Genomic DNA, 115,343 nt, shown 5'->3' on the forward strand with positions numbered 1-115,343 from the left:
TTGCCATGCACTTTGTCCCGCAACTGCCGCATCGATGGCTCGACGTGCCAATTCAGCATTGGCATATTTTACGTCACCCGCGATGACTTCATGATTCCAAGGTGCACGTACCGTCTGCGACTCAAGTTGTTGAGAAGCGCCATTGGCTTCATAGTCGTTAACCGCTTTACCATTGATAATAGAAGTCGCTGACCACGTCTTATGTAGATGGCTATCGATAGCATCCTTAAACGGTAGCCATTGTGACTCCACAAAGATATTGGGACCGAAACTGGCACGGCGCTTACCGTAGATATCTAACGGCAATGGAATATCAGGATTGTGTAAGGTATCGTTGGTCAATAACTTATCGTATGGATGCACGGTCAGTTTATCAATTGGATAAGACTTGTCTAATAGCTGATGAACAAACGAGCTATTGGCACCGTTCTCAAGTAAACGACGGACCAAATACGGCAACAAGTCTTTGTGCGCGCCAACCGGTGCATAGATACGTACCGGAATCTGATAGGCTTGCAGAATATGGTCATAAAGAGCATCGCCCATGCCGTGTAGACGCTGAAACTCAAAATCTCGATGCGCACTCATGGTCATAATCGACGCTAACGTGTGCGCATTATGGGTAGCAAACTGCGGCCAGATGAGTCCGCGTAAATGATCTGATAATAAGAAGCGCGCGCAAGCAAGATAGGCAGTATCTGTACCTTCTTTACGTGTCCAAACAGGATAGCCTGACAGACCTTTTTGCTGAGCCAATTTAATCTCAGTATCCCAATACGCCCCTTTGACCAAACGTACTGGAATACGATCGCCAACCTCAGTTGCCAAGCGTGCTAACCACGCTAAAATAGCAATCGCGCGTTTAGAGTAACCTTGCACCACAATACCTAAGCCGTCCCAACCGGCTGTTAAATTATCACGGTATAAAGCCTCAAACAGTTTTAAAGAAATCTCAAGACGGTCGGCTTCTTCCGCATCAATACTGATATCAACATTGACTTCACGTGCCGCTTCAATCAATAGTAGGCAACGCTGGCGCAACAGACCCATGACTTGCGCTTCTTGAGTCGCTTCATAACGCGGATGCAATGCCGAAAGCTTGATAGATACCGACGGCTTTGGCATGCCTTCTTTCACTTTAATACTGGCAGTGGCTTTAATCGCATGCAAATAATCGTTAAAGTATTTTTCCGCATCTCTATGAGTAATTGCCGCCTCACCTAGCATATCGAATGAATAGGTATAGCCTTTATTACGATAAGGTTGGCTGTTTTTATTAGCGCCTTCTATGGTTTCGCCCAATACAAACTGATGACCCATGATACGCATGGCTTTTTGCATGGCACTGCGAATGACCGGCTCACCCATCTTTTTGGTCATACGATCCAAAAACCCTGAGGCCGTAGTATTGCTATCAATACTGACCACACGGCCGGTCATCATCATGCCCCATGTCGAGGCATTGACGATAAAACCGTTGTCATTTTTGAGGTGTTTTTTCCAATCTGCCACACTCATTTTGTCATGAATCAGCGCGTCAGCCGTATAATTGTCTGGTACCCGAATTAATGCTTCGGCCAAACTCATCAGCAAGATACCTTCTTGGGTATCAAGGCTATATTCGAGTAATAACGAATCAACCATTTTGACTGCTTTGCCATCATTACGTACGTGCTCGACCAGTTGGCGTGTCTGCGTGGCAGCCGCTTCACGTTCGCTATCAGTCGGCTTGGCAAGTGGCAATAACTCGGATAACCAACGCTCTTCATCAACGCTATATAAAGGTGAGATACGAGCGTGCAGCGTTTCTGACGACTGGGTAATATAGTCTGGGGATAGCAAATCTGCTGGCTTAAATAAAATCGGCTCTTGCGGGGTAAACTGGTCTACTGGGTTCATAAAAACTCCATAACTATCGTTTAAAAACCATAATAAATAGCGCAGTAAGAACTCTAGTGATGTTGTAAGACATTCATAATCAATATTGAATTAAACAATTAAATTAAACAGTTAAATTGAATAATAGTCATCAATGGATGTTTACAACAATCAGAGTTCCAACAGCGCCATCACAAAACGAGGAAATCCAGCATAGGCTGGAAGCGGTCAAGTAGGTCGTTTTAGTGTTAAACGGGCTACATTAACAATATAAAGGCAACAACGAACAGCTAAGCGGCATTAGTGCCTTCTTCTTGTTAGTAGTGAATGGAGAGTAATGCTCAGATGCAGTATCTTTTCAATAAAAACGGATCTGTCATCTTATATGACGCAAATTCACTGTAAGAAAAACCTCTACGGCGTTGATTGAGGTGATGCGCTTAGCTTAGCTTGGTCATGGTAGCATGAAAAAAAGCCTCAAAGCCCCGCTGTTACTTATCTTAACCAAGAAAGATATTCTTTAAAAACAATTGGTTATTAACGCTATCGCAAATGTGACGCTTTGGTTATAAATATGGGTTTACTATTAGCCATTAATTATTTTTCCAATCAACAGCTTGGATTTATTTACCATTACCGTTTACCTTTAAACATAAAAAACCCTCCTTATCAATTGATGAATAAGAAGGGTTTTTAGAAACGGTTAAGTCCATTATAAATTTAGCTATTTATAATGGACTTAACCGTATAAATAATAGCTAGACCGATTATAAGAATACCAATTTAGCCAATAAAATAGCCGTCAATACCCAAACAGCCATGGTAATCTCAGAGAACTTACCTGTCATCAGCTTGACGGCGGTAAAGGTAATAAAACCAAGCGCAATACCATCAGCGATAGAGTACGTAAGCGGTGTCAATAACAGCACGACAGCGACTGGAGCGGCTTCGGTTAAATCTTCCCAGTTAATATCCTTTAGAGTAAATAACATCAATACCGACACATAAAATATCGCGCCAGCGGTTGCATAAGCAGGAATCATACCGGCGAGTGGCGCAAAGAAAATACTTAGTAGAAACATCACGCCAACGGTCACGGCCATCAGACCCGTACGACCGCCTGAAGCAACGCCTGAGGCACTTTCGATATAACTGGTCGTCGATGACGTACCTAACATAGCACCAGCAACCGTTGCCGTTGAATCAGCAAGCAGCGCTTTGTCCATATTGGGGATATTACCGTCTTTATCGATTAAGCCCGCTTTATTGGCGATACCTACCAAACTGCCTGCGGTATCAAACAAATCAACAAACAAGAAAGCAAAAATCACACTAATCATGCCGATATCAAACGCACCTGCAATATCAAGCTGCATAAGTGTTGGGGCAATCGATGGCGGCGTCGACATGATGCCAGTGAACTGTGTATGACCAGTGATTAAACTAATAATGGTCACGAGCAAGATACCAATGGTAACCGCGCCAGGAACTTTTTTATAGACCAAACCAATGATAATAAAGAAGCCAAACGCTGCCATCATTGGTGAAAATGACGTCATATCACCGAGCATGACCAAGGTGGCATCACGACCCACGATAATGCCAGAGCTTTGCAAGGCAATAAACGCCAAAAATGCACCGATACCAGCAACGATACCTTGTTTAAGGCTGTTCGGAATGGCATTGATAATCCACTCACGAATCTTAAATAGGCTCAACAGGATAAATAAACACCCTGATAAGAATACCGCACCTAATGCTGTCTGCCACGCATAGCCCATACCAAGCACGACACCATAGGTGAAAAAGGCGTTTAGCCCCATACCCGGAGCCAATGCAACCGGCAATCTTGCGTAGATGCCCATAATAAAGCAACCTACTGCCGCTGCTAAACAAGTAGCAACAAATACGGCGCCTTTATCCATACCCGCTTCGGCTAACACGTTAGGGTTTACAAAGATGATGTAAGCCATCGTCAAAAAGGTTGTAATACCGGCTAGGATTTCCGTTTTGATCGTGGTGTTTTCACCATTGATTCCAAAATAGCGTTCAATTGCATTCATAAGTGTCGCGCCCAGCTTGCTAGTGAAAAAACAAATTTATTGCGCCTAAAATAAAGAAGACGTCAGCAAAAAAATTGCGACGTCATTATCAAAAGGCAGCGGTAACAAAGTGCAACATTCTAGAGAAATTAGCGTGTAAATTCAATCATTACCCGTGCCTTGTGGGTACAAAACTGCAATTTAGCACAATTAACTGTGACTAAGCGAACAATGTTTCAGCGCTTAGTCAATCTTTATTATTATTCTTACTTCAAAGCTTTTTATTTATCATTTTACACTTTAACACTATAATAAATGACCTTTTCCTCATTTCACAGTACACTAGGGGGTTGTGGCGAGGAGACAGGATAAAAATCTGATGAGAATACCTGCTTGCCTCTAGCAGCTATAAGCATTTAGCCAACCACATAAAAGCCGTTATTATTAATTACCCATGAGCCTAACCCATGCCTGAATCATTAAATATTGTCGACCTGATCACCCAAGCCAGTCTATTGGTACAGATTGTGATGGCATTGTTATTATTAGCCTCGTTACTCAGTTGGGTGATTATTTTTCGTATGAGTGCCCGTTTAGGTACGGCTAAAAACTTCGACCAACAGTTTGAAACTTGGTTTTGGTCAGGAGAAGATTTGGCAAAGCTCTATCAAGGCGTGCAAGGTTCACCTGAGCGCCAAGGTCTTGAGCAGATTTTTTATGTCGGGTTTTCAGAATACTTAAGAATGCATAAAAAACGCCAACCTAAAGATGACATTATCGATGGCGTTGAACGTAAGCTTCGTGTTGGATTGGGACGTCAGCAGCAGTTATTAGAGTCAGGATTGACGACGCTGGCAAGTATTGGCTCAGTCGCACCTTATGTTGGTTTATTTGGTACCGTTTGGGGCATTATGAATGCCTTTTTGGGACTGTCACAAAGCGAACAAGCAACGTTAGCCACTGTGGCTCCCGGTATTGCGGAAGCCTTGATTGCTACTGCCATGGGTTTGTTTGCCGCTATTCCTGCAGTATTGGCTTATAATCATTTTACCGCCAAATCAAGCCGCTTATACGACTCGCGTGCCCTATTCTGTGACGAGATGACAGGGATGCTACAACGCGAAACCAGTATCGAGAATCCGCAGCCTAGTACGCAAGTAAGCCAAGTCAATCCAGTTAATAAAAGCACTCAGGTAACTGGTCTATGAAACAAAGTCCCTATCGCCGTGAGAAAAAAGCGCTCAATGCGGAGATGAACGTTGTTCCTTATATCGACGTCATGTTAGTGCTCCTAGTGATATTTATGGTCACCGCGCCGATGCTGATTACAGGCGTCGACGTTGATTTGCCAAAAGAGCAAACCAATACTATGAGCCAAAGCCAGCTACCCGTGATTGTATCCTTAACCGACAGTGGCGAGATTTTTATCAGTTATGAGAATAATATCGACTTGCCGATTAGCGAGCCGGAACTGATTGATACGCTATCCAATCTGCAAACTCAAAGTAGCGAAGTGGGTGCACAGCCTTTACAGGTGATGATCAATGCCGATCAAAATAACCAGTATGGCGCTATTATGACCCTGATGGCAACCTTACAACAAGCAGGCATTCAAAAGGTAGGACTATTGACGGGCGCACCTTTACCCGCGCCTGCATTATAATATGCCCACTCTTAGCGCAGTTGGTTATAATAAAGTAGATAATTTGATGAAGCTCTTTTTCCAGTCTCATATTTTTCAGTTTCACGTTCTTGAGTACCCTATTTTCGAGTACCGCATCCTTGAGTATCCTGTTTTCGAGTATCAGTGCCATGCGTAATGCGCCGACTGTTTATGTGCCGACCGAACCTGAAGGTAACGGGCTAACCTTGCCTACGTTTCTAAGTATACTGGCACATGGTCTTGTGATTGCCATCTTGATTTATAGTTATCAGAATATGGAAGTCGAGACCGCGGGTACTATTGAGACGGTCATGATATCCCCTGAGCAACTGGCTGAGATGCAAGGACAGATAATTGCCAATCGTGCAGCAGCGGCCAGCGCCATGCAAACCGACGGCAGTTCAAGTGGCTCATCAAGTAATATGTCAGAAAATAGCACTGATAGCAGTACCAGCTACGACAGCCAAACTCAGTCAAACTCTGAGCGTGTGCCTGTTTTTACTCATTCCAATGATCCCGCTAGTCGCCCGATGTTGATGAGCGAAGAGCAACACCAACGTCTACTTGAACAAAATCAAGATTATGAGCGTAATATGGCGGAATGGGCAGCGCAGTTAGATGAATCTGTGCTCGAAGAACATGATCAAGTTGAACAAGACAAAAGACAACAGCTTATTGAAGAGCAAAAAAGGCTGGGTGATTTTCGCAACAAGCAAAATAACCCGCCTAAGATTAAACGCCCTACTGCTAATGATAGAAATATAGAAATCAATACCGGTGGTTCTGGCAGTGCAACTCAAACGCTTAGCCTAGGAGATGATGGGCAGTCAACATTATCTGGTGACGCCACGACCTCAAGTACCGCAAAAGGCAGCAGTCGCTCGGCATCAAGTGGCAACCGCGGTGCCAGCAACAGTGAAATTGTCAACCTCATCAAACGCAACTATAATCCACCGACAGCAGCGAAAGGCTCGACGCAGCGCACCACCTTAACCATCACTGTCAATGCCAGTGGTAATGTGGTGAGTGTCTCCGCCTCAGGGCCTGACAGCGCGGTCAATGAAGCTGCTAAGCAAGCGGTGTTAAATACTGGCAGCTTACCGATTGATGCCGATGACCCTAAATATCCTACCTTTACCATACAGTTCAAGGGCAGCAATTAACCAGTTGCTCTAAGACGATATTATTGCTAACTTTAGCTTAAACATCATTGCTAACACTTTAGTTTGAATGACTTAATACTCACTACGATACATTTATAACTGCTGCGATAGCATTTAACCGTTAGTTTACCGCCTATAACAAACATTACCCCAACCTAGGAGTTCGATTTGGTCATGCGCATCCATAAACAACTATGCCTCTCTTTACTTGCCAGCACCTCAAGCTTATTGCTTGCTCCTAGCGTCTTTGCGGCACCCGTCGTTTTAGAATTGGATTATGAGATTCCAGTACAGCAAAGCCAAGTGGCTTTTGTGCCCTTTGCCGGTGACACTACCTTATCGTCTATTATCTCGAATGATCTAAGCAAAACAGAGCTTAAAGTCACTAGCCAAAACCTACCGCAGCAGCCGCATAGTAGTGGCGAATTAGCAGGCACGCTACCGGTTTGGCAAAGTATGGGCATTCCTTATCTTGTCATCGGTAGCACGGGCAGCAATCGCGGTAAAGTTGTCACCGATTATGAAGTTATTGAGGTTAAAACAGGACGCGTGATAGAAGGTAAGCAAACGTTAACTGCTGATAACAATAAAGAAAGCATGCGTTATGCAGCTCACGTTATCGCTGATAAAGTATATGAGCTTATCACCGGCATTCCCGGTGACTTCTCAGGACGTATTGCCTATATCGAAGAGATTGGCACTGGCAAAGAGAAAGTATCACGCCTAAAGGTCATGGATGCTGATGGCGAAAACGCCAAAACTATTACCGAGGTGGCAGGCTCTATCTTCTCGCCTACATGGTCACCTGATGGCAATCGCATTGCCTATTCAGTCCAGCGCGATAAATCTTACCCTGTTATCTATATACAAAGCGTGAGCGGTGGTGGTGCGACACCATTAACGCCATTCCCAGGTAGCAATCTCAGCCCATCGTTTTCACCAGATGGTAGCAAAATACTGTTTTCTAGTAGCTTTGAAGGCAGTGCCGATATTTATGAGATGAGCGCTAGTGGCGGTCAGCCTCGACGTATCACCAATTGGCCAAGCAGTGAAGTACAACCAAGCTACGCACCAGATGGCAAATCTTTTGTCTTCGTCAGTGACCGTGCAGGGTTTAACAAACCGCGCATCTATCGTTATGAATTTGGTTCAGGACGTACGACTCAAGTATCAAATAGTGGTTATGCGACCAGTCCGCAGTTTAGTAGCGATGGCTCACAGATTGCTTTTTTAAGTGGTCGCTCAGCTGCCATCATGAACAGTGGCGGCGCAGTGACTGCCAACTTGGGCAATACGGGTATCGACGAAGCCCCAAGCTTTTCGCCCAATGGTAAGCGCGTGGTTTACGCCTCAAAGCAAGGCGGTAAAGGCGTACTGACCATCAAATCACTGAACGGTGGCGAATCCTTTGGTAAATCTGGTCAAGGTACTATCCGCTCGCCCGTTTGGTCATCGAGCCCTAAATAGCTTAAGTAACTTGTCATTTTACCAATTAATAAGATTCTAGGAATTAAACCTTAGATATAAAAAAGCGCCTAATAAATATTAGGCGCTTTTTTTGATTTCAAAGAATGGTGCGACTTTTATAGTTAAAATTAGCTATAAGTAAGTAAAAACCAATACTTAAAAACTGTTAGCTAAAACATTAACTCATTGCATTACTCATCACTTGGATCGCTAGCTGGCGGAACCGCATGTCTTAGCTGTGCCACATCTTCAGCGGTAACCGTATCAGTAAAACCGTTTAAATCACTGACGACATACTGAGTGACCGCCGCCATCTGCTCATCATTCATCATCTTATGAAACGATGGCATGCCACGAAAGCCATTGATTAAGATATCAATGATGTAATACTTCGATTGCATTTTGCTGTTATTAGCGAGTGGCGGATAATAGCCTGCGCCATAAGCGCCCTCGCCTTTATGCATATGACAAGCAGCGCAAGAGTCGTGATACAGCTTTTTACCATCTGTCGTCACAAACGCATTTGTTCCTTCAAACTTTGCGTCCCATTCAGCAATACCTGGATCATTTTCCATAGTAGGAAGTGAGCTGTGATCAACGATATTGATAGCAGGTGCGGCAAGCTCCTCACGACTCATATAAACACCGCCCCAACTGCCTGTATTACGACTTGCTTGATAATCATCCGTTGTGACGGGGTCTTGCTCATGTATACTCGCCACCGTCTGTACGTCATCTGACTGTTGACTACAGCCTAAAATTGCTGCACTACTCATCCCAGTCAGCAACATCACAGTCAGCAGTTTGGGTGTCATGTTTTTCATGACTTTTTTCTTCACGATTGCATTGTCCATGATAGCCTCTGAATTCTTATAGTTATTCATATTAACCCAGCATTTTTGCTTTTTGGTGTAGGCGCTTGGCGGCATCCATACCAGATAAAATAGCGCCTTCTTGCCATGCCGGAATGTGTGAGCAATGCTCGCCTGTCAATACAATACGGTTATCAATACTGCACAAGGTGTCGTAATGCTGACGACGAGTCGACTCATTCCAAATACCATAACAACCAAGTGTCCATGGGATACGGTGCCATACCACTGACGTACCGGCACGGAACTCTTTTGGATACTGAGGATGGATATATTTACCATAAGCAAGCGCGACATTGATACGCTCCTGCGGAGTTAAAGTATTAAATTTATAAGAGGTTGGACCATAACCATAAGCGCCTAATAACACCCCCGTACCGTCTTTGAACATATTTTCTGAAGGATAAGCAATCTGTGCAATAGGCATATCAGTATAAGTCAAACCGCCATAAATCCACTCATCCTCTTCCCAAAAGCGGCGATTAAACTCTAAGCCTACTTTGTAAGAAGTCTCATAAGGCACCGCTGCCATGGCTTCTTTCATGGGTTTTGAAACGTTGATATCAAGTTGGGTCAGTACCGTTAGAGGAATATTACACACACACCAATCAGCACGGATGGTTTTGGTCGCGCCATTTGGGCTGTTACTGTCGACATAATCGACGGTAACGCCGCTTTCATCTTGATGAATTTTGGTCACTTTTGCATTAAACTCAATCATATCGCGGCATTCACGAGTAAATGCATCACCGATTTTCCCCATCCCGCCGACAGGCTGAAACATCGTTGGTTGGTGAGCATAGGTCATATGGTTACCATAAATATCCGCCCACATACCTGAATCTAATATCTCACTGATAGGTAAAGGCTTTGAGGGTTTCTCATCAGGCATCAAGCCACCACCCGGAAAAACACTATAACCACGATGCTTACTGGTCGCATTGCTGGCACGGTAGCGATAGTCTTTATCGAGTACACCCCAACCCTTCAATCCTTCTAGTAGCTTTTCTTTATCTTCTTTATTCACAGAACGATCAAGACCGCCAACATTCACCGCTTTTGATAAAAGCTCAGATACATGCCCTTGGATGTCATTTTTTACATCACCTAAGCGCTGCGGTACACCATTAAAATGGGTACTACGGTGCAAATAAGCGCGGTCATTGGTTTGAATAAATGGCTGCATCTCGACGCCGAACTGTTTGCAATAATGGAAGACAGCATAATGATGACTAGGCAGACGCCATGGTCCACCATTGAAGTAATTACCCTCTTCAAAATCGCAAGTAACTTCTTCGCCGCCAAGCTCAGTATATTTATCACCGCTGTTGAGTGTCCAACTACGACCGCCACCACGGTTTTGAAACTCTAGTACTTTGACGTTATAGCCCGCTTTACGTAACTCGTAAGCCGCCGTCAGTCCGCCAAGACCGGCACCAAGAATAACTATACTAGCGCCCGGTGGCGCACCTTTGAGGTCGATGGTTTCTTTAAAGCTCGATTCTGAGGCAAATCCTAACGTCGTCATCGCCTGATACATGGCGGTTGCGCCCGCGGTTTTACCAATCATCGAGAGCAGTTGGCGCCGCGTGGGTGATTGAAGCATGTCTTTCATAATAGTATCCTTAAAGTAGTCGTTCGTGCACAACGGTAGGCAGTGGTTGTATTAATAAGCGCTTATTTTCATCGATAAGCATTTTTACTAATTTTCAGCTTGGTCTAATTCTGCGTTTATTTGCCAAACTGCCTTACTTACCGTATTGCCATTAACCCCTGTCTTATAATAATGGTCTAAAACGCATTGATAAGATTAATAACCCGCTATTTTATTTAATCTCTTGGTATCTGCACGACCCCAATTTAAATAAATTAAATCAAAATCGTAATGATAAAAGTCATGACAGATAGCTAAGTTGTCATTAACGACGGCGCTTAGAACATAAAATGGCTCGTATAATAAATATAATGACGAAAATAGCGACGATAATACCGATAATCGCCAGTAAGCCCGCGTACTTAATTAAGAAAGGCTTATCGACACCTGTTGTCGCGATGCGATCGATATCGGCAGCACTTACCTCACTATTTGCATGACCACCAAAACTGGTACGGACGTAGTTGGTAATGCCAGCAATCTGTTCGCTGTTTAGCTCTTCTGAGAATCCTGGCATGATAGGTGACGTGTTCGTCGCCCCTTCTACGCCGTGAAGAATCATATTGACAAGTGCATCAGGCTTTTCGCGGCGAAGACTACTCAGTCCAACGATAGGCGCATAACGCGCATCAGGCTGACCATAACCGTCGACCCCATGACAACTACCACATGCTGCTAGATATAAGGATTTAGGTGAATTGCTACCGCCGCTAACCTCTGCTTTTGCTTGGGCTAGATAATCTTTTTGCGCAAGCAAGTCATGAGTGATAGATTCATTGATGGGTGTTGGTAAACGTGCCACATTGACAGCAGATACATTGTCATCGGTTTGGATAGCAGGTACTGCTTTTAGATAAGAGGCAATTGCATTCAAATCTTCATTTTTTAGATAACGCGTACTGTGCGCGACTGCTTCGCCCATCGGACCACCAGCATAGGCACGCTGATCAAGCTCGCCCGTGCGTAGATAAGTGACAATATCTTGCTCACTCCAACTGCCAATACCACTTGATTCATCAGGTGTGATATTTGGCGCATGCCAATGACCGAGCTGCGCGCCTGATAAATACATTTTTTTATCAAAGCCCATAGTGCTATTACGCGGGGTATGACAAGTACCGCAATGCTCTAGATTATTGACCAGATATTCACCACGTTTTTGCGTCTCATTAAGCCCGTCACGCTTTTCAGTTGACGGTACATTGAGAAAATTCCAACCAAGCATTAAGCTACGGATGTTAAAAGGAAATGGCAGGTCAGTTTTTTGCTTAGGGGCTTCATCAACAGCCGGCACAGTTTGCAAATAAGCAAACAATGCGCTGATGTCTTCTTCTTTCATACCGCTATAAGAAGGGTATGGCATGGCGGGATACAGCATATGGCTGGGCGCACGACCCTTTTGCAGAGCGTTCTTTAAATCCGCTTCGGTATAATTGCCGATACCGTAACGTTTAGAAGGGGTAATATTGGTTGAATAAATATCTCCCATCGGAGTTTCAATCGCTGTACCGCCAGTGTAGTTCTCGCCATGGCAGGCCATACAGTCAGCAGCACGAGCAATGTAGGCACCGCGATTGACAAGCTCGCTATTGGCAGGGCTTACATTAGGCAAGCTAGCATTGGGTAAGTTGGCATTAGGAAGGTTAGCACCTTCAGCCATCACGGCGCTGGAGGTCATACCAATGACAAGCATCGATAACATCACAGAAAGTGGCTTCATAATATCCTCATATAGCTGGCACCTAGGGTGTTGTAATTATTGTTGGGACGAGGCATTTGATGTTGAGAAAATGATATTGAGTAAAGTCTTACGACTGGTCATACTCAATGAATAGTCCATTAAATGATGTAGCAAATCGTCCATAAATGCTTAATAAAGGAGTGTGATAAAAACAACTTAATAAAAGTAGTTAATGAGTATAGCTATTAAATATAGTTACTAAAGAATGTCTACTCACCTCACTAATGTAAGACTATTTCACGACTATTACTTGAATAGTAACTCATTTACTGCATGTTTTTACAAAACTTAAAGAAACGTTGAATCCATGCTAACTCTTAGTTAAATGATATGCTTTTTTATATTATAATTATAAATAATGCAATAAATCCCTTTAAAAACAATTACTAAAGTCGTATTAATACTTAATTTATTTATAAAAACGTATATATAGAGTGATTTATATTCTAAAACTTGTCTTTATTAGTTGTTTTTGATAATTTTGAGCGTACATAATAGATACATAGCCATGAGTTAGTGACAGCCTGATTTCGAGGAAAATTATTATATTACTAACAAATCCTCTTTTGCGTCTTACCTTATTTTGTTTATGATGAGCGCTATTTTAACGTTGCACTATTTTAATGGTGCTACTTATCGCCTGAGATGTTTTATGAAATCATTTGCCTTTATAACGTTACTTGCAGCGACGATGCCTTTGACAGCTTGCCAATCTTTTCAATTTGTCGAGAGTCCCATCCCTGTAAAAAACGTTCCTATAAAAACTGTTCCCGCCAAAGCGGTCATTGTTGACAGCATATCCGCTACGACTGCACCTGCTTCAGATACCACCGCGCCTACTAAAACTATTCCTAATAAAACTATCTTTGATAAAGTCTCAGTACAAAATAACGCGCCATAAAACCAATGAAAAAGCAGATACCGGATGGATATCTGCTTTTATATTTTACGCTTAATAAATTATTTATAGCGACTGCTTACTCTAACTGTCAGAAGCTGCTATTTGTGGTTTAGGCTGATGTTTAATAATGGTCTTGGCTAAATGGTCGCCAAACCAAATAGCGGTATTAATATCGCCTTCTCCCGGCGTTTTCTCAGGTGGGCCGTCAAGCGACTGGGTCATCAAACCCAAAAAACTTGAGAGACGGTTTAAGTCATGCGCTTCGTGACCCGTTGGCATGAGTGGCATACCTATCCAATTCATCCCATGCTGCATGGTATAGAGACAAATTTGCTGTAGGACGGCAAGCTTATCACCGCTAAGACCGCCTGAATTGGCAAAGCCTGCTGCCCACTTCCCTTCCCATTTTCGATGATACCAACGTTTGGAGGTCTCATCCATAAAAGTCTTAAAACCTGCTGTCACGCTGCCCATATACACGGCGCTACCAAACACCAGCAAATCAGCTTCATCCAAAAAATCCCAATCGACATCATGAACATCGACCGCCTTGACCTGTGTTTCGGCTAATTGCTGACGCCCACCCATCACCACCGCTTCGGCGACGCGTTTGGTATGGCCGTAGTTACTATGGTAGATGACAGCCATTGATAAGTTGGCAACATCATTATCATGGGTTGAAATGGCAGACGCTGTGACAGATGTATTCATACAAACTCTAATAATGGCAATTAAAAACAAAACAAAAATAGAAAATAAAGAAGGGAGTCCGTTGAACTATCGCAATATGACCAGAACTCTTAACTAATCAAGAAAACTAGCGTGTTTATTATGGCATAACTACTCTATAGAAGCGCTGCGGCTAATAATCAATGCCATACGTCCTGTTGCAGCCTGCCCAAGATTCGTTTGACGCCGATAAGAATAATAATGCGGGTCAGCATAGCTGCAAGGTACAGTGGAGTCATTGCTGACTATAATCCCTGCACTATTTAATTGATCAGCAGCAAGCTTTGGTAAGTTCAGCTTAATTTTATCCGCTTCAGACGCTAAAACGTAGCGTTCTTCAAAGCTCTCTAAATGCTGCATTGATAAAGTCTGATTATCGATACAGCCTGCTAGCAGCTTATCTCGTACTTCCCTGCCGACCTCATAGTTTTCTTGACTGATACAAACCCCAATCCATGCCATGATTGGTTCAGCACTGCTAAAGCGCTCAGCCGTTGCTTTTATGACACCGCATGCCAGCCCTTGCCAGCCTGCATGGATAGCAGCTATCTGCCTCGTTGCTGGCTGGTATAAAACTATCGGCACACAATCGGCGGTCATAATCGCCAGCCCTAAACCTGCTTGCCGGCTAACCATGGCATCAGCAGCCATAGGCTCCATACTTAGCGCTGTCTTGTCAATGTCATGGATATGATTACCATGGACTTGATTAACCCAGTGTAAGCGCTCAATAGGCTTGCATTGTTTCGCTGTTAATTGCTCATTGATAACCGTTAATAGACGCATGCGATTGTTTAAGACGGTCTTTGCATTATCATTAACATGCAAGCCTAAATTTAACGAGCCATAACTTGCCTGGCTTTTCTCGTCTGTTTGCTGATAATCTTTTAAATTAACTGCACTAGCACCGTTATTATCATCGCTAGTAAAAGCGGCGGTTTGGAAAATCGCCACGTCATCAAGTTGAGCGAGCAAGGTAATAGGCAGATTGTTTGTTATGCTAGGCATGGTCGGTGCACCAGTTTTATCGTTATTATTAAAGCATTACCGCTAATTTATGCTTCTTAAATAAACATCATTAAGTCATTAATGATTATTCTTCGTCATAACCATCGCTTAAGACCGCCATCAATTGCTGCATGTCTTCAGGGATTGGTGTTGTGACTTCGATATCTTCGCCCGTCGTTGGATGAACGAAACCCAATGTATAAGCATGCAGGGCTTGGCGCGGGAAATTATTAATCGCTTGACGCTGCACTTCTGTTAAACCCGCACGCAATTGGCGACGACCACCGTATACGCGGTCACCGACTATCGGATAGGTAATATGGCTAAGATGCACACGAATTTGGTGAGTACGTCCTGTCTCCAGACTGACGTCCACTAAACAATAGTTATCGTTAAGCGGGGTCACGGTTAATAAATGCGTGACCGCCTCACGACCTGCCGTCATCACCGTCATTTTGGTACGCTGATTGCGATGGCGACCAATCGGCGCGTCAATACGGCGATGACGCAATAAACTTGCCGCATCCCCTGCGACCACACATTGATAATGACGATAGACAGACTTATCTTTTAGCTGCTCCATCAATGCCATTTGCGCGGGCTTGGTTTTACCAATTAGCAATAGCCCTGAGGTATCTTTATCAATACGGTGTACCAATCCGGCACGCGGCAGATGGTGCTGCTGCGGATAATGATATAGGAGCGCATTCACCAAGGTGCCAGTCTGATTACCAGCGCCAGGATGGACGACCATACCGACAGGTTTATTAATCACTAAGACATCATCATCTTCATAAACCACGTCGATGTCGATATTCTCTGGCTGATCTTCGCTATGCTGCTCTAGGGTCGTCGATAAATGCAGGATATCACCGGCTTTGACGCGAATTTTTGGCTTTTGTACACTACCGTTATATAGCAAGCTGCCATCACCAATCCAACCTTGTAGTTGGACACGTGAAAAATCGGTAAATATTTTTGACGCCAGTTTATCAATACGTAAACCCGCTTCGTCTTCTATTACCGTATGTGTAACATCAATGATGACAGGAACCGCTTGCCCAGCGACTGGCGCTGCACCATCGCTTTCCTCATCTTCATCATCAATCACGTCGTCGTCCATCAATTCATCGAGCTCATCATCATCGGAGATATCTTGTATCGAATCATCGAGCGCACTTTCATTGTCATCAAGCAGCTCATTATCCTCTAATAACTCATTTGGCATCGTTGATTTTTGCACAGGTGAACCTTTCGTTGGTAAAGCTTTCATGGCTAATTTTTGCGCCGATAGCTCTTGGGCGGTTAGCACTTCTGATGTTGAAAGATCAGCATCTAGGGATTTATTCTTGGGTAGTTTAGTCGTCATAGCATCATTATTCATAGCGGATTCATACATAGCAAAGTCGCTTACGGTTTTGTAAACCGACTTCATAAGGGAGCAGACTAGCGCTTACTGACCATTAAAAATAAACAAGGTCAAAAAAAGCAACAGTCACATCGTCATAGTGTAACACGCTGAACGTCTAAGCCCTACAGAAGCTGTGTGTTATCCATGATTTTATCATTGTCATACGATTGTCATGAGATGATTATTTCGCCCTGAGGTGATGTGGGTTACGCGGTCTATTAGCTCTCTAAAATATGACTTGGCTGTAATTTACTGTATATTTGCCCCTGTCAGCCATATTCAATATCGCTCGTGACGGCGGCTCATGCTACACTACGGCAAGAAACAACCATACCTAAAGCATTAGCAGTTTAACTACAAAATAGATAACGAAAAAATAGACGAAACAAATGTTATTCTATAAAGTAAGCCATGTTTTGCTGTATGCTGTTGCAATGAATTTTTAAAATAAATACATTTTATTCATATTAGCAAAACTGCATTCGATAAAAATCATGTTGATAATGAGTACGCTTATTTATAGAGCATACTCAATAATAGACAGTTAGCGGATGCCGCAAACATTGTTTTTTATTATTATCCTTTTATTATTTAGCCTAATAGCGTCGCTGCTATTACGCGTCTTGTGTCGGAGAAGAAGTATGCAATCTGTTGGCAATACGTTTATCAAACTGTCCTCAATCACCCTACTTGCGCTAAGCGTTAACTTGATAGGTTGTCAAACGTTTAAAAACCTCACTGGCGGTAAAGACGTGGATGCGGTTGAAACTGCTGAGAAGTCAGAGCAAGGTTATTATAACGAAGCCATCGCCCAGATTGATAAAGGTCGCTATACGCAAGCTATCGAAGATTTAACCAATCTTCGCACCTTTTATCCAACCGGACAATATGCCGAACAAGCATTGCTCGATATGATGTACGCCCAATACGAAAGTGGCAAGTTTGAGACCGCTGCAGCCAGCGCTGAGCAATTTATTAACCTATATCCTTCTAATCCGCAAGTCAGCTATGCTTACTACGTACGCGGCGTGGCCAATATGCAAGGCTCATCAGAAGGTTTGAAACTGTTTAAGCTCAATCAAGCTGAGCGTGATACCGCTTATTTGCGTATTGCCTTTGCCAATTTCCAAGAGCTTATCAATAAATACCCTAACAGCCCTTATGCGCCTGACGCCGCACAGCGCATGACCTTTATCTATAATCAGTTTGCCGAAAGTGAGATGAGCGCGGCAAACTGGTATGTCGAGCGTGAAGCGTATGTCGCTGCGGTAAACCGTGCCAAGTGGGTGTTCCAATATTACCCATTAAGTGAATCTGTGCCTGACGCCCTTGCAGTATTGGCTTATAGCCATGAAAAACTCGGTCTTAACGACTTGGCAAAAGAATATAAAACGCTGTTGCAAATCAACTATCCAAATATGCTCAGCGCTGATGGACGCGTCAAACTCAATACCAAACGTGAGCGCACTTTGTTTACTAAATTGACCTTTGGGCAATTAAACCGCTTTAACAAAGACACCTCAGTTGCGACAGGCGATTACAATGGTGCTACCAAAACCCAAGTGATCCGTAATGCCAGCCAATTAAGATTGCCGAGTGATAATGCGGCAGCAGCCAATGCTAATGCACCGCTAAATATGTCTCCTAAGCGCGCTAATAGCGGTATCAATGTTGGCTTAGGTTTACCTGAAGCATCAGCTGAACGCGTGACTAGTCAATCGAGCACTGGCGATGCCGCTAGAGAAGCCGATGTCGATCCACAAAACGTCAATCCTGTACGCCGCACCACATTACCTGCTGAGTAGGCTGATACTACTCTCGTCTACTTTAGACGCTTAGCGCCTATCATCAAAAACAAGGTCAACATTCTGTTGGCCTTGTTTTGCTATATATCGCTTAATCTGTCTGTTCCAAAATAATTGACCTATGGTAAACTGTTTTTTGCATGAGCATCCCAAATCATATTCTTGAGCAATTAAATAGCCAAGCTGACTTAATCAGTATCATTGGGCGCCATACCACGCTTAAACGTGCCGGTAGTGAGTACAAAGGCTGCTGCCCGTTTCATGGCGAAAAGTCGCCATCTTTTTATGTCAATCCGCAAAAAAACATCTATCACTGCTTTGGCTGTAGTGTCGGTGGTAATGCCATCAGTTTTTTACGTGATTATGAAAACCTTACCTTTATCGAAGCGGTTAATGAGCTGTCCAAACAAACGGGCATCGAAGTACCAAAAGAAGAGCAGCAAAATGTCAGCTATCAGCGTAGTAAAAAACAGCCAATTGTAAAGCCCGTAGTAGCAACTCAAACACCGAAAAAACATTCAAATACTGAGCAAGTATCTACTGATACGTCATCAGGGCATGTGCAATCGGATTATAATGATAGTAATTATAATAATAGCAATAGCTATGAGAACTACCCGTCACTAGATTCCTATGACTCAATGCCTTATATGGCGGATGATTATGGTTCAGATGCTTATAATACAGAGCATCAAGCTGATAATGGCTATCCGCCTACTTGGCTGATAGAAAGTGATGACAGCATACAAGTTCAGGATATAAGTGGGACTGCTGATAAAGATGGCAACTTATATGAGCTGCTAGAGCAGATACAGCAGTTTTATCAGCACAATCTTACGATTCATCCTCATGCCAAGCATTATTTTTTATCGCGTGGTATTACTGACGACATCTTTGAAACCTTTGGTTTAGGATATGCGCCTTTTGGTTGGCAGCATCTTGAGCATCAATTCCCACAGGATATCGAGGGACTTAAAGCCTTGGGCTTAGTACGTAAATCAGAATCAGGGCGTGATTACGACTTGCTTCGTGATCGGGTTATTTTCCCGATTCGCGATAACCAAGGTCGTACCATTGGTTTTGGTGGCCGCGCGCTCGATGACGAAGTGAAGCCCAAATATATCAACTCCTCTGACTCACCTGTCTTCCATAAACAGCACGTACTATACGGCTACTATGAATCTCGCCAGCAGCGCGCAAATGATTGGCTGGTGGTCGAAGGATATATGGATGTCATTGCCCTTTATCAAGCCGGTATCTATGGTGCCATTGCTTCTATGGGTACGGCGATTAATGAGAGTCAAATATCACGGTTATTGACATTAAACCCTACCCTGACATTAAGCTTCGACGGCGATAGCGCGGGACAAAAAGCCGCTTGGCGCACGCTTGAAGTGGCGCTGCCTGTGCTTGGCGATGATAAAGAGCTGCGGTTTTTAACCTTACCTAACAATCATGACCCTGATACTTTTATTAAAAGTCAGGGCGCAGATGCGATGCGCGAGCAAATCGCTACGGCCATGCCGCTATCTCAGTATATTTTTGCCTATTTAAGCGAGCGTTATGACTTAACCTTGGCCGAAGGTAAAGCCAAGCTTATGTCACAGGTGCGCGCGTTGACCACCGCCCTACCTAAAGGCAGTAGCTTTCGCTACTTGCTGAACAATGACATTTATCAAAAGCTTGGCGGTAAACGCAATCAGAATAAGGACGCTAAAGACGCGCTGCTAGATTTTGATGGTGATATGACCATCAGTCAGCAGCTGCAGCTGTGCTTTTTATTTCAACCGCGCGCCTTAAGTGATGACCCTATCGAAGCCATTTGGCAGCAGGCAGGTATTAATGAGTTACAGCTGCCGGCTCATATTAAACAAAAAGCCTCTGCCGATACATTGCGTCCACTAGCGTGGGAGGACTTGCAAGATAATGCTCTGCTCGATATCGTCAGCACCATTAAGCGCTGTCTTAATTATCTTCCAAAAGACGTCAATGCAGCGGCACACTTTATTTTATCCAATGTCAAACCAACAACCCAAGAGACGCTTAGCCGCGATTGGGGCGGATTTTATAAAGCGCTTACCACGCGCAATATCTTAAGCCTTGATGGTTTGGTTGAGGAATTGGTCAGCCAGTTGATTGAACGTCATATGAAGAAAAAAATCCAAGATTTGGTGAAAAACCCTGACAACATAAAGCTGGCGATTGTCCGTAAGCAATCACAATTATTAAATGACTGGTTACGCGCGCAGCAAGCAGAACAATCGGCACAAATGGCAACGGTGAAATCTTAACGGCTATGCTATGACACGTCCTATATTTTATTTATAGGCAGCAACCCTTTAAAAGCATCGTAGTTGCCCCCACTATTAATGATTATGCCCAGTTGCATATACAGCCCTCAATCAGGCTACTAATAAAAAACCAATGGGTGAAGAAATAATTGGTAGATAAATAGCAGCGAGCATCACTAGCTCGTGCTTGATTATGCTGGTTTGTGTTAAACTGTGTCGCTAACTATTTATAGCCCGACTTAATAGATGACGATAAACCCGCATCATTAAGCACTGTTTTAGGTAAAAACACAGCTTTAGGTATGCATTTTTAAATGCGCTTTTTAAAAGATAAGTTTCAAAGCGCCGTATTTTTGAATTGCCATTTTTCAGCTCACAGTATTTTTAGGTAGTGTTATTTTTTAATTAATAGTATTTTTTAGAGAATATGCTTTTGAAGTATTTTGCGCATGACCAATTTTTAGCGGTTTTTTAGTATTGTAATTGTAGTATTTTGAGCCTTTATTCATATCCACTCATTTTTGTTATTATTGACAACCTTTACGCCATATTTTGATGAATCGATTGATTATATCAACGCACTGAGCGAGCGATAGCGAGTCACAATATAAAAATGTCCGATGCAAGCAAGCGAGTATTTATGAACGATAAGTCAGTTTCTAAGTCCACATCTCAACTGGCCACCTTAATCCAAATGGGTAAAGAGCAAGGGTATTTGACCTATGCTGAGGTGAATGACCAACTGCCCGACTCTATTACTGAAAGTGATCAGATTGAAGATATCGTGCAAATGCTAACGGACGTTGGCATTAAAATTTTTGAATCTGCGCCCGATGCCGATGACATCTTGATGAACGATGATTCAAATGATGACGAATCAGCAGCCGATGAGGCAGCCGCGGTATTAGCAGCAGTTGAGACAGATCCTGGTCGCACTACTGACCCTGTGCGTATGTATATGCGTGAAATGGGTACGGTTGATCTCTTAACCCGTGAGGGCGAGATTGCCATTGCCAAGCGTATCGAAGAAGGTATTCGTGACGTGCAGCATGCTATGTCTTACTGGCCGGGTACGGTACAGTTCGTCCTTGACGAGTATCAAAAAGTACAAGATGGTGAGAAAAAACTGTCTGACGTTATCACTGGTTTTTTAGATCCTGAAACCGAAGCAGACAAAATCGCTGCCCAAGAAGCCAAAGAAGCGGCGAAAGAAGAGCGCGAGCGTATTAAAGAAGAAAAAGAAAACCCGCCTGTTATCAAAGCCAAAGTAAAAGCGGCGCGCGATGATGATGACGAAGACGAAGAAGAAGTTGAAGAAGAAGCCGAAGAAGAAACCGGCGGTATCGATCCAGAAGAAGTACGTCTGCGCCTAGAAGAGATCGAACACTTATTTATCAAAGCCAAACAAGCCTTGCTTGATTATGGCCGTGGTAGCGTAGAAGCCGATACTGCGTATTCTTTACTTGCTGAACGCTTTATGATGCTCAAGCTAAACAATCGTTTGTCAGACCAAGTCATGGCTATCATGCATGATGTTTATGATGATGTGCGTAAACAAGAGCGTCAAATCATGCGTTTGGTCATTCGCCGTGGTCGTATGCCGCGCGATGAGTTCCGTAAAACTTTCCCTAGCAATGAAACCAACGTTGATTGGCTCATTGAGCGTATCAAAGGTAAGCCTGCTTTTGCGGGTACGCTAGAAAAAGTCGCTGACGATGTGATTTTACTACAACGTAAAATTCGTGATTACGAGCAGCAGCTCGATATGAAAATCCACGACATGAAAGATGTCGCCCGTCGTATGGCCGTTGGTGAAGCAAAAGCACGCCGTGCCAAGAAAGAAATGGTCGAAGCTAACTTGCGTTTGGTAATTTCTATCGCTAAGAAATATACCAACCGTGGTCTACAGTTCTTGGACTTAATCCAAGAAGGTAATATCGGTCTGATGAAAGCGGTCGATAAATTTGAATACCGCCGTGGTTATAAATTCTCAACCTATGCTACTTGGTGGATTCGTCAGGCGATTACCCGCTCTATCGCTGACCAAGCACGCACGATTCGTATTCCTGTGCATATGATTGAGACCATTAACAAGATAAACCGTGTCTCACGTCAATTGCTGCAAGAGATGGGTCGCGAGCCAACGCCTGAGGAATTAGGCGAACGCTTAGAGATGGACGAAGTTAAAGTCCGTAAGGTGCTAAAGATTGCCAAAGAGCCTATCTCTATGGAGACGCCAATCGGTGACGATGAAGACTCACACCTAGGCGACTTTATCGAGGATGGTACCATCTCAAGCCCTGTTGATGATGCAACCGCAGCTGGTCTGCGTGAAGCGACGCGTGATGTACTAGGTAATCTGACTGAGCGTGAAGCGCGTGTGCTAAAAATGCGCTTTGGTATCGATATGCCAACCGACCATACGTTAGAAGAAGTTGGTAAGCAGTTTGATGTAACGCGTGAGCGTATTCGTCAGATTGAGGCAAAAGCATTACGTAAATTGCGTCATCCATCACGTTCTGAGCATTTACGCTCATTCCTTGAGAATGACTAATGTAGATAGTATGTGCTAAGCATATCTTATTACGCCTAATGACAAACCAAAAAAGCTGAGAATGTCTCAGCTTTTTTGTGTCTGTAATTTTATAACGCCAAAACCCTCTTTATATCCACTTTTTTGAGTGCCTCTTGCTAATGAGGGCTGATTTCGCCTATCATAGAGTTGGGCTAGTTAATTAACAGCAGCTCAATGCTATTTAAATTTTATATTTATTATTAAAAAACAAACCTTGTCGGGGTGCTTTGATTTTGGCGTTTTAAGTACAATCGAAATCATAGCTGAGAGTTACCCGCGAACCTGATGCAGTTAGCACTGACGTAGGAAACAAGCGTGTCGATATATAAGTCACATTTACTTTATATTTTGCCAATCTATTTAAATTAGACTGGCAAATTTTTTGTGCCTGATCACTTCTCGTTTCTTGTCATTTGCTTACTCGCGTTTTATAAAAGTAAGTAAAAACTATGGATTACCAAACGCTACGTCACAATTGCCCGTCATGGGATGACTATATTCAGCACGATTTCGTCAAGCAGCTGGCAGCAGGTACACTCGCCCCTGACAGCTTTCGCCACTACCTTGTGCAAGACTATTTATACTTAATCCACTATACCCGCGTGATGGCGCTGAGCGTATATAAGAGTGACACGCTGGCACAAATGCGTGTCGGCCAAGCAGGTATCAACGCCATGCTCGATATGGAAATCGGTATGTATTTGGATTTTTGTCACCACTGGGGTATTGCGCTTGAAGAAGTAGAAAACGCCTCTGAATCTGCCGTCACCATCGCCTATAGCCGCTATATATTAGATGCGGCTATGTCAGGTTCGCTAGCCGATCTCTATGCAGCGATTGCACCTTGCTTGATGGGTTATGGTGAAATTGGCAAGTCTATAAAAGAACAAGATTTTATCGCTGATAATCCGTATCAGCTATGGATTAATGTATTTTCTAGCGATGACTTTCAAGTAATTACCGCGCAAAACGAAGCGCAGATTAATACGCTGTTAGCCGATGCTAGCCCTGCTCAAACAGACAAATTCCAAAGGTTATTTAACACTGCCGCGCGTATGGAAGTGAATTTTTGGCAGCAGGCGTTAGATTTGTCATAGCCTGTACCTTTCATATTCAAAAATCCGACTAATTCCTCAATATAATAACGAACATACTCAAGGAGAGACTTAATGGCCGCATTCGATGAACACGCAAGCGCGTATGACAGCTGGTTTTTTGACAACCAAAACTTACTGACTAGTGAGCTAAAACTGGTCGCCCATTTCCTAGATAAAGATAGCGAAATATTGTCTATCGGCTGTGGTAGCGGACTTTTCGAATCGCTACTGGCAAAGGATTATGGTATCCATATCACGCACGGTATCGAGCCATCAAAAGACATGGCAGAAGTTGCTGAAAAGCGCGGCTTACAAGTAGATATCAGCCCTGCTGAAACCTGTGAGATTGAGCCCAATAAGTTTGATATCATTATGTTTAACGGCAGTGTCAGCTATATCAGTGACTTAGATACCTGTATTAAAAAGGCCTTTGATGCTCTAAAGACTGGCGGCAAGCTTATCCTGATTGATGTGCCAAAAGAAAGCGGTTTTGCCAGCTTATACAATTTAGCCAGCGCGGTAAATACGTGGGAACATCCACTACTCGAACACATCTCCCCTGCTGACCCTTATCCTATTGAGCTGGTGAAGTCAGCAAACTGGCGCACCTCTGATGAAAAAATCGCGCTGATGCAAGCCAATGGTTTTGTCGATTTTGAATATGCGCAAACTTTATTGACTCATCCTATGTATGCCAATGACAAGGTACAAGAAGTCATCGAAGGTTATGATCGCGGTGATTATGTGGCGGTATGTGGTTATAAAAAATAGCGATTTTAATATGAGTTATTACTGGTCAACCCTTGAATAACATGATGAGTGTCCTTATAAATGGTGAATAAAGCGCTAACCTGCATAATCCATAAGCTTATATTTTCAAAAAAATAAGGACAACATCATGACTGATGATCCAAAAAACGCCACTGATCAAAGTAACAATTCAAATAGCACAAACCAAAGTAGCAACAAGCAAGAGCAAACGTCTAAAAGAGAGGTCAAGGTGACAGAACTGGTTGCCAATGACGGTATCCTAAAAGGCAAAAAAACCGACGTCCAAAATCCTGAACTTTGGCAGTTCCCGATGAACTACCCACTCAGCATCATCGGTCATGAAGGCGAGCACGACAGCTTACTCAATGAAGTGAAGCTTATCCTGGGTAGCCAGTTTCCAGAGTTTGATTTAGCGTCTATGGAAGTCAAACCGTCAAAAACAGGACGCTTCCATTCGGTACGTGCCAATTTATACTTGACCACCGTTGAGCAAGTAAACACGCTTTATGCGTCACTCGATAATGCAAAAACCGTACGTATGGTCGTCTAACGACAGCTTTATTGATTTAATAAAAACCAGCCCGTTTTTCGTCCGAATCGTCACTCATATGGGTGGCGATTTTTTATTGTCTGGGGTACAATCTCCACCCGAAATATACGCACTATTCAGCAGATTTGCGCTCGTTAATTTAGCCAACAATAAAAAGCAAATCCGCGCCATTTTTTACAAAACTTTTATTATTTTTCTTATTGGCGTCTAACCCTTATCCCATCGTCCTTTGCCAAAATTCGGACACGCTTTACCCTCTGGTCAACATAGTTTGCCGCTAAAATCAATATAGCATTTTGAAAATTTTCCCGCTATATTGTGTCCACCTACTAACAAATACGCTATATGTAGTGCTCAGTGATTTAAACCATCACTATGAGCAATGGCATCGTTTTGCCTAAAAAAACACTCTGCTGTGACAGGATGTTATAGCGTGACAAAAATAGCGTGATAAAGAATGTTTGCCAGTATTAACCGCGCAGCATCACTATAAATTATTAAATAATCATTAAATGATTACCAAGCAATCAACTTACGAGGTCAGCATGACACATATCGATAAAATCCAAGTAACCAAACGTGATGGACGTTTAGAGCCTATTGATTTAGACAAGATTCACAAGGTTATCGAGTGGGCAGCTCATGATTTAGATAATGTGTCGGTATCACAAGTTGAGCTAAAGTCGCACATTCAGTTTTATGAAGGCATCAAAACTCGCGACATTCACGAGACCATCATCAAATCTGCCGCTGACCTTATCTCTGAAACCACGCCTGACTATCAGTATTTGGCAGCGCGTTTGGCAATCTTCCATCTACGTAAGATTGCTTATAATAAGTTCACGCCTCCGCATCTGTATGACCATGTTAAGAAACTGACTGATGCCGGTAAATACGATCAGCATATCTTAGCGGATTATAGCCGTGCGGAATTTGACGAGTTAGAAGAGTATCTTGATCATTGGCGCGACATGAACCTGGCCTATGCTGCTGTTGAACAAATGGCGGGTAAATACCTCGTACAAGACCGCGTCAGCAAGACCGTTTATGAGAGCCCGCAGTTCTTATATATGCTGGTTGGTATGTGCCTGTTTGCCAGCTATGAAAAGTCAGAGCGTCTCGATTATGTGAAGCGCTTTTATGATGCGACCTCACAATTTAAAATCTCTCTACCAACGCCTATTATGTCTGGTGTACGTACGCCATCGCGCCAGTTTAGCTCGTGCGTGTTGATCGAATGTGGTGATAGCCTAGACTCTATCAACGCCACCACCAGCGCTATCGTACGCTATGTATCGCAGCGTGCTGGTATCGGCATCAACGCTGGTCGTATTCGCGCCCTTGGTAGCCCTATCCGTGGCGGTGAAGCGCAGCATACTGGCTGTATTCCATTCTATAAGCTATTCCAAACGGCAGTTAAATGTTGCTCACAAGGCGGCGTCCGTGGCGGTGCAGCGACGTTATTTTACCCATTGTGGCATTTAGAAGTTGAGTCGCTATTGGTATTGAAAAACAACCGCGGCGTTGAAGACAACCGTGTCCGTCATATGGATTATGGTGTTCAGTTAAACAAAACCATGTATACCCGTTTGATTAAAGGTCAAGATATCTCGCTATTTTCACCAAGCGACACACCAGGTCTTTATGATGCGTTCTTTGAAGATCAAGACAAATTTGAAGAGCTATATAATAAATACGAGAATGACCCTAGCATTCGTAGCCGTCAAATTCCAGCGACAGAGCTGTTTAGTCTGATGATGCAAGAGCGCGCCAGCACCGGTCGTATCTATATTCAAAACGTCGACCATTGCAACACGCATAGCCCATTTGACGCGACGGTTGCGCCGATTCGCCAGTCAAACCTATGTATGGAAATCGCCCTACCAACCAAGCCACTTGATAACATCAATGACGAAACTGGTGAAATCGCCCTTTGTACGCTATCAGCGGTCAACTTGGGTAAAGTTGAGCACGTCAGTGATATCGAAGAGCCAGCAGAATTAATCGTCCGCGCTCTTGATGCCCTGCTCGATTATCAAGACTATCCAGTGAAAGCGGCTGAAAATGGCAGTATGCGTCGCCGTACCTTAGGTGTTGGCGTTATTAACTATGCGTATTATTTAGCCAAAAATGGCGTCCGTTATTCAGACGACAGTGCGCTTGGTCTAACCCATCAAACCTTTGAAGCGTTACAGTACTATCTCTTGAAAGCGTCAAACAAATTGGCAAAAGAGCAAGGTGCGTGTCCAGCATTTAATGAGACGACTTATTCGCAAGGTATCTTGCCGATTGATACCTATAAGAAAGACTTGGATAAAATATGCCAAGAGCCACTACATCTCGATTGGGAAACGCTACGTACTGAAATCACCACTCACGGTCTGCGCAACTCTACCCTAACTGCTTTGATGCCGTCTGAGACCTCTAGTCAGATTGCCAATGCGACTAACGGTATCGAGCCACCACGTGGTCTGGTTTCTATCAAAGCGTCAAAAGATGGCATCTTAAAGCAAGTCGTACCTGAGATTGATAAGCTAAAAGATCAGTATGAGCTACTATGGCAAATGCCGAACAATGACGGCTACCTAAAGCTGGTCGCTATCATGCAAAAGTTCGTCGATCAAAGTATCTCTGCCAATACCAACTACGATCCGGTTCGTTATGAAGGTGGTCGTGTACCGATGAAGATATTGTTAAAAGATCTGCTAAACGCGTATAAGCTTGGCGTGAAGACTTTGTATTATCACAATACGCGTGATGGTGCGAACGATGCCCAAGCGGATATGGAAGATGATTGTGCTGGCGGGGCTTGTAAGATTTAAGCAAGTGATGAATGGCGGGTTTGGCTTTTGAGTTAAGCCCGCTGTTTGCTTATATGAGAAATACTATAGCGACTCCTAATTCTAAAACTCACAATGTTAGATTATCTGTCGGCTATAAAAGGTAAAGAAAATATGAGTAAAACCCAAGAGGATTTCAATATACTACCTCGCTTTACGGTTATTATGAGAACGCTTTCCAACGGAAAAGTTAACAGCGTAAGCAGATTTGTTGAAAAGCTTTCAGATCTCGATATTTACTTTGAAGATGATGAAGATAAAGATTACCAACTTTTTTTTAGGGGACATGCTAATAGAAGTTGGGAAGCTTTACCTTCTATATATAGAAACGGTTTGTTTAGAAACGAACATAACTTCTATAGAGAGTTAATATCTAATGTTCCTGAAAACTTTTATAACTTAAAAACCACTTTTCAAAAATTAGTGAAAATGCAACACTATGATCTTCCTACGAGACTTTTAGATATCACAGGCAATCCACTAGTCGCCCTCTATTTTGCATGTCTTCCTTCATTAAATGCGGAAGCAAAAGAAACAGAAGGTGAGGTGGTTCTATTTAAAATACCTAATAAAGATATAAAATATTCTGACAGCGATACTATTAGTATTTTGTCAAACATCTCTAAAATGAATGACGATTTTAGCTATGATGTTAATACACATTATGACTCCGAGTCATTCTGCAAACAAGATAGCATTCATCTGCTACTACATGAAATAAAACAAGAGAAAAACGGATTTTTACCAAGAATTAATCCAGAACATTTATCCAAAGTATTATGTGTAAAGCCCTTGATGGAGAACCAAAGACTTATTAGACAGGATGGTGCATTTTTAGTATTTGGTATTGACGGTAAGAAAAGCAAGCCTGCTGCAATACCTATTGATTATATTTTATCTGGACATCTAAGATTTATAATTCCTGCTGAATGTAAGAAGAATATTTTGAAAGAACTTCAGCTATTAGGATTACACGACGCCAAACTGTTTCCAGAGATAGATAGAGTTTCAAAACATATATTATCAAAGTACAGTTAACAAACCCAGGTTAAGTTTAAAGGTGCGCGAGGCACACCCTACAAATTACATGTAAATAGATTAACAATTAAGACCTAATTTTCGTGCTAATATCGTCTCTATATTTAGAGCACAATTTTAGCGGAGAATAAATCATGCAACCAATATTTGCAACACAGACAGCCAGCATCTCAGAGTTAAAGACTAACCCTTCGGCACTGATTAAGCAGTCGGACGGTGAATCCATTGCTATTTTAAACCACAATAAACCGGTGGCTTACTTAGTTTCCACAGATATGTTTGAGCGCATGATGGAAGCGATGGACGATATGGCATTAAGCCAAACTATTAGCGCACGAATGAATGACGGGCAAATACCTATAAAGGTAAGTTTGGATGACTTATAATCTTGAGTTTCATCCTTTAGCGTTAAAAGAATGGAAAAAGTTAGCGCCAAGTATTCAGCAGCAGTTTAAGAAAAAGTTACAGCAGCGCTTATTAAATCCTCGTGTTCCTGCTTCAAAACTCTCAGGACATACGGATGCCTACAAAATCAAACTACGCACCATAGGTTATCGTCTGGTTTATACCGTCAAAGATGATGTGGTCGTGGTTTATGTATTAGCAGTAGGCAAAAGAGAGAATAACAAAGTATATGATGCGCTTGCGACACGCCAACCATAATTGAAATACAGACAGAATAAAAATGACGGAGGTCATAGACGTGCAATATACCGCAATCATCAAAGACGGTGGTTTGTTTATCCCTAACGTATTCTCAGACCTAAACGATGGTGGCTCGCATATCGTGCAAGTAGAAGTCGATATCGATGAGGTTCGTCAGCAATTAAATAGCAGCGCAATATCAAAGATGGAAGCGACAAGACAAGCAAAAAAAACAGTAAAAAAGCCGCTAAAAAAAGAAATACAGAAAGCCGCAGACATAGATTTAAGTACGCTGCGTAAGAGCGCTATCGATGAGCTAGAAGGATTGGATGATAGTGAGCTTAGCGAGATTTTTAAAGCCTATATGAATGATGGACACGAACCAACACAAATATCACTAGAGAATTTATAATAGAGAGCCTATAACCCATTTTGCTAATACTTTTAAAACCGCATTGTTAAAACCGCATATCCAATTTTAGATTAACCATTTGTATAACTTATAAAGGTGGCACGATGACTTACTCAATCTTTTCCCAAAAACCAAATAATGCTTTGCTCGAACCCATGTTCTTTGGTAATCCGGTCAACGTGGCGCGTTATGATCAGCAAAAGCACCCTGTCTTTGAGCAGTTGATTGAAAAGCAGCTGTCGTTCTTTTGGCGTCCAGAAGAAGTTGATGTGTCAAAAGACCGTATGGATTATGGCAATCTGTCGTCACATGAGCAGCATATCTTTATCAGTAACCTAAAGTATCAGACGCTACTCGACTCTATCCAAGGTCGTAGCCCAAACGTGGTACTGTTGCCATTGGTTTCTATTCCTGAGCTTGAAACATGGATTGAGACGTGGACATTTTCTGAGACCATTCACTCGCGCAGCTATACCCATATCATTCGTAATATCGTCAATGATCCAGGTATTGTCTTTGATGACATCATGCAAAATGAGCACATTTTAGGGCGCGCAGCTGACATCGCTAAGTACTATGATGATTTGTACTACGATTCACAGCTCTACAATATGTATGGTGCTGGCACGCATACCATCAATGGCAAAGAAGTGACGGTTAGTTTGAAATCGCTGAAAAAACAGCTTTATTTATGCTTGATGGCCGTTAACGTCTTAGAAGCCATTCGCTTTTACGTGTCGTTCGCCTGCTCGTTTGCCTTTGCTGAGCGCAAGCTAATGGAAGGTAATGCCAAAATTATTAAGCTCATTGCTCGTGATGAGGCGCTACATTTAACCGGTACGCAGCATATCTTGAACTTGATGCGCAATGGCAGAGATGACCCAGAAATGGTCGATATTGCCTATGAGTGCTATCAAGAAAGCATTGATATCTTTACCAGAGCGGCTGAGCAAGAAAAAGAATGGGCGGGTTATCTGTTCAAAGACGGTTCAATGATTGGTCTAAACAAAGACATCCTTTGCCAATATATCGAATATATCACCAACTTACGTATGGAAGCGGTTGGCTTGCCAGTGGCATTCCCAAATTCTAAATCAAATCCGATTCCTTGGATTAATACGTGGTTGTCTTCTGATAATGTCCAAGTGGCACCGCAAGAGACGGAAATCAGCTCGTACTTGGTCGGCCAAATTGATTCAGATTTGTCAGACAGCGATTTTGATGATTTTGAGTTATAGATTAGATTTGTAGACAATAGCTTTTTAAAGAGTATCGTTTAGAGATTCCAAAATGATAGGTAATAAAAAAGTTAGGGATATAAATAGGATAAAATTATGACTTGGGTAATGACGAGTAAGAAGCAATTCTACTTGCATGATGACGAAAGTCTGCTTGATGGATTGCTACGCACCGGACATGATGTTAATTATCAATGTAAGGAAGGCTACTGTGGCAGTTGCCGTATCAAACGCATTGCCAGCTCACACGTTATTGATTATCCGTTTGAGCCACTTGCTATGATTGAAGAAGATGAAATCCTGCCCTGCTGCTGTCGGGTGCAAGGAGTTATTTATATCAATCATGAGTTAATAGAAAAATAGCTGCTAAATTAGTAAAGCTATTATTAAACATTAAAAGTCTAATAAAAAAGCGCGTTATCTACAAGATAGCGCGCTTTTTTATTATTGACTAAACTCTAAAACCGTTTGCCTAAACTTTATTTTATGGAGCATGCCGTTATAAATTTGCTTATAAAGGTGCACCATCTCTTTCAAACAGCTGTAATAACTCTTCGCGCATACGGTCACGCTCTTCTTCTGACATCATTGGCATTTCTTGTCTTTCACCTTGTAGATTCGGATCGCCCATACCTCCAAGTGTTTCATCTTGAATGACAACAGGGCGCGCCATCGGCTCTTGCGCCGGACGTTCCTCTAACAATATCTTCACTTGCGCGTTTTTACCGCGGCGTAAGATTTGCGCGTTTAATGTAGTATTCGGTGCTTTACGAGCGACATATTGAATCAAGGTATTGGCATCGGTCATCTCAATGCCGTCAATCGTCAGGATAACATCGCCGATACGTAAACCGCTTTTAGCGGCAGGGCTCTTAGGAACGACGTTCAGCACTTCTACCCCAGTTGAGGTTTCTAGCTGCGTTGGGTCACGTAATTGTGATTGTATCTCAATCCCTAACCAACCACGGCTGACCTTACCGTCTTTAATAATAGCGTTCATCACTTGCTCAACGATAGCAGTAGGAATGGCAAAACCAATACCCATCGAGCCACCAGAACGTGAGTAGATAGCGGTATTGATACCGACTAATTCACCAAAAGCGTCAACCAATGCGCCACCTGAGTTACCGGGATTAATAGCGGCATCGGTTTGGATAAAGTCTTCAAACTTATTGACCCCAAGACCTGTACGTCCTGTCGCTGAAATAATACCTTGGGTTACCGTTTGTCCGACACCAAATGGATTGCCAATCGCCAATGTAACATCGCCAACTAGCGTAGGTTCTTTACGGAAGCCAAGTGGTGTTAGACCTGTCATATCGACTTTAATCACTGCCAAATCACTGTCTGGATCCGTGCCAATAAGCTTAGCACGGCTCTTGCGCCCATCATTAAAGGCCACAGTAATCTCATCCGCTTTTTCGATCACATGGGCATTGGTCACGATATAACCATCTTCTGAGACAATCACACCCGAGCCTAAATTGGTATTACCCTGCTCTTCTGAGGGTGCGCCGTGGAACTCAAAGAAGCGGCGCAGCACCGGATCATTCATATAAGGATGCTCGGCCATCGTTTGGGTGGTATAAATATTGACTACCGACTGTGAGGCGCGAGCAACGCCATTATGATAAGAAGAAATCGGTGCCGGCGTATCGGAAACAGGCGTCGACGCTTGCTGCTCAGCGGGCGTGGTTCTAGGTGGCTCCCATGCTTGCTCTGATGCCGTTTTCATACTCGTAAACAACCAGATAAATGCTGCAATCACTATCAGCAACAAAATCCAAGGTAACCATTTTACCAGACCAGCCTTGTCATTGGCGTTTCGAGATGACGACATATAAAAACCTCTATATTTTTGAAAACTATTTTTATAAAACCATTTTTATAAAATAATGAAGGGTGAATCAGCGAATACACGTCTAATCAATCAGATGTGATTAGAAATGATTAACGCCAGCTTGAATAATTTTAGGGTTATAAATTATATAGATTCAGGTATGCAAATTATAACTGGCAACACCGACAAATAGTAACGCATCGTGTACCGTTTCAGTTATTCGCCTTGTCTACTCTCTTACAGCACCATGCTAAAATAGCAATGATAAAGCCCTGATGATTTATAACACGTATCATTTATAGATAGGTGTTATAAATAGATATTTTGATTATTTAACATACAAACTTCAACCATTTAAACAGTAAAAAATCGAAGCTATAAAAGAGCAAAATAGTGGAAACTGTAATAATTATAAGGAAACTCTATGACCGAACACAATAGCTTAACCGAACCTTCAAACCAACTTTCAAATACGACGATTAGCGCTCAAGCCTTGACAGAGTTTTGTGACGAATACCTATCAGCAGCAGCCTTTAAAGACTATGCGCCCAATGGTTTACAGGTAGATGGTGGTCGACCTATTCAGCGCATTGTTACTGGTGTCACCGCATGTGAGGCGTTGATTGATGCGGCGATTGCTGACAAAGCCGATGCCATTTTGGTGCATCACGGTTATTTTTGGAAAGGCGAGCCTGCACCCATCACAGGCATGAAAGGTCAACGTATCCGCAAACTCATGCAACATGGTATTTCTTTGATTGGCTATCATCTGCCACTTGATGCCCATCCTCGCATTGGCAATAACGCCAAACTGGCTGAGCTACTTGATATGAGTATCATTGGCGCGCTTTATCCTAGCGAATCACATCCGGTTGGTAATATTGCCAATTGCACACCGCAAAGTGCTCAAAGTCTAATCACCCAGATTACCGACGCGCTAGGACGCCTGCCACTACACATCTCTGCTCATTATCAAGCCTCAGATAGCAATCAATCTGATACGCAAAATAATAGACTTATTGAACGCGTGGGTATTTGTACCGGCGGCGCGCAAGATATGATTGAACAAGCGGCACTGATGGGCTGCGATGCTTTTATCTCCGGTGAAATATCAGAGCGTACCACGCATATTGCTCGTGAGCTTGGTATTGATTATTTTGCTTGCGGCCATCATGCGACAGAACGTGGTGGTATTCAAGCCTTGGGCGATATCATTGCTCAGCAATTTAGCTTACCAGTGACTTTTATAGATATCGACAATCCAGCCTAACAATTAAGCCAATTTATCGTATTCTTTGCAATTTAAGCGATAATTTCAGCATTTAGCATTTAGCATTTAGCATTTAGCATTTAGCATTTAGCATTTAGCATTTAGCATTTCAAGCCTTTTAAGAGTGCTTTATTCTCTCTGGCAAGCAAATTTCTTAATGTTTATTGTCAGTGAATTGATGAAAACGAGGCGATTTTTTACCGTTTATAGTGCTATTGTTAAGTTTTATCGCTAATTTATTAACCCTACTTGAATAATATGGTGAATATCCGCATATTAGTACCTGAAGAAAGAATGTCTTGTCATGAGACTTCCCATTTTTATAGCTTCCGGTTATGGTGCTAAAACAGTGTTTATTGTCTAATAAACTATTTTTTAATTAGACAGTGAGTATTACTATTAGCGTCGCGATACTGCTTAGGCGAGCCCTAATGGCTACTTATTTTCAACGAGTGGTTAGAAAGTGTTTGCTTGTTTTTATCGCTGGACAGTACGTATTATCGACCATTTACTCTACTACAACCTATTTAAAGAGTAGCTGGCTAATAATATGAGCGTTGCAACGATTAAGTGCAGCTGTACCGCGCTTATACGACGTTTTGTCTCAATAATTTATTCATGACCTTACCTATGTTTACGATAGTTGAATAACGGGTCTTTTATTCAATAGCCAACCTAGTATCGATGAAGGAATCATCCGATTTATAGCCTTCGCGGTGCGGTGTGTCTTTTTTTTAGAATAGCGTTCAAAATGATTTCTATTTTGAAAAAATTTAAAAAAAGATGACATTAAGTATTGGCTAGCTGATTGAAAGATTTGAGTGCTAACGCTTATATAACGAATGTTAGCCCAACTATAGGTAAACAAGATGATATTGTACTCATTTTATTTATAAGGACAATATTATCTAAGATGCACCGCCAGTTCATGCCGCTTATATAGTAATACGCTTTTGATAAGCATATATAAGCAGCATAAATTGACACAGCGTTTTGTGGTATGCAGGATGGCTAAAATCAGGAGACATCCATGCAGCGAATTACTTATCGTGCGAAAGCATCTGCGCGAGGGGCTAAACGCCGTATATCATATATACTGCAGCCTTCTAAACGCTTGCTAAGCACCAAAAGTAACATCGTTCCAGCCGTTGCACCTATTAAAGTGACTGGTTTCGCCAAGACCAAAAAATTGGCGCAAATATCTAGTATTGCCCTGCTCTCTCTACCTGCTGAGAGTCTGACGACAATGGGCACGCACATACCAGCTTATGAGCATGTCATGTTGGAGAAAACTCTGACCATTGCTGCTGTGCCAGGTGATAGTACTTACTTTGCGACTGATGGCTTTCAGCATGGTTTTGGCTACGATTTAGTGCGTAGTTATGCTGATGAGCTCGGGGTAAAAATCGAGCTAAAGGCTTATGCCAGTGAAGACGCAGCGCTTAACGCTTTAAAATCAGGTGATGCCGATATGGCATTGACCACCGCCAGCACTCAGCTAAAAAGCCAGATGAATTTATCTTCTGTCAATGTCAGCTGCGGCTATGACGCCAGCTTGACTAAAAACGGTTTACATCCTAAAGTCAGCTGGACGTTTAATTCAGCCAATGATCCGTTATCACAAAAAGCCAGTTATTTCTTATGTGATAGTATGAAGCTTGAACACACACAGAAATTGGCGGCATTTTATAATCAGAATTTATTAAAAGATGCTTATAGCCAAGACCATTTTAAAAAGACCCTGATAGAGAAATTACCCGACTATCAATCTTCTTTCGAAGAGCAAGCACGCAATTACAACCATGACTGGGAGTTGCTGGTGGCAATGGGCTATCAAGAGTCACATCTTGATGCTAATGCTGTCTCACCGACAGGGGTACGCGGCCTAATGATGCTGACCAATAATACCGCCAAAGCCATGGGCGTCTCTGACCGCGTTGATCCTTACCAAAGTATCGGTGGCGGCGCTCGGTATTTGGAGCAAATGAAAGCGGATTTCGCTGATGTACCAAAGACCGACCGCATCTGGTTTGCCCTTGCCGCTTATAATATGGGTCCAAATGCCGTAAAAGGTATCCAGCGTAAATTGAGTGCCAATGGTATCGATGATAAAAGCTGGGCAAATATATATGCCTACTTATCTGAGAACAGAGCCTCGAATAGCCGTTATGGCCAGGCGATGCATTATGTGAGTAATATTAGAAGTTATCTTGAAACCATTAAAACGCAGACGGTTTAATCAGTTTTCTTTTTAAAAGACTCACGGTAAAAGCTTATAAATAAAACACCTATAAAACTTTTGCAATAAAAAAGCTGCTCTATGAAGAGCAGCTTTTTTTAATGCTTAAAATTTGTTAAATGTGATTACATTATATATTAGCGATTTGGTACGGTTAGACGTTGACCGCGTTGCAGCATAGTATCTACAGCGATATTATTCATATCCGCAAGCTCTTTGGTTGAGACGCCATATTTACGCGCCAATCCAATCAAGTTATCGCCTGAACCAACGGTATAGCTGACCGTCGCTTTTGGTACTTTAATAGTTTGACCACGTTGCAACTGGGCGTTGGTCGCTAAATCGTTAGTAGCCGCTAAATCCTCTACCGAGATGCCAAACTGACGCGCTAGCGCAATAAGGCCATCTCCCGATTTAACTTTATAGCTCTCAGTATTGCCAAGCTTTTTACCGCTACTACTTGCGATATTGCTACTACTAGTGGCTTCTGCACTGGCGCTGCTGCTGCCTTTATTACTGTTACTGCTGCTACTAGCATTACTAGCATTACTAGCAGTAGTAAAAGCGCTCACTGTCCCATTAGCAGGAATGGTAATCGTACGACCCAATATTAAATTGGAATTGGTTTTCAAGTTATTCGCAGCGGCCAAATCGCCCAATCCAATATTGTAACGCTGCGCAACGCCCGTCAAGGTATCGCCTGATTTGACTTTATAACTGACTGCCTTGTCGTTAAGCTGACGATCTACCAAATCTTTGGTGACAGGTACTTTAATCGTTTGACCACGTTGCAAGCGTGCTTTGGCATCAAAGTTAGTATTTACGGCTGCCAGTTCTTCAGGACTAATGCCAACGCTATTTGCGATACCGATTAAAGTATCACCTGATTTGACTTTATAGTTGGTCGTTGCCACTGAGCTTGAGTTACTAGCAGTAGTATTGCTGCTAGTCACACTATTAGACGTAGTAGGCGCAGTCGTAAAGTCTACATTGGCTGGTACTTTTAAGTTTTGACCAACATATAGTGAATCGGTCGTACGAATATTATTTAACGTCGCCAAGGTAGTAGTCGGCACATTAAATTGGCGTGACAAAGCAATCAGACCATCACCAGGTTTGACTTTATAGTTTTTGGTTGCCGCACTTGACTTAGTAGGTTTGGTCGATGGTGCTGCAGGTATGGTCGCAGGCGCGGTTACTTTACCAGGAACCAGCCATAGTTTTTGACCACGTAGCAAGTCCGCTCTACTGCTCAGATTATTATAAGTTGCTAGCTGAGTCACCGATAAACCAAAGCGATTGGCTGTGCCGATAAGGGTATCACCGCTTTGTACCACATAGCTTTCTGGCTGGCTGGCTGCTGTATTGCTCGCACTACTCAAAGGTTCAATCGATTTGGCATTATATAAATATAACGTACTGCCCGCTAATAGATTGGCGCTAGCATCAATCTGGTTCCATTCAGCAATATCACGCCAGTTGACACCCGAACGACTGGCAATATTTGCCAAGGTATCGCCACGTTTTACGGTATAAGTACTGCGTGTACCTTGTGGTTTTGGTTTGCTGACCGAGGTTTTTGGGAAGCTCAGTTTCTTTTCTTTACCACTGGCTTCTAACACTGACTGCTGCGTCTGTACTGCCGATAGATTGATATTACCATCTGCATTGATGACATTGGTTTCAGGTGTACTAATACGAATTTGACTGGCAATAAAGTCACGTTCCGCTTTACTTAACGGTGGTTCTTGAATGATGGTATTGTTTTGCGTGATTTGTGCCGATGTGGTCGGTAAGCTGTTGCTGCTTTTTAGCTCGGCATTAATCTTTTTGGTTTCTGCCGAAGTCAGTGGCGGCTCAGTACGGAATGAGGTATTGCTGCTATAAACAGAGCTGCTCGTCGGTGAAACCGTCGGTGGAATATAGCTGGTGGTTTGCTGCGGTACACTGGCACTCGCGGCATACTCAGCAAGCGCGCTACCCGTAGAAGGCAATGATGTGCCGCCAGTATAAGGTTTATTATTGTAGCTCGGCGTAGTAGCAGTAGAGCCTGAGTAGCTTGGCGTGCTACTGGTGTTACTAGAAGCCATCACATTACTACTACCATTACCTCTTAAGGCGCTCAGTTTCGCATCCGTCGTCAAGCTGACATCATTAGGAATGATAACACGCTGCGGACCTGATGCATCGATACGAGCTGACGTCAGTGCCGTATTCAGTCTTTCCAATTCATCATAACTGACACCAGTTGTCTGCGAAACTTCGGCTAAGCTGACGCCATAGTTGACCGGCACACTACGGAAATGCTGACGGTTAGCGATAGCGGGCAGATAAACACCATATTGCTCAGGCTTGGCAACAATTTCAGCAACCGCTAAAAAGCGCGGTACATAGTTCATGGTTTCAGTCGGTAATCTTAGCGACCAATAATCGGTCGGCAATCCCGCAGCAGCATTGGCATCAATGGCTTTTTGTACTCGACCAGGACCTGCGTTATAAGCGGCTAGTGCTAGCTCCCAACTACCAAACTGGTTATGCAGTGCGGTCAAAAAGTCATAAGCGGCACGGGTTGATTCGATGACATCACGGCGACCATCGTAAGTGCTACTTTGATTAAGACCATAGATACGCCCTGTACTTGGGATAAACTGCCATAAACCTGCTGCCGCCGCACTACTGGTACCACTTGGATCGTAGGAGCTTTCAATCACAGGTAATAACGCAAGTTCGGTTGGAATATTACGGCGCTCAGCTTCTCGTACCGTATGGTAAATATAGCGACTGGCACGGGCGGTCAAACGGTTAAGATAGTCTTGACGACTGGTAAACCAACCTTTTTGCGCTTCGATACGCTGATTATAAACAGGCTGACCACCATTCATACGGTAGCCTGCGCGCAAGCGATTCCATAAGTCGCCATATTGTTGAATGGCAAGTTTATTGCCTTCAACCATCGTCATGTCGGTGGCTTCTAATAAATCGGCCAGCTCATCTAAGCTTTCAGCATCCAAGAACGCTGTTGAATAATCAGCGCCAGTACTTGGCTTAGCAGCTTGATTGACAGGACGCTTCGCAACCACAGCTGAGCTGCCGGTCGCACCCGTCTTCTTCACCGCCGAGGTATTACTACAAGCACTGATAAGTAAAGTCGACACCGCAAGCGTCAGTGGTAAAGCGATAAATGAGCGAGATTTTGATGACACAGTAGACATGATAGTGGAAGTTTCCTAACAACAATAAGTGATAAAATAAAGTTAATCGACAGTATAGTACGCAATCTCAAACAAAGACCAGCCTATTATGAAAGATAATGGACAGAATTTAATCGGCCCTATCTTTCAATGGCTAAATAGCGGCATGATTTATACAATTCATTAACTAACGTTGTTGATGATGATGGCCTGCTTATAGCTAATTGATCGCTACTTGTGAGACAGCGCGTAAAAGTACTGCATTACCGGTCGATAAGGTAAGCGTCACTCTCGATGTCGTGACAAATGAGACTTTTTGTCCGTCTTTTACCCAGCTTTCATTGGTGGTAACATTGGCTTTTGCTTGATCACCGGTAATGACAATATTATCCACATTGATATCGTAGCGGTAATTTGAGGTATTACTCCAACTGTTTTGCAGTAATTTTAGATAAGCATCTTTGTCGAGGCTGGTAGACTTGCCTTTTCTTGACATTGAAATCAAGGCATCATCAGAGACCAAACGCGCCACTTGATTGGTGTTTTGGCTATTGGCAGCTGATTTCATGGCGGCAACGTAGTTTTGCACCAATGATTCGGTCATGGTTGCCGCTTGCGCGCTAATAGTCATAGTGCTGGCAGCCGCCATTATCGCAGTCACGCTAGCGCTTTTCATCAATAAGGCCAACAGCCCTTTTCCCCATAATTTTTTCATGCTATTCCTTAGTGATACTATTGTCGTTATGGTCATGCATAATTTTCATCATGCCATCATGATGCTTAACGATGATGTATCATTTAATTATTAATTACTGCTCTTGTAGATAAAAATTATCATATAAACTAAAACCAAATCGTACTTTTATGAAATTAAGTATAGGAATAAGTCATACGTTTATAAATTAGCTATCTTACATCTGGTTAAATCTAAGATTTTAAGCAGCGTTTTGTTACGATAATTTAGACTATCACTAAATTCTCACAGCCATGTGACACCCTGTTTAATTATTGCGAATGTCACTCTAAAATGGCTATTTGCATTCAATACATTGTGAACTTATAAAAACTATCTCAACACCTTATGATTGATGTTTTAAGACAGTTTAAGTCGCTTAATGCAAGGTATTTTGAATAGCTGTATTTCTAATAGCAATGTTTTTAATAGCGATGTTTCTAATAGCGATGTTTCTAATAGCGATGTTTCTAATAGCGATGTTTCTAATAGCGATGTTTCTAATAGCGATGTTTCTAATGTCGGTGTTTCTAATTTTTATCCTCTGTATGAATGTCTTCATACTGCTCGTCATCACTCAGCTTCATACCCAAGCGCTCAACGCGTCTGTCCATCATCTGCCGAGCTAACGCTTGCATGTCTTCGACGCGGTCTATTTCATCGACAATCTCAAGACCCAACAAGGTTTCAAAAACGTCTTCTAATGTCACCAAGCCTTTGACCTCACCATATTCACCAACGGTAATCGCAATGTGAAGACGGTTTTTTAGCATCAACTCTAACAAATCAAACAATTTCATCTTTGAAAATACAAAGGTAATGTCGCGTTTATAATCTGTCAGTGGTTTGTGGGCAGCATTATTGAACTTTGCCAATAGCATGTCGGTTTTTAATACAAAACCGGTGATATTGTCTAAATCGCCATCATAAATTGGTAAACGAGAAAAAGTAAGTTTTGGTCGGTCAACTAGCAGATCAGCAACGGTTTTATGTTCTTCAAACGCCAGCATCACCGAACGCGGGGTCATGATATCTTCAACTTTAATGGCACCAAATGCCAATAAGTTACGAATGATACGCGACTCCAAGGGGTCGATTTGTCCTGACTCTTCACCAATGCTGGCAAGTGCTGCAAACTCGCGACGGCTAAACGCCTGCGGTTCTTTGCCGCGTACTAGCAATTTGGTTAATTTTTCTGAAAACCAAATAAGTGGATATAGCAGCAAGATAATACCGCGGACAAAATAAGCAACCAGTCCGCCCAATTGACGCCAATATATGGTTCCAAGTGTTTTTGGCATAATTTCTGACAAAAACAAAATAGCCAAGGTCATAACTGCAGAGAACAGTCCAAACCAAGCGCTACCAAAGACAATCGTCGCCTGCGCACCAGCGCCAATAGAACCTAAAGTATGCGCTACGGTATTTAAGGTTAAGATAGCTGCCAACGACTGATCGATATTATCAACCTTTAAGCGTTTTAGCATGTTGGCTTTTTTTGGATTGCTTTCTTGAATGTCAGCAATATATGACGGGGTCATACTGAGTAATGCGGCCTCTGCCAACGAACAAATAAACGAGATGCCAATCGCTACGAGTACAAATAAGATGAGTAGTAGCACGCTGCTTGCGCTTGGGTCTGCCATTGCTTCAGCTGCCCAAACGGTTTGCGGCAACAACGTTATTGCAGTTAACAACAGAAAAGATTTGATACTCAATCGAGTATCGCTACGCATCGTCGGGGGAGGTTCAGCGGATGCGTCTTTACGACAGGCGCGCGGACGGTATAAGCGAGGTACAGATATAAAAGAGGTAAACAAGTTAGGTAACCTAAACAAAGAAGAAAAAGGAAGTCACAATATATCATGAGCTGACGGTAGCAGATAGAAAATAATAAGGGATAAAGTCCAATTTTTATCTATCTGGCGCTTAAAATCATGCTCAAGACAGCCTATTATAGCGTCATTTAGAACGGTTTAAAAACTCCTTTAATGGTAACAGCGACGCTGACATCAGACAACAAATCACTATTTATATCAAAAAGATAACGGGGTTAATTATACTAATTACGCTAGTATTTTCATGCCATGACACCCAATATATCCACTTAACATACTGACTTTTTCTGCTTGCTTAACCCCTAATTACCCTGCCCTTTATGATAGCAATACGATGGTTAGCCTAAATATTGGCGGTTAGTATGGTAAATGCTGAACAAAAACATGCCTAGCCTATGATTAACAGTTACCAAGTCTGGGATTTTTTGTTACTATGCCTGTAAATTTATTCTTATCTATGACTTATTGAGAGAAATTATGAGCTTTTTTATTCAAGCTGCCCATGCTGCGCCAGAAACTGCCGGAGCTGCGTCACTATTTGGTCAAATTTTGTTGCCAGTGGCATTTTTTGCCATTTTTTACTTTTTGGTGATTCGCCCGCAGTCTAAACGCACCAAAGAGCACCGCGCCATGGTCAATTCATTAACTGTTGGTAGCGAAATCATCTTTGCTGGCGGTCTTATGGGTCGTATCAAAGCGTTAGAAGGCGATTATGCGGTTGTGAGCTTAAACAACAACACTGACGTTAAAGTACAACGTGCTTCTGTTATTTCAGTATTGCCCGCTGGTACTATCGAAAGCGTTTAAGCATTATTAATGTATTTGATGATTGTTAAACATTAATTATTAAACATTGGTTGTGACTAATTGATGGCATTTATCAATTAATAGTTGTAATGACTTTAAAATGACCGTACATTATTTACGGTCATTTTTCGCTTTATCGTTTTTTGCTTTACTATCATCGCGGATGATTACAGTGGTGCATGATTCAGTACGACTACTAAAACAATATAGTAGCTCCCCATTTAGTCACACACCCTTGTTATCGCTAACTTCCCATCTGCTAACTTGTGGCCTGCGTCGCCAGTAGTTTATCAACCTAAAGAAGTGATTATGCAATATCCCGCTTGGAAATACTTACTCATCGTCGTCGTGCTCATCATTGCCGGTATATACGCGGCTCCTAACCTCTATCCTGATGAACCGGCCGTACAGATTACCAGTGCAGCAGCAGGTACGCAGCTGTCTGAAGGTATCTTGACTCAGTCTCAAAGCTTACTTGAAGAGGCTGGAATCAATAATCACGACGGTACCTTTGAGGGCAACAGTGCGCTAGTGCGTCTTGACAATCCAGTCGATCAGCTAAAAGCTCAGGAAGTGCTGCGTCAAAATTTGGGCGAGAACTACGTGGTCGCGCTGAACTTGGCACAGACTACCCCGCAGTGGTTGCGTGATATTGGTGCAAGACCGATGAAACTTGGACTTGATTTGCGCGGTGGCGTGCGTTTTGTGCTAGAAGTAGATATGGACAAGGCGCTCGAACAACGTTTAAACAGCGCCAGTCGTGATATGCGCCGTGACCTGCGTGCTGAGCGTATTGCCATTAAAGGTATTAAAACAGAAAAACGTGGCGTGGTGCTACATTTTTCTGATACTGATACTCGTAACCGTGCGCAAAACGTCCTGCAAGGTTCGATGGGTAACACATTCTCCTTACAGTCTTCTATTGACGAGCAAGGTCCTGCGCTGATTTTAGCTTATAACGATGCAACGCTTGATGAAATCAACAGCTATGCGGTCAATCAGAACTTGACTACTCTGCGCAATCGTATTGCTGAGCTTGGGGTAACCGAAGCCTTGGTACAATCACAAGGTGCCAGCCGTATCGTTGTTGAGCTACCGGGTGTACAAGATACTGCTGAGGCAAAACGTGTCCTTGGTCGTACGGCTAACCTTGAGTTCCGTATGGTCGCTGAAGGCGCTGAAAATTATATGGGCGGCATTCCACCTGCTGGTACCGAAGCGTTCCCATTTGAAACGCTTGATGGTCCACCAGTGTTGCTAGAGCGCCAAGCGATTGTCACAGGTGATAAAGTTACCAACGCTCAAACGGGTATCGATGAAAGCGGCTCGCCTGAAGTAAGTATTACTTTAGATAGTGCTGGCGGTAAGCTGATGCAAAATGCCACCCGTACAGCAGTTGGCAAGCAAATGGCCGTATTGTTTATCGAAAATAAACAACGTATCGCTTATGAAGAAGATCCAGTGACTGGCGAAACCGTGGAAGTACGTACTCCTTACGCTGAAACAAAAGTCATTAACCGTGCCAATATTCAAGCGGTACTTGGCTCATCATTCCGTATTACCGGTCTTGATAGTAGTGCGGAAGCCGCTGAGCTTGCGCTATTACTACGTTCGGGTGCATTGGCAGCGCCGATGTATTTTGTAGAAGAGCGCACTATTGGCCCATCACTTGGGCAAGAAAATATCGATAAAGGCTTATTCTCTACGCAGGTTGGTTATTTATTAGTCTTTGCGTTTATGATTATTTTCTATCGCCTATTTGGGGTGATTGCGAATATTGCTCTAGCAGTTAACGTGATTATCATCATCTCTGTTATGTCAATCTTAGGCTCATCACTGACCCTACCTGGTATTGCGGGTATCGTATTGACCATTGGTATGGCGGTGGATGCCAACGTTCTGATTTTTGAGCGTATCCGTGAGGAACTAGCGAATGGCGTCAGACCGAAATCTGCGATCGTGGCAGGTTTTGATCGCGCTTATAGTAGTATTTTCGATGCCAATATCACAACTTTACTGGTCGCCTTTATCTTATTTGCGATTGGTACAGGTCCGATTAAAGGCTTTGCGATTACGTTGGCCATTGGTATTGTCAGCTCGCTATTTACCGCCATTTTGGTAACGCGTGCGCTGATACAAATTGCTTACGGTAAGCGTAAATCTATCAAACGTCTGAGTATCGGTTAGGAGAAAACTATGGCTATCGATAATAACAACCCTATAGAACAACAGAACAATCCTGAACCGAATGGCTCAAATAGCGAAGCCAGTACGCGTCGCCGCAAGAAACCGCGCCGTGATGGTAAGGGTAGCAATAGCCAAACCAATCATGCCACTACCAAAACCTCAGGTAGTAAGGCTCGCCGTAGTGGCAAAAGTGCGGATAAAGGCAGTCAAGTACTGACTACTCAAACATCTGATACAACCGACACTCACTTAGATACTAACTTAGTATCAGCTGATTTAGGAGATGCTGCTGACGACGCAGCGGCCTATGCTGAAGGCGGCATTAAAGCCATTGGTGATCAGCGTATCATTCCTTTTATGAAGATAGAAAAGCCAATGGCAATTCTATCTATTATTTTGGTCATTGGTAGTATTATCGCCATTGCCATTAATGGTCTAAACCTAGGTCTTGATTTCACCGGCGGGGTTTCAGCCGATGTGCGTTATGAGAATCCTGCTGAGCAAGTCGACGTGGTCAAAGCGTTGGCTGATAATGGCTTTGACGATGCCGTCGTACAATATCTAGGAACGCGTCAAGAGCTACTAATACGCTTACCACCCCAATCTGATAACGTTGATGGCTTGAATGCTAGTCTGAGTGAAGCATTAAAACTTCCTAATAATAATGTTGAAATCAGTAACGTTAATATCATCGGTAGCCAAGTTGGTAATGAGATCTATCTAAGCTCAGTCATGTCGATTGTATTAGCATTGGCATGTATGCTTGGATACGTCGCCTTGCGCTTCCAGTTCAAACTCGCGATTGGTGCGGTATTGTCACTATTTCACGATGCTATCGTGACCATCGGCGTCTTTGCATTATTTGGCTTCCCGTTTGACTTAACAGTTTTGGCAGCCATTTTGGCATTGATAGGTTATTCATTGAACGATACCATCGTCGTCTATGACCGTATCCGTGAAAACTTCCGCCGTGTGCGTGGTATTACGCCGCGTCAAACAATTGATTTGTCATTAACAGAGACGCTACGCCGTACGATTATGACTATCTCAACGGTACTGTTGGTTGTCCTCGCGATGCTATTCTTAGGCGGTGATGGCTTATTCTGGTTCTCGGCTGCACTATTTATCGGTCTACTTGCTGGTACTTACTCATCTACCTATATCGCAAGCTCTATTCCTCTAGCAATGGGTCTGTCACGTGATGACTTTATCGTTAAAGTAAAACCTGAGTTTGAAGAAGAAATCGTGACCTTTAATGATCCAAAAATGTTTGAGCAAGACTGATGCTTATATCAAAGCCAATAATTAGACTTTTTAGTTATTAAGCAAATAAGCATTACCATGACAAAAGCACCTAAATCTAGGTGCTTTTGTCTTTATGCTATTTTCATTTATATTTTAATATCATCTGATAAGTGCTTAGAAATCTTTTCTGCCTTGTTATTATATAAGCGACTGTGTTATGCCATCTACCTTGCCGCCAACTGCTATGCCGCCCATTGATACTCGCTATGCGCGCATCATTGCCATCGCTTTGCCGGTATTATTGGCCAATCTTGCGATGCCGCTACAAAGCGTCATTGATACGGCCATTGTCGGTAATATGAATGACACTGCGAAGCTTGCTGGGATGGGCTTAGCCATACAACTGCTGTCTTTGATACTGGTCAGCTTTAACTTCTTGCAATATGCGTCATCTGGTCTTTCTGCACAAGCACTGGGTCAACTCGCTAATAAAAACACTTCTAGCAATGCCTCATTAAACCCCTCTAAGCAAAACCAATCACCCCTGCTATCAATTTTACAACGTGCTTTGTTACTCGCTTTTATGATTGGCGCAGTTTTGCTTATTGCAAAACCTTGGCTGATTGATTTTGGCTTGCAAGCGCTTTCTGCCAATCCTGACAGTGGCAGCGCGGCAAAGACTTATTTAGGCGTACGTTTTTGGGGTGTCATCGCTGAGCTGATGAACTTTGCATTTATCGGCTGGTTTGCCGGTCAAGGCAAGACCCGCTATATGCTTTATCAGCAAGGTTTTATCGCTATGCTTAATATCATACTAACCTTATTTTTTGTTTACGTGATGCAAATGGGCTTGGTTGGAGTGGCGTTAGGAACGACGATTGCCTTTTGGCTTGGCGTGGTATTGGCATTATGGCTGAGCCGTCGAGATCTACAAATCTCTTGGCGCGCGTTATTTACGGCTAATAAAGAACACTTTAGCAAAGATAAAATGCTTAGGCTATTTTCATTAAATAAAGACATCTTTATCCGTACGCTTATTTTAACGATAAGCTTTGCTTGGATTACCCGTCTTTCTGCCCAAAGCGGCGATGTCATACTGGCCGCTAACGCCATCTTATTACAGGTATTGAGTATCTCAGCCTTTGCCCTTGATGGCGTGGCGGTATCTGCAGAAACCTTAAGCGGACAAGCTGCTGGACGACGTGACTGGCCGCGGTTCCGTATTATCGTCAAACGTACAGGTGTTGTCAGTTACGGACTTGCCTTGATGCTAAGTGCGATATGGTGGCTTGGTATGCCGACTTATTTGCAATTGATGACCAATATCGAACCAGTCTTTGCGCTTGCTTATGACTATCACCTTTATGCCGTACTTCTCCCCCTTGTAGGCGTTGGCGCTTATTGGTTAGATGGGATATTCTTTGGTTTAACGGCAGGTAGTGTCATTCGTAATGCCGCACTGATATTAGCGATTATATTTTTTCCTTTAAGTTGGCTACTGTATCAAAAATGGGATATGACCGGCATCTGGCTGAGCGTTTGGTGCTTATTATTATTGAGATTAATTATTCTTGGTGGATTTTTATTCCGCGCTCATCAAACAGGCAGTTATGAAAAATTGCAGCCTGAAGCCTGATTATTAAGAGCATTTAGCTAAAATGATGTTTATATGATGTGTTTTTAGAAAATAGACAATAAACGAAAAACTAAAGTAAGAAAAAATTAGGATGTCACGTGAATACTCAATCAAACGAGATAAATCAAAATCAAGCCTATCATTACGATTGGGCAGAAGGCTTTAAGAAAAGCTTGCCAGTCGCCATGGGTTATTTACCTGCAGGGATTGCCTTTGGCGTGCTCGCACAAGTGGCTGGTTTGCCAGTGTGGGCAACGATTATGCTAAGTGTCGTCTTGTATGCAGGCGCAGCGCAATATGCTTGTCTACCGATGCTGAGTGCTGGATTACCGATTGGTAATATCGCAACCAATATTGCTGCCATTAATTTGCGCCATGTTTTTTATGGCATGCCGTTATTACAATATCTGCCAAAAAACAAGATAGCCAAAACTTACTGCTTATTTGCCTTAACTGATGAAACTTTTTCAGTGATGACCAGTTTGCCAAACGAGTCGCGACAATCATTAATACTGCCGATTAGTTTGTTTAATCAAGGCTGGTGGGTATTAGCTGGTGCGATTGGCGTGATGATTGGCAGTACATTAAGTGATTTAATACCGCATTTAGATTTCGCTTTGGTATGTTTATTTGCCATTTTAGCTTATGAGCAATTCCAAAGTATCAAACGTTATTTCCCCATTGGTATTGCTGTGATTGCCTTAGTGATTGCTTCATTGTTTACTAGCAACTGGCTATTATTAGTAGCGATTACGATTTGTATGCTCATGATTTTAGCCCGTGGATTTTGGGTGCAGCGCAGTATACAAGGAGGCAATCATGACCAGTAGTTATCTAATTTTTGCGACTTTAGCGATGGCCGCAGTGACCTTTATTACCCGCGCTCTTCCCGCTTTAATACCCAAAAAGCTACTGGATACGCCTTGGCTGCATCGATTGAATGAAAGCTTGCCGCTGTCTGTGATGGTATTGCTAATTTTGACCAGTCTTTCTTATCAAGGTTTGTCAGGCAATACTGGCTTACAAGCTAGCTTAAATAGTGCCGAAGTACATTTATTAATGGCACAAATTGGGGCGTTATTATCAGTATTAATTATCTATCATCTTAGCCGTCAGTTACTGGTCAGTATGATCGTCGGTATCGCTACGATTAATGGTTTTTTGTGGTTATTTACCCGTTTTTTAGGCTGATTGAAGTTTAATAATTTATCACATTTATTTTTGCTCAAAAAAAGGCTGCAATCTCAATGATTACAGCCTTTTTATTTTGTCGTTATTTTAAGATATTTAGTCTCTTACAGCTCCTCTACGCCCATCATATCGACTGGGGTATCAGCCACGATTTGTACGCCTTTTTTACCAGTCTTGGCTGTGTCATTACGTTGCTCTTGCAAATGCTCAAGATAGGCTTCGTTGATTTGTCCGGTAATGTAGCAGCCATTAAACACCGCACAATCAAAGCCTTCAACCTTGCTATGCTTAGTATCTTTGACAGCTTCAATCAAATCGTCCAAATCTTGGAAGATTAAGCGGTCAGCACCGATAATCTCGCGCACTTCTTCAACGCTATGACCTGAGGCAATAAGCTCGCTACGCACTGGCATATCGATACCATAGACGTTTGGATATTTAACTGGCGGCGCAGCGCTGGCAAAGAATACTTTACGGGCACCGGCGTCACGTGCCATTTGGATAATTTCGTGACACGTCGTACCGCGAACGATTGAATCATCAACCAAGAGGACGTTTTTGCCTTTAAACTCAAGCGGCACGGCGCTTAGCTTTTGGCGAACTGATTTTTTACGTTGCTGCTGACCTGGCATGATAAAGGTACGACCGATATAGCGGTTTTTCATAAACCCTTCACGGTACTTGATGTTCATCTTTAGCGCCAGCTCCATCGCTGAGGTACGCGAGGTATCAGGGATAGGAATGACTACATCGATATCATGGTCCTCACCCCATTCGGCAAGGATTTTATCGGCCAACTTTTCACCCATACGTAAGCGTGATTTATAAACCGAGATATTGTCCATAATAGAATCTGGACGGGCAAAATACACATATTCAAAGATACAAGGCGTATATTCTTGTTGCTCGACGCACTGATGAGTATGTAGCTTATGGTCTAAATCAATAAAGATAGCTTCGCCCGGTTTAACATCACGCACAATACTAAAGCCTGAACCCGTCAACGCGACTGATTCTGAAGCGACCATATATTCTGTGCCGCCGTTAGCAGCCATGCGCTTACCAAAAATCAGCGGACGGATACCATTTGGATCACGGAAAGCCAGCAAGCCATGACCAGTAATCAGAGCAACCACGCCATAAGCGCCTTCGATACGTCCATAAACCGCTGTTACTGCTTCAAAGATATCAGCAGGCGTCGGATTGGTTTTATCCAAATTTTGCATCTCATGCGCAAGGACATTTAGCAACACTTCAGAATCTGAATCGGTATTTAAATGGCGGCGATCTTCTTGATATAAAGACTTAGCCAAACCTTCAGCATTGGTCAAGTTACCATTGTGTGCAAGGGTAATACCATAAGGCGAGTTGACATAAAAAGGCTGTGCTTCGGCACTACTTGAGGTGCCAGCAGTTGGATAACGGACGTGACCGATACCAAACTTACCCACCAGCTTTAGCATATGACGATTCATAAACACGTCACGTACCATGCCATTTTCTTTACGTAAATAAAGACGCCCGTCCTGTAAAGTCACAATACCTGCCGCATCTTGCCCGCGATGCTGCAACATGGTTAATGCATCATAAAGAATTTGGTTGACTGGCTCATGAGCTGCGACCCCAACGACTCCACACATAGTTGTATCCTATTTTGTACCACACATTGATAACACAATAACGGCTGACAAGGTTGTCTTGAATTTTCGCCTATCATTTGCCGCAAAGCTGATGATCTTGCTGAGAATAATGTCTTACGGACAATAGATAAGGACAATTCTCCATAAGACAAGTTGCTGATGATAAATAGAGGTGTATTTTACGAATATTAAAGATGATTGAATAGCTTTTTTTGAGCGCTTATCACGCATATTAAGCTTAAGACTGATTGACCTTATCCCACGCCAAGCCAAACATATCTGAGACCAACTCTTTGCCCATGGGCGCATAAGGCAGTAATTCAGGTGCGAGCACTGAAGTCTCCCATTGCGGCATCTGCACCAATAATGGCGCACTGACGCTAAGCACAACTAAAACCATAAGGACATTTTTTGCCGCCCCAAGTACCCCGCCCGCCATTTTATCGAGGACGCCAAGACGTAAGGTTTTGAGTACTCCGGAGAATACGAACGCAACTAGGTGCATGATGGCTAAGATAGCAATCACAATCACTAGAAAAGCCATCGCCATCTGCAAAACGGGGTTTTCTACCATGCCTGAGAATTGCGGCGCGACCGAACCTGCCAAACGCGTCGCAGCAATAAGCGCGATAAACCAACCAACCAAACCAACAGCTGTCTTAATCAGACCTACCTGAAAACCACGCCATAAGCCAATCAGGACAACCACAGCAATCACAATGTCTAAACCACTCATGTTTATCGCCTCATTTGCATCTTACGTCGGGTATTGCAGTGAAATTAAAAAGCTTACAATTATAAAGGTCGTTAAAAGGATTAACCTTCCATGGCATCGTAATAGCCACCGATGGATTGAATGCAAGACTGCACTAATCCAGGCCCTTTATAAATAAGCCCTGAATACAACTGCACCAAATCTGCACCCGCCTCAATTTTTTTGACGGCTTTATCACCGCTATCGATACCGCCAACGCCAATCAACGCTACCTTACCACCCAACTGATCGGAGAATTGTTGTAAAATCTGCGTACTAATATGGCTGACTGGACGACCAGATAAACCACCTGCTTGGTCGCCATCGGGCAAATCTTCAACGCCCACGCGGCTCAACGTGGTATTGGTGGCAATCAAACCATCAATCTCAAAGTCCAGCAACTGCTGGGAAATATAATCGACTTGTAACGGTTCTAAATCGGGAGCAACTTTTAATACCAATGGTACATAAAAGCCATATTCGGTTGCCAATTGATTGTGGCGGTTTTTAATGGTATCTAATAATTGTGTTAGCGCTTCACCACTTTGTAGGTCACGCAAATTTTTGGTATTCGGAGAGGAGATATTTACGGTAATATAAGAAGCATGCGGATAAACGCGCTCTAAGCAATAGACATAATCATCAGCCGCATTTTCAACAGGAGTCGCCGCATTTTTACCGATATTAATGCCGATATTGCCTTTGTATTTACAGCGCTTGACGTTTTCAATCAGGTAATCAACACCTTCATTATTAAAGCCCATACGGTTAATGATGGCATCGGCTTGCTTGATTCTAAATAGTCTTGGTCTGTCATTGCCGACTTGCGGCTTTGGCGTAACGGTTCCCACTTCAATAAAACCAAAACCCAACTCTGCTAGCGCATCGATATAGTCGCCGTTTTTGTCCAAGCCGGCGGCAAGCCCAACAGGATTGGCAAACTGCAAACCCATACAATCAGTTGGCTGCATTGACTGACCATATACTAAGCCCAACACACGCGCTTTATGAGCTTTATCTAATAAAGATAAGGTCATCTCATGCGCGTGCTCAGGGTCCATATTAAACAAAAAAGGGCGAAGTAAGGCGTAAGACATAGTAATGACAGACCCTGCTTGAAAATAAATGATAAATAAGAAAAACGAATGAGGTCAAGCGCTGCGATTATATCAGCTTAACTGAAATAAGACCAAAGTTTCATAGGACAAATTGCGCTATATCCTGCGAATAAATAATCGTTAACGCTGTCAATTGACTTATTCAATAAGCCAATATTACAAAGTATTATTTATTCGTATTTACTGCTTATTGATATTCGTGTTTTTATATTAGGGAACTGGGCGTCCATCAGTGAGCGCAATCCAACCACGTACAATACGGTACAGATGCCAAATAAAAGTAAAGCCCATAATAATAAAACCCAAACTGGCCAACAATACTGAGCCGATGGCAATATTATTGGTTTCAGCGAGCATACTTACGCCAAAACCACCTAAGGCAAATGTGATGATAAGCACACCAATAACAAACAAGACGATGCTATACCAAAAGGTCTTAATCTGCCAATCAAAATGGGTAGCAAGCCAAGTACCATCAGCATCATGGCGTTTGGCATAATTCATAAAAATAGGCACAATCCACAATAGCCCTGCGGTAAAATAGCTGAGCACATAGAGCAAATACGTGATGTGATTATAGGTAATCAAAGAACGGCGCTTATTATCACTCATAGTATTATTGGTATTGTTTATCATACTGTCACTCGTTATATTCTGTGGCTAATAGCTATATTATTGTGGCAAATGAGCTAGGTTTCAATGCGGCAAACTTTAAACTCTAAACATGGCTAAATATGTTCCAACATAATTGATTACAAATATTAAGAAGTCACAGTCGCCTGTACTTGAATTGCTTTAGTGACCAAATCTTGCTGCATAGACAGTTGAGTAAATTGCCAACCTTGCTGTTCAAGCTTACCGAGTGCGCCGCTCACCACGGCTTGGCTTGGATGAGCAAAGCTCAGTTGCACCGCATCGCCAGCCGCAATGACCTGCGCATCGACAATCCCTGAATTATTTAATAGCGCACTGATACTACTAGCCGGCGGCATGGCATCTACGCCATCTGCAGTACTAGCAGCATTTAACGCATTGCTATCAATGTTACCGGCTTGGGCACGTAACCAAAAATAATCAGCGACCTGCTCTTGATACTCATTTTTGCTCGCATTTGCTGCTTGATGGACACTATAGCCGCCATAGCCACCGATAAATAATAGCAAGAATGCCGACAATAACAGCAAGGCTAATTGGTCACGCGCAGACAATGCCTGCCAACGTGTCGTTAGGATACTTTGATAGCTACTCATCCGCGTTGATAACGCACTGCTTTTAGGGTCAGTCACAATAGTGCTGCGTTTGGCGAGGCGCTGTAATCTTTTCATGGTTACCCTTTATTGCTGACGCTGCTATTGTTTTCTACCACATCAACGGTCACTTGACCACTAAACTGCCCTTGCTCATTGCCGTTCACTTGTTCTAGTTTGGCGTTTAAGCCTTGAGAAACTAGCGTATTGGTAAATTGATCAAGACTGCCGCGGTCTGGTGCAATCAACGTAAAGCTAAGCGCAGTTGGCTGCATGACTAAAGCCTGCGCGCGTAATGACGACTGTTTAATCAACGGTGATATACGTGATAATACGGCTATGTGAGCGTTAGGCGCTTGGCTGTCACTACTCAGTTTTGGTTGCAATTGTACTTGGAGCTTTGTGCGCGCACTAAGCGGCTCATTAGGAAACCAAGCCTGATACTGAGCGGCAATCTCGGTTTTGGTCGCCGCTGTCGCCGCCTTATACTGATACCATTGCACTCCATCGGTCGCCATCTGTAATACCAATGCTGACAGCGCGACCATCATCGCCACCCGCAGATACGGTGATAGTTGTGAATCGGTCGATTTAATAAAAAAGTTCAGCGCATGCCGTTCAGGAATTTCAAGCGGTTTAGGAGCAACGGGTAGCGTGGTCAATAATAATTGATGCTCGGCAATCATTGCCGCCGTTTGAGTAAAGGCATTGGCGGTAGTTTCATGCTTTGTTAAATCAATATCATCACCAAGTGCTGGCTCATTAGTAAAATTTTCAGCAAGACCATTATGATAAGCGTGATTAGAATCATCAAAGGCACTATCAATGGCTGGCAATAGCAGCACTTCACTTAAATGCGGAAAACGCTCAAATATTAAAGGCAAGTAACTGACTGCCATGCCTTGATGTAAGGATTGGCGCAGCAGCATCGTTTGTTGGTCTTGGTACAATACAATTTGCTGCCCTGCGCCCTCTTCTGGCGTTGGCAGTAATAAGAAATCAGGGAGTAACGCTACGATGTTCATGCCAACAAGCTTAGCGCTTTGCTGCCAGGATTCGATATCGCTTTGAGCCAAAGCATAAAGATGATGACTGCTATTCTCAGTCATTTGGCGAATGGCTAACTGTTCAACTGGTGTCAGAGAAGTTTCTTCAAATAAATACTGCTTACCGCTCATACCTAATTGTTTGAGCTGAGCCGTATTTAGCTCAGAATCTACTTGCAAGACATGGCTTGAGGGGAAATACAGGCAAACCGATTTTTGACTATTGGTTTTATAGCTACCATAGATTTCATACAGCTGTTGCCAGCCGTCAATAACTTGCCATTGCTTTATGTCTTCATGCCAGACCGCTAGAGGACTGTGCTGCGCTCTTAACCAAACATGTAACACCAAATGTGTCCTTAATTATCAAAGCTGCTGTTTAAAGTCATTGCTTATTGAAGCTGTCATTTATTAAAGCTGCGGTCTAGCAAAAATATATAGGGTTTTACGAGCGTTTTTATTATTGTTACTAATAAGGTTGTTCTGGGACAAAACGGTCTATCTCGGTTGCCATACCCGCCAGCACAAAATCCATCTCAAACACACGCGCTTCTGCTAAAGAGAAGGATTCAGGATAATCACCCGTTAGTAGGCCAGCGATATGAGCAACGATAGACATATGACAGACGACTACCAAACACTCTGCTTCAATATTACCAATATCTATCAGCGCCTGACGAGCATCGTCAGAAGGCGTGATATTCTCTTGTATTTGTGAGGGCACGTCAGGGGCACGCAACTGTAATGCTGCCAGCGTCTGCTGCGCTCTTTTATAAGGACTCACGACAAAACAATCAGGTTGATAATGAGTGGTAATATACTCTGCTGTTTGCGCCGCTTGCTGCTGACCAAAATCAGTCAACTGACGCGCACTGTCTGGGCGCGTTTCATCTTCTGCTTGACCATGACGTACTAAGATAATTTTCATAATCTTAACTACCTTGTTTGTTACTTTTATCTGACTACTTTGATAATAATAAGCTTGTGACGATGAAACTATTTTAATACTAGAACAGCTATCTTCTGCCTAACGCCCTATTACTGATTAAGCATCATTTATTAACCGTTACTTATTATCGTCATCATCTTTTTTATGTTTAGCCTTGCTTGCGGTTTGCATTTGTGCGGTTAGCGCAGCATTGCTATGGTCATGCTCCATGACAAACTCAACATCACTACGGAAGCCCGCTTCCATAAGATGTAAGGCGACGCCAAGCGCGGCTTTATCTTCATAAATAACCGCATGCAGAGCATGGGTAATCGGCATATAGATGCCTTCTTTGGTGGCTTTTTCATGTACTTGCTGAATGGTATTGACACCTTCAGCGGTTTGACCAAGTTTTTTGACGGCAGCATCAATCGTCATACCGCGACCGATCATGTTACCAATACGATAGTTACGACTCAGCTCTGAGCTACAAGTAGCATATAAATCACCGACACCCGACAGACCTAAAAAGGTCAGCGGATTGGCACCAGCATGCACGCCAAAACGACTCATTTCTGCTAAGCCACGGGTCAATATCATGGCTTTGGTATTTTCACCCACTTCATAAGCCGCCGCCATACCCATGGCAATGGCATAAATATTTTTCAGCGCGCCACCAAGCTCGACACCGCGAACATCATCACTAGCAAATACTCTAAAGAAAGCACTATGTAGCGCTGCTTGTACCGCATGGCGTAGTGGCTCAGATTCGCTGGCAATTACCGTAGCAGACGGCATATTTTTCATGATCTCAATGGCTAGATTTGGCCCTGACATTACGCCAAAGTTTACTTCTGGCAGCTCATCTTTAATAATGTCACTCATTAAAGCAAAGGTATCTTTTTCCATACCTTTGGTTAAAGAGACAATAGATTGCCCGCTAATAATGGGCGCGATACTTTTAAGGGTTTCGCGAAATGCGAGACCTGGAACCGCAATAAAAATAATATCGGTATCTTTGACTGCAGCTTGTAAATCGTGACTGTATTTAAGGCGATCATCAAGCTTATAACCAGGTAGGTATTTTTTATTGGTCTGCGTCTTTGCCATTGCTTTAACTGTACGCTTATTGCGTACCCAAAGCGTGGTATCACAGCCATTACGGGCGGCCAAGTTTGCCATGGCTGTACCAAAGCTACCACCGCCTAAAAATGCCAAACGCAATTTGGTTGGATTGTTATGGATTTCTGCCATATTTTTTGCTACAGCAGACTCAACTGCGCTAGGATTTAACTTCTTACGCCCAAGCCCTGATTTGGTGGCACGCTCAATGATACCGGATAGCAAACTGTTTTGTTTTTCAGCGGCTTTATTGTCTGTTTGACTGTCATCTATATTTGACTCTATATTTTTATCATTAGCGCTGGTCATATTATTTTATCCGTATTGACTGACTTAATTATGAATAGAATTTGTGCTGAGTATACAGTGAGATTGACGGTATGTTTCAACAATTATTGATATAAAACCGCTATTTTTATGAATTATAATAACTGGTTTGATCATTATTTTTCTTTGATGAGTCACTTTATCTCAGTAATTGTACTGTTCTAACCTTTGCATAATCATAGGACTGTATGGCCTCTATGACTCAAAACGCAGCAAGGGCTCGATATCAACAGGCTTGCGCGTGGGCATATCGCAAGGACTGCTGCCAGCATAAACAAAAGCCGTGACATAATCATCTGGTCCTACGCCAAAATACGCTTTAACGGCGGGCTCATTACATAATAAACCCGTACGCCAAACCGTACTAAAACCTTGAGCTTGTAGCGCCAAAATAAGGTTTTGTACTGCTGCACCGGCACTGAGCATTTGCTCAAATGGTGGCACTTTTTTGTGCACTTGCATTTGGGTGACGACCGTAATAATCACTGGCGCGCGTAGCGGCATATTATAGGTTTTTTGGCGAGACTTCTCAGACAGCGCTTCGCCCTCTTGAGCCGCTTGTGCTTCAGCAGCCGCTAAAAAGGCACGTCCCAAGTCATGACGGGCATTGCCTTGGGTGACGATAAAGCGCCATGGGCGCAGTTTTTTATGATCAGGCGCCGTAACCGCACAATCAATAGCCGCTCTAATCTGGCTTTCTGTCGGTGCTGGGATACTCAGATTGCCGATACTGCGTCTTGATTTAATCCAATTAATCAGCTGCTCATCAGTCACTTGTGCGTTTAGCACTATGGGGCTTTCGGTATTATTTTGCGGCGCGTTTTTACTTAATTGCTTACCGCTATTATCCTTATTCTCTTCTAAGCTGTCTTCTGACTTACTCATAATGTATCCTTATTTTTTATTATGCTGCATCCGTATCTTCGACTCGATGCTCCATTTTTAAGTAATCTTCTGACTGCATCTCAAGTAAGCGTGAGCGCGTACGCTCAATCTCAAACGCTAACTTCTCTCCTTGATATAGCTCAAGAATAGACTGCTCTGCTCGTACCAATAATTTGACGCGGCGATCATAAAACTCATCAACCAGATAAATAAATCGGCGAGTCGGATCGCGCAAGTCATCATCTAAAGCGGGCACGGCATTGATTAACACAGTGCTAAACTCTTTGGCAATTTCAATAAAATCAGACGCTGAGCGTGGCTCCATACATAAATGGCGGAAATCACAAAATAAAATATCTTCCGTACGTGCATTGATTTTAACTTCCCGACCATTGATCGTAATAGGCTCATTGCTGATTTTCTGATTGTTAGACAAGCTAGCGAAACGGTTGGCAAGCCAATGGTGATTTGCCTTAGTCAAAGGCGACTCATATAGCTCTGCTTGCTGCAAGACACGCAGACGATAGTCGATGCCCGAGTCAATATTCATCACTGTAGTATGACGCTCAACTTCGGCAATGGCCGGCATAAAGCGATCACGATGCAGACCATCTTTATAAAGCCCTGATGGCTCAATGTTTGACGTCGCTACCAAGGTAATGCCACGATTAAATAGCATGGTAAACAAATCACCTAAAATCATGGCATCCGAGACGTTGGAAACAAAAAACTCATCAAAGCAGATAATCACCGCTTCTGCATAGATAATATCCGCGACTTTTTCTAACGGATCGCTCTGACCTTGTAGATTATTGAGCTCTTGATGCACACGCTGCATAAAGTGATGAAAATGCTGACGCATCTTACGCTCAATGGTTAAAGAGTCGTAAAACATATCCATCATCCATGTTTTACCGCGTCCTACTCCGCCCCACATATACAAACCTTTGGGCGCAACAGGCTTTGCCTTTAGAAAGCTAAAAAAGCCTTTTTTTTGTTCGACGCTACTATTGAGCTGATGGTATAACTCATCTAGATAGCTCATTGCCTGATATTGCTGCTCATCTCGAGTAAACTCATCAGTGCTAATGGCCTGCTCGTAACGTTGCAAGGGAGATAAACTCATAATATGACTCATCATTAGACAAAATAAATATAAAAAGCTAAAAGCATTCTTAAGTAAACGGGTTAAAACACAATCTATTTTTAGTGCGAATCTTTAGACCCAAAACTATGTTCTTCTAACAAGCCTTTAAGCTCAGATAAACGCCCATGGAAAAAATGCCCAGCGCCATCGACAACACTAACAGCCAGCCCTAAACGTTCAGCAAATTCCTGCATGCTAGCGGGCGCAATAACATTGTCTTCATTACCATATATCTCAAAGGTTTTCTCAACAGGTAAGCTCAAATCATCGGTGTCGTTTTTTTCAACAGATGGCGCGATAAGGGCAACCTTTGCTATCTCAAAATCACTCAGTCCCCAAATATGTGGCGATACCAGCACTTGCTCAGCGACACGCGCTATCACATAACCACCAAAAGAGAAACCACCCAACCACAATTTACGTGCATTGGTTTGCTCTGCAATCCATTGTAGCACGGTCATTGCGTCCACTACTTCCCCATCCGCATAATCGTGCTCGCCAGTCGACTGCCCGACACCGCGAAAGTTAAAACGTACCACATGCATACCGTTATCACGCGCAAATCGATACATCGTCGTCACCACTTTGTTGTTCATCGTACCATCGAATAACGGATTAGGATGGCAAAGCAGCGCCACCGTATCGGTGTTTGGATCGTTAGGATTGTCTTGTTGCCAAAGGGCGTCGACTTCGAGCACGCCAGCAGGAGCAGGAATCAGTTGCATAGAATTACTTACTAATTAAGAATGAATAGTTCAATTATCCTAGATATGGTTTATATTTCAAGTGATTTGCTGTGTACTGGTGCTGTTTGTATTATTTTAGAGTTATGATTCTAGGTTTATGGTAATAAGCAATTGCCTTAAATAACTGCTGATCTCAAAAAAACCTCCACTGCTTCAGTGCCGATAGGACATATACCTGCAATATCAAACACAATAACAGCCTAGACAATCGAGAGTCCGATAGGTTAGATTCACACTGTTTATGTTTTATGTTTAACTACCAGCCATTTAGGAAATAGTTATGAATACTTTTAATAAAACCGCGACTTTAACGGCGACATTAGTTGCTGCTCTAGCTTTGAGTGCCTGTCAAAGTACGCCTTCTTCACCTGTGATTCAGCGTGCCAATTCTATTTATGAAACTACTGGCATCGCTGAGAGTAAAGTAAAAGCTCAGCAAAATGCGATAAGTAGTGCGCAAAAAACCTGCGGTAGCAAGCAGGTTATTATCGTCGATGATAAAGTAAAATATAATGGTATTTTAAATGAGCAAACTGGCCGTATTGTTGGACAAGCGGGCGCGGTTATCGGTTCAATCTTTGGTACGGGCACGCCAGATTTATCACGTAAAGATGATTATGAGTATACGATTAATTTCCGTTGCCAATAAGACAGTTAATTATTTAGCCTTTAGCCTTTAGCCTTTAGCCTTTAGCCAAGTAAGTTTGCGAGATAGATAGTACATTCATCGCTGACTTATTGGCTTCTCTTTTTGTACAGACACTTTTGGGGTAAACTACCCTATCTAATGTTCAGCACATTCGAATCATTCTATAGTTAGTAGCTATTTGTTGCGACTGGGATGAATTTTAAAGTGACTCTACTATATAAGCAGCCTGTTTTTAAACCTTCTCACCTTTGGTCTATTATTATGCGCAAACCCAACCTGTCACATACTAAACAAGCTAAGGTTTTGACGCCAACCAAAGATTTAGCGACCTTGGAGGCCGAACTGGCTGAGCAAGAAAACAGCCTTGAAGTCAGTTTAGAAGATACGGTTTTGCGCCTAAGTGATTACTTGTCCGCGGTCGATATGGTCATCAAACAAACCTTTAATCACCGCGTATGGGTCAAAGCTGAAATTCGAAATTTATCAAGTAAAGGCGGGCATTATTATTTTGAGCTGGCAGAAAAAGACGATGACGGCAAAGTCATTGCTAGCTGCCGCGGTAACCTTTGGCGCTTTAAAGCGGCACGCGTCTTAGCAAAGTTTGAGCGCGCAACAGGTATGCCGCTTGACCGTGATTCGACCGTATTACTCAAGGTATCGGCAGGCTTCCATGCACAATATGGCTTTTCGCTGACGATTGAAGATATCGACCCAAGCTACACGTTAGGCGACTTAGCGCGGCAATATGCGGAGATGGTCGACCGCTTGACTGGCGAAGGCTTATTGAACCTGAACCAGCAACTACCTTTCCCATTTGATATCGAGCATGTCTTAGTCATCGCCCCTGAAAAAGCGGCGGGATTGGGTGACTTTCAAGCCGATGCCGATCGCTTAGCTCGTACAGGTGCCTGTCATTTCCATTATCATAACGCCACCTTTCAAGGCAATCATGCGCCAAGTGAAATCCGTCAAGCTATCGTTAACGCCCAACAGCAGTTTTTTGACACTTATCAGCGCCTGCCAGATTTGTTGGTCATTATCCGTGGCGGCGGTGCGGTTGGTGATTTAGCATATCTCAACGATTATGAATTGGCAGCATTGGTCGCCGAGCAACCTATCCCTGTTTGGGTCGGCATTGGTCACGAGCGTGACAAAGTTATCTTAGATGAAGTGGCGCATACCAGCTTTGATACGCCGTCAAAAGTCATTGCCGCTATCATGGCGCATCTAGCCCAACTCGTCACTCAAACCCTGCAATACCAAGCGCAAATTAAACAAGCAGCGCAGCGTCAATTAAATATCGCTGAGCAACAGACAACACGCCAGTTAAGCCAAATACAATCGCAAACGATTGGTCAATTAACCGCCCTGCAAAAAGACAGTGACTATGCTTGGCGTAGTATTCAGCAAAGCGCCCAGCGCCAAGTAAAGCAAGCTGTCAGACTAACCAGCGATTTGCGTGCACAAACTCAAGCCGCCGCTTATCAGCAGTTAGCAAGCGCAGCTACACACAGTCAGACAAACCAAAAGACGATTATGCAAAGTGCCCAGCAACAGTTGCTACAAGCACGACGTGATAGCGAACATCTACGCGATATTGTACTCTTGCATCGTCCTTCTCACGTGCTTAAACAAGGCTATACGATGCTCACTGATGCAAAAAACAAGCAGATATTAACCAGCAGTATGCAACTTTATCCTGAACAAACGGTACATATTGTCTTAAAAGATGGCAAAGCAAAGGCACAGATTATTGATGTAAATATTAATAAATAAGAAATAGAACCTATCGTCAATTCAACTTAATCAGATACTTTATTTTAAAATTAGGAAACCTTATGACAACCCCTACTCGCAAACGTAAAAAAGCCGCCCCAAAAACCTTTAAGGCAGCTTATGATATTCTAAAAACCAATGCTGCTGAACTACAGCAACAAGACGAGCCGGATATCGATAATCTGATGACCACAGTTGAAGAGTCGATTGCTGCTTATCGCGTTTGCGAAACCCGTATTAATGCGGTACAGCAAGCACTAGATGCCGCTTTTGCTGAAGAAGATAACACAGAAAATAGCGATATTTAAAAAATATTATTCAGGTTCATCGACTTCAAATACTTGGCGCAAATAGGCAAGATAAGTATCGTTATTGATCATGGTCTTGCCTGGGCTGTCTGACAACTTAGCAACTGGCTGGCCATTGCATTCGACCAATTTTAAGACGATATTTATCGGGGTGATGCCCATATCATTGGTCAAATTAGTGCCAATGCCAAAGCTGGTTCTTATTTGACCTTTAAAATATTGATGTAGATCCCAAGCCTTATTTAAATCCAAGCCATCACTAAAGGTTAAAATCTTGGTTCTTGGGTCTATCTTTAATTTTTTATAATGAGCAATGGCCTTATCACCCCAGATATACGGGTCGCCGCTGTCATGACGCAGACCATCGAAAAGCTTGGCAAAATATAAATCAAAGTCACGTAAGAACGCGTCCATTCCGACGACATCTGTCAGCGCAATACCCAAATCGCCACGATATTCATGCACCCACGCTTCAAGGGCAGCTTTTTGAGAATCACGCAAACGCACATCTAAAGCCTGAAATGCCTGCATAAACTCATGTGCCATGGTGCCGATGGGTGTCATTCCGAGTTTTTTTGCTAAATAAACATTTGACGTACCGCTAACAATCTTTGGCTCGGCATTATGTAAAGTCTCAACCACATGCGCTTGCCAGACTTTAGTAAAGCGTCTACGAGTACCAAAATCAGCCACAATCAATGGCGGTGTATGATTATCATATTTTGCCTGCTCTGTGGCATATTGATGCAATAATGCGACTTTTTCGTCAAGTCTACGCTGCCCTTCTTTAATGACACTGGTATTTGATAACGCCCTAAAATACAGCTCATTGACTATCGCTAATACAAACACCTCAAAGAACATAGCCTGAATCATCGGCCCTTCAATATCGATACATAGGCGACCTTTATCATCGATACTGACGGTGATAAAACGGCGCTTCAGCTTAAACAATTCTAGATAATCAACGAAGTCTGAACGCATAAAGCGCAATCCGCGTAAATACTCCAGCTCATCTTCTAAAAATCGCAATTCACATAAGCTATCTAGTTGTTTTTCTAATGCTTCTTTGATATCTGCCAAAGGATAAAGCGTATCTTCGTTATTACGGCAGCGGAAACGGTAAACCCCATGTGTCTGCGGAAACTGATGCAGCATGGCTTGTAGCATGGTAAATTTATATAAGTCGTTATCCAGTAACGAGGTAATAATAGGTTCAAAAGCTTTAGAAGTATGAGTAACGGTCATGTTACAGCCTTAAATACAAAAATGAAAAGCCGCCAAACAAATCCAGCGACGAAATAGGTATCAATAATTATCAAGATGCTAATAATAGAAAACGTTAAGATTTTGAGTATAACGAAGTTTGTGTCGTTTTTCATAATTCAACGCTTATAACAGCAAAAATACAACGATAATAAACGTATTCATGATGCGGCTATAGCTTATAAATTTGAAATATCAGCCATAAAAAAAGACGTTAAGCCTATACTTAACGTCTCGTCATGAGTTGAATTATCAACATTCATCATTAAGGTTTTGCAGGCTTAACCAGCTTCACTAATGGCGCATAGCCTGACTGCGGCATCACATCGACTGGAATAAACTGTAAGGCACCGCCATTGATGCAATAGCGCAGGCCGCCACGATCTTTTGGGCCATCAGGGAATACATGACCCAAATGCGAGTCCGCTACCCGTGAGCGAATCTCAGTACGCACCATATTAAAGGCGGTATCGTCGTGTTGGGTAATAACTTGTTTATCAATTGGCTTAGTAAAACTTGGCCAACCACAGCCAGATTGGTATTTATCGGTTGATAGAAATAATGGCTCTCCGCTCACCACATCGACATAGATACCGGGTGCAAATAAGTTATCGTATTCATGACTAAAGGCGCGCTCAGTACCAGCATCTTGCGTGATATTGTATTGTGCTTTGGTTAGAGTATTCTTCAGCGCACCTTTATCAAACCCAGCATAGCGCTTAGGATCCAGGGTCTCAGCGACTGTGCTCACAGGTGCAAGCTTGGTACGTGCGCTGCCCTCAGGCTTATCATCGGCGAGGCTTAAATCGACATGACAATAGCCATTTGGATTCTTTGCCAAGTAATCTTGATGATACATCTCAGCCAAATAAAAATTGTCTAGCGGCACATTTTCTACCACAACTTTCTGTTTATACTGGCTCTGTACACGTTTGAGAGCAGCATCAATCACCGCTTTGTCTGCCTTATCGGTATAATAAACGCCAGATCGATACTGGACACCGCGATCATTGCCTTGTTTGTTTAAGCTGGTTGGATCTATCACGCGCAAGTAGTATTTCAAAATAGTATCGAGATCAGTTTTATCGGCATCATAGGTTACTTTAACGGCTTCGGCATGACCTGAGCCACGAATCACTTGCTCATAGCTTGGATTGGCTGTATCGCCATTGGCATAGCCTGATACCGCATCGACGACACCTTCGACGCGCTCCATATAAGCTTCGACGCCCCAGAAACAGCCCCCTGCTAGATAAATTGAGTGCGTATTAATCGCCTTACCTTTATCGTTATAGTAGACGCCATCTTTTTGCTTGATGGTTTCAATCTTACTATTACTATCTAATGCTTGGGCATTTGCCGGTTTGGCATTACCGGCTTTTAGCTCGGCAAAGTCATTACCGGCATTTTCAGCAAGGGCATAGGCTTGCTCTGCGGACATATTACCTTTTACCAAATGTACCAAATTGCCTTTTTTATCGAGTATCGCCCAGCTTGGATACACTTGCACACCAAGCTTATTAATCATCTCGCCTGAAGCGTCAGACAATACTGGCAGCTTAGGATAGTCGGCTTGCACGCCTGCATACCAAGTACTGAACTCACCATCGGCTTTTTCATTGAGGTGACCAGGACTGGCAACGGTGACAACGTTCAAACCGGCAAATTTAGGATCGGTACGCCACTCTTCGGTTTCTGCAAGGGTCCCTAAACATAACGGGCACCAGCTTGCCCAAAATTTAATTAAGGTAGGCTTATTCGGATCAATGACCGCAGCGCCTGTTTTGCCTAAACCCTTGGTCAATTGCGGCAACGCCTGCATTTGCCCAAGCATGTCAGATGGCAACATATCACGTGAGCTTTTTACACCACTGTTTTGGCTGCTGGCATTGCTGTTAGCATTGCTCTTAGAGTTGTTTTCTGCGCTACTCATTTGCCCACAAGCAACCAGAATTCCTGCACTTAGTACCGTCGTTACCCCAAAAGCACTAACGTTTTTTAACCAACGCGATGCCGCGCGCGGTGTCTCTGTCGCGAAATCACTAGCGTTGCTGCCCTTATCATAACGATTTTTATTATGAGACTTATTATCTTGTTTATCAGGTAGCATGGTGGATCCTTTTTACGAAGTCTTGCGAGCAGACGCTTAATATTTAATGGTCATTAAGAGTATTCAAAAGCAATTAAGCAGAATGAATGCTTGTGAAAATAAATAAATTGACAGGTATAGGTAAATTAAAAGAATGGTAACTGCATTAGACTATCTTAATAGTATACATCGCTAGTGGAGTTTACTTTAATAGTAAATAAGGGGTTGCTACACTTTTTTAACAACGTAGCAAGAGTAGTGATATAGAGAAGTAAGTACAAAGAAATGATGCGGACAATTATTAATGCTTAGTCGTGTTTATATGAGGATGAAATAATGAAAAATCAATATTACCAAGTCAATCAATTACTTAATAGTGAGTTTTATCGTTAATATTAATTGGCATACGCCAATCAATGTATTGATATCAATGAGATTAAAAATATAACTGAATTAACTTTTAGCGCTCATAAATTGCGCAACATAATCATCAGCGGGATTGTGGCGTAACTCACTTGCACTACCGGTTTGTACCAGACGCCCACCATTCAAAATACTGATACGCTGACCAACTTTGACTGCCTCATCGATATCATGGGTAATAAAGACAATGGTTTTATTAAGACGCTCTTGTAAATCAAGCAATTGATCTTGCAGCTGCGCGCGAATAAGTGGATCGAGTGCGGAGAATGCCTCATCCATCAGTAAGATTGGATTGTCGGTTGCCAACGCGCGCGCCAGTCCGACCCGCTGCTGCATACCGCCGGACAATTCATCAGGATAGCTGTGTTCTAGATTGGGCAGCCCAACTTCATTGAGCCAATAACTTGCAACGTCATGGCGCTCCTTAGTACTCATTTTACGCACACGTAAACCGTAAGCGACGTTTTGCATCACCGTCATATGTGGCACCAAACCAAAATGCTGAAACACCATGCTGACGGTCTGCTGGCGATAATGCTGTAGCTCTTTATCATTCAGCTCTAAAATATTGATAGCAGAAGATTTTCCGTTTCCATTCGGTAATTCCTTTCTACTTACAGACATTGAGGTAGAAGGTGTTTCTGTCGCTGATTCTTTCGCGTTAATAGCCGTATCCACCCAAATTTTACCGCTAGTTGGATCAATCAAACGATTGATATGGCGTATCAAGGTTGATTTACCAGAGCCTGATAAGCCCATAATACAATGCAGCTCGCCCGCTTTAATGCTTAAATTAATATCGTACAGCCCCACCGAATAGCCGGTCTGCTTTTTGACGGCAATACTGTCCATACCTTCTGCTAATAACGCCAAAGCCGACTTCGCTTGCGAGCTATTGGCATTATAAATCTTACTAATATTTTCTAATTGAATATGGTTCATTGTTGTTCTCATTTTTTGTTTTTATGATTCATAATTAACCAATCGGGCGTCTGCCTGCATCAATGGTTTTTTGCCGCGCGCGTTTCCCTTGACCAAAGGCTTGCGTGATACGGTCAATAATGATGGCGACGATAACAATAGCAGTACCGGCTTGTAAACCTTGACCGATATTGAGGGTTTGAATCGATTGCAAAACATCTTCACCAAGACCGGGGGCACCAATCATAGAAGCTAGTACCACCATAGACAGCGACATCATTACCGCTTGGTTAATACCCGCCATGATACTAGGCAGCGCTTGCGGCAATTTAATCCAAATAAGCAGTTGCAGATGAGTGCTACCAAATGAGCGCCCTGCTTCAACCATTTCATGATTGACTTGGGTAATGCCCAAAGTGGTCAAACGAATCAGCGGCGGTAAGGCATAAATAATGGTAGCGAATAGCGCGGGCACTTTACCAATCCCAAATAACATAAGCACTGGTATTAAATAGACAAAGCTTGGCATAGTCTGCATCACATCTAGTATCGGCGTCACAATCTTGCGAAGGATTTTACTACCCGACATAGCAATGCCAATGGGAATACCAATCACGACCGTGACCAATACTGATACAATGAGCAGCGCAAAGGTATCAATCAACGCGCCCCATAGTCCAAACGCGCCAATTAAAAATAATCCTACGCCGCATGCCAGCGCAAACCATATTTTACGGACACCAAACCATGCTAAGACGGTCACCAGCGCAATGACTAGCCATGGTGGCATAAACGTTAAAAATCGTTCAATGGGCAACAATAAATAAGTCAAGGCGGCGCTACTGATACCACGGAAAACATTACCATAGTTTCTAACCACAGTTGCTAAAGCCTTGTTGAGCGAGGTTTCAAGCGACCAAGAAGGAAAGCTTGAAGATAAGCCGAATAAATTGGCCGTATTGTTATTTTTTAATGTATCTGACGCAGGGTTATTTGATAAAACGCCACCATTGAGATTAATGCCAAGCTTCACTGCCATAGTATCTGCCGCTTCTGGCGTCATCCACGTCTGCCAAATATCCGCATTATTACGTAAAAACACCAGCGCCTGTTCATCACCGCTACGCTTGCTTTCACTCATCTCTAAAATAGCGCCGTTAAGCTGGTCAGGGGTAAATTTAACTTGTTTAAAAAAATTGCTCAGTTCAGGATTAGACTGCATAAAAGGCGTAGATACTGCAATACTTAGCGGAGAAACAGGAAAGCCCGAGATACAGTCAGAGGTGCCATCAGCGAGTAATAAATCTTGCCAACAGGCATCATCGTGCGCGGGGAATTCTAATGGCGCAAAGTCGTATTTTGCCATGAGACCAGTCGGTTGCCAGTAATAAAATAATAAGGGTTTATGCTGTTCAAAAGCAGAGGATATTTCGGCATCGAGCGCGGCGCCTGTACCGGGATGAACACTGTTAAAGGTCTTATCTAAACCGGTATTTTTTAACAAACGCTTATTAAAAATCTCACACGCCCACCCTGCTGGACAATTCATAAAGCGCGACTTACGCGGGTCTTCAGGATCCTTAAATAGCTCAGCATATTTGGGCAAGTCTTGATAACGACGTAGACCTGGATTTTCTTCTAAGACATATTTGGGCACATACCAACCTTGGGTCGCACCGCCCTCAAGCGTGTCGCCAATGATTGCCACCTTTTTGTCCTCGATAGCTTGCTCTAAAATCGGCGAGCGCCCTATCCACTGCTCACCGATGACTTGGATATCATTTTGCAGCAGCGCATTTTCAAGCGCCGGACCTGCGCCCGGCACCTCAGTCACTTGACAGCCATAGCCATTTTCAGTGATATATTTTAATACCCCAGTGGTAAACTGCCCACTCTCCCACGTGAGCGCGCCAAATTTAATCGGCGCATCACAACTTGATACAACAGCAGCGGATACTGGTAAAGATAGTATGAGCGAGCTTATTAATAATAAGCTAAAGGCAATCCATTGGCGCACGGCAGATCCTATTTATCGTTATTATTCTTAAGTTTAGTAAAGCGTATTTTTGCACGCAAAGTCTATTGTTTATTATTAAATTATTTGTTTATAGAGCGCCTAACATTAACTATAGATTTGATTAGACGCTCTACAAAGTGTAGCGATTTATAGACAAGATGACAAATGCTCATTAATTTTAATTGTTTATTTTTAACTTCTTATTCGAATGACTTTTTTTGAATGAGTTTTCTTAAATAATCAGCTTTTAATAACTTGTTTTGAATAACGAGTTTTTAGGTAAAAAATAGCACCTACCTGAGTAGATGCTATTTTTTATAACGCTGCTTATTTATTTGGAGCGTATTGTTATTTTAAAAACAGCGCCATGGCCTTTTTAAACAAGCCACCGTATGGCGGTAGTAAGATATTAAGACCATTCAACTTCGATTGTACAAACACCGGCTTCATATGACTAAGACGCTCAAAGCCAGCTTTACCGTGATAAGCACCCGTACCTGAGTGTCCAACACCGCCAAACGGCAAATCATGCTGCGCCACATGCATAATGACTTCATTGATACACAAGCCACCCGATACCGTGTTATTACGCACCTGATCTATCTCGCTACTGTTGTCACCAAAGACATAGAGTGCCAACGGGCGTGGACGCTCATTGATAAAATCAATAGCGTCATCAAGGGTGTCATAGTGCATCAGCGGTAAAATCGGCGCAAAAATCTCGTTTTGCATCACATCGCTACCAGGCGCAGGCTCACTGACAATTACTGGTGGCATCAAGCGGCTGTCGATATCAGCAGCCGTATCAGTCAGCTGATGAATATTCTCGCCTGCTAAACCATCAAGATAGCCTTTTACGCGTTTAAACTGCTCGCCGTTAATGATGTGCGAGTAGTCAGGATTGTCTTGAATATTGGGATAGTGTTTTTCCATCCACTCTTTTGCCAGACGAATAAACTCTTTATGATATTGACGCTGCAGCAGTACATAATCAGGCGCAATACAGGTCTGACCTGCGTTAAGGGTTTTGCCCATCATGACGCGATTAACGGCGTTTTCTAAGTTTGCACCTTCTAAAACAACAACCGGCGACTTACCACCAAGCTCAAGGGTGACTGGCGTTAAGTTCGGTGCCGCTGCCGCCATAACCTTTTTGCCGACCGCGGTCGAGCCGGTGTACAATAAATGGTCAAAAGGCAGTTTACTAAAGGCTTCGGCAATCCCAACTTCGCCAATGACCACAGAAACCATATCCGGTGAAAAATAACGTGAAATAGTCTCAGCAAAGGTTTGAGCAAATTGCGGTGCGGCCTCGCTCATTTTAACCATAATGCGATTGCCCGCTGCCAACGCATCAATCATTGGTCCCACTGCTAAAAATAGCGGGTAATTCCAAGGCACCATAATACCGACTACGCCAAGCGGCTGCGGTTGAATCTCATTATGAGCCGGCATATAAAGCGCTGAAATCGATACACGCTGCGGCTTCATCCATTTCTTACCATTCTTTTTGGCATGACTAATACCAGTAAAGCTTGGAAATAGCTCAGCAAACTGAGTTTCGGACTCACTGCGATAACCAAAATCGGCGCTAATCGCTTTGGCAAGTAATTCTTGAGTGTCGCTCAGCATCACCTCTAAATTATCAAGTTGATTTTCACGCGTGGCCCAATCATTGATAGGTTGCGTGCGGCTCAGTTTTTGCAGACGCGAAAATTGCGCCTGCATATCAGCGACGCTCTTAATGATACTAAGGGATTCATGTGCATCATTGGAGACTTGGTCGTTTTGAAACGCAGTCGTTTGATTATTATCAGTCATTTATCTTCCTTGTCATAGGCGTTAGAGTCGGCACGCTATCATAGATTTAAGACTCTGAATGTATGGTCGTTAAAATAAGCAGTCACTAAAAAACTGCCATTAAAATTAGCATTCGCTAAAATAAAAAAGCGCATGAGATTCCATTCAATGCGGCTTAACACTATTTTATTCAATGCCGTTTAATGTAGCGCATTGACCAATGAATGAACAGCACCTTTGATTGACTACTGGGTTTGTATGAAATACGTGTCAGCTAAGGCTTATATTGCAGCAATTTATCAGCATTTTTATCAAAGCTGTATAAATTAACCCATAGCACAAATGATAAAATTTAGATTTGGGCACAAATGCTAAAACTGCTACACTAAATCTCAATATTGAACACCCTTTTTAATAACAAAACCATAAGACAATCATTCTCATGCAAAATTCCGCGCAACCTCTCAATGATATGTTGGTCAGCAAAACGCTTTCAGCTGCCGATTACGTACCCACCCTTGATGCCATGCTGTCACGCACATTGGCGCGTATCGCCCTCAAAAAAGAGCAAGGTCTGCGTACCCCTGACGAGCTATGGTTGGTCGATCATAATGATGTCTATACGCTTGGACAAGCCGGTAAAGAAGAGCATATCCTGCAACGTACCAATACCCCTATTATCAAGACCGACCGCGGGGGTCAGGTGACGTGGCACGGTCATGGGCAGCTGGTTATCTATTGGTTGTTTGATTTGGAAAGTCTAGGTTGGAGTGTGCGTAACATGGTATCGCACGCCGAGCAAGCGATTGAAGATGTGATCAATGACTGCTTAAAAAGCCACGCATCTAACAACAATACTATCAGCGCCCATGCGCGCCGTGATGCGCCCGGTGTTTATTTATATAGCCATATCAATACTACTATCAACGAGAACTATCAACCACTCTCTCACACACTTCCTGATGACGCCATTATGCTAGGCAAAATTGCTTCTCTTGGTTTTAAAATCAAGCATGGTTTTAGTTATCATGGGGTCGCAATTAATTTAGATTGTGATTTATCGGCCTTTAATGCGATTAATCCCTGCGGCTATGCTGGGATGCAAATGCTACGATTGGCTGACTTTGTTGCCATGAATGAGCAAACGCGCGCGCAGTCAGCTGAAAAATCTCTTCAGCCAATTGCAAACCCACTTCAGCTAACATCTAACGCTTTAAGCTATGAACAAGTGACCCAAAAGCTTATCGATAATATTGCTAAGCGCCATGCTGGACATATCCAATTACGTGCGCTCGCCCCAAAGTAATTTTTTGAGTCTTGCTTATACATTTTTTTTCAATACAGTTTTTGCATAATCCTTTTTTGCATAATATCGTGCACGCTTAGACTTAAGCATTTTGAGAAAATTTGAGTCAAAGTTGTTATAATCGCAGGCGGTACAAATTGGGCGCAGCAATAACCTTAGCGCGCCAACATTTAACCCTTTATCACTGAAGCATTCATAACAAAAGCACATTGGAGCAATTTATGGCAGATTTTAATAAAATTTTGGACGCAGGCGACGTCGACAGCGGTATCATTAATGTGGTCGTAGAAATTCCAGCTGGTAGCAGCCATAAAATTGAGTGGAATCGCGAATTGGCGGTATTTGAGCTTGACCGTGTTGACCCACAGATTTTTGCCAAACCTTGTAACTATGGTTTTATTCCGCAAACCCTTGACGAAGATGGCGATGAGTTAGATGCACTTATCATCACAGAACAGCCTTTACCGACTGGTATTTTCTTAAAAGCAAAAGTCATCGGTGTGATGAAATTCGTTGATGATGGTGAAGTCGATGATAAAATCGTCGTCGTACCTGCTGACGACCGTGATACAGGCAATGCTTATAACAGCCTAGAAGATCTGCCAAAGCAGCTAATCAATCAGTTACAGTTCCATTTCAGCCACTATAAAGACCTTAAAAAAGCCGGTACAACGATGGTCGAATCTTGGGGTGACGTTCCAGAAGCTAAAGAAGTCATCAAAGAGTCTATCCAACGTTGGAAAGACCTATAAATTATCCCAGATAATTTAAAAAAGCGTTTATTGCAATTTTTTATTAAAATACGCTAAGCGCCATAAAAAATACCGCAGACATGATGATGGTTGCGGTATTTTTTTGCTTGAATTTTGCGGCGATAAAATGGTTATAATACCCTCACCTACCTAGTATCCCACCCAAATAAGGACTGTCATGTTTGACTCTGATTCAGGCTCAACGCCCGCCAATAAAAAACTGCCAAAAGCCGTTATGATGATGGTCGAAAAAGGCAATTTGGTGCAGGCGATTAAAACCTTGGCCGCCGATGAAAGCATCAGTATTGATGCCGCCAAATCTCGGATAGATGCTTATGAGCTAGCGCTAAAGAACCAGCAGCAGCAAACCCTCAATACTATCGCTAATAAACAAGGCATCCCAAGCCAAGCTTTTAGCTTTGATAGAGAGCAAGTAGAAGAAGAGTCCGAGCGTCTGACAAAGACTCGCGTTAAAACTACGCCAACGGAGCAAGGCTTCCAGAGTCTACAAGATGGCGTTGACAGTCAGCTTAATGATTTGGGTTATAAAAAGCCGTTAATTCCTTATTGGGCAAAGCGACTATTAGTTATTGCTGCAGTTATGGCAGGATTATTTTGGATAATGTGGCGTGTGTTTGGCTAGTCTGTTATAAGTGGTTCCATTATACCAGTCTGTTTTAAGTGGTCTGTTAATTAGTTTGAAGGGGCTTTTTAAGTGGTTCCCTTGGGGTATACCCTATTTTTCGAAAAATCTAATTAATTGGTCTTTTACTACATTAGAGTTTTCAGGAAGATAAACTTTGTTAGGAAAAGCTTTTGATGCCTCGAGTATGAAGTAACCAGCTTCTAATCCATAAAGTTGCCAATCTTTCTCTAAGTAGCAAAACTCTATAGACTCAAACCAAACATCAATGAGTCTATCCAAGTCATAGTCACAATTAATATGATTTTCTAATCCAACAGTACAGCCAACCATCCTACTTTTAAAGTCATGAAAGTCTATATTGCCTAGTTCAAATTTTCTAATGGTTTGCTGTATGTAATATATATGCTCATTATGTATATTATTCATTTTTTATCTTCCGTATTAACTATAACCAATAATTTGATCTACACTGTCAATCCCGTAGAAACTAACTTGAAAGCCTTTAATCATACCGCTCAATGATAATGACCTATGCCAGCGATTTCGTAGTTATTAAATTTATATCTAACACTAGCAGATCGATGCCTGTATAGCGCACCAAACCAGTCAGGTGCCTTCACTGGTTCGGTTACTCAGTGAGAACTTGAACATCCGACTCTATAATATTGTTATCAAGAGTTTAATGTTTTGAAATAGTAAAAGGATACTTGTTGAGAGAGCTGATTTTGTTCAAAGGCACTGCTGTTGAGAAGAAGGAATGATGGAATTTGTGAAAGCCTTATTTCACTTGATGTAGCGGCACTTTTAGTTAAATTTAGTTAGAAAGATAGTTTTTAATCAATTCAGTGCGTAAATCTTTTTCCCAGATGTCTTTTGCATAGAATTCCGCTTTGCTATCAGCTGTATTTTTAATTAAGTACTCATCTATTTTCTCTATCACCAGCTTAATTTCATTCCTATCCAATCGATAGAATTCGTGATATGGAAAGAATTCAACACATTTACTATCAATTATTTTATTAAAAATTTCTGGATATGGATTCAATATAGCTACTTCCAGAAGCTTAATAAACCCTCTACCAGCGAACTCACTATAATCGAAAGATATACACTCATCACCCTCTTCAGGACTTGTTATATAACTTGTGGAAAAGACTGACATAGTTACTACCTTTGTAATAATTTGCTTAATAATAACCTATGCTATCGATTTCGTAATCACGCAATCCATATCTAACATGAGTAGTTCGATACCTGTATAGCGTACCGATCACGAATAGGATATGCATGGTAAGTACACTGCTGTTACTCCAACAACTCTAACCATCGCTACCACTAACCTACAACCGTAGATTCAAGTCCTCACTAGGGTACCGCACCAGTGAAGGCACCTGATTGATTCGCCATAGGTATGCTTATAATAGACCGCCTAGACATTTTTATATTCCAATTAAAAAAGCTCTTATAATAGATGTCAAAAGCTTTTTAATAATATTGGTCTACCGAATAATGCATATTGGAAATCATTATGAATATTGAAATTCACGGCGATAAAATATTAACTGAATTAGAATTCCATAAAGAGATTGCGCGACAATTTGATGTGCAGCACTACTATGGTAAGAATCTTGATGCATTATGGGATCTATTAAGCTGGGGTGTAGAAAGACCCATTAATCTAATATGGTTCAATTCAAATATTTCAAAGGAAAAGCTAAGTTGCTTTGAAGAGATAGTTTTTATTCTTGAAAAAGTTAAATGCCAAGACGAGCAACTCAACTTCGAAGAAAGGTTTACTTATGCCTTGGCTTAGTTCTACTAGCTATCTTACAGCAATGAACATATTCCCATAATGGTATTAAATTACTACCTTTTTATTATCTTAAATGGGCGGTAGAGAACCCGAAAAACCACCATTATTCTGATAACGGTAAATAAAAAATCCACTGCCTACCCTTTTATATAATTATTAATATTTTTAAGACATTAAAAAGAGATACCGTAGCATCTCTTTTTTTAAATTGATAAGACATATTATCTTAGTGATGTTCACCCGGTAGAATTCTAGCAAAGGCACGCTGAGCAAGGTTCGGCTTTTTATTGCTAGTCAATCCAGCGCGGGTACTTGGGAAAATACGATAACCCATGGATTGAATACCAACGTTGATAGCGGGTGCTAATGAATAAGTAGCCGACGCAAATTTACCCATATTACTGGCAATACTATTTGGTTTATGGACAATCGCTTTAGCTACCATCATGGCTGCTTCATCAGGCATAAGCGCAGGCATATAGCGGTATAATTTAGTAGGCTCAATCATAGGCGTACGTACCAATGGCATAAAGATATTGGTAATCGTGACATTATCGCCCTTCACTTCAGCGGCTAAGCAGCGGCTAAAAGCATCCAATGCCGATTTTGAAGCGACATAGGCGGCAAAGCGCGGGCTATTCGCCAGCACACCAATAGATGAGATATTAACAATTTGACCAGTCTGACGTTCAATCATCGTCGGTAAAAACCCAAGAACTATTTTAACGGCGCCAAAGTAATTAATATCCATAGTACGTTCAAAATCATGGAAGCGATCTATAGACTCGTGCACCGAGCGGCGAATTGAGCGACCAGCGTTATTGACCAACACATCTACATGACCAAAATCTGCCAAAATTTGCGTGCTAACTGTTTCAATATCATCCATATTGGTCAAATCGCAAGGGTAATAAGTGGCATTGCCACCAAGCTCCTCGATAGTGTCCTTAACGGCTTTTAATTTGTCTTCGGTACGTGCCAACAAGATAACATGAGCGCCACATTCACTGAGCAAATAGGCCGTACGCTCACCAATACCACTTGATGCGCCTGTGATAATAATATGCTTATCTTTGACCGCTTTGCTAATTGCTTTTTTTGTGGGATTGGCCATAAAAAATCCTTTTCGTAAATAATATATCCATTAATGTTCGCCTAAAGCATAGCAAATATAATTGGAGTAAAGTTAATAAATGGGCAACAAAGTTCATTTAATTTGATAACTATTAGCAATTAAGCGTTTATTAATAGCTTTAATGCTTAGAATGGGCGTTTATTGCTATTCGTGAGCATGCAAAAAATCTTCGACCACGCGAAACTGCCCAGTGGTACTCTCTTCACCATACATGGCTTGGCGAAAAGCGTTGGAATTAGGAATGCCGGTCGTATACCACGCAATGTGCTTGCGAGCAATTCGGCAGCCTGAGTATTCGCCATAAAACTCATATAGCTCTTGCAAATGCGCCAGTACAATCTCTTTTATCTCGCTCACGCTTGGTGCAGCTAGACTCTCGCCTGTACGCAAAAAATGTTCGATATCGCGAAATATCCAAGGCTGCCCTTGCGCGGCCCGACCTATCATCACCGCGTCACAACCGGTTAGCTCATAGACACGTTGCGCTTTTTGCGCGCTATCGATATCGCCATTGGCAATCACTGGAATACTGATGCTTTCTTTGACCTCACGTATCAGCTCGTAACGCGCCTCGCCGGTATACATGTCCTCACGCGTACGCCCGTGAATGGCAATCGCGGCAATACCCGCCTGCTCTGCACGCTTGGCGACGCGCAAAATATTCTCACGCCCATTCTCATAGCCCAAGCGCGTTTTTAACGTCACAGGCGCATTGACGCTATTTACCGCCGCATCTAACAAGCGCGCGACCAAATCTTCATCTTGCAGTAATGCAGAGCCCGCCAACCTACGGCAGACCTTTTTGGCAGGACAGCCCATATTGATATCAATAATCTGCGCACCATTATCAATCTGATAACGTGCCGCTTCCGCCAATTTATCCGGTTCCGCGCCGGCTATTTGCGCAGAAATAGGCGCAATCTCGTTATCAAAATTGGCACGATAAAGTGATTTTTTGCGCGCATAAAGTGCGGTATCAGCGATAATCATCTCACTAACTGCATGACCGGCGCCAAAGGATTTACACAATCGTCGAAATGGATTATCAGTCACACCAGCCATCGGAGCGACCATCAAACGGTTTTCAATCGTCAAGCCACCAATGACCAAGGGCTGCAATAGAGGATGGTCATTAGCAGTCGCTGCTGATGGCTCATAAGACACTGGATTATTTATAGACATAAAAAAACGGCTTGATTCATAGTGAAAACAAGCCGTTATTCTAAGGGTTCTTAACTTTATTGCAAGTGATTGAGACAATCATTTACTGGGTAGAGTTTGATTGGCAAAATACCTGTTTATAAAACACATCACTTATCAAGCATTCTACTTATCAAACGCTACTTATCAAAGACACTGCCCTGCTCTAAGGTAATGTCATTATCATGTACTTGCATACGCCACGGCAAAATATCAGGCGATATATTAATAAAGTGCAAATATTTCTCAAACTGATCAATGATATCGTTAATCACTGACTCTGGCTGATAGCCATACAAATCATAGGTTTGTCCACCACGGCGCAGATAAACTTCCGCCCGATAATGATGCTCTTGCGGCAGTTTATTCGCCATATCTTCCGTATAATAATCAGGCGCTTCATGCTCTGATAAGCGCACCTCGTACCAGAATTCGACGTTATCGCCGCCACGTAGCTCAAATACCACGCGATCATTTATTTCATCAAAGTTCACATCAGGTAACCAACCCGTTTCAGCAAACTTTTCTGCAACTTCATTCATCGACGATAAAACCGTACCTTTAATATAATTCAGTACTTTTTCACGCGTTGGCTGCTGGGTCATATAATCAATACGGTCACGCCATGCATCTAGTTTCAACAGATGTGGCGGCAGATGATTGTCATTGGCCAAGCTTTGATTGCGATGACCTTCGATACGCAGCGCGCGCCACATCCCGTACATCGCAAGCAAAATAATAATAGTAAAGGGCAATGCACTGACAATGGCTGCTGTTTGCAACGCTTGTAACCCGCCTGCAAGCAGAAGTACAGAGGCAACAACGCCAAGTATCAATACCCAAAACGTGCGCTGCCACGCGGGTGTGTCACTACGCCCACCTGCTGCGAGCGAATCAATCACGAGCGAGCCTGAGTCAGACGAGGTGATGAAAAAGGTGATAATAAGCACGACGGCAAGTACAGAGACTACTTGGGTAAAAGGTAGATTCTCGAGCAGTTTAAATAAGGCAATGGCTTGGTTATTTTGCACTTCGGTAATAAGCGAGTCATAGCCTTGAATCATAATCATATGTAGCGCTGTATCACCAAATACCGCAAACCAGAAGAATGTAAAAATGGTGGGTACTAGCATGACGCCAACGATAAACTCGCGAATGGTACGACCACGGCTGATTTTGGCAATAAATATACCGACAAAAGGCGACCAAGAAATGGTCCAAGCAAAAATAAATAGTGTCCAACTGGTAATCCAGTCGCTTTGCTGATACGCCTGTAAACTAAAGGTACGCTCGACAATATTACCCAAATAACTACCAGTATTTTCCATAAAGGCGTTTAGAATAAATATCGTCGGTCCTACCGCAAATACAAACAGCATCAGCGCCGTTGCCAGTATCATATTTAAGATAGATAAACGTTTGACCCCTTTATCCATACCAGCCAGCACCGATATCAAGGCCAGCCCCGTAATCAAGACGATTGCAATCACTTGGACGGTTGTATTGACTGGAATGCTTGGTACTAGGTAATTCAAACCGGTATTTATCTGCGACACTGAAATACCAAGACTGGTGGCCAAACCAAATAAAGTACCCAAAATCGCAAACACATCAACCGCATGGCCAATAGGCCCATAAATCTTATCGCCTATTATAGGATATAACGTTGAGCGCATCGACAATGGTAGACCATGACGAAAAGCAAAGTAGGCCAGCGTCAAGGCTACTACACCATTGATTGCCCAAATATGAAAGCCCCAATGGAAGTAAGCAATCTGCATGGCTTCTTTTGCTGCAGCCACGGTTTGTGGCTCTGATAGCGGCGGCGTCGCAAAATGCGTGACCGGCTCAGCTACCCCATAAAACAGCAAAGCAATCCCGTACCCTGCCGAAAATAACATCGCAAACCATTCAATAAAATTATACTGCGCCTCACCATGGTCAGGTCCTAGTTTGATAGAACCATAGGGTGAGAACGCCAACACCACAATAAACATCAAAAATAACGCAGTTGCTAGCATATAAAACCAGCCGAATGTGGCCGTGGTAAAGCTCAGCACTTCACCGAATAGATCACTGGCCGCTGTTGGATTCACAGAAGCGCCTATGACCAATAAAATCATAACGATAGCTGTCGGTATGAATACCGGCATCAAAATAGTGGAGCGAAATTTTTTATGCTTCATAGTCTGGTTCTTATGCTATTGTTTTTTGTAGGGATTATTTTGTTGGTATTGTTTTTAATACTAAGTTTTGTGAAATCGGACAAAATACATTTTCTATCGGTAATCCATCTATAAGCAGCTCATATAACAATATTTCGTTTAACCGTAATACATTTAAAAGTGCAAATAAGTATAAGCGCTAAGACGAAAACAACTTTTATCATAGTTTTTCCTTAATTCCCAAACCAACTTAGCACTCGTAACACTATTTTAACGTTTGTTACATGACTATTACTAAGCAATAAAAAAGGCAACTTGTTAGCTGCCTTTTTATCGATGCTTATATTTATAAATGCTCTCATTATTAATAGTTAACTTAGAAAATTAAGCATTAATAACCTCGGCTAATTGTTTTGCCATTTCAGCAAGCTCACCATGATCTGCTTGCATGACGGCATGACGACCAAGCTCATGGATACTCGATGGAATCAGGTGCACATGGTAATGAAAAACGGTTTGTCCTGCTTGCGAGCCATTTAACTGCATTTGAATAATACCTTCACGTTTAAACACCTGACGCTGTGCCTGCATAATTTTCTTACAAGTCATCAATACCGCCGCTGCGTACTCAGGTTCTAGACCAGTCAAGTCAACCGCTTTCTGCTTAGGAATCACCAATACATGACCTTTTGCTTGCGGCATGATATCCATAAAAGCGAGGGTTTTATCATCCTCAAAAACCTTATGATAAGGAATTTCACCCTTTAGCATTTTTGCAAAAATGTTGTTATCGTCGTATTTATTTTGGTTATCTTGACTCATTATTTTATTCCTTAATCGTTTATTAGTAATTGGTCGTCATCAATTGGTTATCAGTACTAAAGGGTAAATATCTCAGCAAATATAGTGGACGAAATATAAGCTAAGTACAAGTGGCTGATAAATTAACATTCCAATTGCAATCTCAGTTCAACCATAAAGCAATCTACACGTGACACAATTAATTTATTGGCGAGTGATGCGCTTAAAATGTTATATTAACTTTCTATTCCAATCACCCTACGTTTATGGATTTGACCGCCTTGCCAACCCAATCAGCAGATAATAACACCACTTATTCACAGCCCGTTTATTCAGAATCCTACGCTACAACGTTGTCGTCTGGTTCTATAGCGGATGCAACAGAGCAAGTTGGCTTTGAAGATCATGTAGCAGATACTGCTACGCAAAATCGGACGCAAACCTTTGACCCAAATACCATTATCTTAGCTGAGGCATTAACCGATAAGGCGATTAGTTGGCGTATCCATAATTGTAAAATCAGCAAAAAAACCACTACACAAGATATGCCGCTGCCCTTTTTATATCATTACGACAGTTTGGATGACAATATTAAACAGACTTGTCCATTAACACCGTCATTACTTGCACAATTTAATAATCCAATGACGGCTGATGAGGCTGCGAAACTTATCGGTATTGATAAGGCGCTGATAACCAGCCCTTGGCATGTCAAAGTCATTGGCTCATTGGTGGTGTTTAGTGAAGCGCTGCAATTGGCCGTACGTCTGCATTGGACCAATACGGGCAAAGACACTCAGCAAATCTATACCAAAAATGAAGCGGATGCGCTTACTGCCGCCTTTAAAGAGTGGCAGTTTTTTGGTCGTATTGACGTCCTTTATAAAAACGCCAAACCTGCGTTAATCAGTATTGATGAGCAAGCTGAAAATAATGAGCAAATACTGACTATTGATGCTAGCTCTGACTATCAGTTCTTGCCAGCGACTCACGCCTTGGTCGTTATCGCTAAACTTGAAGCCGATAAAGCCGACTTACCTTGGTTTGAGACCGCTATTTTAGAGCGTCTTGCCTAAATATTGACCCTCAAGTCTTTATCATTATCGGTTAATTATTTTCAGTTATCCATATCTAATGGTATGGTAACGCCTTAGTATTATTCACTAGTACTCATATTGCATAAAAAGCACACTATCAGTATGACAGCGGATGCTGCACACGTTCATAAATCTCCCTCATTTGTAAGGAATATCACATGGATTATCGCTCAAAAACTTCTACTGGCGGTCGTAATATGGCAGGTGCTCGTGCCCTATGGCGCGCAACCGGCATGACTGATGGCGACTTTGGCAAACCAATTATTGCCATTGCCAACTCCTTTACGCAGTTTGTACCGGGTCATGTGCATCTAAAAGATTTGGGACAATTGGTCGCGCGTGAGATTGAAAAAGCAGGCGGCGTCGCAAAAGAGTTTAATACCATTGCGGTCGATGACGGTATTGCCATGGGACACAGCGGTATGCTGTATTCACTGCCAAGTCGTGACTTGATTGCCGACTCAGTTGAGTATATGGTCAATGCGCATTGCGCCGATGCCCTAGTGTGTATTTCTAACTGCGACAAAATCACCCCTGGTATGCTAATGGCCGCAATGCGCCTTAATATTCCAGTGGTATTTATTTCAGGCGGCCCGATGGAAGCAGGTAAAGTGATTGCCAGCACCGTCGCTCATAGCCACAATAACGATGGCGGTAGCGACGTCCATACCACTGACAGTAAAGGCAATGCGATTCGTAAGCTTGATTTGGTCGATGCGATGATGGATGCCGCTGATGACAGCATCAGTGATGAAGACGTCTTAGCCATTGAAAGCTCAGCATGTCCGACTTGTGGTTCGTGCTCTGGCATGTTTACGGCTAACTCTATGAACTGCTTGACGGAAGCTTTAGGTTTGGCATTACCGGGTAATGGTTCGCTATTGGCCACGCATTCGCTGCGTCGCGAGCTGTTCTTAGAAGCGGGTCGTACGATTGTGTCATTAGCCAAACGTCGCTACGAGCAAGACGATGATTCGGTATTACCGCGTTCTATCGCCACAAAAGCTGCCTTTGAAAATGCTATGACTCTAGATATCGCCATGGGTGGCTCGACCAACACTATTTTACATTTGCTGGCTGCCGCAAATGAAGCCGAAGTTGACTTTAAAATGCATGACATTGATCGTCTAAGTCGCGGTGTGCCTTGTCTGGCAAAAGTCGCTCCTGCGTCACAAAAATACCATATGGAAGATGTGCATCGTGCTGGTGGTGTCTTTGCGCTATTGGCCGAGCTTGATCGTGCGGGTTTGCTGCACACCGATTTACCAACCATTCATAGTGCCACGATGAAAGAAGCCATCGATAAATGGGACATCATGAATCCTGATAATCTTGAAGCACGTGCACGCTTTATCGCCGCTCCTGGTGGCGTCCGTACTACTGAGGCGTTCTCGCAGTCCAAAGAATGGCCGAACCTTGACGTCAACCGTGAGTCAGGCTGTATCCGTAGTGCCCAGCATGCATATTCAACCGATGGCGGCTTAGCGGTACTATACGGCAATATCGCAGAACGTGGCTGCGTGGTCAAAACCGCTGGTGTTGATGACAGCATTTTAGTCTTCACTGGACGCGCACGTATTTTTGAGTCGCAAGATGATGCTGTAGCTGCTGTATTGGCTGACAATATCGTCGCTGGTGATGTGGTCATCATTCGCTATGAGGGTCCAAAGGGTGGCCCTGGCATGCAAGAAATGCTCTATCCAACTACTTACCTAAAGTCAAAAGGCTTGGGTAAAGAGTGTGCGCTATTAACTGATGGTCGATTCTCTGGTGGTACTTCAGGCTTGTCTATTGGTCATGCCAGCCCAGAAGCTGCTGAAGGCGGTGCTATCGGTCTAGTTGAAGAAGGCGATACTATCCATATTGATATCCCAAATCGCACTATCAATATGCGAGTCAGTGATGCAGATTTGGCAGCACGTCGCGAAGCCATGGAAGCACGTGGTCGCGATGCTTGGAAACCTGTGAGTCGTGAGCGTCACGTCTCTCCTGCGCTACGAGCTTATGCGGCTATGACGACCAGTGCCGATACTGGTGCTGTCCGTGATGTTAGCCAAGTTGAGCGTTAAACCAAAAACTTTGCTTATAAGTTTGTAAAAGTAGATTACTAAAACAATAATCTTATGGAATTATCCAAAGCCTGCGCTATGCAGGCTTTTTTTTCACCAAAAAACAACGTAGCCGCCATTCTGATAACGTTTTTTTGCGGTATTAAAAAGCATTTACCTTCATTATTAAGGGATATTAAACACCCTCTAATATCAAATTTTAGACCCAATAAAATAGCGTGCATCAAGCTTATGATTGAAAATTATAATGTATTCTTATTGGTCTGCGGCATTGCCTTTTTATTTGGGGCGCTGTTTCCTATTATCTTTAAACGTACGCCCATCTCATTACCCATGTTGCAAGTGAGTTTTGGTTTACTGATGGGTTATTGGTGGACGAGTTTATCTTTTTTAAATCCAATGGATAATGGTCTCATTATCGAAAAACTGACCGAAATTGTCGTATTGGTTTCATTGGTGGGTGCAGGTATCAAGATTGACACTGAGCTGTCATGGCGATTATGGCGTCCGACCGTCCGATTACTGCTTATTACCATGCCGATTGGTATTTTTGCGATGGCCGTCCTAGGCTATTATGCTTTTGGTTTGACGCTAGGTGCTGCTATATTACTTGGCGCTGTACTGGCCCCGACTGACCCTGTACTGGCCTCTAGCATTCAAGTTGGGCCGCCTAATACCGGTGGTGAAGACGCACCGCGCTTTACCTTGACGTCAGAAGCAGGGTTAAATGATGGGTTAGCGTTTCCTTTTGTTTATCTCGCGATTAAGATAGCGGAAGCCTATAACGGAGGTCAGCAGTTCACGGGTGAGATGCTTTGGTCTTGGTTCGCCCATGATGTACTGTGGAAAATTGGCGCAGGTTTGGTGGTTGGGATTGTCGTTGGTAAAGTTTTAGCAAAACTGGTCTTTTCAAAGTACAGCCATAACACCACTATTTCTCAAGGATATGTGGTGATTGCCATCACATTGCTCGCCTATGGACTGGCAGAATACGTGCATAGCTATGGGTTTATTGCGGTGTTTGTCGCCGCCTTTGCCTTTCGGCGCTCAGAGCGTGAACACAGCTATCATCATAAGTTGCACGATTTTGCTGAACAATCAGAAGGTTTGCTGATGTCCTTAGTGCTTGTTATATTTGGCATGTTCTTAGGTCAAGGCTTGCAAGCTGGAGTTGAGCTGACGTGGCGCGTCTATATCGTCAGCTTTACCTTTTTATTAATGATTCGTCCTATTGGCGGCTTTATAGCTTTATCAGGATTGAATCTTCCACGTACCGAAAAATACGCTATTTCTGCCCTCGGTATTCGCGGTATTGGCACCTTATATTATTTATCTTATGCGCTCAATCAAGGATTTTTTAATAATGAAGATGCCCTTAAACTTTGGATAGTGTGCTCCATTGTGATTTTAACCTCAATCTTTATCCATGGTTTAAGTGCGACAAGGCTGCTTAAAATGACGCCTAATAAGTCGCACTAGTATCAATTGCTCATGATGCTAATCAAACTTATCTGTTAGCATCCACCAAATCCAATACCGCTTCCGTTAGCGCAAACTGACGGATGTCATTGAGCATCGTTACATCAAAGTTATGGATAAAGGCAAATGACAGTTGCCGCGCAGGATCACACCAAGCAACCGAGCCGTTATAGCCCATATGACCAAAGCCTTGCGCCCTATCATTGCTACCTTCGCTGTCACAAAGACTAAACCTGCGATGATAGCCCAAACGCCAATTCATTTTTGCAGGCATCACTGCATCCATTCCGGTAAATTGCGGGGTTGATAGCTCATTGAATGTTTCCTCATCAATCAGTGTCTGCCCCTGCCATGTACCGCCACTAGCTAGCATGGCATAAATAGTCGCTAATGCTTGTGCTGAGGCCACGCCATTGGCAGCAGGAATAATGGCTTGTAACGTCCGTTTATCATAATAATCAATAGACTGTTTATTGGCTAATATAAGGGCTGATTTATAGTTTTTTAGATTGAGCTGACTATTATTAAAGTATAAGCGATTAATTTTTGCCGTATCTAGACTTGGTAGCTCATCTAACTTTGTGCTTTCGTTTGTGCTGCCATTTGTGCTTGTTTGATTGGTTAGCGCTTTTTTTTGCCAACAAACATAGCTTGGTAGACTGGTATAAGTGTACAAGGTGTTGGCAGAGTCTGCCCTTAATACTGGCTTGCTGCGGCGAGGATGCGGTTGCGATTTTTTTGGGCTGCCTCGTTGACTGCTTTCTTGGTTTGTTGCTAAATCGCCTTCTTGCTCTGCTATCTGCTCTGCTGTCTCAAAATACTTAACCAGATGCGCAACATCGTTTACCTTGTTTTCTGGTATGCCAAAATAACAGCTATCTGCAATCCCTAGAGGCTCGGTCAAATAATGGCGCAGTGCCTCAGCTAACGACATATCGGTAACGGCTTCTATCACGCCACCCAAGACCCAACCATAAACCAATGCACTATAAGCGCTATCATATAAATCGCTCTCTTCTGGCAACGTTATCGGCATGGCGGCAACTTTCTCTAGCATCATATTCCAATCGAGCACAGCTTCATGATCGACATCGATACTCTGAATCGAAAACAAATTGGCCTGATGCGACATCACGCTACGTAAAGTAATCTGCTCTTTTCCCTGCGCGGCAAAAGCTGGCCAGTACTCAGCAATCGGTCGGTCATAATTGAGTAATTGCTGTGAGACCAACACATGCACCAAAGTCGCTAAAACACCTTTACCCGTCGAAAAATTAAGCGATAAAGTATCAGAGCTCCATGGCAAATCCGCTCGTGACATTCCCACACTGGCTTTTGCAATGCATTGCCCCGCCTGATAAACCACCAATGCGCCACCAGCTGGCGCATCATCAAGCTGTAAATATGTTAGCAATTGTTGTAATCGTTGTTGAAGTTCAGGGTTAATAGATACAATTGATTGATTCAGTTCACTTGCTTGATGGACGTTATTATTATTTGCTTGCGCATTATTTTTTATCATTATTTACTCGCTTTATTTTTAATCTGAGTTATAAAAAACCGTTCTTACACTTAAAGACCACATGCTGATAAAATTTACTCAATAAAAAGGCAACCTATTGGTCGCCTTTTTGTTGAGCCCTGCTAATCAGTTTAAATGAAATCGACGATAGCTTAACGCGGCACTAATAAACGATTATGAACCTCTTCTTCAAGCTTCGTCAACCCATGACTACGTCCGCGCTCCAAAGCGGTATCCATTTTACGCCCACGTAGCCATCCAGCACGCAGTGCGATTGCTGCGCCAGCACGATTACCAGAGCCACAATGCATAACGGTCTTTTTGCCATGATGCTGACGTAAGATATTATCAAACGCCAATATCTTTAGCTGTTTTAAATCATTCGCGCCGCTTATAGGTAGCTGCTCATAAGCCATGCCAGCACCCTCGACCGCTGCTCGTTCATCAAAACTTAGCTCGTCATCAGGCTGCAGGTTAATCACCAACTCAACGCCAGCGGCCGCCAAAGCAGCTACTTTTTTTTCATCGAGCGCACCGCAAACAATCGTATTTTCATCAGGACGAAAATAAGGCTCAAAGATACTTGCTAAATTGATACCGTTATCTATAACGCTTGCAGCGTTTTTTTGGTTAACGTCGCTTTGCTCATCGGTAGCGCTTTGGTCTATCACAGCTGAGCTATCAGGCTCAACTGCACTTATTGCATTTTCATGTAAAGTCATAATTAGTAATGTGTTCGTGAAATATGAATATTAGAAATATGGCCTATACTACTTATTGTCAGCTTGCAATTTAATCACACCTGCAAGATGCGGCTTATCATTCTTAGCGCTATATAAGCCAAACTCACAAGTATCTTCTGCATTTTTAAGCTGCGCAACTGGTTCTGCAATCAGCTCTACTTCAGCTGGTAAGAAGATAGGCAGCTTAAATGATACCTCAACCGTATAAGCATCTGGTAGCTCATCCATCAAAGCCAGACACTTAGCCTTTGACCACATGCCATGAGCAATGGCTTTAGGGAAACCAAACGCGCGTGCTGATAGCGGATGCAGATGGATAAGGTTAAAGTCACCTGAAACAAACGCATAACGACGACCGATATCTTCTGGTACTTCAAAGATGCTGTGCACACCGTCTTGATTGACTGCTGGCTTCACGGTTACTGGGCGCGGCGTGCTTTTTTTATCTTTGCTGCTAGATTTTTTACCGCGTGATAAATAAGTAGACGTCCCTTCCCAAATAACTTCATCGTTTGATTTTACCGTGGTAACAAAATCAAACTGCTGACCTTGGGCATGGTCACGTAGATTATCAAATTTCACTGCCATGGCAACCGTTTCACGCTCACCGATAGGACGGTACTGAGTGACGCTATTATCCACGTGTACCAATCCTAGCATGGCAAATGGAAACGGCTCTTTGACCATCATATTCATTTGCAACGTCTGTGATAAGACCGAAAAATACGTCACAGGCACTTTGCCGTTGTCAGCGAAACCACAAATCTTACGGTAGTCATCAAGATTGTTTTGATCGATGTGCAAGTCATCTACATAATAGGTCGCTTGTGGCAATTGATCACGACTGATTTTACCGCTATTACCGATAGGCAATAAACTTTTGACGATATTAGCATAAGTGATATGCGCTTTTGGCAACGCATCATAATGTTTGTCTGACATAATAAATCCTAAGTGGGGCTTGAGCAAATTTTCTGGCTAGATGTAAAATGCGATGCATTCGTTTATTAGTAAGAGCTTTGACTGATATTGACTTGATTAACAATTACTTTGATTAATACTGACACTTATTTTGATTAATATAGGTTTTGATTAAAAGGTAATTTCGCCCAACAAAGCGGGTCACTCCCTTTACCCAATACAGCTATTTATCATTATAGTAATAACCCGCCACCAACGTGAAAAACCATCTAACAAACCGTGCAAGTTATTATTACTGTGTTTTTATCATAAAAAAGCCACCCTAGGGCAGCTTTATTACAATTTATCAGCAATTTTTTCGTAAGCATATGTGAGGTAAATCTAAAACCTTACTGGTTATCATATACTTAGTGCAGGCTTAATTGAAATTAATTATCTATGTTATTAAGCATAATTTTTCCTGCAGTATATCTACTAAGCACCCAATAAGCTTTGACCACAAACGCGTACAATGTTGCCATTTAGACCACCAGATGCTGGTGAAGCAAACCATGCAATCGTCTCTGCCACGTCTACTGGCAAGCCGCCTTGGCTCATTGAGTTCATACGGCGACCGGCTTCACGAATAGCAAAAGGAATCGCTTCTGTCATTTGCGTTTCGATAAATCCTGGAGCAACAGCGTTAATCGTCATACCTTTCGCATTGTCTTCTAACTGTTTAGCAGTGGCATTTACTAAACCAATAACGCCTGCTTTAGAAGTCGCATAGTTACTTTGACCTAAGTTACCAGCGATACCTGAGATTGATGAAACGCAAACAATACGCGCGTTTTCTTTTAGCACATCATTATCAAGCAAGTAGCGGTTTAGCTTGGCAATACTGCCCAAGTTAATATTGATGACCATATCCCATTTTTGCTCATCCATATTGGCGAGCGTTTTGTCACGCGTGATACCAGCATTATGAATCACTGAATCTAGACCACCACGTTTTTGCGCGGCTTCGGCGATTTCTTTGCCCGCATCTTCACTAGTGATGTCGACTGTCAAAACCGAACCACTGATTTCGCTCGCGACTTTTTGTAAGTCAGCTTGCTGCTGTGGTACATCAAGACAAATAACGTGAGCGCCTTCGCGTGCCAAGACACGGGCAATTGCTTCGCCAATACCGCGACTTGCGCCCGTAACCAGCATGGTTTTGCCGCCCAAAGGCTGTGCCCAATCAACGTCAACGTTATCGCCGTTGCTAACACGTACCACTTGTCCTGAAACGTAAGCTGAACGTGCTGAGGTGAAAAAACGTAATGTTGAATCTAGGTTTTTCTCAGCGCCTTCGGCAACATAAATAAGCTGGGCCGTGATACCACGCTTAAACTCTTTACCGACCGACTTTACAAAACCTTCAAGCGCGCGCTGAGCCAATGCTGCTTCAATATCCGTGAGGTCTTCTGGTGGACGACCGATGACAATAACGCGACCTGATTTTTCAACGCGGCGCGCAACGGCATGAAAAAATTCATACACTTGCTTTAGCTCATCCGCGTTACTGATATTACTGGCATCAAATAATAAAACTTTAAATTTATCATCGCCGCCTGTATTGGCCTTGGCTTTAACGCCAGCATCAGACAGCGCATCTTTCACATTATCACTGCTATTTACAAACACGTCAGCGTGCAGCTCTGACAAAATACGAGCTACTGACTCGCTGATCGCTGTATTGTCACCATTAGCGCGACCAACCAATACGCTACCACGTACCGCAGGCTGACCACTATCAAAACGATCTAAATCTACTGGCATCGGTAAGCCTAAGTTTTTTGCTACTTTTTTACCAATAGAAGACTGAACAAAATCACCATAACGGTCTGACATAATATAATCCTATAATTAACGAGTAAAATAAAAATGGGCGGGCAGATAATAGTAAACAAAAATACGATGCGCGTATTATAAAGACTCACCCGCATTAGCATTGATAAAAATTATTAGTATTTAGTAAGTGGGCTTAAAACTGCATCAACTATACACTTCCATGCGAAACAAGTACAAAAGCCACTAATGTCTATAACAATCTGTAGACAAGCCAGTATACAAGATGGCAACTTTTTCTAGCGTTCAAAACGCCCAACTTATGCTAAAATTTAACGTATAAGTTATGGCAAAAGCATTTATAGATAACAATATATTATCAAATAGCCTGTTATGCAATGCAAATAATCAACACTAGCCAGTCCAATTGCCTGCTGTTGACTGGCGTGAAAAGTTATTAACCCTTGCGATAGCTTAAAAGTAGCGTCACATCATTTGCTAAAGACATACAGTAAGGTGCTAAAAAACGCCTTATCATGAGCCACTGCATTTTTGATAATAGCTGAATTTATTTTATAGAAACATTTTACGCTCCTTTATTAAGAACTGTTTACTGTGTTTTTCTTTTAATTATTATGTTTTTACCTTTTTACTTCTACCCATACTTTTTAAGGATAATATTATGAGTAATAAAAACAATCACCCTGATAGCCCTGTTGTTGAAAGCACTGTTGTAAAGGCTAGCGATACAAAAAATACCGAAATTGCTGCGAAAGAGTCAGCGACTAAAGATGCTAAGCAGCCAAACGTGTTTGATACAGTAGCAAATTCAAAAGCGACTGAGTCGAAAAAAGCGGACACTAAAGCTTCTGATGTAAAAACAGACAGCTCTAAGAAAGACGACTCTAAAAAAGACAGCGCCGCCAAAGACAGTAAAAATACCGCTGCGAAAGACGACAACAAACCGAAAGAAGCTGATAAAAAAGCAGACACGACTAGCGCTAACAAAACCAATACGACGGCTAAAAAAGCCAGCCCAACCAAGCTTAGCTCAGGTCAACATCGCGTGGCTATCTTAGGCGGCAACCGTATTCCTTTTGCTCGTTCAAACGGTACATACGCAGATGTCAGCAACACCGACATGCTAACGGCAGCATTAGATGGTTTGGTTGAACGCTTTAATTTACAAGATAAGAAAGTCGGTGAAGTGGTTGCCGGCGCGGTCATGAAGCTGAGCCGTGATATCAACTTAACGCGTGAAGCGACATTAAGCACAGCATTGAACCCACATACTCCAACGTATGATATCTCACAAGCTTGTGGTACTGGCTTACAAGCAACGTTTGCTTCTGCCAATAAAATCGCCCTTGGTATTATCGATTCAGCCATTACTGGCGGTGTTGATACGACTTCTGACGCGCCTATCGCAGTTGGCGATGGCTTACGTAAAGTATTGATTAAATTGGGCGCGGCTAAAGACAACAAACAACGTCTAAAAGCGCTAATGGGTTTAAATCCAAAAGACTTACTAGATACTCCGCAGAATGGCGAGCCACGTACTGGTTTATCAATGGGCGACCATCAAGCGATTACCACACTTGAGTGGAACATCAGCCGTGAAGCACAAGATGAGCTTGCTTTTACTAGCCATCAAAACCTAGCGCGCGCTTATGATGAAGGTTTCTTTGATGACCTAATCACCCCATATAAAGGTTTGACGCGTGACAATAACTTGCGCCCAGATACCACGCTTGAAAAACTGGCTAAATTGAAACCTGTGTTTGGTAAAAAGAACGCCAACCCGACCATGACAGCGGCTAACTCTACGCCACTAACCGATGGTGCTTCTTGCGTACTATTAGGTACTGATGAGTGGGCAGCAGCACATGGTCTTAAGCCATTGGCTTATATCGTTCATCAAGAAACGGCGGCTGTGGACTTTATCGGTAAGTCTGGCGACAAAGAAGGCTTACTGATGGCGCCAGCTTATGCGGTACCGCGTATGCTTGAGCGTGCTGGTCTGACCTTACAAGATTTTGACTTTTATGAGATTCATGAAGCATTTGCCTCACAAGTGCTATCAACCCTTGCTGCTTGGGAAGATGAGAAATTCTGTGCAGAGCGTCTAGGTCTTGATGCGCCACTAGGTTCTATCGATCGTAGCAAGCTAAACGTCAATGGTTCATCACTTGCCGCAGGTCACCCATTTGCTGCAACCGGTGGTCGTATCCTAGCCACTGCTGCCAAACTGTTAGACCAAAAAGGTTCAGGTCGCGCGCTTATCTCTATCTGCGCCGCTGGTGGTCAAGGTGTTACTTGCATCCTAGAGAAATAATTTTCTCACTGATGTCATTAGCAATAAGCCATTAGTTAATAAATAGTGTTAAGCTTTTAAAACACCCTTTAATCCAATGATTAGAGGGTGTTTTTTTTGTCTAAATGAAAGTGTTATAAAGCGAATGCAACAAGCAAACACTGCTCACTCATAGCTGCATCATTAGATATGTTAAAATAGCTTTATAAAGGGCATTCATATAAAAGGTTGTCATATAAAGAATTTTAATAATAAAACACAGTAACAATAAAAGGCAGCCATAAAAATATTTATTAGGAGCTTACTATGAGCAAGGATACCTCATCAATTAATCAGCAAACCTTAAAAACACCAAAGCGGCAAGAACTGTCAGCACTTGAACAGGAGAGTTTCATTGCCCGAATGGATAAAGAAGTGTTCGGCGATGAGCTGCGCCGCAAAATGCATCAAGACTTGATAGATAGCTATGATGAAGAGCTTGAAAATGAGATAGACGATTACGTGCGCGACTTTCGTTTTGATGGGCGCGAGATGAGTGAGCAAGAAAAGCTTGATCGCCGTACCTATTTTCAAGAGTTATTGCGGCTGCAAAGAGAACTTATCAAACTACAAGATTGGGTGGTTGAATACGGTGAACGTATTGTGGTGATATTTGAAGGGCGTGATTCTGCTGGTAAGGGTGGCGCTATCAAGCGTATTACTCAGCGCTTAAACCCACGTGTTTGCCGCGTTGCAGCCTTACCGGCTCCAACAGAACGTGAACAATCACAGTGGTATTTCCAGCGCTATGTAGCGCATCTACCTGCCGCTGGTGAAATCGTCTTGTTTGATCGCAGCTGGTATAACCGTGTGGGTGTCGAGCGTGTCATGGGATTTTGTACCGACGCCCAGTACGAAGAATTCTTTCAATCGGTACCTGAATTTGAGCGCATGCTGGTACGCTCAGGTATTCGTTTGGTCAAGTACTGGTTTTCGATTACCGATGATGAGCAGCATTCACGTTTTATGAGCCGGATTCACGACCCTCTTAAACAGTGGAAACTGTCAGCGATGGACTTGCAATCACGCCGCCGCTGGGAGGATTATACCAAAGCTAAAGAGACCATGTTTGAGCGCACGCATATTCCTGAAGCCCCGTGGTGGGTGGTTGAAGGTAATAATAAAAAACGCGCACGACTAAACTGTATTGCCCATTTGCTTGAACAAATCCCTTATCAAGAAGTACCGCGTGATGAGATTGAATTGCCTGAACGTAAGCGCGATGATGAATACTACCGCGAGCCAATTCCTGATGATATGTATGTGCCACCTCGTTATTAAACACATTCATTCACGTCTTATTTAAGAAATTTTATTGACAAAAAAAGCAGCCTTATAAATATATAAGGCTGCTTTTTTTCTTTCGCTAACTATTATCTTAGTCATAGCGAATACAATTGCTGATCTGTAGAAACACTACATGGTATAAGTCGATTGTAAGCTATCAATCTTACCGGCCAATAAACGCTCGACCTCATTTTTAATTCTTAATCCAGCGATATCTGTCCCTATCTGCACAGCAAAACCTGCTGGTCGACCGCTTTGGCTTTTAGAGTTAATCCAAACCACTTTACCATTCATAGGTAAGCGTTCGCTAGCATTAGGCAAAGTCACGGCAATAAACACCTCGTCACCCAGTTTTTGTATTCTATCAGACGGTACAAATAACGCGCCATTGGTCACAAAGGATAGATAGCTTGCGTATAACGTTTCCATATCTTCAATATGACAGGTTAAAATCCCGCCACGTCCTGGCATTGCCATAGTCCGCTTCCTTTATGAGTGAGGTTTAAATTATTTTAATTTATAAATACGCCAATTCTTGCATCAGCTTATCATAAGCGAATTTTTCTTGCACATTTTGTTGTAGGGCAATTTTTGTTTGTTGCAGACTATTTATAAACGCCTCAAATCCACTCTCAGCAGGTTTGTAGTTGTTTAATGATGCGGATAAATCAACGTCTTTTTGCAGTGCATCGAGACCCAAACACACACGGCGCATATCAACCAGCATCAGCTCAGACAGTTGAATAAACTCGCTAATACTCAACTGGGTTTGCCAATAGTCGCTTGCCGCCACGCTACTGCGTTTACCGCTCCGTAACGCTTGCCACGTTGTGAGCCATAGCGCGCGCTTGCTATACCAAGGCGCTTGCGCAAGGGCAACCGCTGCTAGAGGTGCACCATTTGCCAATTGTATGAGCTGCTCAATGGCAGCCGTACTGACCGCCTCACGATTGACCGTACTACCCAGTGCTTGTGTCACATAATCAACTGAAACAGCAGGGTCAATCGTTTGTAATGCCAGCTGCTGAACACGGCTCTTAATGGTTGGCAGTAACTGCGCCGGAGTATCACTGATTAGAAATAAATGTACTTGCGCTTGTGGCTCTTCTAAGGTTTTAAGCAGCGCATTGGCGGCAGCAACGGTCATTTGCTCTGCATAATCTAGTACACAAATCCGCATTCCCTGCCCGCCTTGATAAATAAAAGGCTGTAAAGCACGAATATCATCGACTTTTATTTTTAACGCAGTGTTACTAGCAGCTTTGGCAGATTTTTTGTCTTTTGCGGTGCTAGTTGCTGCTTCTTTAGCACGAGTATTATCGGCGCTGACTGGCATACTAATCATTGGCAAGACTTGTAAGCTTGGATGCGTCCCGGATCTAAGCCATTGACAGCTCTCGCAAGTCCCACAAGCCCCAAGCGGATGGCTATCGCGCTCACGACATAATAACCATGCCACCAAGCGCCAGACGAAAGCACGCTTTCCCATCCCTTGCATACCAGCCGCTAAAAGTGCATGCGGTAAGGATTGCTGCGGCATTAATACCCGCTTTGTCAGCTGTGACCATAACTCATTTTGCCACGGTAGTAATGGTGCAAAATAGATATTATCACTCAAAGGCACTGTGCTGGTCATTTCAGTTATCTCCCTCATGGTCATCGCTCAATGCTTTTAATGCGTTCACTACCTTTAACACGCTGAACACCTTTAATATATTCAATCTACTAATACACTTAAAACCTTTAAAGACCAAATAAACCAATTATTTTTAACAAAAATACCGTTTTATTTACTTAGGCTATTATTAATTATCTATATCAACAGTTTTGAAAATCCACTAAGCTCATGGCATTGAGACGATCCAAATCTTCTTGGGTATCGACGCCTGCCGGTAGATGACAGGCTGCTGAGGCAATAGCAATATGGCCACCATTTTCTAATACCCGCAATTGCTCTAGGCTTTCCAGTGTTTCGAGTGGCGTTTGCGGCCAATGTACAAACTGCTGCAATAAGCTGACGCGGTATGCATATAATCCCAGGTGCCGATAAGCATTTTTTGGTGCTTGCTGCGGTATATCGCTGTCGCTTGCCAATACTGCATCACGATCACAAGGGATTGGCGCGCGACTAAAATACAATGCTCGCTGTAGGTGGTCAGACGTCTGACTGACGACTTTAACGACCGATGGGCGCATAAAAGTCACGTAGTCTTCGATAGGTTCACATAAAGTCGCCATCACGCTATCTGCATCTTGCACCAACAACGCTTTGACTTGCTCTAATAGCAATGCCGGTACCAAAGGTTCATCACCTTGCATATTGACCACGATATCATGCTCAGCCCAGCCTTTGATAGCTGCTACCTCAGCCAAGCGATCAGTTCCTGATGCATGAGCATTACTGGTCATTACCACATCGAAACCTGCCTCCATACAAACTTTGGCAATTGCTTCATCATCCGTGGCAATACACATATCATCGGCAAAATCAGCCAACTGTGCCTTTTCAGCTACCCAAAGTATCATCGGCTTACCATGGATATTTAACAATGGCTTACCAGGCAGACGGGTACTTTTAAAGCGTGCAGGAATGACAATATGCGTTTTGGCGGGCGTTGTTTCAGTTGTTGCTACTATTGTTTTGGCTGAGGTTAAGACTGACGACATGATTTATTCCTATAAAAATTATCTAATCTTTTAGACTTCTAGCCATCATTGATATCAATATTTAAAGCTTTTAATTGCTGCTGTAAGCTGTCATAGCAACTGTCCGATAACACCGCAGTCACTGGCAATACCCATAAGCGATTAACGAGTTCTTGATACTTCTCGCTAAGTGGTTGGCGGTTAGTCGTATCTATTAGTAACGCTCTGATTTTAACCGCGTCTTTACTGGTGACAATAATAGGCTGCTCGGTATACTGTAAAAGCTCATCTAAGCTAAAATCATAATGATCCGGATAGGGATGACCAATGACATCGAAACCGAGCGATGCTAAAGTATCAAAAAAACGCTGTGGATAGCCGATACCGCTTACCGCATGTATCCGACTATTTGGCATAGGTGGCATAGGCATTTTTGCTGCGACAGTTAAGTCATCTATCTCAACAGCAGAAGACCATAAAAGCTGCAATTTATCAGCTTGTAGATGCATCGTTAAACGGTCAGATTGAGCTTTCTTATTATCAGTAGTCTTCCTATCGGCTTTTTCATGGTAAACCACATTTGCGCCTTTTAAGCGTGACATAGGTTCACGTAAAAAACCGGTTGGTAGCAGCTGCTGATTACCAAAGCCACGTGACGCATCAACCACAATCCATTCGATATCGCGTTGCAACGCATAGTGCTGCAAGCCATCATCGGCAATAATCAATTGTAAACCGGGATAAGCCTTTAATAAAGTTGTAATCGCTTGCTTACGATTGGGGCATACTGCCATAGCAGCGCCTGTCATATTGACAATTAAAGAAGGCTCATCACCTACGATGCTTGGCAAACTATCAGCATGCACCAAAGCTGGCATCTGACTGCTATCACCGCCATAACCGCGACTGATGATACCTACCTTTATACCTTGCTTTTGCAAGTGATTCACTAACGCAATGATTAACGGTGTCTTGCCGCTGCCACCCACTGTAATATTGCCGATAACCAGCACCGGAATAGGCGCACGATAACTTGCAAACAGACCTACTTTATAAGCCTGACGGCGTATCAACGTGACGAATCCATACAACCAACTAACAGGCAGCAGTAGCCAGAGCCAAGCGGTCTGACGTTGCCATGCACGTGTCATTGTGGTTTCAATACTCATGATGGTGTGCCATCTATCCTATTTATTCAGCGATTTTTATTCTAAAAAAACTATGAACGAGCACTTATTCAACACGTTCATTGAGCACATTTACTCAAAATCGCGAGCATACATTTGCGCATAATGACCGTGCAATTGCACCAACTCTGCATGCGTACCGAGCTCTACAATCTGACCACCATCTAGCACAGCAATACGATCCGCTGACTCAATCGTCGTTAAACGATGTGCAATCACTAGCGTGGTGCGGTCTTTCATGACATTATCCAGCGCTTGCTGAATATAGTATTCTGACTCATTATCTAAAGCACTAGTCGCTTCATCTAAAATCAAAATCGGCGCATCTTTTAATAGTGCTCGAGCAATCGAGATACGCTGGCGTTGACCACCAGACAGCTGCAAACCTTCAGCGCCTATTTCACTTTGATAGCCATTTGGCATTTTCATAATAAAATCATGGGCAAAAGCGTCTTTTGCAGCTCGCTCAACCTCAGCTTGGGTTTTATCCGCCAGACTGCCATAGGCTATATTATTAAACACCGTGGTATTAAACAGCACCACTTGCTGATTGACCATCGCAATCTGCGCCCGCAAGCTCTCAAGCTTAATGTCTTCAATCGGCATACCATCAAGGGTAATTTGCCCAGCAGAAGTGTCTAAGGTACGGGTAAGTAAATTGACTAAAGAAGATTTACCAGCGCCACTACGCCCAACCAATGCGACCGTCTCGCCTGCATGCACGTCTAAAGTAAAGTCACGCAGCGCCACAGTTGAATCAGGATAAACCAAGCTGACATTATCCAGTTTAATTTCACCTGCTAAGATTGGATTAAGTACACCGGTATCTGCTTCTTCTCGCTCATCTAGTAAAGCAAATATTGATTCGCCGGCCGCAAGCCCTCTTTGCAACTGTTGATTGACATCAGTCAATGAACGCACCGGCTTACTTAACAAGCCTGCCGCTGCAATGTAAGAGATAAACTCACCTGCTGAAATATTATCTATCACCGCAGGGCGCAGCGCGAGCCACACCACTACCGCCATGGCTATTGCCATTAATAGCTGTACGGCTGGAGTATTGATGCTATTGGTCACAACGACCTTCATCCCTTGGCGCAGGTTTTTCTTTGACGTGGTATCAAAGCGTTTAGCCTCGTAAGCTTGTCCACCGTAATTCTTAACCACTTGATAGCCATTAATCACTTCATTGGTGATATGACTGACATCGCCCATGGTTTCTTGAATACCCTTTGAAAGCTTTAAATAACGCTTTGAGGCTACCCGTATCAGCCATAAAATCGGTGGCAGCACGACGAACAAAATCAAGGTCAAACGCCAGTTGCTATAAAGCAAAAAACCTATCAAAGCCACGACCGTCAAGCCATCGCGTAATAGGGTTTTCATCGAATCAGTGCTGGCTGCGGTCACCTGCTCAACATCAAAAATCAGCTTGGACGAAATCGTCCCTGCTGGATTTGCTAAATAAAACGAGCTTGGCAAACGCAGTAACTTATTAAATACTTGCACACGTAGCTCATATACAAGATTGCGCGACACTAACGCTGTATAGTAGTTACCTAAAAAACTCCCTACACCACGAACGAAAAACAACAGGACAATAATAAACGGAAATAAATCTTGCTTACTTTGATCATTTTGATTAATGGCATCAGTGATATATTGCAGTAATTTGGCAATCCAAATCTCTGTTGCCGCATTAATAGCAAAGCCGATAACCATCAGCAATAGCGCCCACCAATATGGTTTAAGGTAGCTTAACAGACGTAATAAGGTCTTATGCTTAGGCGTACTTGATGGCGCTGCCGATAGCTTATTAGCAGAAGTTTTTTTAGAGTCAGGTTGATAAGCTTGGCTCATAAAAGCCTCAATTTAGGTATAAAAAAGAAATTAATGAAAGGTGCACAGCAATGGCGATTGCTTATAAGATAAAGCATTAAAGGCTTTTAGAATAATGGTGGTAATGCTTAATGAGCTTTACCATCTTATCAAATACTATAAAAATTATTGTTGTGATGATTGCGGTAAAGGCTGACCAAGTGGCACAACCGTACTGATATTTAAATTTAAAAAACCCAATTTACCAGCGATATCCATGACGCGTACTACGGATTGATGCGTGGCATTCGCATCGGCAGCAATCACAAATAGCATATCGCGATTACTGCCCGCCTCTTGCTGTAGCATGCTGGTTAATTCAGCCTCGTTGCTACTGGCAAGCGTAATGCCATTGACCAAATAACTACCATCTTCTTGCACGGCCACTTCAATACTGTTTTTCTCTTCTGTCAGTGCTACGCCCTCAGCTTCAGGAAGAATGATATTTAAGCGACTAAAATGATTAAACGAAGTAGCTAAAAGTAAAAATACGATTAAAAATAATAAGCAATCAATCATCGGCGTAAGATTGATTTCAAGCGGCTCAACGGTCGGTTTTCTAAAGCGCATATCACTCTCTTTAATGTGCCTAATATTTAATGTGCCTAATGTTTTTTAAGATGCTTATATTTATTTGCTCAACAAATAATAATCAACAACGCTGTTGCTATCATAAAGTCGCCGCTGCAGTATTATCCAAATCTGAGGTGTCAAGAGAAAGCTCATTATTTACTTGACTCGCTTTGCTATCTACTGCTGTATGATTGCCTGCATGAAACGTAGCAGAACTAGGAATATTATCTAACAAATGATAATCATATAACTCTTGAATCATGAGCCCCGCTTGGGTCTCAAACTGCGCATTGATATCGATAATGCGGCGCTGAAAATAACGATAAGCAACCAGAGCTGGGATAGCCACAATCATACCAGCAGCCGTGGTAATCAAAGCCTGTGACACGCCAGCCGCCAACATCGTTGGGTCTTGCATCGCACCATCCGTAATCGCTAAGAATGACGAGATAATACCTAATACCGTACCCAACAAACCAAGTAATGGCGCAATCGCTCCAATGGTACCAAGCATATTAATATTTTTTTCTAACTGATGCACTTGCACACTGGCACGGTTTTGCATATGCATCGTCATCGAGTCTAAGCCGTATTGGCGGTAAAGCAGGCCAGTCGCTAGAATATCGCCCAAAGGGGTTTTTTCTTTCACATTCATCAACTGCGTACGACCAATATCTCCGTTTTCACGTAGGCGAGTTATCAGCTGTTCGCGCAATCTATTGGGCACAATCTTATTAAATTGCAAAGTGTGGCTACGTTCGATAATAATTACCAATGCCAATATTGAGCACACCACGATAGGTGTCATCAGCCAACCACCTGCTTTTACCAGCTCCCACATAATGACTCTCTTCTATATTTTTAGAAATTATTAAAAGATGGTTTACATTTGAATAGTTAGTTCAGGCTCATAAAAAGCATTAAGCCTGCGCTTCTATATGCTTAATCAAGGCTGCTAACTGATCTTGGCTATGAAAGAATATCTCAACACTACCCTGCCCATCTTTTTTATGTTTGAGCTTTACTTCCGCCCCTAACATATCGGTCAAGCGCTGGGTCAAACGCTCAACATCACGAGACTGTACTTGCTCAGTGCGATTGGCTTTTGGGGCTGGTTGCAGGATGGACTTGACCAGCTTTTCAGCCTCGCGCACCGTCATACCACCATCAATGATTTTTTGCGCAATGATAGGCTGCTGTTCTGATGACAATGCTAACAATGTACGGGCGTGCCCCATGTCTAAAGCACTGTTTGCCAAATGGTCTTTGACCGTATCATGGAGCTGATTTAAACGTAGCAGATTTGATACCGTGGTACGCGCCTTACCAACAACTTCGGCAATCATGGCATGACTCATACCAAACTCTGTATGAAAACGTTGTAAGGCGGCGGCCTGCTCAATCACTGATAAGTCTTCACGCTGGATATTCTCAATCAGTGCCAATGCAATGGCCAACTCATCGGATAACGCACGCTCAATCGCTGGTATAACCGATTTACCCGCCATTTTTGCCGCACGCCAGCGGCGCTCACCGGCGATAATTTCATGCGTAACCAACGCCTCACTTTTGTCTTCATTCGCCAATAATGGACGAATAACAATCGGCTGCATGACGCCATGTTGCTCAATAGAAGAGGCCAATTCTGCCAGCGCCGTTTCACTCATATCACGGCGCGGTTGATACTTACCTGCTTGCAGACGCGTCACATCGATTTGTACTAAGCTGATTTGGTCTTCAGGGGCGCTATTATCTGTCACATTTCCACGAGCTTTATTAGCAGGAATTTTCTTAGTCGTACGCGCTTTACGACTATTGCTGTCAGTAGATTCATCTGTGATTGACGAGGCGGAAGGCTTTTTAATAGGTTTTGTATCTACAGCTTTACCTGCCGTGTTGGCATCCTGTTGCTGTCTGTTGGCTTCTGATATTTCAGTTTCTAACATTGCATCTGACACAGTAGGCTCGCGCACCACCGTATCATCTTGTAAGGCAGAGGCGGCAATTTGTTTTTCTTTTTTGATTGACCCTAATAAAGCATCTAAGCCTCGATTGGCAGCCAACCCTCTTTTCTTTGCCATGATTACCTATCCTCTAACGCTAAAATAAAAAGCCAAATGATTGCTACTGCCGGCTTACTGATAAATATAGTTTGCTACTTTTAATGTTTAAGCTAACTGATGACTAGCAGCTTATGATTAGAAAGTTACGATTAGAAAGCTATAACTATTAACTTTGCTTCATCACTTCAGCTGCCAGTTTTTGATACGCGCGTGCGCCTTTTGACCATCTCTCGTAGGCTATAACGGGTAAACCATGTGCCGGTGCTTCTGCTAGACGAATATTTCTTGGAATGTGAGTCTTGTACATAATCTCGCCGAAATGCGCCTCTAATTCAGCAGACACATCACGCGCCAAGGTATTACGCGCATCGAATAAGGTTCTGACCACGCCACGAATATACAGCTTAGGATTAAGTTCAGTGAGACGCTCAATTGTCTGTGACAAGTCCGCTAAACCTTCTAGCGCATAATATTCACACTGCATTGGTATAATAACGCTGTCGGTAGCAACCAAGGCATTAATCGTCAGCAAGTTTAAACTTGGCGCACAATCGATAATCACATAATCATAAGCAGGTTTATTGGCGGCGATTTGATCGTTGACCAACTGCGCCATCGCCGTTTTAAACAGCTCATGACTGTTGGTCTTACTCATTAAAGTGATGTCCATACCCGCCAAATCACGATTGGCACCGATGACATCAAAGCCAGCTGGACTGGCAACAATCGCCTCAGACAGCGATACCCCATCGAGCAGTACATCAGCGATGGTCAGCTCTAATTGGTTCTTATCCACGCCCGTGCCACTGGTGGCATTACCTTGTGGGTCTAAGTCAATCAGCAGTACGTGCTTGCGCTTGGCCGCTAAGCTGGCGGTCAAATTCACTGCCGTCGTGGTTTTACCCACGCCGCCTTTTTGATTCGCAATTGCTATGATTTCCATACACTCACTCAATTTAATTAGGATCTGTTACTGATTTTACTGAAACATTTTTGCTACTTGTAGTTATTATATTACTCAATTACCTGACGCTTACCTATAATGTTGTTTAAACACCTGCTTATAAATAATAAGACCATTTATATGTCACTATAGAACAATTGTTGTCTTACAGTGTATTGCGTGCTCATAGCTTAGACATTTTTATAAGATAATTCAATTAAATGACGACTATCTTGTAAACGCGGTACTTTTAACGGAATTGTCTTAATCTGCCAACTGCCATCTAGCGCTTGTAGCTCTTCATCGCTTGGAGCTTTGCCTTTCATCGCGCATAAATAACCATTATCTGCCAAGCGCGGCTGAGCGACTTCGACAAAATCAATCAAGCTAGCAAAAGCTCTCGATGTTACTACCTCGTAGCTGGCTTCATGCGCCTCAATACGCGAGGCGATTGGATGCATGTTACTCAAACCAAGCTCGCTGCTGATTTGTTTAATAAAACGAATTTTCTTCTGATTGCTATCAAGCGCGGTACATTGGCGCTCAGGCTGACAGATAGCGATAATCACCGCTGGCAAGCCCGCTCCCGTGCCAATATCCAGCAGCGACCCTGACGGTAAATGCGTTATAATAGCCAAACAATCGATGATATGTTTGATAAGCGCTTCGACTGGATCGGTAATAGCGGTCAGATTATACGCTTTATTCCATAATAAAAGCTGGTCTAAATACAATAATAACGTGCGCTGCTGCGTCGTGCTTAATGCAAGACCCAACTCGTCTATTGATTGCGCCAAGATATTTGCCAGTGTGGGTAATTGCGCACCGAGCTTTACAAAACCTGTCGGGTCAATATGAATGTTACCCGTGTTAGCAGATGATGATGAGGTTTTAGTAGAATCTGACATACGGGTTATCCAGTTTTGACATGTGAACCGTCTATTTTATCATGCAGGCTGCCTATTGAATAGTTGCAGATTGCGCCAATGTACGCCATCTTATACTATCTACGCCTATATTGAAGGCTTATCTTCTTCGACAGTCATCACATTATCTTAGCAAAATTAATATGACTTCAACCTAATTAATAAAAATATCCATCTTTCTATGATACAAAATTGCGCTGAATGTCTTGTCTAAAACGCGCCTATATCTTGTAAGATGTCCTGATACATTATTAAAAATATTCATTATTAAAAATGATTGATTGTTAAAAGTGCATTCTTAAACTTAGCGCCTAAACAACAAAAGCTCAATAACCATTCCGCCCCTTTAAAACGACTTACTATATCACTATGACCGAACCGCAAAATACACCTATGAATCAAGACCCAAAAGACAACAACCCTATGGTAACACCTGTTAATAAAGCAGAAGAGTCCGAACCATTACCAACAAATCTGCCTAAAAAAAAGCCCTCTAAAACAAAGCTACCTAAAAAAGAACTGGCACGCAAAAAGCCGGCAGACATTACTGAGCCAGATAGCACATTAGATGCACCTAGCACGCCTCATGCGGTATTTATCGATGTTAATGAGCGCTGCCTTATCAGTGCCGAGCAGCTTAAGCGTTATACGGATACCAATGAGCTACCGAGCGATACCCGCACTGCCCCCGATTTAGATATCGGCTTTGGGCAACAGCGTGCCCTTAAAGCGTTATATACGGCACTGGATATTCATGCCAGCGGCTATCATGTGTTTGCCGCTGGTGAAAATGGTTTAGGTAAACGCACGGTTATCAGTCGCTTGCTACAGCGGATTGCCGCTGACGCACCAACACCCGATGATTGGGTTTATGTATATAACTTTACCGATCCACGTACACCGCAAGCATTACGTTTACCTTCTGGTCAGGCGACCATACTACAACAACAGGTCAATCAATTGTGGCAGCAAGCCAAAAAACGACTTAGCCAGCGTTTTCGTAGCGACCAATATCAAAGCAAAATCGAAGCCATCAAAAATGATACCCATCAAAAAGAAAGTCAAGCTTACGACGACCTAAATACCGAAGGCAAACAATACGATTTGGCACTGACGTTTCGTTCATTTGATAATAAAGCGGTATTTGTACACCCAAGCCAACTACCAAAAGAAGATAGTGATAGTGAGGTTAAAGATGACAAAAACTTTAACAGCCAGAAAAATAAGTCAATAAAAGAGGAAAGTCAAAGAGCCAATATTCCTAATGGCCATATTTCTAGTGCTGATGATAGCGTTACCAAAGATGCTAGCCACGAGTACGGCAAGAGCGAATATGAAGCTGAGCTAAATAATTTTGCGCAAAAGAACCATATGCAAAAGCGTTTAAGTCAGTTAACCATCGCGTTAGAGCAATTAGAAGACGAAGCCAATGATGCGATTGAAGCGCTACATCGCAATATTGCACGTCGAGCACTACAGCCCTTATTTGCCCCTATCTATGAGCAGTTCGCCGCCCATCCATCGGTCGTCGACTATCTAAAAACCGTATTTACCGATATGGTCACGCATGTCGAGCGTATCGTTAATGGCGATGACGAAGAGTTTGTGACGGCAGTCCTTGCTACAACGCCAAGCCGCTATGCAGTGAACGTCATTGTCAGTCACGCGCCAGATAGTGGAGCACCTGTCATTTTTGAAGATTTGCCGACGCATTTAAACCTATTGGGTCATGTCGAGCAAATCACCCAATTGGGTACGGTGACCACCGATGTCAGTATGATTCGAGCAGGTGCCCTGCACCGTGCCAATGGCGGCTATCTATTGTTAGAAGCCAGTCACTTACTTGAGCACCCTTATGCATGGCAAGGTCTTAAGCGCGCCCTCCAATCACGTAAAATCAAACTCTCAAGCCTTGAGCAGATGCTCACCTTAACAGGCAGCTTATCGCTAGCGCCCGCGCCCATTGACCTTGATATTAAGGTGATTTTGCTTGGCGAAGCGGATTTATATTACGAACTTCTAGAACTTGAGCCAGAGTTTGATGCGGTATTTAAAGTACGCGCCGATTTTCATGATGATGTGACTCGCAGCCCTGAGCACGAATTGGCATTGGTCGCCAAAATGGCTGACATCATTGATTATGCTAACCTTTATCCTTTTGATAGCAGCGCACAAGCCGCTCTACTTGAGCATTTAAGCTTACAAGCCGAAGACCAAGACCGCTTAAGTTTACATAGCGATTTATTGATTAAGCTCTTACATGAATCCAACCGCCATGCACGTTTGAGCGGTAAAAATATCGTTAGTGCCATTCACGTCACTTATGCTATTGACGATATGGATGAGCGCTCAGGATATTTGCGCGACCTTTATTGGGATGAGCTAAAAAATGGACAACAGCTTATTCAGACCCAAGGCGATGCTGTTGGACAAGTAAATGCGCTCACTGTCGTCAGCTATGCCGATAGCGAGTTTGGCATGCCCGCTCGTCTGACAGCGGTCATTCAGCCAAATATCGGCGCGGGCGAAATCCTCGATATCGAGCGCGATGTGGATTTAGGCGGGAGCTTACACGCCAAAGGTATGCTGATTATGACCAGCTATTTGCGCGCCTTATTTAGTCAGCATCATGCGCTAAACTTTAGCGCCTCGCTCGCTTTTGAGCAAAGTTATGCCCATATCGATGGTGATAGTGCGACGGTCAGTGAAGGCTGCGCGCTACTCTCCGCCTTGGCAAACGTCCCTATCAATCAATCTTTTGCGATTACCGGTTCGATGAATCAGTTAGGCGAAGTCCAAGCGGTTGGCGGTATCAATTCTAAAATCGCCGGTTTCTTTGACGCTTGCCGTGAGCAAGAGCTGACGGGACAACAAGGCGTAGTCATTCCAATGGCCAACGTCAAACAATTAATGCTACGTGACGACATCATTGCCGCCGTTCAAGCAGAGCAATTTCATATTTATGGCGTACATACCTTAAGTGAAGCCTTGACCTTAATGACCGGTTTGCCTGTTGATACCATGAATAAAAAAGGTCGCTACCGTAAAGAAACCTTATTTGGCAAAGTATTAAGCCGTTTGATGCTTTGGGATGAGAATCAGAATACTGATGACGAAGTCGATGATAAAAAGTCGAAAAAGAAAGCCAAGAAAAAGCGCCAAGCTAAGCGTCAGAAAAAACAGGATAAGCAAAAAAAGTCGAAGAAAGAGAAAGGTGAGTTAGATACAAGTCCAGACGTAAATCCAGATGAAAACATAGAGAAAAATACAGAAGAGCATCTGTAGACGTTGTCATGCTTTTCTGCGATGATTGGTTTTTGTGTTTTGCCTTTGACTTTGCTTTTCTTATTGATAAAAAACTCAGAGAAGCTAGCAACCAAACCTGTGACTGAATAAAGGTTATCTTTAATGACTGTACATTCTACTGACGCCGATAGTATTCAAGCTCAAGTAGCTGTTGATGATTCAGCAACTGCGCTAGTGATGAGAGAAGTTACTGAGCAAAATGAAGAAGTTACTGCAGATAATAAAGCGTCTGAGGAAGCAGCAGATAATCGTCATGGAGCCGCGACGACGGCGCGGCAATGGCAAGTGTTGTCACAATTGCAGCGCAATCGCTGGGTAGGTACAACCCATGTCTACGAGCAGCTTATATTGGCAGGTTTTGATATCAGTTTGCGCACGGTGCAACGCGACTTAAATGCTCTTGCTAAACGCTTTCCTATCGAAAAAAACAATGCCAATCCACAGGGCTGGCGCTGGAAAGATGATGCGCCGCTGCAAAGCTTACCGCATATGAATTTATCACAAGCGGTTGCCTTTAATATGGTCGAAGCCAATCTAAGTCAGCTGCTACCGCCGGTTATTTTAGATGAGTTATTCCCTTGGTTTGACTTAGCACGCAGGCAGCTCAAAAATAGCAAAGTCACGCATTCATGGATTGACAGAGTACGTATCGAGCCTGCGACTCAGCCTTTAATTGCGCCGCATATTGATTTGGACAGTAAAGACAACATTTATCATGCGTTATTTTATCAATTACAGATACAAGCGAGCTATACTCGCAGTGATAAATCACAAGCCAGCGAATATACCCTAAACCCTATTGCTATCATTCAGCGTGGGGTGATTATTTACCTGTTGGCAACGCGTACCGATGACCCAGAAATGATTATTCGTACCTTTGCTTTGCATCGATTTACAAGCGTCGAGATACTAGAAAGCGTGGCTAAAACCCCAGATAAATTCCAATTGGATAACTATCTAGATGCAGGCGGCATGGGCTTTAGCCATCCTCTATTTAGCCAATTACCTGATCATGGAAAACATACCGTGGTTGAGCTACAATTTACCAAACAAGCGGGCAAAAGCTTAACGGAAAGCAAGCTGAGTGACGACCAAGTCGTTATCATAAACAATGATGGAACCCTGACCATACAAGGAACTGTTAACTTAACCTCACAGTTGGTTTGGTGGTTACGTGGCTTTGGTAGCGGTCTATTAGATGCTAAGCCCGCGCTGCTTTATCAAGCCGTATTAGACAAACCAATAAATGATGAAGAAAAATAGCTCATTATTAATGATTATAAAAATCTAATAGCCATACTCAAACACCCTAACGCTTATAATATTTAAAATAACTATCGCAACATTCAACATGTAAAATCCAAAAGGAATATTATGTCGACCACTATCCCATCACCACTACTTTCAGACAGTTTACGAGGGCTGGGTTTAGATGCGGGGACGTTATTCTTTGCGCTAAATTATGAATTTACCAAGATTGAGCAAAAAGGTTTATTTAAAAACTTAAAGAAGCGCTTTAAGAAAAATGAAGGTGCCATTGATATCGATTTGGCCTGCGTACTCTATGACGATAACTGTATCATCAGCGATATTGTTTGGTTTAAGCAGTTACGTGATAAAGCAGAATCCATCAAACATCAAGGCGATAGTCTCAATGGCAAAGACCGCGGTGAGCAAGCGATGTACCTTGCACCTCTTGACCAAGAGCAAATCCGGCTTTATTTGGATAAAATCCCCGCGCACATCACACATATCGCTTTGCTTGCAAACTCTTATCATGGGCAGCCTTTTAGCAGAGTCAAAAAAGGTGAAATTCATTTAAGCGATGATGAAGGCAACCGCTCTTTTGAAGTTAATTTAAAGCAGCTGCCGCGTGATTGCATTACGCTTTGGGTCGCGCACTTGCGCCGAGAGGTGGATGACTGGCATTTGACTTTACAAAATCTACCACTGCCTGCGACAGATCTATCGACAGCCGCGCAAGAAGTGGCACATGAATTGGCGCGTGCCCTGCCTGCTCCGCAAGGGATTTAACATTAATGTAGAAATTTAGAGAGGTAGAACTGATTAGTACCTAACAATAAAAAGGATTAGACGTTATTAATAGCGTCTTACCCTTTTTTTACACCAAAATTTTCAATTCAAGAACTGCTTTTAAGAGCTGCTCTTAAAAACTATCTTTAAAAAAAGGCTTAAACGTAAGCTTTACTCTAACGGCTCACCGCAATGCGGGCAAAAATTCTTTTGCCGCACTTCTCTTTCGCGGCGTTCTAGCTCTTGCTCACGCAATACTTGCAGCACAATCTCTTGTGCTTGCTCCTTATCCAAACCAAGCTCGCGGCGGATCTTCTCAATCATCATCTGATTCTGTACCAAATCAAAATCACTATCGACCAATTGTCCGCGAAAATCTTGCTCAAGCTCTTCACGGCGCTGACTGAGCTCATTTGCCAGACCCGTGGCCAAGATACCGGCTGGTAATGCAGCCAGACCGACGCCTAATATGGTAATAATTGCACCCAATATCTTACCAGCATTGGTGATGGGCGTTACATCGCCGTAGCCAACCGTCGTTAAGGTGACCACCGCCCACCACATGGCTTTGGGTATCGATTCAAACTCGTCTGGCTGCGCGTGGTTTTCGACCAAATAAATCCCACTCGATGCCGTCACAATCATAATAATTAAGATAAAAAGGACCGCTTGAAACGAGCCCTTTTCCTTACTGATGACCACCAATAAAATACGTAAGGAAGCAAAATAACGAGTGAGCTTAAGTATGCGAAACAGACGTAAGATACGTAAGAAACGCAAATCTATACTGACGAAGAAATTTAAGAATGCGGGTGCAATCGCAATAATATCAATCAATGCCGACGGGCTTTTTAGCCAATCCCAACGCTGACGCCACGTGGTATTGTCAGGCTTTGCTTCCGCAACACTCCATAACCTGAGCAAATATTCGATGGAAAATACGATAATCGAGAAATTCTCAAACCAAGTAAAGTACTCTTGATATGGATAGTACCAGCCGTCAACGGACTCAGCGATGACCGCCGTGACGTTCGCCATGATCAAAAGAATGAGGAAATAGTCAACATAGCGACTAAAGAGTGTATCATGCTCATCGTTTTGTAGAATGTTATAGACGAAAAGACGCAAGCGCCGTATAGATTGGAGTAGCATGGCGTCCCTATGCGGTTTTAGACTGGCCTTATATGAATAAAAGCCAAGTACGGACAATCGATGAATAGCTGAATTGATTCTAAAAATATGGTTTTTCTTAGAGAATTAGTGATGGATTACTTTTAAAATTAAAAGTGTCAAAATTAAAAGTATCAAAGCTAATTTTACTTTGATTTATCCATCAGCAGTCATGATTATACAAAATTTAGATAATAAATGTAGGTTGCCGCTAACAATATAATGGCAATCAAAAAAAAGACCAAGCGTAGAAAGCGCTCATCAACTCTTAACTGACTGCTTAAATTTTGCGCAGGTAATAAGAATAAACCACATTTAGGACAACACGAATCAAGTTGGTTTAACAGTTTGATTGAACGGGCGTTTTCACAGCGCAGTGGAGAATTACTACAATAGCCAAGCATAATATGTAACCAGAACCTTTAGCAAATAGTAGAAAAAGCGAAAAATTAAAACTGATTAAAAAACAGATCTTAATTTAACCTATCACATCAATCGCAACTGTAACTTAAGATATAAATATTACTACTTTCTATGCAATGCCTTACTTTTGGTAAGGTTTTTGTATTATAATAGAGAGATAATGTTACGAGTTAACAATAACTATAACATTGTGTATCGGTCACTAATGTCATCCCTCATTAGAAACTAACCAATAATCATCTATTATGTTGAGGAATCAAACGATGAAACTACAATCCCTAGTTTTAGCTGCTGCAACTGCCCTTACTATGACCACTGCTTTCGCTGTACCTGCTGGTACTTGGTCAGTCGCTGCCGGCGCACACTATGTTGATCCTAAAAGCGATAACGGTAACGTCACTATAGGTAATACAAATTATGCTGTAGATGTTGACGGCGATGTACGTCCAACCATCAGTGGCGAATACTTTATCGCTAATAACGTTGGTGTTGAACTACTAGCGGCTATTCCATTTCATCATGATTTCACTTTAACTGATGCAAATGGTGGTGAAATCACAGGTAGAACTCAACATTTACCGCCTACTCTTTCACTACAATATCACTTCGACGGCTATAATATGCCTATGAATGTGAAACCATTTGTTGGTGTTGGTGTGAACTACACGACTTTCTTTAAAGAGAAAGCCAATGTTCCAGGTACTGAGCTAAAACTTGACGATAGCGTCGGTGTTGCTGGTCATATCGGTCTTGATATCCCATTTGCTCCTACCGAGTCTTTCCGTATTGATGCCCGTTATATGGACATCAAAACTGATGCTACTTTAAACGGTGCAGATATTGGTGAAATCGACATCAGCCCTTGGGTATATGGCGTTGCTTTTGTAAAACAGTTCTAATATAGCCCATTGCTATAGACTGAACGGCATAAATAAAAGAAGCCAGCTTAATAGCTGGCTTCTTTATATCTGTCATTTATCTATAATTTAGTGAAATAACAGATATAAAAAAGACCACCCGTAGATAGTCTTTTCATGATTCATACTATTTTTAAATAATCATAAAACCTATAGCAAAATCCGACGTGGATCTGCCAATAAGCTTGCGATATAACGGGTAAATACCGCGGCATCGGCGCCATTAATCACCCGATGGTCATAAGACAATGATAGCGGCAACATCAAACGCGGCTCAAAGGTTTGCTTAGTGGCATTCCAACGCGGCTGCATACTCGCTTCTGATACGCCTAAGATACCCACTTGTGGCCAATTTACTAATGGTGTAAATGCAGTACCACCTAAGTTACCTTGACTAGATATCGTAAAGCTCGCGCCTTGCAAGTCTTTAGTCGTGAGCTTCTTATCACGCGCTTTAACCGCAAGTTCCCCAATTTCAACGGCAATCTGCTTAAGCCCTTTATCTTGCACATTTTTGATAACAGGTACAATTAAACCGTCATCAGTCGCTACCGCAATACCCATATTCACGCTCTTACGTAAGATAACTTGGGTATTATCATCGCTTAAATGACTATTAAAACGCGGATGCTGGGTCAATGCGTAAGCAGTTGCTTTGACAACAAAGGCTAAAATAGTGAAGCCAATACCTTCCGCTTTCATAGCACCTTTAAGCTCACCACGTAACTTTTCAGTGTCAGTGATATCAGACAAGTCAAACTGCGTCACTTGCGGCAATAAGGTATTATAATTAAGCTGCGGTATCGACACTTTTTGTAGACGGCTTAAGTCTTGTAATTCGGTCTCACCCCATATTTCAGTATTACTCATATCAGGTAAGCTTGGCAGGCTTGAGCTAACTCCATTGCTACTTGCAGGTGCTACTTTTTGCGTATTTAAGCTATCTTTTACATGCGCAAATAAATCTTCTTTTAAGATACGATCATTAAGCGCCGAACCCGTCACTTGGGTGATATCAACCCCTAGCTGACGCGCAAGCTTACGCACAGCAGGACCGGCATAGATATCGACCATTTTTTCGTTGACTTGTGCTTCGCTCAGCTTAGCATTTGTAGCGTTCGTATTAGTCGTAGATTTAGCGGCTTTTTTGGGCTCGCCAGTCGTTTGCGACTTAGCAGACTGCTCAGCTGATTCAGTTTTATTAGTGGAGTCAGCAGGTTTTGATGCTTGCGATTTAGAAGTCTCTGCTTTAGATTCACTAACATTATTACTGGCGCTATTTGAACTATCACCCATGATAACGATAAAGTCTTGACCATTGACGACCATATCGCCGGCTTGCACCAATATTTTTTCAACCTTACCCGCTTCTGGCGCCGGTACTTCAACTGACGCTTTATCAGATTCAATAAGCAGAATTGATTGATCAGCAGTAACCATATCACCGACACTGACCATAATCTCAGACACTTGCGCTTCATCGACACCTAAATCTGGCAAAGCATGAGTGGTTGATTTTCCTACTTGCTCGCCTGCTTGCTCGCCTGCTTGCTCACTTGCTCGATTGGCAGATTGAGAAGTGTTTGGCTCGGCTATTTTATTGTCGTTTTGCTTCTCTGCTTGCTGATTGTCCTGCGACTCATTTTGTTTATCAGCGCCAGTATCTATTTCGTTTTCTATATCAGTGCTTTGACTGTCAGCATCGGCTTCGCTTTCAAGCTCAATAAGCACCATACCTTCGCTCACTTGGTCGCCAACTGCCACGCTAATCTTAGTCACTTTACCGGCAGCCGAGCTCGGCACTTCTACTGAGGCTTTATCAGATTCCAATAAAATAATATTGTCATCTTTTGCAATAACGTCGCCAACTTCGACCATAATCTCACTGACTTCGGCGCTATCGACACCCAAATCGGGGGCTTTAATATCCATCCGTAATTCTCCTTATATTATGATTGCCTTGTCTTTTGGCTATTCTTTGACGTCATCATCATTGAGT

Annotated in this window: 93 protein-coding genes and 1 riboswitch (2 of these 94 only partly in view); of the genes, 42 read left to right on the forward strand and 51 right to left on the reverse strand. The window is 42.8% G+C overall.

The window, feature by feature from the left end; translation table 11 throughout:
• Both putA and JMW39_RS00960 read right to left on the reverse strand, forming a co-directional pair.
• Positions 1-1,899 carry the 5' portion of a bifunctional proline dehydrogenase/L-glutamate gamma-semialdehyde dehydrogenase PutA gene (gene putA / locus JMW39_RS00955; RefSeq protein ID WP_201543059.1) on the reverse strand. Its footprint begins 1,365 nt before the window's first position, so only the first 1,899 of its 3,264 coding nucleotides appear in the window; the start codon lies at positions 1,897-1,899; its stop codon lies beyond the left edge, outside the window.
• A 746-nt stretch (positions 1,900-2,645) separates the two neighbouring features.
• Positions 2,646-3,941 (reverse strand): NCS2 family permease, encoded by a 1,296-nt coding sequence (locus JMW39_RS00960; protein ID WP_201543060.1) that lies wholly within the window; start codon positions 3,939-3,941, stop codon positions 2,646-2,648.
• A gap of 446 nt (positions 3,942-4,387) precedes the next feature.
• On the opposite strand from JMW39_RS00960, the gene tolQ reads away from it, so the two are divergent.
• The 4 genes from tolQ (at position 4,388) to JMW39_RS00980 (ending at position 8,213) form a co-directional block, all read left to right on the forward strand.
• Positions 4,388-5,128 carry a protein TolQ gene (gene tolQ / locus JMW39_RS00965; RefSeq protein ID WP_201543061.1) on the forward strand — a complete coding sequence of 247 codons (741 nt, stop codon included), beginning with the start codon at positions 4,388-4,390 and terminating at the stop codon, positions 5,126-5,128.
• A complete protein-coding gene (gene tolR, locus JMW39_RS00970) occupies positions 5,125-5,583 on the forward strand; it encodes a protein TolR (protein WP_201543062.1) in 459 nt (152 codons plus the stop codon). Before tolQ ends, tolR begins: the two co-directional genes overlap by 4 nt.
• 149 nt (positions 5,584-5,732) lie before the next feature.
• Positions 5,733-6,746, forward strand: coding sequence for a cell envelope integrity protein TolA (locus tag JMW39_RS00975; RefSeq protein WP_201543500.1), 1,014 nt, complete (start codon positions 5,733-5,735; stop codon positions 6,744-6,746).
• A 174-nt stretch (positions 6,747-6,920) separates the two neighbouring features.
• Positions 6,921-8,213: a PD40 domain-containing protein gene (locus tag JMW39_RS00980; RefSeq protein WP_201543063.1), complete on the forward strand. Its 1,293-nt coding sequence runs from the start codon at positions 6,921-6,923 to the stop codon at positions 8,211-8,213.
• 191 nt (positions 8,214-8,404) lie between these two features.
• Here the strand turns inward: JMW39_RS00980 and JMW39_RS00985 are convergent, their stop codons facing one another.
• From JMW39_RS00985 to JMW39_RS00995, 3 genes are all read right to left on the reverse strand, one after another.
• A complete protein-coding gene (locus JMW39_RS00985) occupies positions 8,405-9,067 on the reverse strand; it encodes a c-type cytochrome (protein WP_201543064.1) in 663 nt (220 codons plus the stop codon).
• A gap of 31 nt (positions 9,068-9,098) precedes the next feature.
• Entirely contained in the window at positions 9,099-10,700 is a 1,602-nt protein-coding gene (locus JMW39_RS00990; RefSeq protein WP_201543065.1) for a flavin monoamine oxidase family protein, read from the reverse strand.
• A gap of 304 nt (positions 10,701-11,004) precedes the next feature.
• Positions 11,005-12,459, reverse strand: coding sequence for a cytochrome c (locus JMW39_RS00995; RefSeq protein ID WP_201543066.1), 1,455 nt, complete (start codon positions 12,457-12,459; stop codon positions 11,005-11,007).
• A gap of 673 nt (positions 12,460-13,132) precedes the next feature.
• Here JMW39_RS00995 and JMW39_RS01000 point away from each other — a divergent pair.
• Positions 13,133-13,381: a hypothetical protein gene (locus JMW39_RS01000; protein WP_201543067.1), complete on the forward strand. Its 249-nt coding sequence runs from the start codon at positions 13,133-13,135 to the stop codon at positions 13,379-13,381.
• A gap of 81 nt (positions 13,382-13,462) precedes the next feature.
• On the opposite strand, the gene JMW39_RS01005 is transcribed toward JMW39_RS01000, so the two are convergent.
• The 3 genes from JMW39_RS01005 to JMW39_RS01015 all read right to left on the reverse strand — a co-directional run bounded on the left by JMW39_RS01005 (position 13,463) and on the right by JMW39_RS01015 (position 16,346).
• Positions 13,463-14,092 carry a flavodoxin family protein gene (locus tag JMW39_RS01005; protein ID WP_201543068.1) on the reverse strand — a complete coding sequence of 210 codons (630 nt, stop codon included), beginning with the start codon at positions 14,090-14,092 and terminating at the stop codon, positions 13,463-13,465.
• A gap of 129 nt (positions 14,093-14,221) precedes the next feature.
• On the reverse strand, positions 14,222-15,118 hold the full coding sequence (locus tag JMW39_RS01010; RefSeq protein WP_227679113.1) for a polyphenol oxidase family protein: 897 nt from the start codon (positions 15,116-15,118) through the stop codon (positions 14,222-14,224).
• Positions 15,119-15,203: 85 nt separating this feature from the next.
• Complete coding sequence (locus JMW39_RS01015) at positions 15,204-16,346, reverse strand: RluA family pseudouridine synthase (RefSeq protein ID WP_413786210.1); 1,143 nt, start codon at positions 16,344-16,346, stop codon at positions 15,204-15,206.
• A gap of 824 nt (positions 16,347-17,170) precedes the next feature.
• On the opposite strand from JMW39_RS01015, the gene JMW39_RS01020 reads away from it, so the two are divergent.
• The 13 genes from JMW39_RS01020 to yfaE all read left to right on the forward strand — a co-directional run bounded on the left by JMW39_RS01020 (position 17,171) and on the right by yfaE (position 32,154).
• A complete protein-coding gene (locus tag JMW39_RS01020; protein WP_201543069.1) occupies positions 17,171-18,334 on the forward strand; it encodes an outer membrane protein assembly factor BamD in 1,164 nt (387 codons plus the stop codon).
• A 140-nt stretch (positions 18,335-18,474) separates the two neighbouring features.
• On the forward strand, positions 18,475-20,625 hold the full coding sequence (locus tag JMW39_RS01025) for a DNA primase (RefSeq protein ID WP_201543070.1): 2,151 nt from the start codon (positions 18,475-18,477) through the stop codon (positions 20,623-20,625).
• Positions 20,626-21,265: 640 nt separating this feature from the next.
• Positions 21,266-23,179, forward strand: a complete 1,914-nt coding sequence (gene rpoD, locus JMW39_RS01030) for an RNA polymerase sigma factor RpoD (RefSeq protein WP_201543071.1) — start codon at positions 21,266-21,268, stop codon at positions 23,177-23,179.
• A gap of 229 nt (positions 23,180-23,408) precedes the next feature.
• Positions 23,409-23,526, forward strand: a riboswitch (TPP riboswitch).
• A gap of 123 nt (positions 23,527-23,649) precedes the next feature.
• Entirely contained in the window at positions 23,650-24,297 is a 648-nt protein-coding gene (gene tenA / locus JMW39_RS01035) for a thiaminase II (RefSeq protein ID WP_201543072.1), read from the forward strand.
• 72 nt (positions 24,298-24,369) lie between these two features.
• Positions 24,370-25,068, forward strand: coding sequence for a class I SAM-dependent DNA methyltransferase (locus JMW39_RS01040; protein WP_201543073.1), 699 nt, complete (start codon positions 24,370-24,372; stop codon positions 25,066-25,068).
• A gap of 256 nt (positions 25,069-25,324) precedes the next feature.
• Complete coding sequence (locus JMW39_RS01045; RefSeq protein WP_320157907.1) at positions 25,325-25,618, forward strand: DUF493 domain-containing protein; 294 nt, start codon at positions 25,325-25,327, stop codon at positions 25,616-25,618.
• Between the two features lie 545 nt (positions 25,619-26,163).
• Positions 26,164-28,440: a class 1a ribonucleoside-diphosphate reductase subunit alpha gene (gene nrdA, locus JMW39_RS01050; RefSeq protein WP_201543075.1), complete on the forward strand. Its 2,277-nt coding sequence runs from the start codon at positions 26,164-26,166 to the stop codon at positions 28,438-28,440.
• Positions 28,441-28,572: 132 nt separating this feature from the next.
• Entirely contained in the window at positions 28,573-29,496 is a 924-nt protein-coding gene (locus JMW39_RS01055) for an FRG domain-containing protein (RefSeq protein ID WP_201543076.1), read from the forward strand.
• A gap of 134 nt (positions 29,497-29,630) precedes the next feature.
• Complete coding sequence (locus tag JMW39_RS01060) at positions 29,631-29,882, forward strand: type II toxin-antitoxin system Phd/YefM family antitoxin (RefSeq protein WP_201543077.1); 252 nt, start codon at positions 29,631-29,633, stop codon at positions 29,880-29,882.
• The gene (locus JMW39_RS01065) at positions 29,872-30,159 is read left to right on the forward strand and encodes a type II toxin-antitoxin system RelE family toxin (protein WP_183617831.1); all 288 of its coding nucleotides are present in this window, start codon (positions 29,872-29,874) and stop codon (positions 30,157-30,159) included. The genes JMW39_RS01060 and JMW39_RS01065 overlap by 11 nt, the downstream gene beginning before the upstream one ends.
• A 22-nt stretch (positions 30,160-30,181) precedes the next feature.
• Positions 30,182-30,553, forward strand: coding sequence for a hypothetical protein (locus tag JMW39_RS01070; RefSeq protein ID WP_227679114.1), 372 nt, complete (start codon positions 30,182-30,184; stop codon positions 30,551-30,553).
• A 104-nt stretch (positions 30,554-30,657) separates the two neighbouring features.
• The gene (nrdB, locus tag JMW39_RS01075; protein WP_201543078.1) at positions 30,658-31,791 is read left to right on the forward strand and encodes a class Ia ribonucleoside-diphosphate reductase subunit beta; all 1,134 of its coding nucleotides are present in this window, start codon (positions 30,658-30,660) and stop codon (positions 31,789-31,791) included.
• 96 nt (positions 31,792-31,887) lie between these two features.
• Positions 31,888-32,154 (forward strand): class I ribonucleotide reductase maintenance protein YfaE, encoded by a 267-nt coding sequence (gene yfaE, locus JMW39_RS01080; RefSeq protein WP_201543079.1) that lies wholly within the window; start codon positions 31,888-31,890, stop codon positions 32,152-32,154.
• A gap of 148 nt (positions 32,155-32,302) precedes the next feature.
• Here yfaE and JMW39_RS01085 read toward each other — a convergent pair whose 3' ends face one another.
• Entirely contained in the window at positions 32,303-33,631 is a 1,329-nt protein-coding gene (locus JMW39_RS01085; protein ID WP_201543080.1) for a S1C family serine protease, read from the reverse strand.
• A gap of 424 nt (positions 33,632-34,055) precedes the next feature.
• On the opposite strand from JMW39_RS01085, the gene JMW39_RS01090 reads away from it, so the two are divergent.
• Positions 34,056-34,901 (forward strand): Nif3-like dinuclear metal center hexameric protein, encoded by an 846-nt coding sequence (locus tag JMW39_RS01090; RefSeq protein WP_201543081.1) that lies wholly within the window; start codon positions 34,056-34,058, stop codon positions 34,899-34,901.
• Positions 34,902-35,931: 1,030 nt separating this feature from the next.
• A complete protein-coding gene (locus JMW39_RS01095) occupies positions 35,932-37,140 on the forward strand; it encodes a transglycosylase SLT domain-containing protein (RefSeq protein ID WP_201543082.1) in 1,209 nt (402 codons plus the stop codon).
• Between the two features lie 137 nt (positions 37,141-37,277).
• On the opposite strand, the gene JMW39_RS13350 is transcribed toward JMW39_RS01095, so the two are convergent.
• From JMW39_RS13350 to JMW39_RS01110, 3 genes are all read right to left on the reverse strand, one after another.
• Positions 37,278-40,352, reverse strand: coding sequence for a LysM peptidoglycan-binding domain-containing protein (locus JMW39_RS13350; RefSeq protein ID WP_201543083.1), 3,075 nt, complete (start codon positions 40,350-40,352; stop codon positions 37,278-37,280).
• A 199-nt stretch (positions 40,353-40,551) separates the two neighbouring features.
• Positions 40,552-41,046 carry a nuclear transport factor 2 family protein gene (locus JMW39_RS01105; protein WP_201543084.1) on the reverse strand — a complete coding sequence of 165 codons (495 nt, stop codon included), beginning with the start codon at positions 41,044-41,046 and terminating at the stop codon, positions 40,552-40,554.
• Between the two features lie 548 nt (positions 41,047-41,594).
• A complete protein-coding gene (locus tag JMW39_RS01110; protein WP_201543504.1) occupies positions 41,595-42,869 on the reverse strand; it encodes a hemolysin family protein in 1,275 nt (424 codons plus the stop codon).
• A 510-nt stretch (positions 42,870-43,379) separates the two neighbouring features.
• On the opposite strand from JMW39_RS01110, the gene yajC reads away from it, so the two are divergent.
• The 6 genes from yajC (at position 43,380) to JMW39_RS01140 (ending at position 49,968) form a co-directional block, all read left to right on the forward strand.
• Positions 43,380-43,709, forward strand: coding sequence for a preprotein translocase subunit YajC (yajC, locus tag JMW39_RS01115; protein ID WP_201543085.1), 330 nt, complete (start codon positions 43,380-43,382; stop codon positions 43,707-43,709).
• 309 nt (positions 43,710-44,018) lie between these two features.
• Positions 44,019-45,896, forward strand: coding sequence for a protein translocase subunit SecD (gene secD / locus JMW39_RS01120; RefSeq protein ID WP_201543086.1), 1,878 nt, complete (start codon positions 44,019-44,021; stop codon positions 45,894-45,896).
• 9 nt (positions 45,897-45,905) lie between these two features.
• Complete coding sequence (gene secF / locus JMW39_RS01125; RefSeq protein WP_201543087.1) at positions 45,906-47,180, forward strand: protein translocase subunit SecF; 1,275 nt, start codon at positions 45,906-45,908, stop codon at positions 47,178-47,180.
• A 178-nt stretch (positions 47,181-47,358) separates the two neighbouring features.
• On the forward strand, positions 47,359-48,777 hold the full coding sequence (locus tag JMW39_RS01130; protein WP_201543088.1) for an MATE family efflux transporter: 1,419 nt from the start codon (positions 47,359-47,361) through the stop codon (positions 48,775-48,777).
• A gap of 98 nt (positions 48,778-48,875) precedes the next feature.
• Positions 48,876-49,607: an AzlC family ABC transporter permease gene (locus JMW39_RS01135; RefSeq protein WP_201543089.1), complete on the forward strand. Its 732-nt coding sequence runs from the start codon at positions 48,876-48,878 to the stop codon at positions 49,605-49,607.
• The gene (locus JMW39_RS01140; protein ID WP_201543090.1) at positions 49,597-49,968 is read left to right on the forward strand and encodes an AzlD domain-containing protein; all 372 of its coding nucleotides are present in this window, start codon (positions 49,597-49,599) and stop codon (positions 49,966-49,968) included. The genes JMW39_RS01135 and JMW39_RS01140 overlap by 11 nt, the downstream gene beginning before the upstream one ends.
• 104 nt (positions 49,969-50,072) lie before the next feature.
• On the opposite strand, the gene purF is transcribed toward JMW39_RS01140, so the two are convergent.
• The 11 genes from purF to JMW39_RS01195 form a co-directional block, all read right to left on the reverse strand.
• Positions 50,073-51,608 (reverse strand): amidophosphoribosyltransferase, encoded by a 1,536-nt coding sequence (purF, locus tag JMW39_RS01145; RefSeq protein WP_201543091.1) that lies wholly within the window; start codon positions 51,606-51,608, stop codon positions 50,073-50,075.
• Positions 51,609-51,846: 238 nt separating this feature from the next.
• Positions 51,847-52,344, reverse strand: coding sequence for a CvpA family protein (locus JMW39_RS01150; RefSeq protein ID WP_201543092.1), 498 nt, complete (start codon positions 52,342-52,344; stop codon positions 51,847-51,849).
• Between the two features lie 80 nt (positions 52,345-52,424).
• A complete protein-coding gene (locus JMW39_RS01155) occupies positions 52,425-53,459 on the reverse strand; it encodes a quinone-dependent dihydroorotate dehydrogenase (RefSeq protein WP_201543093.1) in 1,035 nt (344 codons plus the stop codon).
• A gap of 231 nt (positions 53,460-53,690) precedes the next feature.
• The gene (locus JMW39_RS01160; RefSeq protein ID WP_201543094.1) at positions 53,691-54,116 is read right to left on the reverse strand and encodes a DUF4870 family protein; all 426 of its coding nucleotides are present in this window, start codon (positions 54,114-54,116) and stop codon (positions 53,691-53,693) included.
• A 125-nt stretch (positions 54,117-54,241) separates the two neighbouring features.
• The gene (gene gspM, locus JMW39_RS01165; RefSeq protein ID WP_201543095.1) at positions 54,242-54,805 is read right to left on the reverse strand and encodes a type II secretion system protein GspM; all 564 of its coding nucleotides are present in this window, start codon (positions 54,803-54,805) and stop codon (positions 54,242-54,244) included.
• Positions 54,806-54,807: 2 nt separating this feature from the next.
• Positions 54,808-56,121, reverse strand: a complete 1,314-nt coding sequence (gene gspL, locus JMW39_RS01170; protein WP_201543096.1) for a type II secretion system protein GspL — start codon at positions 56,119-56,121, stop codon at positions 54,808-54,810.
• A gap of 121 nt (positions 56,122-56,242) precedes the next feature.
• A complete protein-coding gene (locus JMW39_RS01175; RefSeq protein WP_201543097.1) occupies positions 56,243-56,701 on the reverse strand; it encodes a SixA phosphatase family protein in 459 nt (152 codons plus the stop codon).
• Positions 56,702-56,839: 138 nt separating this feature from the next.
• On the reverse strand, positions 56,840-58,132 hold the full coding sequence (locus tag JMW39_RS01180) for an NAD(P)H-dependent glycerol-3-phosphate dehydrogenase (protein ID WP_201543098.1): 1,293 nt from the start codon (positions 58,130-58,132) through the stop codon (positions 56,840-56,842).
• A gap of 213 nt (positions 58,133-58,345) precedes the next feature.
• Entirely contained in the window at positions 58,346-59,035 is a 690-nt protein-coding gene (locus tag JMW39_RS01185; protein ID WP_265088425.1) for a nitroreductase, read from the reverse strand.
• 19 nt (positions 59,036-59,054) lie between these two features.
• Complete coding sequence (gene zapE, locus JMW39_RS01190; protein WP_201543099.1) at positions 59,055-60,161, reverse strand: cell division protein ZapE; 1,107 nt, start codon at positions 60,159-60,161, stop codon at positions 59,055-59,057.
• Positions 60,162-60,241: 80 nt separating this feature from the next.
• A complete protein-coding gene (locus JMW39_RS01195; RefSeq protein WP_201543100.1) occupies positions 60,242-60,907 on the reverse strand; it encodes an alpha/beta hydrolase in 666 nt (221 codons plus the stop codon).
• Positions 60,908-61,208: 301 nt separating this feature from the next.
• On the opposite strand from JMW39_RS01195, the gene JMW39_RS01200 reads away from it, so the two are divergent.
• The 3 genes from JMW39_RS01200 (at position 61,209) to xseB (ending at position 63,661) form a co-directional block, all read left to right on the forward strand.
• A complete protein-coding gene (locus JMW39_RS01200; RefSeq protein WP_201543101.1) occupies positions 61,209-61,577 on the forward strand; it encodes a hypothetical protein in 369 nt (122 codons plus the stop codon).
• A gap of 261 nt (positions 61,578-61,838) precedes the next feature.
• Complete coding sequence (gene xseA, locus JMW39_RS01205) at positions 61,839-63,353, forward strand: exodeoxyribonuclease VII large subunit (RefSeq protein WP_201543102.1); 1,515 nt, start codon at positions 61,839-61,841, stop codon at positions 63,351-63,353.
• A gap of 62 nt (positions 63,354-63,415) precedes the next feature.
• Positions 63,416-63,661 carry an exodeoxyribonuclease VII small subunit gene (xseB, locus tag JMW39_RS01210; RefSeq protein WP_201543103.1) on the forward strand — a complete coding sequence of 82 codons (246 nt, stop codon included), beginning with the start codon at positions 63,416-63,418 and terminating at the stop codon, positions 63,659-63,661.
• Between the two features lie 6 nt (positions 63,662-63,667).
• Here xseB and pncB read toward each other — a convergent pair whose 3' ends face one another.
• From pncB to JMW39_RS01235, 5 genes are all read right to left on the reverse strand, one after another.
• Positions 63,668-64,909, reverse strand: coding sequence for a nicotinate phosphoribosyltransferase (gene pncB, locus JMW39_RS01215; RefSeq protein ID WP_201543104.1), 1,242 nt, complete (start codon positions 64,907-64,909; stop codon positions 63,668-63,670).
• 283 nt (positions 64,910-65,192) lie between these two features.
• Positions 65,193-67,037, reverse strand: a complete 1,845-nt coding sequence (gene msrAB / locus JMW39_RS01220) for a bifunctional peptide-methionine (S)-S-oxide reductase MsrA/peptide-methionine (R)-S-oxide reductase MsrB (protein WP_201543105.1) — start codon at positions 67,035-67,037, stop codon at positions 65,193-65,195.
• Positions 67,038-67,469: 432 nt separating this feature from the next.
• Positions 67,470-68,381 carry an ATP-binding cassette domain-containing protein gene (locus JMW39_RS01225; RefSeq protein WP_201543106.1) on the reverse strand — a complete coding sequence of 304 codons (912 nt, stop codon included), beginning with the start codon at positions 68,379-68,381 and terminating at the stop codon, positions 67,470-67,472.
• 34 nt (positions 68,382-68,415) lie between these two features.
• Complete coding sequence (locus JMW39_RS01230; RefSeq protein WP_201543107.1) at positions 68,416-70,377, reverse strand: glycine betaine ABC transporter substrate-binding protein; 1,962 nt, start codon at positions 70,375-70,377, stop codon at positions 68,416-68,418.
• A gap of 348 nt (positions 70,378-70,725) precedes the next feature.
• A complete protein-coding gene (locus JMW39_RS01235) occupies positions 70,726-72,198 on the reverse strand; it encodes a coniferyl aldehyde dehydrogenase (protein ID WP_201543108.1) in 1,473 nt (490 codons plus the stop codon).
• A 421-nt stretch (positions 72,199-72,619) separates the two neighbouring features.
• On the opposite strand from JMW39_RS01235, the gene lipB reads away from it, so the two are divergent.
• The 3 genes from lipB to JMW39_RS01250 all read left to right on the forward strand — a co-directional run bounded on the left by lipB (position 72,620) and on the right by JMW39_RS01250 (position 74,878).
• Positions 72,620-73,483 (forward strand): lipoyl(octanoyl) transferase LipB, encoded by an 864-nt coding sequence (gene lipB, locus JMW39_RS01240; protein ID WP_201543109.1) that lies wholly within the window; start codon positions 72,620-72,622, stop codon positions 73,481-73,483.
• Positions 73,484-73,704: 221 nt separating this feature from the next.
• Positions 73,705-74,235, forward strand: coding sequence for an inorganic diphosphatase (locus JMW39_RS01245; RefSeq protein ID WP_201543110.1), 531 nt, complete (start codon positions 73,705-73,707; stop codon positions 74,233-74,235).
• 178 nt (positions 74,236-74,413) lie between these two features.
• The gene (locus tag JMW39_RS01250) at positions 74,414-74,878 is read left to right on the forward strand and encodes a hypothetical protein (RefSeq protein ID WP_201543111.1); all 465 of its coding nucleotides are present in this window, start codon (positions 74,414-74,416) and stop codon (positions 74,876-74,878) included.
• A gap of 93 nt (positions 74,879-74,971) precedes the next feature.
• Here JMW39_RS01250 and JMW39_RS01255 read toward each other — a convergent pair whose 3' ends face one another.
• Both JMW39_RS01255 and JMW39_RS01260 read right to left on the reverse strand, forming a co-directional pair.
• Entirely contained in the window at positions 74,972-75,307 is a 336-nt protein-coding gene (locus JMW39_RS01255; protein ID WP_227679116.1) for a hypothetical protein, read from the reverse strand.
• Between the two features lie 388 nt (positions 75,308-75,695).
• A complete protein-coding gene (locus JMW39_RS01260) occupies positions 75,696-76,043 on the reverse strand; it encodes a hypothetical protein (RefSeq protein ID WP_201543112.1) in 348 nt (115 codons plus the stop codon).
• 366 nt (positions 76,044-76,409) lie between these two features.
• Between JMW39_RS01260 and JMW39_RS01265 the strand changes: the two genes are divergently transcribed.
• Positions 76,410-76,694, forward strand: a complete 285-nt coding sequence (locus JMW39_RS01265; protein ID WP_201543113.1) for a barstar family protein — start codon at positions 76,410-76,412, stop codon at positions 76,692-76,694.
• 226 nt (positions 76,695-76,920) lie between these two features.
• Here the strand turns inward: JMW39_RS01265 and JMW39_RS01270 are convergent, their stop codons facing one another.
• The 4 genes from JMW39_RS01270 to JMW39_RS01285 all read right to left on the reverse strand — a co-directional run bounded on the left by JMW39_RS01270 (position 76,921) and on the right by JMW39_RS01285 (position 82,016).
• Positions 76,921-77,808: an SDR family NAD(P)-dependent oxidoreductase gene (locus tag JMW39_RS01270; RefSeq protein WP_201543114.1), complete on the reverse strand. Its 888-nt coding sequence runs from the start codon at positions 77,806-77,808 to the stop codon at positions 76,921-76,923.
• Positions 77,809-77,973: 165 nt separating this feature from the next.
• Complete coding sequence (dusB, locus tag JMW39_RS01275) at positions 77,974-79,011, reverse strand: tRNA dihydrouridine synthase DusB (protein WP_201543115.1); 1,038 nt, start codon at positions 79,009-79,011, stop codon at positions 77,974-77,976.
• Positions 79,012-79,169: 158 nt separating this feature from the next.
• The gene (locus JMW39_RS01280) at positions 79,170-81,215 is read right to left on the reverse strand and encodes a BCCT family transporter (protein ID WP_201543116.1); all 2,046 of its coding nucleotides are present in this window, start codon (positions 81,213-81,215) and stop codon (positions 79,170-79,172) included.
• A 363-nt stretch (positions 81,216-81,578) separates the two neighbouring features.
• Entirely contained in the window at positions 81,579-82,016 is a 438-nt protein-coding gene (locus JMW39_RS01285; protein WP_201543117.1) for an HIT family protein, read from the reverse strand.
• Between the two features lie 245 nt (positions 82,017-82,261).
• On the opposite strand from JMW39_RS01285, the gene JMW39_RS01290 reads away from it, so the two are divergent.
• From JMW39_RS01290 to JMW39_RS01300, 3 genes are all read left to right on the forward strand, one after another.
• A complete protein-coding gene (locus JMW39_RS01290) occupies positions 82,262-83,071 on the forward strand; it encodes a hypothetical protein (protein WP_201543118.1) in 810 nt (269 codons plus the stop codon).
• A gap of 179 nt (positions 83,072-83,250) precedes the next feature.
• On the forward strand, positions 83,251-85,161 hold the full coding sequence (gene ilvD, locus JMW39_RS01295; RefSeq protein WP_201543119.1) for a dihydroxy-acid dehydratase: 1,911 nt from the start codon (positions 83,251-83,253) through the stop codon (positions 85,159-85,161).
• A 231-nt stretch (positions 85,162-85,392) separates the two neighbouring features.
• Positions 85,393-86,640, forward strand: coding sequence for a cation:proton antiporter (locus JMW39_RS01300; protein ID WP_201543120.1), 1,248 nt, complete (start codon positions 85,393-85,395; stop codon positions 86,638-86,640).
• Positions 86,641-86,668: 28 nt separating this feature from the next.
• Here the strand turns inward: JMW39_RS01300 and JMW39_RS01305 are convergent, their stop codons facing one another.
• From JMW39_RS01305 to JMW39_RS01320, 4 genes are all read right to left on the reverse strand, one after another.
• On the reverse strand, positions 86,669-88,162 hold the full coding sequence (locus JMW39_RS01305) for a serine hydrolase domain-containing protein (RefSeq protein WP_201543121.1): 1,494 nt from the start codon (positions 88,160-88,162) through the stop codon (positions 86,669-86,671).
• A gap of 152 nt (positions 88,163-88,314) precedes the next feature.
• The gene (locus JMW39_RS01310) at positions 88,315-88,884 is read right to left on the reverse strand and encodes a beta-lactamase hydrolase domain-containing protein (RefSeq protein ID WP_201543122.1); all 570 of its coding nucleotides are present in this window, start codon (positions 88,882-88,884) and stop codon (positions 88,315-88,317) included.
• Between the two features lie 48 nt (positions 88,885-88,932).
• A complete protein-coding gene (locus tag JMW39_RS01315) occupies positions 88,933-89,847 on the reverse strand; it encodes a MaoC family dehydratase (RefSeq protein WP_201543123.1) in 915 nt (304 codons plus the stop codon).
• A gap of 453 nt (positions 89,848-90,300) precedes the next feature.
• Entirely contained in the window at positions 90,301-91,701 is a 1,401-nt protein-coding gene (locus JMW39_RS01320; protein ID WP_201543124.1) for a 3-oxoacyl-ACP reductase, read from the reverse strand.
• A 619-nt stretch (positions 91,702-92,320) separates the two neighbouring features.
• On the opposite strand from JMW39_RS01320, the gene JMW39_RS01325 reads away from it, so the two are divergent.
• Together JMW39_RS01325 and ppk2 are read left to right on the forward strand one after the other, a co-directional pair.
• Entirely contained in the window at positions 92,321-93,973 is a 1,653-nt protein-coding gene (locus JMW39_RS01325; RefSeq protein WP_201543125.1) for an acetyl-CoA C-acetyltransferase, read from the forward strand.
• Positions 93,974-94,258: 285 nt separating this feature from the next.
• Positions 94,259-95,272, forward strand: coding sequence for a polyphosphate kinase 2 (gene ppk2 / locus JMW39_RS01330; protein WP_265088426.1), 1,014 nt, complete (start codon positions 94,259-94,261; stop codon positions 95,270-95,272).
• 135 nt (positions 95,273-95,407) lie between these two features.
• Here the strand turns inward: ppk2 and JMW39_RS01335 are convergent, their stop codons facing one another.
• From JMW39_RS01335 to rsmG, 10 genes are all read right to left on the reverse strand, one after another.
• On the reverse strand, positions 95,408-95,755 hold the full coding sequence (locus JMW39_RS01335; RefSeq protein ID WP_201543126.1) for a PilZ domain-containing protein: 348 nt from the start codon (positions 95,753-95,755) through the stop codon (positions 95,408-95,410).
• A gap of 40 nt (positions 95,756-95,795) precedes the next feature.
• The gene (locus tag JMW39_RS01340; protein ID WP_413786209.1) at positions 95,796-96,914 is read right to left on the reverse strand and encodes a DNA polymerase III subunit delta'; all 1,119 of its coding nucleotides are present in this window, start codon (positions 96,912-96,914) and stop codon (positions 95,796-95,798) included.
• Between the two features lie 182 nt (positions 96,915-97,096).
• The gene (kdsB, locus tag JMW39_RS01345) at positions 97,097-97,945 is read right to left on the reverse strand and encodes a 3-deoxy-manno-octulosonate cytidylyltransferase (protein WP_201543128.1); all 849 of its coding nucleotides are present in this window, start codon (positions 97,943-97,945) and stop codon (positions 97,097-97,099) included.
• A gap of 38 nt (positions 97,946-97,983) precedes the next feature.
• Positions 97,984-99,093, reverse strand: a complete 1,110-nt coding sequence (gene lpxK / locus JMW39_RS01350) for a tetraacyldisaccharide 4'-kinase (protein ID WP_201543129.1) — start codon at positions 99,091-99,093, stop codon at positions 97,984-97,986.
• Between the two features lie 90 nt (positions 99,094-99,183).
• Positions 99,184-100,971, reverse strand: a complete 1,788-nt coding sequence (msbA, locus tag JMW39_RS01355; RefSeq protein ID WP_201543130.1) for a lipid A export permease/ATP-binding protein MsbA — start codon at positions 100,969-100,971, stop codon at positions 99,184-99,186.
• 144 nt (positions 100,972-101,115) lie between these two features.
• Positions 101,116-101,559, reverse strand: a complete 444-nt coding sequence (locus tag JMW39_RS01360) for an ExbD/TolR family protein (protein WP_201543131.1) — start codon at positions 101,557-101,559, stop codon at positions 101,116-101,118.
• A gap of 100 nt (positions 101,560-101,659) precedes the next feature.
• Positions 101,660-102,403 (reverse strand): MotA/TolQ/ExbB proton channel family protein, encoded by a 744-nt coding sequence (locus JMW39_RS01365; RefSeq protein WP_201543132.1) that lies wholly within the window; start codon positions 102,401-102,403, stop codon positions 101,660-101,662.
• A 79-nt stretch (positions 102,404-102,482) separates the two neighbouring features.
• A complete protein-coding gene (locus tag JMW39_RS01370) occupies positions 102,483-103,643 on the reverse strand; it encodes a ParB/RepB/Spo0J family partition protein (protein WP_201543133.1) in 1,161 nt (386 codons plus the stop codon).
• 148 nt (positions 103,644-103,791) lie between these two features.
• On the reverse strand, positions 103,792-104,568 hold the full coding sequence (locus JMW39_RS01375; protein WP_201543134.1) for a ParA family protein: 777 nt from the start codon (positions 104,566-104,568) through the stop codon (positions 103,792-103,794).
• A gap of 191 nt (positions 104,569-104,759) precedes the next feature.
• Complete coding sequence (gene rsmG, locus JMW39_RS01380) at positions 104,760-105,476, reverse strand: 16S rRNA (guanine(527)-N(7))-methyltransferase RsmG (protein WP_201543135.1); 717 nt, start codon at positions 105,474-105,476, stop codon at positions 104,760-104,762.
• A gap of 387 nt (positions 105,477-105,863) precedes the next feature.
• Here rsmG and JMW39_RS01385 point away from each other — a divergent pair, with 387 nt between their 5' ends.
• The 3 genes from JMW39_RS01385 to JMW39_RS01395 all read left to right on the forward strand — a co-directional run bounded on the left by JMW39_RS01385 (position 105,864) and on the right by JMW39_RS01395 (position 110,834).
• Positions 105,864-108,779 carry an ATP-binding protein gene (locus tag JMW39_RS01385; RefSeq protein WP_201543136.1) on the forward strand — a complete coding sequence of 972 codons (2,916 nt, stop codon included), beginning with the start codon at positions 105,864-105,866 and terminating at the stop codon, positions 108,777-108,779.
• Positions 108,780-108,902: 123 nt separating this feature from the next.
• Complete coding sequence (locus tag JMW39_RS01390; RefSeq protein ID WP_201543137.1) at positions 108,903-110,063, forward strand: helix-turn-helix transcriptional regulator; 1,161 nt, start codon at positions 108,903-108,905, stop codon at positions 110,061-110,063.
• A gap of 111 nt (positions 110,064-110,174) precedes the next feature.
• On the forward strand, positions 110,175-110,834 hold the full coding sequence (locus JMW39_RS01395) for a TerD family protein (RefSeq protein WP_201543138.1): 660 nt from the start codon (positions 110,175-110,177) through the stop codon (positions 110,832-110,834).
• A 171-nt stretch (positions 110,835-111,005) separates the two neighbouring features.
• Here JMW39_RS01395 and JMW39_RS01400 read toward each other — a convergent pair whose 3' ends face one another.
• Positions 111,006-111,986 (reverse strand): ion transporter, encoded by a 981-nt coding sequence (locus tag JMW39_RS01400; RefSeq protein WP_201543139.1) that lies wholly within the window; start codon positions 111,984-111,986, stop codon positions 111,006-111,008.
• A 704-nt stretch (positions 111,987-112,690) separates the two neighbouring features.
• Here JMW39_RS01400 and JMW39_RS01405 point away from each other — a divergent pair.
• Complete coding sequence (locus JMW39_RS01405) at positions 112,691-113,326, forward strand: OmpW/AlkL family protein (protein WP_201543140.1); 636 nt, start codon at positions 112,691-112,693, stop codon at positions 113,324-113,326.
• A gap of 168 nt (positions 113,327-113,494) precedes the next feature.
• On the opposite strand, the gene JMW39_RS01410 is transcribed toward JMW39_RS01405, so the two are convergent.
• Both JMW39_RS01410 and aceE read right to left on the reverse strand, forming a co-directional pair.
• Positions 113,495-115,276, reverse strand: a complete 1,782-nt coding sequence (locus JMW39_RS01410; RefSeq protein ID WP_201543141.1) for a 2-oxo acid dehydrogenase subunit E2 — start codon at positions 115,274-115,276, stop codon at positions 113,495-113,497.
• A gap of 39 nt (positions 115,277-115,315) precedes the next feature.
• A protein-coding gene (aceE, locus tag JMW39_RS01415; protein WP_201543142.1) for a pyruvate dehydrogenase (acetyl-transferring), homodimeric type crosses the window boundary here: on the reverse strand, positions 115,316-115,343 show its end. Its footprint extends 2,786 nt past the window's final position; only the last 28 of its 2,814 coding nucleotides appear in the window; its start codon lies off the right edge, out of view; its stop codon occupies positions 115,316-115,318.

This window comes from Psychrobacter immobilis (assembly GCF_904846175.1).
Taxonomy (GTDB): domain Bacteria; phylum Pseudomonadota; class Gammaproteobacteria; order Pseudomonadales; family Moraxellaceae; genus Psychrobacter; species Psychrobacter immobilis_E.

Excerpts from the sequence above, each read along its gene's own strand:
- JMW39_RS00960 (WP_201543060.1), bottom strand. The coding sequence starts at position 3,941 with ATGAATGCAATTGAACGCTATTTTGGAATCAATGGTGAAAACACCACG.
- tolQ (WP_201543061.1), top strand. The coding sequence starts at position 4,388 with ATGCCTGAATCATTAAATATTGTCGACCTGATCACCCAAGCCAGTCTA.
- tolR (WP_201543062.1), top strand. The coding sequence starts at position 5,125 with ATGAAACAAAGTCCCTATCGCCGTGAGAAAAAAGCGCTCAATGCGGAG.
- JMW39_RS00975 (WP_201543500.1), top strand. The coding sequence starts at position 5,733 with ATGCGTAATGCGCCGACTGTTTATGTGCCGACCGAACCTGAAGGTAAC.
- JMW39_RS00980 (WP_201543063.1), top strand. The coding sequence starts at position 6,921 with ATGCGCATCCATAAACAACTATGCCTCTCTTTACTTGCCAGCACCTCA.
- JMW39_RS00985 (WP_201543064.1), bottom strand. The coding sequence starts at position 9,067 with ATGGACAATGCAATCGTGAAGAAAAAAGTCATGAAAAACATGACACCC.
- JMW39_RS00990 (WP_201543065.1), bottom strand. The coding sequence starts at position 10,700 with ATGAAAGACATGCTTCAATCACCCACGCGGCGCCAACTGCTCTCGATG.
- JMW39_RS00995 (WP_201543066.1), bottom strand. The coding sequence starts at position 12,459 with ATGAAGCCACTTTCTGTGATGTTATCGATGCTTGTCATTGGTATGACC.
- JMW39_RS01000 (WP_201543067.1), top strand. The coding sequence starts at position 13,133 with ATGAAATCATTTGCCTTTATAACGTTACTTGCAGCGACGATGCCTTTG.
- JMW39_RS01005 (WP_201543068.1), bottom strand. The coding sequence starts at position 14,092 with ATGAATACATCTGTCACAGCGTCTGCCATTTCAACCCATGATAATGAT.
- JMW39_RS01010 (WP_227679113.1), bottom strand. The coding sequence starts at position 15,118 with ATGCCTAGCATAACAAACAATCTGCCTATTACCTTGCTCGCTCAACTT.
- JMW39_RS01015 (WP_413786210.1), bottom strand. The coding sequence starts at position 16,346 with ATGCCAAATGAGTTATTAGAGGATAATGAGCTGCTTGATGACAATGAA.
- JMW39_RS01020 (WP_201543069.1), top strand. The coding sequence starts at position 17,171 with ATGCAATCTGTTGGCAATACGTTTATCAAACTGTCCTCAATCACCCTA.
- JMW39_RS01025 (WP_201543070.1), top strand. The coding sequence starts at position 18,475 with ATGAGCATCCCAAATCATATTCTTGAGCAATTAAATAGCCAAGCTGAC.
- rpoD (WP_201543071.1), top strand. The coding sequence starts at position 21,266 with ATGAACGATAAGTCAGTTTCTAAGTCCACATCTCAACTGGCCACCTTA.
- tenA (WP_201543072.1), top strand. The coding sequence starts at position 23,650 with ATGGATTACCAAACGCTACGTCACAATTGCCCGTCATGGGATGACTAT.
- JMW39_RS01040 (WP_201543073.1), top strand. The coding sequence starts at position 24,370 with ATGGCCGCATTCGATGAACACGCAAGCGCGTATGACAGCTGGTTTTTT.
- nrdA (WP_201543075.1), top strand. The coding sequence starts at position 26,164 with ATGACACATATCGATAAAATCCAAGTAACCAAACGTGATGGACGTTTA.
- JMW39_RS01055 (WP_201543076.1), top strand. The coding sequence starts at position 28,573 with ATGAGTAAAACCCAAGAGGATTTCAATATACTACCTCGCTTTACGGTT.
- JMW39_RS01060 (WP_201543077.1), top strand. The coding sequence starts at position 29,631 with ATGCAACCAATATTTGCAACACAGACAGCCAGCATCTCAGAGTTAAAG.
- JMW39_RS01065 (WP_183617831.1), top strand. The coding sequence starts at position 29,872 with ATGACTTATAATCTTGAGTTTCATCCTTTAGCGTTAAAAGAATGGAAA.
- JMW39_RS01070 (WP_227679114.1), top strand. The coding sequence starts at position 30,182 with ATGACGGAGGTCATAGACGTGCAATATACCGCAATCATCAAAGACGGT.
- nrdB (WP_201543078.1), top strand. The coding sequence starts at position 30,658 with ATGACTTACTCAATCTTTTCCCAAAAACCAAATAATGCTTTGCTCGAA.
- yfaE (WP_201543079.1), top strand. The coding sequence starts at position 31,888 with ATGACTTGGGTAATGACGAGTAAGAAGCAATTCTACTTGCATGATGAC.
- JMW39_RS01085 (WP_201543080.1), bottom strand. The coding sequence starts at position 33,631 with ATGTCGTCATCTCGAAACGCCAATGACAAGGCTGGTCTGGTAAAATGG.
- JMW39_RS01090 (WP_201543081.1), top strand. The coding sequence starts at position 34,056 with ATGACCGAACACAATAGCTTAACCGAACCTTCAAACCAACTTTCAAAT.
- JMW39_RS01095 (WP_201543082.1), top strand. The coding sequence starts at position 35,932 with ATGCAGCGAATTACTTATCGTGCGAAAGCATCTGCGCGAGGGGCTAAA.
- JMW39_RS13350 (WP_201543083.1), bottom strand. The coding sequence starts at position 40,352 with ATGTCTACTGTGTCATCAAAATCTCGCTCATTTATCGCTTTACCACTG.
- JMW39_RS01105 (WP_201543084.1), bottom strand. The coding sequence starts at position 41,046 with ATGAAAAAATTATGGGGAAAAGGGCTGTTGGCCTTATTGATGAAAAGC.
- yajC (WP_201543085.1), top strand. The coding sequence starts at position 43,380 with ATGAGCTTTTTTATTCAAGCTGCCCATGCTGCGCCAGAAACTGCCGGA.
- secD (WP_201543086.1), top strand. The coding sequence starts at position 44,019 with ATGCAATATCCCGCTTGGAAATACTTACTCATCGTCGTCGTGCTCATC.
- secF (WP_201543087.1), top strand. The coding sequence starts at position 45,906 with ATGGCTATCGATAATAACAACCCTATAGAACAACAGAACAATCCTGAA.
- JMW39_RS01130 (WP_201543088.1), top strand. The coding sequence starts at position 47,359 with ATGCCATCTACCTTGCCGCCAACTGCTATGCCGCCCATTGATACTCGC.
- JMW39_RS01140 (WP_201543090.1), top strand. The coding sequence starts at position 49,597 with ATGACCAGTAGTTATCTAATTTTTGCGACTTTAGCGATGGCCGCAGTG.
- purF (WP_201543091.1), bottom strand. The coding sequence starts at position 51,608 with ATGTGTGGAGTCGTTGGGGTCGCAGCTCATGAGCCAGTCAACCAAATT.
- JMW39_RS01150 (WP_201543092.1), bottom strand. The coding sequence starts at position 52,344 with ATGAGTGGTTTAGACATTGTGATTGCTGTGGTTGTCCTGATTGGCTTA.
- JMW39_RS01155 (WP_201543093.1), bottom strand. The coding sequence starts at position 53,459 with ATGTCTTACGCCTTACTTCGCCCTTTTTTGTTTAATATGGACCCTGAG.
- JMW39_RS01160 (WP_201543094.1), bottom strand. The coding sequence starts at position 54,116 with ATGATAAACAATACCAATAATACTATGAGTGATAATAAGCGCCGTTCT.
- gspM (WP_201543095.1), bottom strand. The coding sequence starts at position 54,805 with ATGAAAAGATTACAGCGCCTCGCCAAACGCAGCACTATTGTGACTGAC.
- JMW39_RS01175 (WP_201543097.1), bottom strand. The coding sequence starts at position 56,701 with ATGAAAATTATCTTAGTACGTCATGGTCAAGCAGAAGATGAAACGCGC.
- JMW39_RS01180 (WP_201543098.1), bottom strand. The coding sequence starts at position 58,132 with ATGACCAGCGCTAATGATAAAAATATAGAGTCAAATATAGATGACAGT.
- JMW39_RS01185 (WP_265088425.1), bottom strand. The coding sequence starts at position 59,035 with ATGAGTAAGTCAGAAGACAGCTTAGAAGAGAATAAGGATAATAGCGGT.
- zapE (WP_201543099.1), bottom strand. The coding sequence starts at position 60,161 with ATGAGTTTATCTCCCTTGCAACGTTACGAGCAGGCCATTAGCACTGAT.
- JMW39_RS01195 (WP_201543100.1), bottom strand. The coding sequence starts at position 60,907 with ATGCAACTGATTCCTGCTCCTGCTGGCGTGCTCGAAGTCGACGCCCTT.
- JMW39_RS01200 (WP_201543101.1), top strand. The coding sequence starts at position 61,209 with ATGAATACTTTTAATAAAACCGCGACTTTAACGGCGACATTAGTTGCT.
- xseA (WP_201543102.1), top strand. The coding sequence starts at position 61,839 with ATGCGCAAACCCAACCTGTCACATACTAAACAAGCTAAGGTTTTGACG.
- xseB (WP_201543103.1), top strand. The coding sequence starts at position 63,416 with ATGACAACCCCTACTCGCAAACGTAAAAAAGCCGCCCCAAAAACCTTT.
- pncB (WP_201543104.1), bottom strand. The coding sequence starts at position 64,909 with ATGACCGTTACTCATACTTCTAAAGCTTTTGAACCTATTATTACCTCG.
- msrAB (WP_201543105.1), bottom strand. The coding sequence starts at position 67,037 with ATGCTACCTGATAAACAAGATAATAAGTCTCATAATAAAAATCGTTAT.
- JMW39_RS01225 (WP_201543106.1), bottom strand. The coding sequence starts at position 68,381 with ATGAACCATATTCAATTAGAAAATATTAGTAAGATTTATAATGCCAAT.
- JMW39_RS01235 (WP_201543108.1), bottom strand. The coding sequence starts at position 72,198 with ATGACTGATAATAATCAAACGACTGCGTTTCAAAACGACCAAGTCTCC.
- lipB (WP_201543109.1), top strand. The coding sequence starts at position 72,620 with ATGCAAAATTCCGCGCAACCTCTCAATGATATGTTGGTCAGCAAAACG.
- JMW39_RS01245 (WP_201543110.1), top strand. The coding sequence starts at position 73,705 with ATGGCAGATTTTAATAAAATTTTGGACGCAGGCGACGTCGACAGCGGT.
- JMW39_RS01250 (WP_201543111.1), top strand. The coding sequence starts at position 74,414 with ATGTTTGACTCTGATTCAGGCTCAACGCCCGCCAATAAAAAACTGCCA.
- JMW39_RS01255 (WP_227679116.1), bottom strand. The coding sequence starts at position 75,307 with ATGAATAATATACATAATGAGCATATATATTACATACAGCAAACCATT.
- JMW39_RS01260 (WP_201543112.1), bottom strand. The coding sequence starts at position 76,043 with ATGTCAGTCTTTTCCACAAGTTATATAACAAGTCCTGAAGAGGGTGAT.
- JMW39_RS01265 (WP_201543113.1), top strand. The coding sequence starts at position 76,410 with ATGAATATTGAAATTCACGGCGATAAAATATTAACTGAATTAGAATTC.
- JMW39_RS01270 (WP_201543114.1), bottom strand. The coding sequence starts at position 77,808 with ATGGCCAATCCCACAAAAAAAGCAATTAGCAAAGCGGTCAAAGATAAG.
- dusB (WP_201543115.1), bottom strand. The coding sequence starts at position 79,011 with ATGTCTATAAATAATCCAGTGTCTTATGAGCCATCAGCAGCGACTGCT.
- JMW39_RS01280 (WP_201543116.1), bottom strand. The coding sequence starts at position 81,215 with ATGAAGCATAAAAAATTTCGCTCCACTATTTTGATGCCGGTATTCATA.
- JMW39_RS01285 (WP_201543117.1), bottom strand. The coding sequence starts at position 82,016 with ATGAGTCAAGATAACCAAAATAAATACGACGATAACAACATTTTTGCA.
- JMW39_RS01290 (WP_201543118.1), top strand. The coding sequence starts at position 82,262 with ATGGATTTGACCGCCTTGCCAACCCAATCAGCAGATAATAACACCACT.
- ilvD (WP_201543119.1), top strand. The coding sequence starts at position 83,251 with ATGGATTATCGCTCAAAAACTTCTACTGGCGGTCGTAATATGGCAGGT.
- JMW39_RS01300 (WP_201543120.1), top strand. The coding sequence starts at position 85,393 with ATGATTGAAAATTATAATGTATTCTTATTGGTCTGCGGCATTGCCTTT.
- JMW39_RS01305 (WP_201543121.1), bottom strand. The coding sequence starts at position 88,162 with ATGATAAAAAATAATGCGCAAGCAAATAATAATAACGTCCATCAAGCA.
- JMW39_RS01310 (WP_201543122.1), bottom strand. The coding sequence starts at position 88,884 with ATGACTTTACATGAAAATGCAATAAGTGCAGTTGAGCCTGATAGCTCA.
- JMW39_RS01315 (WP_201543123.1), bottom strand. The coding sequence starts at position 89,847 with ATGTCAGACAAACATTATGATGCGTTGCCAAAAGCGCATATCACTTAT.
- JMW39_RS01320 (WP_201543124.1), bottom strand. The coding sequence starts at position 91,701 with ATGTCAGACCGTTATGGTGATTTTGTTCAGTCTTCTATTGGTAAAAAA.
- JMW39_RS01325 (WP_201543125.1), top strand. The coding sequence starts at position 92,321 with ATGAGTAATAAAAACAATCACCCTGATAGCCCTGTTGTTGAAAGCACT.
- ppk2 (WP_265088426.1), top strand. The coding sequence starts at position 94,259 with ATGAGCAAGGATACCTCATCAATTAATCAGCAAACCTTAAAAACACCA.
- JMW39_RS01335 (WP_201543126.1), bottom strand. The coding sequence starts at position 95,755 with ATGGCAATGCCAGGACGTGGCGGGATTTTAACCTGTCATATTGAAGAT.
- JMW39_RS01340 (WP_413786209.1), bottom strand. The coding sequence starts at position 96,914 with ATGACCAGCACAGTGCCTTTGAGTGATAATATCTATTTTGCACCATTA.
- kdsB (WP_201543128.1), bottom strand. The coding sequence starts at position 97,945 with ATGTCGTCAGTCTTAACCTCAGCCAAAACAATAGTAGCAACAACTGAA.
- lpxK (WP_201543129.1), bottom strand. The coding sequence starts at position 99,093 with ATGAGTATTGAAACCACAATGACACGTGCATGGCAACGTCAGACCGCT.
- msbA (WP_201543130.1), bottom strand. The coding sequence starts at position 100,971 with ATGAGCCAAGCTTATCAACCTGACTCTAAAAAAACTTCTGCTAATAAG.
- JMW39_RS01360 (WP_201543131.1), bottom strand. The coding sequence starts at position 101,559 with ATGCGCTTTAGAAAACCGACCGTTGAGCCGCTTGAAATCAATCTTACG.
- JMW39_RS01365 (WP_201543132.1), bottom strand. The coding sequence starts at position 102,403 with ATGTGGGAGCTGGTAAAAGCAGGTGGTTGGCTGATGACACCTATCGTG.
- JMW39_RS01370 (WP_201543133.1), bottom strand. The coding sequence starts at position 103,643 with ATGGCAAAGAAAAGAGGGTTGGCTGCCAATCGAGGCTTAGATGCTTTA.
- JMW39_RS01375 (WP_201543134.1), bottom strand. The coding sequence starts at position 104,568 with ATGGAAATCATAGCAATTGCGAATCAAAAAGGCGGCGTGGGTAAAACC.
- rsmG (WP_201543135.1), bottom strand. The coding sequence starts at position 105,476 with ATGTCAGATTCTACTAAAACCTCATCATCATCTGCTAACACGGGTAAC.
- JMW39_RS01385 (WP_201543136.1), top strand. The coding sequence starts at position 105,864 with ATGACCGAACCGCAAAATACACCTATGAATCAAGACCCAAAAGACAAC.
- JMW39_RS01390 (WP_201543137.1), top strand. The coding sequence starts at position 108,903 with ATGACTGTACATTCTACTGACGCCGATAGTATTCAAGCTCAAGTAGCT.
- JMW39_RS01395 (WP_201543138.1), top strand. The coding sequence starts at position 110,175 with ATGTCGACCACTATCCCATCACCACTACTTTCAGACAGTTTACGAGGG.
- JMW39_RS01400 (WP_201543139.1), bottom strand. The coding sequence starts at position 111,986 with ATGCTACTCCAATCTATACGGCGCTTGCGTCTTTTCGTCTATAACATT.
- JMW39_RS01405 (WP_201543140.1), top strand. The coding sequence starts at position 112,691 with ATGAAACTACAATCCCTAGTTTTAGCTGCTGCAACTGCCCTTACTATG.
- JMW39_RS01410 (WP_201543141.1), bottom strand. The coding sequence starts at position 115,276 with ATGGATATTAAAGCCCCCGATTTGGGTGTCGATAGCGCCGAAGTCAGT.